Annotated in this window: 104 protein-coding genes and 2 pseudogenes (1 of these 106 only partly in view); 54 read left to right on the top strand and 52 right to left on the bottom strand. The window is 58.7% G+C overall.

Annotation, left to right across the window (positions count from 1 at the left end):
- From ligB to GYN01_RS08175, 3 genes are all read right to left on the bottom strand, one after another.
- Positions 1–225: the beginning of an NAD-dependent DNA ligase LigB gene (gene ligB / locus GYN01_RS08185; RefSeq protein ID WP_203306863.1), read on the bottom strand. Its footprint begins 1458 nt before the window's first position; the window shows 225 of its 1683 coding nt (coding positions 1–225); its start codon is at positions 223–225; the stop codon falls past the left edge of the window.
- A gap of 173 nt (positions 226–398) precedes the next feature.
- The gene (metK, locus tag GYN01_RS08180; RefSeq protein ID WP_048364130.1) at positions 399–1589 is read right to left on the bottom strand and encodes a methionine adenosyltransferase; all 1191 of its coding nucleotides are present in this window, start codon (positions 1587–1589) and stop codon (positions 399–401) included.
- A gap of 19 nt (positions 1590–1608) precedes the next feature.
- Positions 1609–2604, bottom strand: a complete 996-nt coding sequence (locus GYN01_RS08175) for an ArsR/SmtB family transcription factor (RefSeq protein WP_048364131.1) — start codon at positions 2602–2604, stop codon at positions 1609–1611.
- Positions 2605–2864: 260 nt separating this feature from the next.
- On the opposite strand from GYN01_RS08175, the gene tkt reads away from it, so the two are divergent.
- The 10 genes from tkt (at position 2865) to dsdC (ending at position 15628) form a co-directional block, all read left to right on the top strand.
- On the top strand, positions 2865–4862 hold the full coding sequence (gene tkt / locus GYN01_RS08170; protein ID WP_048402212.1) for a transketolase: 1998 nt from the start codon (positions 2865–2867) through the stop codon (positions 4860–4862).
- 148 nt (positions 4863–5010) lie between these two features.
- Positions 5011–6066, top strand: a complete 1056-nt coding sequence (gene epd, locus GYN01_RS08165; protein ID WP_048364133.1) for an erythrose-4-phosphate dehydrogenase — start codon at positions 5011–5013, stop codon at positions 6064–6066.
- Between the two features lie 26 nt (positions 6067–6092).
- Positions 6093–7256: a phosphoglycerate kinase gene (locus GYN01_RS08160; RefSeq protein ID WP_048364134.1), complete on the top strand. Its 1164-nt coding sequence runs from the start codon at positions 6093–6095 to the stop codon at positions 7254–7256.
- Positions 7257–7288: 32 nt separating this feature from the next.
- The gene (locus GYN01_RS08155; protein WP_203306862.1) at positions 7289–7507 is read left to right on the top strand and encodes a hypothetical protein; all 219 of its coding nucleotides are present in this window, start codon (positions 7289–7291) and stop codon (positions 7505–7507) included.
- Positions 7508–7683: 176 nt separating this feature from the next.
- Complete coding sequence (fba, locus tag GYN01_RS08150; protein WP_047278209.1) at positions 7684–8748, top strand: class II fructose-bisphosphate aldolase; 1065 nt, start codon at positions 7684–7686, stop codon at positions 8746–8748.
- Positions 8749–9024: 276 nt separating this feature from the next.
- Positions 9025–9528: a sigma-70 family RNA polymerase sigma factor gene (locus GYN01_RS08145; protein ID WP_203306861.1), complete on the top strand. Its 504-nt coding sequence runs from the start codon at positions 9025–9027 to the stop codon at positions 9526–9528.
- A complete protein-coding gene (locus tag GYN01_RS08140) occupies positions 9525–10472 on the top strand; it encodes a FecR domain-containing protein (RefSeq protein ID WP_203306860.1) in 948 nt (315 codons plus the stop codon). Before GYN01_RS08145 ends, GYN01_RS08140 begins: the two co-directional genes overlap by 4 nt.
- A gap of 112 nt (positions 10473–10584) precedes the next feature.
- A complete protein-coding gene (locus GYN01_RS08135) occupies positions 10585–13023 on the top strand; it encodes a TonB-dependent siderophore receptor (RefSeq protein WP_203306859.1) in 2439 nt (812 codons plus the stop codon).
- Positions 13024–13238: 215 nt separating this feature from the next.
- Entirely contained in the window at positions 13239–14591 is a 1353-nt protein-coding gene (dsdA, locus tag GYN01_RS08130; RefSeq protein WP_048402207.1) for a D-serine ammonia-lyase, read from the top strand.
- A gap of 92 nt (positions 14592–14683) precedes the next feature.
- Positions 14684–15628, top strand: coding sequence for a DNA-binding transcriptional regulator DsdC (dsdC, locus tag GYN01_RS08125; RefSeq protein WP_203306858.1), 945 nt, complete (start codon positions 14684–14686; stop codon positions 15626–15628).
- Between the two features lie 128 nt (positions 15629–15756).
- On the opposite strand, the gene GYN01_RS08120 is transcribed toward dsdC, so the two are convergent.
- The gene (locus GYN01_RS08120; protein ID WP_048364139.1) at positions 15757–16101 is read right to left on the bottom strand and encodes a hypothetical protein; all 345 of its coding nucleotides are present in this window, start codon (positions 16099–16101) and stop codon (positions 15757–15759) included.
- A gap of 240 nt (positions 16102–16341) precedes the next feature.
- Here GYN01_RS08120 and GYN01_RS08115 point away from each other — a divergent pair, with 240 nt between their 5' ends.
- The gene (locus GYN01_RS08115) at positions 16342–17337 is read left to right on the top strand and encodes a cytochrome-c peroxidase (RefSeq protein WP_275575746.1); all 996 of its coding nucleotides are present in this window, start codon (positions 16342–16344) and stop codon (positions 17335–17337) included.
- Positions 17338–17378: 41 nt separating this feature from the next.
- Here GYN01_RS08115 and GYN01_RS08110 read toward each other — a convergent pair whose 3' ends face one another.
- Complete coding sequence (locus GYN01_RS08110; protein ID WP_048364140.1) at positions 17379–18050, bottom strand: polysaccharide lyase family 7 protein; 672 nt, start codon at positions 18048–18050, stop codon at positions 17379–17381.
- Between the two features lie 327 nt (positions 18051–18377).
- Between GYN01_RS08110 and GYN01_RS08105 the strand changes: the two are divergent.
- The 3 genes and pseudogenes from GYN01_RS08105 to GYN01_RS08095 form a co-directional block, all read left to right on the top strand.
- A pseudogene (locus GYN01_RS08105) lies at positions 18378–19700 on the top strand (diguanylate cyclase domain-containing protein); the annotation flags it as partial.
- An 87-nt stretch (positions 19701–19787) separates the two neighbouring features.
- Positions 19788–20288, top strand: coding sequence for a YgjP-like metallopeptidase domain-containing protein (locus tag GYN01_RS08100; protein WP_048364141.1), 501 nt, complete (start codon positions 19788–19790; stop codon positions 20286–20288).
- A 64-nt stretch (positions 20289–20352) separates the two neighbouring features.
- On the top strand, positions 20353–20649 hold the full coding sequence (locus GYN01_RS08095) for a winged helix-turn-helix domain-containing protein (RefSeq protein WP_048364142.1): 297 nt from the start codon (positions 20353–20355) through the stop codon (positions 20647–20649).
- Here the strand turns inward: GYN01_RS08095 and GYN01_RS08090 are convergent.
- Positions 20640–21107 carry a GNAT family N-acetyltransferase gene (locus GYN01_RS08090; protein ID WP_048364143.1) on the bottom strand — a complete coding sequence of 156 codons (468 nt, stop codon included), beginning with the start codon at positions 21105–21107 and terminating at the stop codon, positions 20640–20642. The genes GYN01_RS08095 and GYN01_RS08090 overlap by 10 nt on opposite strands.
- Positions 21108–21326: 219 nt before the next feature.
- Here GYN01_RS08090 and GYN01_RS08085 point away from each other — a divergent pair, with 219 nt between their 5' ends.
- Positions 21327–22064: a substrate-binding periplasmic protein gene (locus GYN01_RS08085; RefSeq protein WP_048364144.1), complete on the top strand. Its 738-nt coding sequence runs from the start codon at positions 21327–21329 to the stop codon at positions 22062–22064.
- A gap of 113 nt (positions 22065–22177) precedes the next feature.
- Here the strand turns inward: GYN01_RS08085 and yccS are convergent, their stop codons facing one another.
- From yccS to betI, 10 genes are all read right to left on the bottom strand, one after another.
- Complete coding sequence (gene yccS / locus GYN01_RS08080) at positions 22178–24352, bottom strand: YccS family putative transporter (RefSeq protein WP_048364145.1); 2175 nt, start codon at positions 24350–24352, stop codon at positions 22178–22180.
- Positions 24353–24507: 155 nt separating this feature from the next.
- Positions 24508–25686 carry a BaiN/RdsA family NAD(P)/FAD-dependent oxidoreductase gene (locus GYN01_RS08075; RefSeq protein ID WP_203306856.1) on the bottom strand — a complete coding sequence of 393 codons (1179 nt, stop codon included), beginning with the start codon at positions 25684–25686 and terminating at the stop codon, positions 24508–24510.
- Between the two features lie 140 nt (positions 25687–25826).
- Complete coding sequence (gene dbpA, locus GYN01_RS08070) at positions 25827–27164, bottom strand: ATP-dependent RNA helicase DbpA (protein ID WP_238936195.1); 1338 nt, start codon at positions 27162–27164, stop codon at positions 25827–25829.
- Positions 27165–27335: 171 nt separating this feature from the next.
- Positions 27336–28766, bottom strand: coding sequence for a multidrug transporter subunit MdtD (gene mdtD, locus GYN01_RS08065; RefSeq protein ID WP_048364148.1), 1431 nt, complete (start codon positions 28764–28766; stop codon positions 27336–27338).
- A gap of 104 nt (positions 28767–28870) precedes the next feature.
- Positions 28871–30208, bottom strand: coding sequence for a TldD/PmbA family protein (locus GYN01_RS08060; protein WP_203306855.1), 1338 nt, complete (start codon positions 30206–30208; stop codon positions 28871–28873).
- The gene (locus GYN01_RS08055; RefSeq protein ID WP_203306854.1) at positions 30208–31650 is read right to left on the bottom strand and encodes a TldD/PmbA family protein; all 1443 of its coding nucleotides are present in this window, start codon (positions 31648–31650) and stop codon (positions 30208–30210) included. The genes GYN01_RS08060 and GYN01_RS08055 overlap by 1 nt, the downstream gene beginning before the upstream one ends.
- Before the next feature lie 92 nt (positions 31651–31742).
- Positions 31743–32438, bottom strand: coding sequence for an RraA family protein (locus GYN01_RS08050; RefSeq protein WP_048364151.1), 696 nt, complete (start codon positions 32436–32438; stop codon positions 31743–31745).
- Positions 32439–32680: 242 nt separating this feature from the next.
- Positions 32681–34384, bottom strand: coding sequence for a choline dehydrogenase (gene betA / locus GYN01_RS08045; protein WP_048364152.1), 1704 nt, complete (start codon positions 34382–34384; stop codon positions 32681–32683).
- A gap of 122 nt (positions 34385–34506) precedes the next feature.
- Entirely contained in the window at positions 34507–35979 is a 1473-nt protein-coding gene (gene betB, locus GYN01_RS08040) for a betaine-aldehyde dehydrogenase (RefSeq protein WP_048402204.1), read from the bottom strand.
- Positions 35980–36088: 109 nt separating this feature from the next.
- On the bottom strand, positions 36089–36682 hold the full coding sequence (gene betI, locus GYN01_RS08035) for a transcriptional regulator BetI (protein WP_048364154.1): 594 nt from the start codon (positions 36680–36682) through the stop codon (positions 36089–36091).
- 491 nt (positions 36683–37173) lie between these two features.
- On the opposite strand from betI, the gene GYN01_RS08030 reads away from it, so the two are divergent.
- A complete protein-coding gene (locus GYN01_RS08030) occupies positions 37174–39129 on the top strand; it encodes a BCCT family transporter (protein ID WP_241485749.1) in 1956 nt (651 codons plus the stop codon).
- A gap of 127 nt (positions 39130–39256) precedes the next feature.
- On the opposite strand, the gene choV is transcribed toward GYN01_RS08030, so the two are convergent.
- The 3 genes from choV to GYN01_RS08015 form a co-directional block, all read right to left on the bottom strand.
- A complete protein-coding gene (gene choV, locus GYN01_RS08025) occupies positions 39257–40423 on the bottom strand; it encodes a choline ABC transporter ATP-binding protein (RefSeq protein WP_048364156.1) in 1167 nt (388 codons plus the stop codon).
- Positions 40420–41265 carry a choline ABC transporter permease subunit gene (gene choW / locus GYN01_RS08020; protein ID WP_048364157.1) on the bottom strand — a complete coding sequence of 282 codons (846 nt, stop codon included), beginning with the start codon at positions 41263–41265 and terminating at the stop codon, positions 40420–40422. The genes choV and choW overlap by 4 nt, the downstream gene beginning before the upstream one ends.
- A gap of 68 nt (positions 41266–41333) precedes the next feature.
- Positions 41334–42281, bottom strand: coding sequence for a choline ABC transporter substrate-binding protein (locus tag GYN01_RS08015; RefSeq protein WP_048402201.1), 948 nt, complete (start codon positions 42279–42281; stop codon positions 41334–41336).
- Between the two features lie 593 nt (positions 42282–42874).
- On the opposite strand from GYN01_RS08015, the gene gbdR reads away from it, so the two are divergent.
- Both gbdR and GYN01_RS08005 read left to right on the top strand, forming a co-directional pair.
- Positions 42875–43978, top strand: a complete 1104-nt coding sequence (gbdR, locus tag GYN01_RS08010) for a choline metabolism transcriptional regulator GbdR (protein WP_203306853.1) — start codon at positions 42875–42877, stop codon at positions 43976–43978.
- A 163-nt stretch (positions 43979–44141) separates the two neighbouring features.
- On the top strand, positions 44142–45149 hold the full coding sequence (locus GYN01_RS08005; protein WP_203306852.1) for a hypothetical protein: 1008 nt from the start codon (positions 44142–44144) through the stop codon (positions 45147–45149).
- Here GYN01_RS08005 and GYN01_RS08000 read toward each other — a convergent pair.
- Together GYN01_RS08000 and GYN01_RS07995 are read right to left on the bottom strand one after the other, a co-directional pair.
- Positions 45135–45554 (bottom strand): DUF3010 family protein, encoded by a 420-nt coding sequence (locus GYN01_RS08000; protein ID WP_048402198.1) that lies wholly within the window; start codon positions 45552–45554, stop codon positions 45135–45137. The genes GYN01_RS08005 and GYN01_RS08000 overlap by 15 nt on opposite strands.
- A gap of 59 nt (positions 45555–45613) precedes the next feature.
- Positions 45614–46015, bottom strand: a complete 402-nt coding sequence (locus GYN01_RS07995; RefSeq protein WP_203306851.1) for a lysozyme inhibitor LprI family protein — start codon at positions 46013–46015, stop codon at positions 45614–45616.
- Positions 46016–46238: 223 nt separating this feature from the next.
- Between GYN01_RS07995 and GYN01_RS07990 the strand changes: the two genes are divergently transcribed.
- The 6 genes from GYN01_RS07990 (at position 46239) to etfB (ending at position 54080) form a co-directional block, all read left to right on the top strand.
- Positions 46239–47216 (top strand): dipeptidase, encoded by a 978-nt coding sequence (locus tag GYN01_RS07990; RefSeq protein ID WP_203306850.1) that lies wholly within the window; start codon positions 46239–46241, stop codon positions 47214–47216.
- Positions 47217–47278: 62 nt separating this feature from the next.
- On the top strand, positions 47279–47809 hold the full coding sequence (locus GYN01_RS07985) for a DUF5943 domain-containing protein (protein WP_048364164.1): 531 nt from the start codon (positions 47279–47281) through the stop codon (positions 47807–47809).
- Between the two features lie 15 nt (positions 47810–47824).
- A complete protein-coding gene (gene dgcA, locus GYN01_RS07980) occupies positions 47825–49885 on the top strand; it encodes a dimethylglycine demethylation protein DgcA (protein ID WP_048402195.1) in 2061 nt (686 codons plus the stop codon).
- Between the two features lie 199 nt (positions 49886–50084).
- A complete protein-coding gene (gene dgcB, locus GYN01_RS07975) occupies positions 50085–52028 on the top strand; it encodes a dimethylglycine demethylation protein DgcB (RefSeq protein ID WP_203306849.1) in 1944 nt (647 codons plus the stop codon).
- Positions 52025–53236: an electron transfer flavoprotein subunit alpha gene (etfA, locus tag GYN01_RS07970; protein WP_203306848.1), complete on the top strand. Its 1212-nt coding sequence runs from the start codon at positions 52025–52027 to the stop codon at positions 53234–53236. The genes dgcB and etfA overlap by 4 nt, the downstream gene beginning before the upstream one ends.
- 73 nt (positions 53237–53309) lie before the next feature.
- On the top strand, positions 53310–54080 hold the full coding sequence (etfB, locus tag GYN01_RS07965) for an electron transfer flavoprotein subunit beta (RefSeq protein ID WP_048364168.1): 771 nt from the start codon (positions 53310–53312) through the stop codon (positions 54078–54080).
- Positions 54081–54529: 449 nt separating this feature from the next.
- Here the strand turns inward: etfB and gbcA are convergent, their stop codons facing one another.
- Positions 54530–55822 carry a glycine-betaine demethylase subunit GbcA gene (gene gbcA / locus GYN01_RS07960; protein WP_048364169.1) on the bottom strand — a complete coding sequence of 431 codons (1293 nt, stop codon included), beginning with the start codon at positions 55820–55822 and terminating at the stop codon, positions 54530–54532.
- A gap of 269 nt (positions 55823–56091) precedes the next feature.
- Here gbcA and gbcB point away from each other — a divergent pair, with 269 nt between their 5' ends.
- Positions 56092–57192, top strand: coding sequence for a glycine-betaine demethylase subunit GbcB (gene gbcB, locus GYN01_RS07955; RefSeq protein ID WP_048364170.1), 1101 nt, complete (start codon positions 56092–56094; stop codon positions 57190–57192).
- A gap of 65 nt (positions 57193–57257) precedes the next feature.
- On the opposite strand, the gene GYN01_RS22660 is transcribed toward gbcB, so the two are convergent.
- Positions 57258–58121: a methyl-accepting chemotaxis protein gene (locus GYN01_RS22660; RefSeq protein ID WP_420850399.1), complete on the bottom strand. Its 864-nt coding sequence runs from the start codon at positions 58119–58121 to the stop codon at positions 57258–57260.
- A pseudogene (locus tag GYN01_RS22655) lies at positions 58113–58868 on the bottom strand (MCP four helix bundle domain-containing protein); the annotation flags it as partial. The pseudogene GYN01_RS22655 and the gene GYN01_RS22660, both read right to left, overlap by 9 nt.
- A gap of 294 nt (positions 58869–59162) precedes the next feature.
- On the opposite strand from GYN01_RS22655, the gene GYN01_RS07945 reads away from it, so the two are divergent.
- Positions 59163–59393, top strand: a complete 231-nt coding sequence (locus GYN01_RS07945) for a hypothetical protein (protein ID WP_048364172.1) — start codon at positions 59163–59165, stop codon at positions 59391–59393.
- Complete coding sequence (locus GYN01_RS07940) at positions 59390–59692, top strand: cell division protein ZapA (protein ID WP_048364173.1); 303 nt, start codon at positions 59390–59392, stop codon at positions 59690–59692. The genes GYN01_RS07945 and GYN01_RS07940 overlap by 4 nt, the downstream gene beginning before the upstream one ends.
- A 53-nt stretch (positions 59693–59745) precedes the next feature.
- Here the strand turns inward: GYN01_RS07940 and GYN01_RS07935 are convergent, their stop codons facing one another.
- Positions 59746–60786: a threonine aldolase family protein gene (locus tag GYN01_RS07935; RefSeq protein WP_059765352.1), complete on the bottom strand. Its 1041-nt coding sequence runs from the start codon at positions 60784–60786 to the stop codon at positions 59746–59748.
- A 233-nt stretch (positions 60787–61019) separates the two neighbouring features.
- On the opposite strand from GYN01_RS07935, the gene GYN01_RS07930 reads away from it, so the two are divergent.
- The 6 genes from GYN01_RS07930 (at position 61020) to fdhA (ending at position 68501) form a co-directional block, all read left to right on the top strand.
- Entirely contained in the window at positions 61020–62270 is a 1251-nt protein-coding gene (locus GYN01_RS07930) for a sarcosine oxidase subunit beta family protein (protein WP_203306846.1), read from the top strand.
- Positions 62271–62284: 14 nt separating this feature from the next.
- Positions 62285–62617 carry a sarcosine oxidase subunit delta gene (locus GYN01_RS07925; protein ID WP_048364176.1) on the top strand — a complete coding sequence of 111 codons (333 nt, stop codon included), beginning with the start codon at positions 62285–62287 and terminating at the stop codon, positions 62615–62617.
- Positions 62614–65631: a sarcosine oxidase subunit alpha gene (locus tag GYN01_RS07920; RefSeq protein ID WP_203306845.1), complete on the top strand. Its 3018-nt coding sequence runs from the start codon at positions 62614–62616 to the stop codon at positions 65629–65631. The genes GYN01_RS07925 and GYN01_RS07920 overlap by 4 nt, the downstream gene beginning before the upstream one ends.
- A gap of 53 nt (positions 65632–65684) precedes the next feature.
- Entirely contained in the window at positions 65685–66317 is a 633-nt protein-coding gene (locus GYN01_RS07915) for a sarcosine oxidase subunit gamma (protein WP_203306844.1), read from the top strand.
- A 46-nt stretch (positions 66318–66363) separates the two neighbouring features.
- Positions 66364–67221, top strand: a complete 858-nt coding sequence (gene purU, locus GYN01_RS07910) for a formyltetrahydrofolate deformylase (protein WP_048364179.1) — start codon at positions 66364–66366, stop codon at positions 67219–67221.
- An 83-nt stretch (positions 67222–67304) separates the two neighbouring features.
- Positions 67305–68501 carry a formaldehyde dehydrogenase, glutathione-independent gene (gene fdhA, locus GYN01_RS07905; RefSeq protein WP_048364180.1) on the top strand — a complete coding sequence of 399 codons (1197 nt, stop codon included), beginning with the start codon at positions 67305–67307 and terminating at the stop codon, positions 68499–68501.
- 45 nt (positions 68502–68546) lie between these two features.
- Here the strand turns inward: fdhA and GYN01_RS07900 are convergent, their stop codons facing one another.
- The 3 genes from GYN01_RS07900 to GYN01_RS07890 all read right to left on the bottom strand — a co-directional run bounded on the left by GYN01_RS07900 (position 68547) and on the right by GYN01_RS07890 (position 70457).
- Positions 68547–68951 (bottom strand): anti-sigma factor domain-containing protein, encoded by a 405-nt coding sequence (locus GYN01_RS07900; RefSeq protein WP_238936179.1) that lies wholly within the window; start codon positions 68949–68951, stop codon positions 68547–68549.
- A 199-nt stretch (positions 68952–69150) separates the two neighbouring features.
- A complete protein-coding gene (locus GYN01_RS07895) occupies positions 69151–69825 on the bottom strand; it encodes an anti-sigma factor (protein ID WP_203306842.1) in 675 nt (224 codons plus the stop codon).
- Complete coding sequence (locus tag GYN01_RS07890) at positions 69822–70457, bottom strand: sigma-70 family RNA polymerase sigma factor (protein ID WP_203306841.1); 636 nt, start codon at positions 70455–70457, stop codon at positions 69822–69824. Before GYN01_RS07890 ends, GYN01_RS07895 begins: the two co-directional genes overlap by 4 nt.
- 199 nt (positions 70458–70656) lie before the next feature.
- Here GYN01_RS07890 and GYN01_RS07885 point away from each other — a divergent pair, with 199 nt between their 5' ends.
- A complete protein-coding gene (locus tag GYN01_RS07885; RefSeq protein WP_203306840.1) occupies positions 70657–71214 on the top strand; it encodes a DUF2780 domain-containing protein in 558 nt (185 codons plus the stop codon).
- A gap of 2 nt (positions 71215–71216) precedes the next feature.
- Here GYN01_RS07885 and GYN01_RS07880 read toward each other — a convergent pair whose 3' ends face one another.
- On the bottom strand, positions 71217–72104 hold the full coding sequence (locus tag GYN01_RS07880) for an acyltransferase (protein ID WP_048402183.1): 888 nt from the start codon (positions 72102–72104) through the stop codon (positions 71217–71219).
- Between the two features lie 203 nt (positions 72105–72307).
- Between GYN01_RS07880 and rloA2 the strand changes: the two genes are divergently transcribed.
- A complete protein-coding gene (gene rloA2 / locus GYN01_RS07875) occupies positions 72308–72808 on the top strand; it encodes a retropepsin-like aspartic peptidase RloA2 (RefSeq protein ID WP_048364186.1) in 501 nt (166 codons plus the stop codon).
- On the opposite strand, the gene GYN01_RS07870 is transcribed toward rloA2, so the two are convergent.
- The 9 genes from GYN01_RS07870 to GYN01_RS07830 form a co-directional block, all read right to left on the bottom strand.
- Complete coding sequence (locus GYN01_RS07870; RefSeq protein ID WP_203301943.1) at positions 72805–73431, bottom strand: glutathione S-transferase family protein; 627 nt, start codon at positions 73429–73431, stop codon at positions 72805–72807. The genes rloA2 and GYN01_RS07870 overlap by 4 nt on opposite strands.
- A gap of 77 nt (positions 73432–73508) precedes the next feature.
- The gene (locus tag GYN01_RS07865; RefSeq protein WP_087148776.1) at positions 73509–73685 is read right to left on the bottom strand and encodes a hypothetical protein; all 177 of its coding nucleotides are present in this window, start codon (positions 73683–73685) and stop codon (positions 73509–73511) included.
- Positions 73682–74794, bottom strand: a complete 1113-nt coding sequence (locus tag GYN01_RS07860) for a PepSY-associated TM helix domain-containing protein (protein WP_203306839.1) — start codon at positions 74792–74794, stop codon at positions 73682–73684. The genes GYN01_RS07865 and GYN01_RS07860 overlap by 4 nt, the downstream gene beginning before the upstream one ends.
- 142 nt (positions 74795–74936) lie before the next feature.
- Positions 74937–77351 carry a TonB-dependent receptor gene (locus GYN01_RS07855; protein WP_203306838.1) on the bottom strand — a complete coding sequence of 805 codons (2415 nt, stop codon included), beginning with the start codon at positions 77349–77351 and terminating at the stop codon, positions 74937–74939.
- A gap of 216 nt (positions 77352–77567) precedes the next feature.
- Positions 77568–78563, bottom strand: a complete 996-nt coding sequence (locus GYN01_RS07850) for an acyltransferase domain-containing protein (RefSeq protein ID WP_053076008.1) — start codon at positions 78561–78563, stop codon at positions 77568–77570.
- Between the two features lie 121 nt (positions 78564–78684).
- Complete coding sequence (locus GYN01_RS07845; protein WP_203306837.1) at positions 78685–79662, bottom strand: FecR domain-containing protein; 978 nt, start codon at positions 79660–79662, stop codon at positions 78685–78687.
- Positions 79659–80183 (bottom strand): RNA polymerase sigma factor, encoded by a 525-nt coding sequence (locus tag GYN01_RS07840; protein ID WP_173427011.1) that lies wholly within the window; start codon positions 80181–80183, stop codon positions 79659–79661. The genes GYN01_RS07845 and GYN01_RS07840 overlap by 4 nt, the downstream gene beginning before the upstream one ends.
- A 132-nt stretch (positions 80184–80315) precedes the next feature.
- Positions 80316–81077, bottom strand: coding sequence for a TOBE domain-containing protein (locus GYN01_RS07835; protein ID WP_048364191.1), 762 nt, complete (start codon positions 81075–81077; stop codon positions 80316–80318).
- Between the two features lie 57 nt (positions 81078–81134).
- A complete protein-coding gene (locus tag GYN01_RS07830; protein ID WP_203306836.1) occupies positions 81135–81875 on the bottom strand; it encodes a ComF family protein in 741 nt (246 codons plus the stop codon).
- An 87-nt stretch (positions 81876–81962) separates the two neighbouring features.
- Between GYN01_RS07830 and bioB the strand changes: the two genes are divergently transcribed.
- The 9 genes from bioB (at position 81963) to GYN01_RS07785 (ending at position 92534) form a co-directional block, all read left to right on the top strand.
- Entirely contained in the window at positions 81963–83018 is a 1056-nt protein-coding gene (gene bioB, locus GYN01_RS07825; RefSeq protein ID WP_048364193.1) for a biotin synthase BioB, read from the top strand.
- A gap of 114 nt (positions 83019–83132) precedes the next feature.
- A complete protein-coding gene (bioF, locus tag GYN01_RS07820) occupies positions 83133–84305 on the top strand; it encodes an 8-amino-7-oxononanoate synthase (protein WP_203306835.1) in 1173 nt (390 codons plus the stop codon).
- Complete coding sequence (locus GYN01_RS07815; RefSeq protein ID WP_203306834.1) at positions 84298–85017, top strand: alpha/beta fold hydrolase; 720 nt, start codon at positions 84298–84300, stop codon at positions 85015–85017. The genes bioF and GYN01_RS07815 overlap by 8 nt, the downstream gene beginning before the upstream one ends.
- Positions 85010–85810 (top strand): malonyl-ACP O-methyltransferase BioC, encoded by an 801-nt coding sequence (gene bioC, locus GYN01_RS07810; protein WP_203306833.1) that lies wholly within the window; start codon positions 85010–85012, stop codon positions 85808–85810. Before GYN01_RS07815 ends, bioC begins: the two co-directional genes overlap by 8 nt.
- Positions 85807–86487 (top strand): dethiobiotin synthase, encoded by a 681-nt coding sequence (gene bioD / locus GYN01_RS07805; RefSeq protein WP_048364197.1) that lies wholly within the window; start codon positions 85807–85809, stop codon positions 86485–86487. The genes bioC and bioD overlap by 4 nt, the downstream gene beginning before the upstream one ends.
- Positions 86488–86607: 120 nt before the next feature.
- Complete coding sequence (locus tag GYN01_RS07800; RefSeq protein WP_048364307.1) at positions 86608–86904, top strand: hypothetical protein; 297 nt, start codon at positions 86608–86610, stop codon at positions 86902–86904.
- A gap of 264 nt (positions 86905–87168) precedes the next feature.
- Entirely contained in the window at positions 87169–88974 is a 1806-nt protein-coding gene (locus GYN01_RS07795; RefSeq protein ID WP_203306832.1) for a phenylacyl-CoA dehydrogenase, read from the top strand.
- Positions 88975–89337: 363 nt separating this feature from the next.
- Complete coding sequence (locus tag GYN01_RS07790) at positions 89338–90630, top strand: GGDEF domain-containing protein (RefSeq protein ID WP_203301936.1); 1293 nt, start codon at positions 89338–89340, stop codon at positions 90628–90630.
- Between the two features lie 125 nt (positions 90631–90755).
- Positions 90756–92534: an acyl-CoA dehydrogenase C-terminal domain-containing protein gene (locus GYN01_RS07785; RefSeq protein WP_203306831.1), complete on the top strand. Its 1779-nt coding sequence runs from the start codon at positions 90756–90758 to the stop codon at positions 92532–92534.
- A gap of 291 nt (positions 92535–92825) precedes the next feature.
- Here the strand turns inward: GYN01_RS07785 and GYN01_RS07780 are convergent, their stop codons facing one another.
- Positions 92826–93725, bottom strand: coding sequence for a LysR family transcriptional regulator (locus tag GYN01_RS07780; protein WP_048364202.1), 900 nt, complete (start codon positions 93723–93725; stop codon positions 92826–92828).
- 229 nt (positions 93726–93954) lie between these two features.
- On the opposite strand from GYN01_RS07780, the gene GYN01_RS07775 reads away from it, so the two are divergent.
- Together GYN01_RS07775 and GYN01_RS07770 are read left to right on the top strand one after the other, a co-directional pair.
- Positions 93955–95238 (top strand): aspartate aminotransferase family protein, encoded by a 1284-nt coding sequence (locus GYN01_RS07775; RefSeq protein WP_203306830.1) that lies wholly within the window; start codon positions 93955–93957, stop codon positions 95236–95238.
- Between the two features lie 177 nt (positions 95239–95415).
- Positions 95416–95574: a YqaE/Pmp3 family membrane protein gene (locus GYN01_RS07770; protein ID WP_048364204.1), complete on the top strand. Its 159-nt coding sequence runs from the start codon at positions 95416–95418 to the stop codon at positions 95572–95574.
- 64 nt (positions 95575–95638) lie between these two features.
- On the opposite strand, the gene GYN01_RS07765 is transcribed toward GYN01_RS07770, so the two are convergent.
- The 10 genes from GYN01_RS07765 to GYN01_RS07720 all read right to left on the bottom strand — a co-directional run bounded on the left by GYN01_RS07765 (position 95639) and on the right by GYN01_RS07720 (position 106586).
- Positions 95639–97471 (bottom strand): alpha/beta hydrolase family protein, encoded by a 1833-nt coding sequence (locus tag GYN01_RS07765; RefSeq protein ID WP_203306829.1) that lies wholly within the window; start codon positions 97469–97471, stop codon positions 95639–95641.
- Entirely contained in the window at positions 97437–98567 is a 1131-nt protein-coding gene (gene pqqE, locus GYN01_RS07760; RefSeq protein ID WP_238936194.1) for a pyrroloquinoline quinone biosynthesis protein PqqE, read from the bottom strand. Before pqqE ends, GYN01_RS07765 begins: the two co-directional genes overlap by 35 nt.
- A gap of 7 nt (positions 98568–98574) precedes the next feature.
- Entirely contained in the window at positions 98575–98850 is a 276-nt protein-coding gene (gene pqqD / locus GYN01_RS07755) for a pyrroloquinoline quinone biosynthesis peptide chaperone PqqD (protein WP_048402168.1), read from the bottom strand.
- The gene (pqqC, locus tag GYN01_RS07750) at positions 98847–99599 is read right to left on the bottom strand and encodes a pyrroloquinoline-quinone synthase PqqC (protein WP_048364208.1); all 753 of its coding nucleotides are present in this window, start codon (positions 99597–99599) and stop codon (positions 98847–98849) included. Before pqqC ends, pqqD begins: the two co-directional genes overlap by 4 nt.
- Positions 99600–99702: 103 nt before the next feature.
- The gene (gene pqqB, locus GYN01_RS07745; protein WP_048364209.1) at positions 99703–100614 is read right to left on the bottom strand and encodes a pyrroloquinoline quinone biosynthesis protein PqqB; all 912 of its coding nucleotides are present in this window, start codon (positions 100612–100614) and stop codon (positions 99703–99705) included.
- Between the two features lie 86 nt (positions 100615–100700).
- On the bottom strand, positions 100701–100775 hold the full coding sequence (gene pqqA / locus GYN01_RS07740) for a pyrroloquinoline quinone precursor peptide PqqA (RefSeq protein WP_082149419.1): 75 nt from the start codon (positions 100773–100775) through the stop codon (positions 100701–100703).
- 152 nt (positions 100776–100927) lie between these two features.
- Positions 100928–103372 (bottom strand): pyrroloquinoline quinone biosynthesis protein PqqF, encoded by a 2445-nt coding sequence (gene pqqF / locus GYN01_RS07735; RefSeq protein WP_203306827.1) that lies wholly within the window; start codon positions 103370–103372, stop codon positions 100928–100930.
- 48 nt (positions 103373–103420) lie between these two features.
- A complete protein-coding gene (locus tag GYN01_RS07730; RefSeq protein ID WP_048402166.1) occupies positions 103421–104215 on the bottom strand; it encodes a carbon-nitrogen hydrolase family protein in 795 nt (264 codons plus the stop codon).
- Positions 104216–104279: 64 nt separating this feature from the next.
- Positions 104280–105962, bottom strand: coding sequence for a flavin monoamine oxidase family protein (locus GYN01_RS07725; protein WP_048364212.1), 1683 nt, complete (start codon positions 105960–105962; stop codon positions 104280–104282).
- A gap of 171 nt (positions 105963–106133) precedes the next feature.
- Positions 106134–106586, bottom strand: coding sequence for an Lrp/AsnC family transcriptional regulator (locus GYN01_RS07720; protein ID WP_048364213.1), 453 nt, complete (start codon positions 106584–106586; stop codon positions 106134–106136).
- Positions 106587–106928: 342 nt separating this feature from the next.
- Between GYN01_RS07720 and GYN01_RS07715 the strand changes: the two genes are divergently transcribed.
- From GYN01_RS07715 to GYN01_RS07675, 8 genes are all read left to right on the top strand, one after another.
- Positions 106929–108317: a tyrosine-type recombinase/integrase gene (locus tag GYN01_RS07715; protein WP_203306826.1), complete on the top strand. Its 1389-nt coding sequence runs from the start codon at positions 106929–106931 to the stop codon at positions 108315–108317.
- Complete coding sequence (locus GYN01_RS07710; RefSeq protein ID WP_203306825.1) at positions 108314–108931, top strand: hypothetical protein; 618 nt, start codon at positions 108314–108316, stop codon at positions 108929–108931. The genes GYN01_RS07715 and GYN01_RS07710 overlap by 4 nt, the downstream gene beginning before the upstream one ends.
- 634 nt (positions 108932–109565) lie before the next feature.
- A complete protein-coding gene (locus tag GYN01_RS07700) occupies positions 109566–109883 on the top strand; it encodes a helix-turn-helix domain-containing protein (RefSeq protein WP_203306823.1) in 318 nt (105 codons plus the stop codon).
- Positions 109880–110152, top strand: coding sequence for a hypothetical protein (locus GYN01_RS07695; RefSeq protein WP_203306822.1), 273 nt, complete (start codon positions 109880–109882; stop codon positions 110150–110152). Before GYN01_RS07700 ends, GYN01_RS07695 begins: the two co-directional genes overlap by 4 nt.
- Positions 110149–112494, top strand: a complete 2346-nt coding sequence (locus GYN01_RS07690) for a phage/plasmid primase, P4 family (RefSeq protein ID WP_203306821.1) — start codon at positions 110149–110151, stop codon at positions 112492–112494. The genes GYN01_RS07695 and GYN01_RS07690 overlap by 4 nt, the downstream gene beginning before the upstream one ends.
- 320 nt (positions 112495–112814) lie before the next feature.
- The gene (locus GYN01_RS07685; protein ID WP_203306820.1) at positions 112815–113021 is read left to right on the top strand and encodes a hypothetical protein; all 207 of its coding nucleotides are present in this window, start codon (positions 112815–112817) and stop codon (positions 113019–113021) included.
- Between the two features lie 153 nt (positions 113022–113174).
- Positions 113175–113387, top strand: a complete 213-nt coding sequence (locus tag GYN01_RS07680; RefSeq protein ID WP_203306819.1) for a hypothetical protein — start codon at positions 113175–113177, stop codon at positions 113385–113387.
- Positions 113388–113432: 45 nt separating this feature from the next.
- Positions 113433–113714 (top strand): hypothetical protein, encoded by a 282-nt coding sequence (locus tag GYN01_RS07675; RefSeq protein WP_203306818.1) that lies wholly within the window; start codon positions 113433–113435, stop codon positions 113712–113714.
- A 381-nt stretch (positions 113715–114095) separates the two neighbouring features.
- On the opposite strand, the gene GYN01_RS07670 is transcribed toward GYN01_RS07675, so the two are convergent.
- The 3 genes from GYN01_RS07670 to GYN01_RS07660 form a co-directional block, all read right to left on the bottom strand.
- The gene (locus tag GYN01_RS07670; protein ID WP_203306817.1) at positions 114096–114629 is read right to left on the bottom strand and encodes a hypothetical protein; all 534 of its coding nucleotides are present in this window, start codon (positions 114627–114629) and stop codon (positions 114096–114098) included.
- Between the two features lie 61 nt (positions 114630–114690).
- Positions 114691–114894, bottom strand: coding sequence for a hypothetical protein (locus GYN01_RS07665; protein WP_203306816.1), 204 nt, complete (start codon positions 114892–114894; stop codon positions 114691–114693).
- 30 nt (positions 114895–114924) lie between these two features.
- Complete coding sequence (locus tag GYN01_RS07660) at positions 114925–115290, bottom strand: hypothetical protein (RefSeq protein ID WP_203306815.1); 366 nt, start codon at positions 115288–115290, stop codon at positions 114925–114927.
- Between the last annotated feature and the right edge of the window lie 53 nt (positions 115291–115343).

The raw sequence follows: 115343 nt of genomic DNA, 5'->3' as shown, positions 1-115343 counted from the left end.
TCGCCAGTGCTCCAGGCGAGCGCGCGACTTATCGTAAACCGCGTCAGTGACGAGTGAGACTCCGCGGCGGTGGTAGCTGTCGTCCCAGGTTTTCAATTGCTGGCTCAGCGTGGCGAGGTGCTGCTGCGCGCGTATGGACGGCCAGTCAGGGCAAGTGTTCGCGTGTGCGTTGAGCGTGAGCAGTGCGACTATAAAAGTGCCGATAAAACGGAGTGTGGCCAGCATCATGAGCGTCCTTGCCCGGAATGAATGCTTAAGGCTAGCGCAGGTTTTTTTGCAGGCGCATCAGGACGTTTACAGGGTGTTGCGGCCTAGCCAATCTGCGGCACAGTTTTTTTTGCCCAAAAAAAAGCCCCGGGCAGTCACCTGTCCGGGGCTTTTGGGTGCAGCGGGCGTCGTTAAATGCCAGCAGCAGCGCGCAGCTCTTCAGCGCGGTCGGTACGCTCCCACGTGAACGTGGTGAAGGTATCGTCGCCTACTGTTTTGGTCTGCGGCGTGCGGCCGAAGTGGCCGTAGGCTGCGGTTTCCTGGTACATCGGGTGCAGCAGGTCGAGCATCTTGGTGATCGCGTAAGGACGCAGGTCGAACACGTCACGCACCAGCTTGATGATTTTCTCGTCGGAAATTTTGCCGGTGCCGAAGGTGTTCAGCGAAATCGAAGTCGGTTGAGCGACGCCAATTGCGTAGGAAACCTGAATTTCGCAACGCTCAGCCAGGCCGGCAGCCACAATGTTTTTAGCCACATAACGGCCGGCGTAAGCAGCCGAGCGGTCTACTTTGGACGGATCTTTACCCGAGAATGCGCCGCCGCCGTGGCGCGCCATGCCGCCGTAGGTGTCAACGATGATCTTGCGACCGGTCAGGCCGCAGTCGCCCACCGGGCCACCGATGATGAACTGGCCAGTCGGGTTGATGTGGAACTGGGTGTCTTTGTGCAGCAGTTCGGCAGGCAACACGTGCTTGACGATCAGCTCCATCACGCCTTCGCGCAGGTCAGCAGCGCTGACGTCCGGGCTGTGCTGGGTCGACAGCACGATGGCGTCGATACCTACCACTTTGCCGTTGTCGTAACGGCACGTAACCTGGGATTTGGCATCCGGGCGCAGCCACGGCAGCAGGCCGGACTTGCGGGCTTCAGCCTGGCGCTGTACCAACTGGTGCGAGAAGGTGATCGGTGCTGGCATCAGCACCTCGGTTTCGTTGCTGGCGTAGCCGAACATCAGGCCCTGGTCGCCAGCGCCCTGATCTTCAGGCTTGGCGCGGTCAACGCCCTGGTTGATGTCAGGGGACTGCTTGCCGATGATGTTCATCACGCCGCAGGTCGCGCCGTCGAAACCGACGTCGGAGCTGGTGTAACCGATGTCGGTGATCACGTCACGAACGATCTGCTCCAGGTCAACCCAGGCCGAGGTGGTGACTTCGCCTGCGATGATCGCTACGCCGGTTTTCACCAGAGTCTCGCACGCCACACGGGCGAACTTGTCTTCAGCAATGATGGCGTCCAGCACCGCGTCAGAAATCTGGTCGGCGATTTTGTCCGGATGCCCTTCAGACACGGACTCGGAGGTGAAAAGGGAGTATTCGCTCATCTCGACGGTTTCCTAATATTTACCGATGGTGAGTGTTGCCAGAGGGTCGCTGAAAGTGGCGGACCTGAATCTGGAAACCATTACGTAAGCCTACATAGAGGCTTTCCCCGGGAACCAGTCCCGCAGCGGTGGCCCAACGGGCCAGATCATCTTGTTCAAAACCTAACCATAAATCACCGCACGCCTCGCGGGCCCACGCCTGATTATGGCTACACAACTCTGTTACCAGCAGGCTACCGCCAGGTTGCAGCAGGGTGGCCAGTTGCTTTAATGCGTCGGCCGGTGCGGCGAAATGGTGCAAGACCATGTTCACCACCACGCAATCGACCTGGATCTGCGAACCGTTGAGCGCGTCTGCCAAGGTCAGGCTGACGTTGCTCAGCGCTTCTCGCTCACACACCTGGCGCGCCAGTTCGAGCATCGCCGGGCTGTTGTCCAGTGCCGTGACCTGATGAAAGCGGCGGGCCAGATCAGGCAAAAAGCTGCCGTCGCCGGGGCCGACTTCAAGGGCCGTGGCCGCAGGGCTAAAACTCAGTTTGTCGAGCAGTGCCAGTACGCTGTCCCGGTACTGCGGCAAGCCTGCAATCAGGTCTTGCTGGGCGCGAAACTTCTCGGCAATGCGTGAGAAAAAATCTTGGCTAGCGGCAGCACGCTGCCGGTGTACGGCGCTGATGCGTGCTTGTACCTCTGCGGGCAAGGTCAGGTTGTCGACCTCCTCCAGCAGCGCGGCGTGTAACGTGCCGCCCAGTTGCTCGGTGTGCGGCAGGGCGCGGCGATAAAAGATCGCATTGCCCTCGCGGCGGGTGGCCACCAGCCTGGCCTGGGACAGCACCTTGAGGTGATGGCTCATGCCCGACTGGCCGGTTGCAAAAATCTGCGTCAGCTCCAGCACACCAAATGAATCATTGGCCAACGCGCGCAGCACATTGAGTCGCAGCGGATCACCTCCAGCCTTGCACAGGGCGGAGAGCTCGTCGCAATCGTCATGGCGAATTGAAGGCACGCGTAAGTTCATGGGGTGGCAGTCTAGTTACCCGTTTGTGTCGTCGCAAGTTCAATATCAAAACTTTTTGATATTGGTCGATAAGTGGTGCGTTTGTCGGACGGGTTCTGTGAATGGACGAGCGAAGCGGGCCAATCCTCAGCAGATTGAACGGTTAAGCGCAGGAAAAACCGCTCAAGTGACTATCTGTCATTGCCCGAGGGCGCTGCCTGAGGGAAAATGCTCGCCTTTTTTCCGTTTCGTTTTATTTATCAATACCCAGGAGAACAGCGATGCCCAGCCGTCGTGAGCGTGCCAACGCCATTCGTGCACTCAGCATGGATGCCGTGCAAAAAGCCAACAGCGGCCATCCAGGTGCCCCTATGGGCATGGCGGATATCGCCGAAGTTCTGTGGCGCGATTATCTGAAGCACAACCCGAGCAACCCGTCGTTCGCTGACCGTGACCGCTTCGTGCTGTCCAACGGCCACGGTTCGATGCTGATCTACTCGTTGCTGCACCTGACCGGTTACGACCTGTCGATCGATGACCTGAAAAACTTCCGCCAGTTGCACAGCCGCACCCCCGGTCACCCGGAGCTGGGCTACACGCCGGGCGTTGAAACCACGACCGGTCCATTGGGTCAGGGTTTGGCCAACGCCGTGGGTTTTGCCCTGGCAGAAAAAGTCATGGGCGCGCAGTTCAACCGTCCTGGCCACGACATTGTTGATCACCACACCTACGTGTTCCTGGGTGATGGCTGCATGATGGAAGGCATTTCCCACGAAGTTGGCTCACTGGCCGGTACCTTGGGCCTGGGCAAACTGATCGCCTTCTACGACGACAACGGCATCTCCATTGATGGCGAAGTTGAAGGCTGGTTCACCGACGACACGCCAAAGCGTTTCGAAGCCTACAACTGGCAAGTGATCCGCAACGTTGACGGTCACGACCCGGAAGAAATCAAAACCGCGATCGAAACCGCGCGCAAAAGCGATCAGCCAACCCTGATCTGCTGCAAAACCACCATCGGTTTTGGCTCGCCAAACAAGCAGGGCAAGGAAGATTGCCACGGTGCCCCACTGGGTAACGACGAAATCGCCTTGACCCGCACCGCGCTGAACTGGAACTACGCGCCGTTTGAAATTCCGGCCGATATTTACGCCGAATGGGATGCCAAGCAGGCCGGTGCCGCGGTTGAATCCGAGTGGGACAAGCGCTTCGCAGCCTATGCTGCCGCATTCCCGGAACTGGCGTCTGAGCTGTCCCGTCGTCTTAAGGGCGACCTGCCTGCCGACTTCGATGCCAAGGCGACGGCCTACATCAATGAAGTGGCCGCCAAAGGCGAGACCATCGCCAGCCGTAAAGCCAGCCAGAACACCCTGAACGCGTTCGGCCCGCTGTTGCCGGAACTGCTCGGCGGTTCGGCTGACCTGGCCGGTTCCAACCTGACCCTGTGGAAAGGTTGCAAAGGTGTGTCGGCTGAGGACGCCAGCGGTAACTACATGTACTACGGTGTGCGTGAGTTCGGCATGAGCGCGATCATGAACGGCGTTGCCGTGCATGGCGGCCTGGTGCCTTACGGCGCGACCTTCCTGATGTTCATGGAATACGCCCGCAACGCGATCCGCATGTCGGCTTTGATGAAGCAGCGTGTGATCTACGTGTTCACCCACGACTCCATCGGTCTGGGCGAAGACGGCCCGACGCACCAGCCGGTCGAGCAACTGACCAGCCTGCGTACCACGCCGAACCTGGACACCTGGCGCCCTGCCGACGCGGTTGAATCCGCAGCGGCCTGGAAATTCGCCCTTGAGCGTAAAGACGGCCCGTCGGCGCTGATCTTCTCGCGTCAGAACCTGAATCACCAAACCCGTGATGCCGCGCAAATTGCCGACATCAACCGGGGCGGTTACGTGCTCAAAGATTGCGCAGGCGAGCCTGAGCTGATCCTGATCTCCGCCGGTTCTGAAATTGGCCTGACCGTTCAGGCATACGAGAAGCTGACCGAGCAAGGCCGCAAGGTCCGTGTGGTGTCGATGCCGTGCACCAGCGTGTATGAAGCTCAGGACGCAGGCTACAAGCAGTCGGTTCTGCCGTTGCAAGTCAGCGCGCGTATTGCCATCGAAGCGTCCCACGCGGACTACTGGTACAAGTACGTGGGTCTGGAAGGTCGCGTCATCGGCATGACCACCTACGGCGAGTCGGCGCCTGCGCCTGCCTTGTTCGAGGAGTTCGGTTTCACCCTGGAAAACATCCTGGATCAGGCCCAAGAACTGCTGGAAGACTAAATCACAACGCGGTGGCCCTTGGCTGCCGCGCTCCCCGTAGTCGCTGCCGCAGGCTGCGAAGGGTTGCTCTGCAACCCGTTTCTTGAAGGCCCTGCGGTCCTTGTCGCAGCCTTTGGCAGCGACTACAGGTTTTGAATAAGAGAACCCCATGCCTGAACTGCGTCCTTACAAAGTTGCACTCAACGGCTACGGCCGCATTGGTCGTTGTGTCTTGCGGGCGTTGTTTGAACGAGGCGCGGCTGCCGGGTTTGAAATTGTTGCACTTAATGATTTGGCCGACATGGCCAGTCTCGAATATTTGACGCGCTTCGACTCCACACATGGCCGGTTTCCCGGCGAGATACGGATCGAAGGCGACTGCCTGCATATCAATGGCGACTGCGTGAAAGTGTTCCGCAGTGCCACTCCGGAAGGCATCGACTGGGCCGCATTGGGCGTAGATCTGGTGCTGGAATGCTCCGGTGCCTACAACACGCGCGCTGACGGCCAACGTTTTCTGGATGCCGGCGCACCGGCGGTGCTGTTTTCGCAACCGATGGCCAGCGAGGCAGATGCTGACGCCACCATCGTGTACGGCGTGAACCAGCACAGCCTGAGCGGTACCGAACGCCTGATTTCCAACGCTTCTTGCACCACCAACTGCGGCGTGCCGCTGCTGCGCTTGCTGGATAAAGCGTTTGGTCTGGAATACGTGTCGATCACCACCATTCACTCGGCGATGAACGATCAGCCGGTGATTGACGCTTACCATGACGAAGACCTTCGTCGTACACGTTCGGCGTTTCAGTCTGTGATTCCGGTGTCCACCGGTCTGGCTAAAGGCATCGAACGTTTGTTGCCGGAACTTGCTGGCCGAATTCAAGCCAAAGCCGTACGGGTGCCGACCTTGAATGTGTCGTGCCTGGATATCACGTTGACCACTGCGCGCGACACAACCGCGCAGGAAGTGAACGATATGCTGCGCGAGGCTGCCACCAGCGGCCCGCTCAAAGGCTTGTTGGCATACACCGAGTTGCCGCACGCCAGCTGTGATTTCAACCATGACCCGCATTCGGCGATTGTTGACGCCAGCCAGACCCGCGTTTCCGGCCCCCGGCTGGTGAACCTGCTGGCGTGGTTCGACAACGAATGGGGGTTTGCCAATCGAATGATCGATGTGGCTGAGCACTATCTGCACGTAACTCACCCAAAACCCGCTCTCTAACATTAGAAACTCAGGAACTGCGACCCATGACCGTGTTGAAGATGACCGACCTCGATCTGCAAGGTAAGCGCGTGCTGATCCGCGAAGACCTCAACGTCCCAGTCAAGGACGGTGTTGTCACCAGCGATGCGCGCATCCTTGCTTCGCTGCCGACCATCAAGCTGGCGTTGGAAAAAGGCGCGGCAGTCATGGTCTGCTCGCACCTGGGCCGTCCGACTGAAGGCGAGTTTTCAGCAGAAAACAGCCTCAAGCCTGTTGCTGATTACTTGAGCAAGGCGCTGGGCCGTGAAGTGCCGCTGGTGAGCGACTACCTCAATGGCGTGGACGTTAAAGCCGGCGACATCGTGCTGTTCGAAAACGTGCGCTTCAACAAAGGCGAAAAGAAAAACGCCGACGAATTGGCCAAGCAATACGCGGCCCTGTGCGACGTGTTTGTGATGGATGCCTTTGGCACTGCACACCGCGCCGAAGGCTCGACCCACGGCGTGGCCAAGTTCGCCAAAGTGGCGGCCGCGGGGCCGTTGCTGGCGGCGGAACTGGACGCACTGGGCAAAGCCCTGGGCGCTCCGGCCAAGCCAATGGCTGCGATTGTTGCAGGCTCCAAGGTGTCGACCAAACTTGACGTACTCAACAGCCTGAGCCAGATCTGCGACCTGCTGATCGTTGGCGGTGGCATTGCCAACACGTTCCTCGCGGCGGCCGGTCATCCGGTGGGCAAATCGCTGTACGAGCCTGATTTGCTGGACACCGCGCGTGCCATCGCCGCCAAGGTCAACGTGCCGTTGCCTACCGATGTGGTCGTGGCCAAGGAATTTGCTGAAAGCGCCGAAGCCACCGTCAAGCTGATTGCTGACGTGGCAGCAGACGACATGATTCTGGATATCGGCCCACAAACAGCCGAGCACTTCGCGCAGCTGTTGAAGACCTCGAAGACTATCCTGTGGAACGGACCTGTCGGCGTGTTCGAGTTCGATCAGTTCGGCAACGGTACCAAAGTGCTGGCCAAGGCCATCGCCGACAGCGCTGCATTTTCTATTGCAGGCGGCGGCGACACATTGGCGGCCATCGACAAGTACGGTGTGGCCGATCAAATTTCCTACATCTCCACCGGTGGCGGTGCATTCCTTGAGTTCGTTGAAGGCAAAGTGCTGCCTGCTGTAGAAGTGCTGGAAAGCCGCGCCAAAGCCTGAAAATGATTCAGGCCCTGAAAGGAAGCATGGACATGGTCAAGTTGTTACCGCTGTTGATGATCGCGGGCTTGTTGGCCGGTTGCGCCGGTTCAAGCGAGCCAGTACCTGAAGCGGCTACGCCTGAAGAGAGCGGCTGCTATCAGGCCGACTGGCAGGCGCAGAGCTTGCCATTGGTCAATAAACGATCAGGGCCGCAAGCGCTGGAAAAATACGAGTCACCCACGCCTTCAAAAGTACGCGGGTGCCCATGATTTGAACACGCCAGCTCCTACAGAGCGGCGTGTAGCTATGGCTGGAGCTGTAACGTTTCAGCGAAAACGAATTCGCAGCAAAGGGCTAAACCCCCGATCTGCAAAAACTTGAATAGCAGCTGCCGCTACGGCAGGCTTGCACGATTAACGACCCTCGTCCGGGAGAGAGACACACAATGGCACTTATCAGCATGCGTCAGATGCTGGACCACGCCGCCGAATTCGGCTACGGCGTTCCAGCTTTTAACGTCAACAACCTTGAGCAGATGCGCGCCATTATGGAAGCCGCTGACAAGACTGACTCCCCGGTGATCGTTCAGGCTTCGGCCGGTGCGCGCAAGTACGCAGGCGCTCCGTTCCTGCGTCACCTGATTCTGGCTGCAATCGAAGAGTTCCCGCATATCCCGGTGTGCATGCACCAGGACCACGGCACCAGCCCTGACGTGTGCCAACGTTCGATCCAGCTGGGTTTCAGCTCGGTGATGATGGACGGCTCGCTCGGCGAAGACGGCAAGACCCCGACTGACTACGATTACAACGTGCGTGTCACCCAGCAGACAGTTGCGCTGGCGCATGCGTGTGGTGTGTCGGTAGAAGGCGAGCTGGGCTGCCTGGGTTCGCTGGAAACCGGTATGGCCGGCGAAGAAGACGGTATCGGCGCTGAAGGCGTGCTGGATCACAGCCAAATGCTGACCGACCCGGAAGAAGCGGCTGACTTTGTGAAGCGCACCCAAGTGGACGCCCTGGCCATTGCCATTGGTACGTCCCACGGCGCGTACAAGTTCACCAAGCCACCGACCGGCGACGTGTTGGCGATTGACCGCATCAAAGAAATCCACAAACGTATTCCGAACACTCACCTGGTGATGCACGGTTCGTCTTCGGTGCCGCAAGAGTGGCTGAAAATCATCAACGAGTACGGCGGCGACATCAAGGAAACCTACGGTGTGCCGGTTGAAGAAATCGTTGAAGGCATCAAGCACGGCGTGCGCAAGGTCAACATCGATACCGACTTGCGTCTGGCATCGACGGGCGCCATGCGTCGCCTGATGGCGACCAACCCAAGCGAGTTTGACCCGCGCAAGTTCTTCGGCGCGACCGTGACGGCCATGCGTGACGTGTGCATCGCCCGTTACGAAGCCTTCGGTACCGCTGGCAACGCTTCGAAGATCAAGCCGATCTCCCTGGAAGCCATGTACCAGCGTTACCTCAAGGGTGAACTGAACGCCAAGGTCAACTAAGGCCTGTTTTTAGGTGCTGGCGAAGGCTGTGGGCTTTCAAGATCAAAAGCTCGCAGCCCTCGCTGGCTCCTGTAAAAAGGCAGAAAGTGTTGCCCGGTTAATAGCTGAATCTTGAGCGACCCGCCGCACGCAACCCGAAAATCCGGAGTCTTCAGGGACTGCGGATTTTTTTATGCCTGTTGCCCGGCCAACCCCTGCTGTCGAATCCCCCTTGCATAATCAGCGTGCCATCACGACAATGCGAGCGATTACCATTTACGCATTGGTGGCATGCTCATGTCGGCGCTTGAACGTTCAGCTTTTCATCAGTTGTACAGCGACCACAACAGTTGGCTGAAGGGCTGGTTGCGGGTGCGATTGGGCAATGCGGCCGATGCATCGGACTTGGCCCAGGATACGTTTGTGCGCGTCATGACGGCGCGTATCGACACGCCGATCCGCGAACCGCGGGGCTATCTGAGCGCGATTGCGCGTTCGCTGATGATCGATAAATCGCGCCGCCGCACCATTGAGCAAGCCTATCTGCACACGCTGTCGCTACGTCCAGAGCCGGTGGATGTGTCGCCCGAGACGCGTCTGTCGATCATCGAAATGCTGGTCTCGATCGATACGCTGCTCGATGAATTGGGCAGCCGCACCCGCGAGATCTTCCTCGCCGTGCAGCTTGAAGGGCTGAGTTACGTGGCGGCAGCCGAACGGTTCGGTGTGTCCGTCACCACCGTGAAAAACCATTTGATTCGCGCCATGACCCGCTGCCTGTTGCTGATGGAGGACGAATGAGCCGCGCGCCTGACCTCAAGACGCTTGAGGCCGCGGCGACGTGGTTCGTGCAATTGAATGACGGCGCGCAGTGCGAGGCCACATCCCGTGCGTGGCAAACCTGGCTGGACGCCAGTCCCCAGCATGCGGCTGCGTGGTCGCGTGTCGAGAAACTTCAGCAACAATGGGCCAGGGTGCCCCGCCAGTCGGCTTTGTCCAGTCTCAGTGCCGCCAAGGCACAGCGCCGTGAAGTGTTGAAAATACTCAGTGTGCTGCTGGCCGCAGGCGCGTGTGGCTGGCTGGCGGTTGAAGAGGTGCCGTACCGCTCGATGCTGGCCCGGCAACGCACGGGCAGCCGTGAACGGCGCACGCTTGCGCTTGCGGATGGCTCCCAGCTGGAACTCAATGCCGACACGGCGCTGGATGTGCGTTTTGACTCACACCAACGGCTGATCCAGCTGTACCGGGGTGAAATCTTGATTCAGACCGCCAAGGACCCGGCCCAACGTCCCTTTATCGTGGACACCGCCCAAGGTCGCGTTCGCGCACTGGGTACGCAGTTCAGCGTGCGTCAACTGTCCGGGCACACTCGGGTCGGGGTGCTGCAGGCCGCTGTCGAAGTGTCGGCCTACCGCTTTGCCGGTCAGCCCGTGCGACTGGAGGCGGGGCAGCAAGTCACGTTCGACCGCGAGGGTGTCGATGCCATTCGCCCTTTATCCGCAGGCTCGACGGCTTGGGTACACGGCATGTTGAGTGTGGACGACTGGCGGCTGGGCGACTTTGTGGATGAGTTGAGTCGCTATCGTCCGGGGGTTCTGCACTGTGCGGCAGCAGTTCAAGACTTACGCATTTCAGGGGCGTTTCGTATCGATGATACAGAAACAGTGCTGGAGAATCTCAGCAAAACCCTGCCGGTAAAGGTTCGTTTCATGACCCGCTATTGGGCCAGCATCGAACCGGCCTGAGCGCCGATGCAAAAGGTTTGAGTTTTAACCTTGCTGATTTCGATTCTCATCCGTCAATGACATAAGCCACGCTCGTAGCGAGTTTGTGCCATGACAACGCAAGGATCTCCGAATGCTCCCGCTCCCCCTCAGTGCCACTCATAAAATAACCCGCGCTGTGCGCCTGACGGTATTGGGCGCCTCCCTCGCCAGCCTGTCTGCATTGGCGTTGACTCCGGCTGTGGCGTATGCCCAAAGCCAGGCGGTGTACCAGATAGCCCCCGGCCCGCTGGGCAGCGCCCTGACTCAATTTGGCGTGCAAGCGGGGGTGACGATTTCGTTCGATACCCAACAGGCGCGTGATCTCACCACGGGCGGGCTTGAAGGTTCCTACAGCATTGAGGAAGGGCTGGACCGCTTGCTGGCCAACAGCGGGCTGCAAGCCGAGCGTCAACGCAATGGAGGCTATGTGTTGGTCGCCAGCCGTATTCAGTCCGCTCTGGAGTTGGGCGCCACCGAGGTTGTGACTAACCAGTTGGGCACGGTGACCGAGGGCACTGGCTCGTACACGCCGGGCTATATCGCCACCGCCACGCGCATGGTGCTCAAACCCCGCGAGACACCGCAATCGATCAGTGTCATCACCCGTCAGCACATGGATGACTTCGCGCTCGATAACGTTGATGACGTGATGCGCCATACACCGGGCATCACTGTGTCGGCGTATGACACAGACCGCACCAACTATTACTCGCGCGGTTTTTCGATCAACAACTTCCAGTACGACGGTATTCCCTCGGCGGTGCGCAACGTGGCCTATTCGGCGGGCAATACGCTGAGTGACATGGCGATCTATGACCGGATCGAGGTGCTCAAGGGGGCGTCGGGGCTGCTCAGCGGCGCCGGTTCGCTGGGCGGCACCATCAACCTGGTGCGTAAAAAACCTACCCGCGAGTTTCATGGCCATATCACCACCGGCGCGGGTTCTTGGGACAACTACCGCACGGAAGCCGATGTCAGCGGCCCGTTGACCGAAAGCGGTCATGTGCGGGGGCGTGCCGTGGCGGCCTATCAGGACCGCCAGTCGTACATCGACCGCTACTCCAACCAGAGTTCGGTGTTCTACGGCATCCTCGAAGCCGACCTCACGCCGGACACGTTGCTGACCGTGGGCGCCGACTATCAGGACAACAAGCCCCAAGGCTCAACCTGGTCGGGGAGCTTTCCGCTGTACAACTATGCAGGCGAGATCAACAGCGCCAAACGCTCATTCAGCAACGCCACTGACTGGAGCAGTTGGCAGCAATACACCCGCACCGTGTTTGCAACGCTGGAACAGGATCTGGGTGGCGGTTGGGTCGGCAAACTGCAACTGGATCACAAGCTCAATGGCTACGATGCCCAGTTGGGGGCCATCCAGTTCAACCAGCCGGCGATGGACGGCACTGCCACCATCAACGCACAGCGCTACAAAGGCGAAACCACCAGCGATGCGGCCGACATCTATGTCAGCGGCCCCTACAATTTTTTGGGTCGTGAACACGAACTGGTACTGGGCGGCTCGATCAGCAAAGCCAACTGGCAAGGCAAAGGCTATTGGGATGTCACGTTTGGCACGCCCAATCTGGTCGATTACTTCAACTGGAAGGGCCACCTGGCCAAACCTGATTGGGGCAAAGCGTCGCAAGTCAGCGATGACACGGTGCGCCAGACCGGTGTGTACGCCACGACGCGGCTCAATGTCACCGATGAGCTGAACGTCTTTCTGGGCGCCCGGGTCGTCGATTACACCCTGACCGGCACCACCAATACGTATCGTGAGTCGGGACGGGTGATTCCCTACGCGGGCATCACCTATGACCTGACCGATTACCTGACAGCCTATGCCAGCTACACCGATGTGTTCATGCCGCAGGAGTTCTACAACCTGGATCGCCACAGCAAGATGCTTGACCCGGACCAGGGTGAAAACTATGAAATCGGCCTCAAGAGCGAAATGTTCGACGGTCGCTTGAACGCCAGCCTCGCGTATTTTGAAGTCAAGGAAAGCAATCGCCCTATCCCGGACGATGCCTGGAACAACCTGGTGCCCACCCCGCCCAACTATGCCTTCAAGGGCACGGCCGCGCGCACCAAGGGCTATGAACTGGAAATATCCGGTGAGCTCAGCCCGGGTTGGAGCGTGCAGGGCGGTTATACGCACAAGGTGGTGCGCGATGACACGGGTAAGAAGATTTCGACGTTTGAGCCTGAAGACCAGCTCAGTTTCTACACCATTTACAAACTCAAGGGCGCCCTCGACAAAGTTTCTGTGGGCGGTGGCGCACGCTGGCAGAGCACGGCCTGGCAAGAGATGTATAACGGCCCCAAAGACCGCTACGAAGACTTCTCGCAAAAGCCGTACTGGGTAGTTGATTTGATGACCCGTTATCAATTCACGGAAAACCTGTCGACCACCGTTAACGTCAATAACGTGTTCGACAAGTATTACTACACCAACATCGGCTTCTATAACTCGGCCATTTATGGTGAGCCGCGTAACGTGATGGTGACCACGCGCTGGGACTTCTGACTCTGCCTGCAAACGCCTGACTGCTCTGCCTGAGCAGTCGGTGCCGGTAAAAAAGGGGTCAAGTCAGTCACGACACATGACCCCTTATCACCTGTCCCCTGAACATCCATCCTTTGTCAGCCTCCGCGGATGTCACGTTTAATTGCGCGAAGCAAAGAGCGCCTCGGCGATCGATCCAATCCGTCTTTTAGTCTGACTGTTTAAGGGACTCCATCATGATTTTGGGCAGAACACTTGAAAGCTGGTGCGCCAGCTATCCACTGATTAGCGATCTGGTCGCCCTGCACGAGACCACCTGGTTCAACCCCGGCCTGGCACCCGCAGCGCAGGCGCTTGGCGATGTAGGGCTGGGTGCTGCGGACGTGGCCGATGCCAGTGCCCGGCTCGCACGGTTTGCTCCCTACCTGTGTCGTGCATTTCCTGAAACCGCGGCCAGCAACGGCATTGTTGAATCGGATGTGGTACCGGTCGCGCAATTGCAAACCGTGCTCGCAGAGCGCTATGGGCTGGCTTTGTCAGGCGCGCTGTGGCTCAAGCGCGACAGCCACTTGCCCATCTCGGGGTCGATCAAGGCGCGAGGGGGGATTTATGAAGTGCTCAAGCATGCCGAAGACCTCGCGCTGGCCGCTAAATTGATGAGCCTCGATGATGATTACGCCGTGTTGCACAGCGATCAGGCGCGGGCGTTTTTTGGTCAATACAAAATCGCCGTCGGCTCCACCGGCAACCTTGGCATGTCGATTGGCATCATGGGCGCTGCCTTGGGCTTTCAGGTGACGGTGCACATGTCAGCCGATGCGCGGCAGTGGAAAAAGGACACTTTGCGCGCCCATGGGGTGAGCGTGATTGAGTACGCCAGTGATTACAGCGCGGCTGTGGCTCAAGGGCGACAACAGGCTGAAGCCGATCCGGGCTGCCATTTTGTCGACGATGAAAACTCGGTCAATTTGTTCCTCGGCTATGCCGTGGCCGGCGAACGCCTGAAACAACAATTGGCGGATGAGCACATCACCGTCGACGCGCAACATCCGTTGTTTGTGTACTTGCCGTGTGGTGTGGGTGGCGCCCCTGGCGGAGTAGCGTTCGGCCTCAAGCTGGCCTTTGGCGATGCCGTGCATTGCATTTTCGCCGAGCCTACCCATTCGCCCTGCATGCTGCTGGGCGTGTATACCGGGCTGCATGATCAGGTCAGTGTTCAGGATTTCGGGATTGATAACGTGACGGCCGCCGACGGTCTGGCCGTGGGCCGTGCTTCCGGGTTTGTGGGCAAGGCCATGCAGCGTCTGCTCGATGGTTTTTACACCGTCAGCGACGAAGAAATGTACAGCCTGCTGGCCCTGATGGAGCGCAATCAAGGCCTGCGCCTTGAACCCTCTGCGCTGGCGGGCGTACCCGGTATTGCCAGGGTGCAGGCCGATCGGCAAGGCTACCTGGCCCGCCTGGGGCTGGATGCGCAACACCTGCTAAACGCCACCCACCTGATCTGGGCCACGGGCGGCAATCGGGTGCCCGCAGACGAGATGGATGCTTACATCAGCAAGGGCCGCGCGTTGCTGGCCCAAGGTTGAGCCGATACTCGATTCAGGCATCACACCGGATATGGCACTATGCACCCGGCCATATCCGGCCTGATCACCCTTTTTGGCTCACTCACATCACCATGCTCAACCTTCCCCCGCGCATCAGTGCCAGGCTCAACAGTAACCAGTTTGCCAACCTGCATACGTTTCTGGTGGCTGCCCGGCATTTGAGTTTCGCGCGGGCTGCGCAAGAACTGTGCTTGACCGCCAGTGCGGTCAGCCACCGGATCAGTCGGCTTGAAACGGCACTGGAGATGAAGTTGTTCCTGCGTCTGACCCGTCAGGTCAACCTGACCGATGAAGGCGAACGCATTTTTGACATTTTGCAGCAGGCGATGGGCGAGTTGTCCGAGGCCCTTGAGCATTCGTCACAGGCCGACATTGCTGGCTCGATTGCGCTGTATGTCAGGCCCTCGGTCGCGCAGTGCTGGCTCGTCCCCCGGCTGGCCGACTTTCTAGAGCGATACCCTTCGGTCTCACTGGACCTGCGCGTGGGCAATGACAACGTCGACTTTCGCACCCGCAAATTCGATTTGGCCTTGTACTACGCCAATGGCGAGTTTCCGGGCCTGGCTAGCCAGTGTTTGATGCAAGAACGCCTGGCCCCGGTGTGCAGCCCTGCGTATGCGCAACGCCACGACTTGCTCAATAACCCGCAAAACTTGAAGTTGTGCACCACGTTGCACGACTCTCTGGCCTGGGACCATGCGGCGTTCGATGCCGAGTGGACGTTATGGGCGCAGCAGCACAACCTGCTCGATGCCTTGCCCAAACGCACCTTGACCTTTGATCGCTCAGACTTGAGCGTGACAGCCGCGATGAACCACGCGGGTATTGCCATTGGTCGTCAGCAACTGGTGCAAAAGCGCGTCGATAGCGGCGAACTGATCCTGCCTTTTGCCGACTTCAGTGTGTGCGGCCACTACGACTATTACCTGGTGCATCCACCGCTCAGCGCCGTGCCAAAACGCGTGCAGGTATTTATCGACTGGCTGCATGAACGCGCGCAGCAGACGGTCACGTAAGGAGAGGTGTATTCGCGTTTTGTAGTCGCTGTCGAGGAACGAGGCTGCGATCGGGCGCGTTGCGCTGGTGGGTCTGTATCTGACGTATCCAATCTCGCATTACGCGTCAGCGGCTACAGGTTTTGTGCCTACAGCGACTCGGGGTCGACGCCGTTGCCCTTGAGCAGCGCATCCACCAGCGCGCGTGACATTTCGACCGAGTGCACCAGCGACCACACCAAGCCGCGCTCAATGCCACTGGCCCGCTCGGTGATTTCATCCGAGACTTCTTCGGCGCTTTTGAGCAGCATCGACACATGCTTCAACGCCTCCAGCGCCCGCACGTTGCCCCGCACGGCGAAAGGCGAGGCCGGGGAAACGTCATCGTTGCGGGTTGGGTTCAGGCTGTCGAGCGGCGCAGGCTCGGCATCAAGCTCATCCACAATGCGCCGGGTCGATTCGTCGTGCTGGTGATCGTCGCGCTTTTTTTTCATGGTTGTTCCACTGGGATCATCAATTGAGCCAAGGCACTCGGCGACTCAAGAAGATAGTCCGCTGACTTTCCGGCCCGCAAGCAGTGGCTGAGGTGAAAACACCTTCTCGGAAACGCCCTTCATTTACATGTGGAAACATCCGACTTTTTGCCGGGGCCGCATCCCTTGACCCGTATCATCTGGCCATCACGGCAACTGACCCATAGTGATCAAAAAACCATAACGTGATGGAGAACAACCGTGATTAAACCGTGGGTCGCACTCTGTAGTTTGATGCTGGGGGCGCAGGCGTGGGCCGCTGCGCCCATGAATGAACCGATACAGCCGATACAACCGGCGAACATCACCGACCCGGCGAAGGTGGAGCTGGGTAAGCAGTTGTGGTTTGACCCGCGCTTGTCCAAGTCCGGGTTTATTTCCTGTAACTCGTGCCACAACCTGAGCATGGGCGGCAGCGATAACTTGCCCACCTCAATCGGGCACAACTGGCATCAAGGGCCGATCAACTCACCGACCGTGCTCAATTCCAGCCTGAACGTGGTGCAGTTCTGGGACGGGCGCGCCAAGACGCTCAAGGAGCAGGCCGGTGGGCCTATCGCCAACCCCGGTGAGATGGGCTTTACCCATAACCTGGCGTCCGATGTGGTGCGTTCGATCCCGCAATACCGCGACTCTTTCAAGGCGGTGTATGGCGACGACACGGTCAGCATCGACCACATCACCGATGCGCTGGCGGCGTTTGAAGAAACCCTGGTCACGCCCAATGCGCCGTTCGATCGCTGGTTGAAGGGCGAGAAAGACGCCCTCAGCCCAACCGCGCTCAAAGGTTATGAGCTGTTCAAAAGCACGGGCTGCATTGCGTGCCATAACGGCGAAGCGGTGGGCGGTGCTTCGATGCAGAAGATGGGCATGATCGAACCTTATGTCACCCAAAACCCCTCGCAGGGTGTGGCAGGTCTGACGGGTAAAGACACCGACCGCATGCTGTTCAAGGTCCCAACCTTGCGTAACGTGGAACTGACCTACCCCTACTTCCATGACGGCGCGTACTGGAATCTGGACGAGGCAGTGGATGTGATGGCCCGCCTGCAATTAGGTCGCAAGTTGAGCCAGGAAGAAGTCGGCCAGATCGTGGCCTTTCTTAAAACCCTGACGGGCGATCAGCCGGATTTCAAGTTGCCGCAGCTGCCACCTTCCTCCCCGCAAACCCCGCATCCCGTGCCATTCGGTCAGTGATGCGCTGATCGCAGAGCCGCCAGTGCGGCTCTGCGTTTGACTCACGGCGCGTCGTGGTCGATGTCCAGCTTGCTGAACGTGACCTGAGCGCCTTCCTTGCTATTGCCGGTGTTGTCCTGCACGTAGGCGCCCGCCTTGAAATACAGCGGTTTGTCGCGCCAGGTGGCGCTGATGGGGCTGTGCCACTCCTTATTGGCGCCCTTGATGTTCAGCGTACCGTCGGGTGTCAGGTTGATCACATAGGTGAAGCTTTTTGCCAGCGGCACATTTTCGGCCACGGTGACGGTTTTTATCGTGGTGTCATTGGGCCGTATGCGCACCTTGGCCACCAGGTTGCCACTGAGCTTGCTGGTCTTGTACTGATACTCAAGCTTGAGCATGGGCTGTTGGCTTTGAAACGCGTGGATCTGCCCGATCACGATCTTGCCCGATGACGGCACTTGATTGACCGCGAGGGTGGCATTCAAAAAATGGTTGGCGCTGGGGTATAGCCAGTTGCGCAGGGAGCCATCGGCGCGGGTCTCGCGCAGTTCGCTGCGAGGGTAGATGGCGTTGACGGTGGTACTGCCGGTGACGGGTGCCCAAAAAAACAGGGTGCCGGTGTCGGCGTGAAAATACACATTCTTGAAACCTTTAAGCAGGCGAGGGGTGTCGATGGTCGTCGGCGTGGTGCCGACAGGAACACTCAGGTTCCAGGTTGCCAGATCGATCATGTTTCAGGCCTTGGGCAGCTGCACTTACAGGCATCAAACGCGGTTGAGGCGATTGGTCCATGGCTTTGAAGGGCGGTCTTTATAGGACGAACGGTATGGCCAGTTAAAGTGATGGCACTTTTTTATGGGCGACAACGAATGGTCACGCAAGCGTAAAGCCAGCATTACAAGCGGGGTTAAACAGCTATACCGTTAGTCGGTTGGATCCATTTATGTCCACATGTGTAGGTGCGTATCACTTCTGCTTTGTGAGGCTCGGGTTTAGAGTTAACCCTCAGTTTTGTCCGGTTTTCACCTGAGTTCAGGACAGTCAAATAGAGAAGCAGCATGGAATGCGTGCACACGAAGTCAGTCGACACTGGCTCTGTTCTTTTGGTAGTGGATGATTACCCCGAAAATCTGGTCAGCATGCAGGCGTTGTTGCAGCGTGAAGATTGGCAAATTCTCACCGCTGTATCCGGCGTGGCAGCGTTGGATATCTTGCTGCGCAATGAGGTCGACCTGGTGCTGCTGGACGTGCACATGCCAGGCATGGACGGGTTCGAAGTCGCCCGGCTGATGCGTGGCAGCCAGCGCACTCGCTTTACACCGATTATTTTTTTGACGGGCAATGCGCAATCGCGTGATGCCGTGCTTGAGGGCTACGCCTGTGGCGCGGTGGACTACCTGCTCAAGCCGTTTGACGCGCAGATCCTCAAACCCAAAGTGCAGGCACTGCTTGAGCAGCAGAGTAATACCCGCGCATTGCGTCGCTTGAGCCACGATCTGGAGATTGCCCAAGCGTTCAACGCCTCGGTTTTGGAGAACGCTGCAGAGGGGATTTTGGTGGTCAATGAAGACGGCCGTATCCGCTTTGCCAATCCTGCTATTTCGCGGTTGCTCAAAGTGCCGGTGGCAGCGCTGAAGGGGGTGCCACTACTGGACTTTCTGCAAAAGCCCCATGTACCTGACTGGTTTGAGTCCGCCATTTATCGCGGGTACCTAAGAGGGGAAATCTATCGCGTTCACGACGCCATTTTGCGCTGCGTTGACGCTCAATTGTTGCCTGTGACGCTATCCTGCGCGCCGTTGAGCGGCCAGCAACAGGCGATGGTCGTCACGGTGCTGGACATGTCTGAAGTCTGCCTGCTGCACCATCAGCTTGAGTTGCAAGCCGTGACCGACTCGTTGACGGGGTTACTCAACCGTCGGGGCTTTCAGCGGGCCGTTGAGCAAGTGCTGGAGCGGGATAACACGAGCACGCAGTTGCGGGCGCTGTTGTACCTGGACCTGGATGGTTTCAAGCGTATTAATGATTCGCTGGGGCATGAAGTGGGAGACCGGGCCTTGAGTTGGGTCGCTGACCAATTGACGCACTGTGCGCGGCCTGGCGACATTCTGGGGCGTATCGGCGGGGATGAATTCACCCTGCTTTTGAATGTGGATGATCCCCGTGAGGCCGCGCAGCTCGCGGAGCAACTGATCGACAAGATTGCGGTACGCCAGCACCTCCAGGGGCTGGACGTTAGCCTGGGTGTCAGCATCGGAATTGCGGTCTGTCTGGGCGGTGATGCCCATCTCGAAACGTTGCTGCGTTCAGCCGACGCGGCGATGTACGAGGCCAAGCGCGCCGGACGTCAACAGTACCGTTTTTATGAGGCGCAACTGAGTGCCGACACGCTCCAGAACCCCATTCACTGGAAGTAATCGCCGTGGCGCCGCTACACTGGCGCACTTTTACGCTGTGCGTTGGCCCCTATGACCGTTCTCAAATACCTTCAGGCTTACCCTCAGACGTTGCAGGATCAAGTGCGCCACCTGATCGAGCGCGATCAACTGGGTGCTTACCTGAGTGAGCGCTACCCCGCCAAACATGCGGTACAAAGCGACAAAGCGCTGTATGCCTATGCGCTGGAACTCAAACAGGAGTACCTGCGCAACGCACCGTCTTTTGACAAAGTGCTGTTTGATAACCGACTGGATTTGACCCACCGCGCATTGGGTTTGCACACCACGATTTCACGGGTGCAGGGTGCCAAGCTCAAGTCCAAGAAAGAACTGCGTGTGGCTTCGCTGTTCAAGGATGCCGCCCCCGAGTTTCTGAACATGATCGTGGTGCATGAGCTGGCGCACCTCAAAGAGTCCGATCACAACAAGGCTTTTTACAAGTTGTGCGAGTACATGCAGCCGGGGTATCACCAGTTGGAGTTCGACCTGCGGGTGTACCTGACGTGGCGCGATTTGCAGGGTAAACCCTGACGAACAGTTGACGCTGCGAGCGTGCTCGCCAGCGCGGCAATCTAACCTGTAGCAGGAGTGTTGAATGGAAGTCAGCAAAACCAAAAGCAGCTTTTATCGGCGTCTGTACGTGGCCTGGCTGATTGACAGCCAGCTGGCCAGTAGCGTCCCGGCCTTGACCGAAATGACGGGCATGCCGCGCCGCACCGCGCAGGACACCCTTGCCGCCCTGGCCGATCTGGACATCGTGTGTGAGTTCGAGCAACAGGACGGTGCCCGCAACCATGCGGGGCGTTATCAGATCCACAGCTGGGGCCCTATCGACAGTGCGTGGGTTGGCCAGCATGTGGAACAGATCAAGCAGGTGCTGGGTTATCCCTGATCGCCTGGGGTCAGGCGCATGCCGATATGGGGGATGTTGTCTTCCAGGTACTGCTCGCCCGCGACGACAAAGCCGTGTTTGGCGTACAGCGATTGCAGGTGCGCTTGCGCCGACAAAAAGATGGGTTCACCCGGCCAGTTCTCTTTGATGTTCTCCAGTACGCAGTCCATCAAATCGTGGCCCAGGCTTTTTCCTCGGGCTTGTGCGGCAACGATTACGCGGCCGATGATCACATCCCCCGCGTGTGAAGCCGGATCCAGTAATCGCGCATAGGCCACCAGTTCATCGTTTTGCCAACCCATTACATGCAGGGTATCGCCCTCCAGATCCTGACCGTCGATGTCGGGGTAGGCGCATTTCTGCTCAACAATGAAGACGTCGCAACGCAGTTTCAACAGGGCGTACAGCTGTTCTTTGCCCAAGTCGCTGTGGTGTTTACAGATCCAGTCGGTGGTCACGGTGTTGTCCTGAGAGAGAGACGATGGCCTGATACTAGGCGTGATACCGATGGGCGCCAAGCGTAAAAGTGTCAACGGATGCGGCTTTTTGATATCAACTTAAGGCCGTTGCCGGTTATCTTTGATCAGGCCGCGAATGTGTGCCTTGACCGCGATCAGCATGCCCCAGGCTAAATGCTAGCTAAATAACAATAAGCAGCTACCCATTAAGGATCTTGCATGTCTCGCTTGCGTCGGGCTTTGATTGTGTCGGGATTGACCTTGTGGGCACAGCACGCGAGTGCTGAACCGCTGCGTCTGGTGGGAGACCTGTGGCCCCCCTTTACGGATGGCACGCTGGTCAATGGCGGGCTGGCCACCGATCTGGTCAGTACCGCCCTGGCTCGCGCGGGTTATAGCAGCGGTTTCGAACAGGTGCCGTGGGCCAGGGCCATGATGGGCTTGCGCAACGGGCGCTACGACATTCTGGTCAACGCCTGGTACGACGAAGACCGCATGAAGATTGGCGAGTTTTCGGCCCCTTACCTGCAAAATCGTCTGCGCTTTATTCGGCGCAAAGACTCCCCGGTGGACTTCACTACGCTCGCGCAGTTATCCGGCTATGGCATTGCCTATGTGCCGGGTTACGCCTACACAGCCGAATTTGACACCCACACCCAGCTCAAAAAAATACCTGTGCATAACTTCGCGATGGCCGTGCGCATGCTGGTGGCCGGACGTGTCAGCCTGACCCTGGAAGACGAGTACGTGGCGCGGTATCGGCTGGCGCGTGAGTCGGCACGGGTGCGCAATGCGGTGGAGTTTATGCCCAAGGTGTTGAGCGAAAACCAGCTGCATATTCTGGTCAGCCTACAGAACCCGGACCACGCCAAAATCGTCTCGGACTTTGACCGCGAAATCATCGCCATGAAAGCCGACGGCAGCTTTGATCGGTTGATCAAAGCGCATGGGATGTGATCCATCCTCAGCGAGGTGCCTGGGCTCACGGGCGCTTTGCGCTCGATCGCAGCCTCGTCCCTGATCAGCGACTACGGCACATGAATACACGCAGCGGTTGCTGACGAGCAGCGCTACGCAGTCTTGATCAAATGCGCCGCCAGCGTGCGCAACGGCCCAAGCTGGCGGCAAATCAGTGCCAGTTGGGTTTGCACCAGTCGCTGGCTTTCGTCCAGTTCGTCCGGCATCTGCTCCAGTTCATTGGCCAGCGCTTCTTCTTCATCACTTTGCACCGCCACCGGTTGTTTGGCGGCCAACCCTTGGGCGATCAGGTCAATGCTGTCGGCAATCTGCCGCCCCGCGCCCTCAATCAACTGCTCACGTATGTCCCCCGGCAGTGGGGTGTCGCGGTGCGCGCCCAAGCCTGACAAGTAGCTGAGGAGGGTGTGCGACAGCACCAAAAAGCGGAAACCCATGTCGGCATCCTTACGGAAATGCCCCGGTTCCATCAGCATGTTGGCCAGTGTGGTCGACAGCGCCGCATCGGCGTTGTGCGCATTGCGTCGCGCCAACCGGTACGCCAGATCATCCGTTTTACCCTGCGCGTACTGCTGCAAAATCTGCCGCAAGTATTGGCTGTTACAGCTCAAGGTATTGGCCAGCACCTTGTTCAGACGGCGGCCTTGCCAGTCGGGCAAGAACAGGAACACCGCCGCCGCTGCAATCACACTGCCCACCAGCGTGTCGAACAGGCGCGGCAGGAACAGCCCGTAGCCATCGCCCACTTGATTGAAGCAGAACAGCACCATCAGGGTGATCGCGGCGGTGCTCAAGGTGTAGCGCGTGGTGCGGTTGATAAAGAACACCACGCCTGCGGCCACCGCGAACATGGATTGAATCAGCGGGTTGGGGAACAGGTCGAACAGCGCCCAACCCACCGCCAGACCAATCGCCGTGCCGATAATGCGCTGACTGAACTTGCGCCGTGTGGCGCCATAGCTGGGCGAACAGACAAACAGCGTGGTGAGGATGATCCAGTAACCTTGCGTCGGGTGAATCCAGTGCACCATCGCAAAACCGATACACAAGGCCAAAGGCAGGCGCAGGGCGTGGCGGAAGATCAGCGAGGTCGGCGTCAGGTGCTGGCGCAGCCGCGACCAGACGTCTTTGAGGTTGCGCGGCGAGCGATCCAGCAAGCTGCTGTCGGTGGCGTCGGCCAGGGTGTCGGGGTTGCTGGCGTCACTCAACAACCGGTCGAGCGTACCGAGGTTGGCAGCCAGCGCGCGCAGCGAGCGCAGCAAGCCGCGCCAGGCCGGGTTGCTCTGAATGCGCAGATGTTCGAGAGAGGCGTGCAAGTCGCTCAGGGCTTCAGCAAAACTGTCGTCGTAGACAAACGGTTGGCGCAGTTTGATCGAGTCCGACAGGCGCTGACAGGCCACGCCTTGTTGGCGCAGCAGGCGCTGGCAGCGGAACATCACATCGCTGTGAAAGAAGGCGTCGGCCAAAGCGTTGTACGGGTAGTGCGAAGAACTGGCGCGCTCGTGGATATCTTGGGCGAGGAAATACAGCTTCAGGTATCGGCTGAGTTTGGACCCGGGCCGCGAGTTACCGACGCGGTGCAGAATGATTTCTTTGGCCGTGTTCAGTGCGGCGACGACCTTGCCATTTTGCCGCGCAAGGTCCAGACGCCCGGCTTCTACATCCAGCGTGCGGATCGGTTCGAACAATGAGGACTTGAGCTTGAGGTACAGCCCCAACTCCCAGAACAGCCGGGCCAGGCTTTGCTGCACCGGCTGATGGGAAAACAGCGCTTGCCACAGCACCGACAGCAGACCGTACCAGGCCGCGCCAGCCACCAGCAGCAGAGGCTCGTGCCAGAAATCGGTGACTTCGCCGCCGCGCTGATCGACGCCGATCATGGTGTACACCGCCAGGATCAGCGTGGCAGAGGCAATGGCACCATAGCGTTCGCCCAACGCACCGAGCATGGTCAGGCCGAACGCGGCCAGCGCCAGTGCGCAGACCATGAGCAACGGATAGGGGAACAACAACTCGACGGTGGTCGCGGCGGCGGTGAAGCACACCAATGTCACCAGCAAGGCGTTGAGACGGCCTTGCCAGCTGTCATCGGTTTCGGAAAGGGCGCTGGCGATGATCCCCAGAAACAGCGGGATCAGCAGCTTCATCTCATCTTGATACCAGCAAAAAGCCATGCTGCCGGTCAGGGCGATAAACACCCGAACGCTGTAACTGAACTTGTCCCGCGCCCACAGGCGGCGCAAAGACTGCTGAAAAGTTTTCGATGACATGAAGTGGCGTGGCCTTGCGAGTCGTTTCGCTAAATTGAGCCAGTTAAGACGACAGTGCAATGACACTGTTCACATCGCGCTCAAATTATTTTTGCGCCCATGAAGGCGAAGGCGGCGCGCGTTGATGTTTAAACGCTCGCCGCTTTAGGCGAGGGTCAGACGTACTGCGCGGCCGCGTAACCCGATGCCCACGCCCACTGGAAGTTAAACCCTCCCAGATGGCCGCTCACATCCAGCACTTCGCCGACAAAGTACAGGCCGGGGCTTTTCAGCGACTCCATGGTTTTGGACGACACCTCGCGGGTATCCACCCCGCCCAGTGTCACTTCCGCCGTGCGATAACCTTCGGTGCCTGCCGGTACAACCTTCCAGCACGCCAGTTTGTCGGCCACGTCTACCAGTTCATTCGGGGTGTACTGCTTCATCGGCTTGGACACAAACCAGTGCTCGGCCAACAGATTGGCCATCTTCTTGGTGAAGATTTCGCCAAGCAGGGTTTTCAGCTCACTGTTGGGGCGTTCGGCTTGTTGGGTGTGCAGCCAGTCCAGCGCGTCGGCGTCGGGCAGCAGGTTGATCTCAACCGTGTCACCAGGGAGCCAGAACGATGAAATCTGCAAGATCGCCGGCCCGCTCAGCCCCCGGTGAGTGAACAGGATGTTTTCGCGAAAACTTTGATCATTGCAGCTCACCAGGCAGTCCACCGAAGTCCCCGACAGCTCCGTGCACAGTGCTTTGAGCTGGTCGGTGATGGTAAACGGCACCAGCCCGGCGCGTGTCGGTAGCAGCGTATGACCGAATTGCTTGGCCACTTGATAACCGAAACCGGTCGCGCCGAGGGTCGGAATCGACAGCCCGCCGGTGGCAATCACCAACGACGGGCAGTTGATCGGGCCCAGCGTTGTGTTGAGGCTGTAACCGGTGTCGGTTTTTTCGATCTGCTCCACCGAGGTGTCCAGGTGCAGGCTCACGCCCGCCTGTTTGCACTCGTCGAGGAGCATGTCGAGGATGTCGCTGGATTTGTTATCGCAGAACAGCTGGCCGAGTTTTTTCTCGTGATACGGCACGCCATGCTTGGCCACCATCGCGATGAAATCCCATTGGGTGTAACGGGCCAGTGCCGACTTGCAGAAGTGCGGGTTCTGCGACAGGAAGTTGTTGGGTTCGGCGTACATATTGGTGAAGTTGCAGCGGCCACCGCCGGACATGAGGATTTTTTTGCCCGCCTTGTTGGCGTGGTCAATCAGCATCACCTTGCGCCCACGTCCGGCAGCGGTCAGCGCGCACATCAAACCTGCGGCGCCAGCGCCAATAATTACAACGTCGGTAGAGCGCAAAACTGAATCCTCATTAAAAACGGCCCTCACCCCAACCCTCGCCCGAAGGCAGAGGGCGCTTGATTGAGGTGATCTTGAATTCTGTACAGATCAGCCCCCTTTCCCTCAGGCAGAGGGGTGAGGGAGCCGATACCGCGGTGTTACAACACGCGCACGCGCAACACGCGGCCTTTGATTTTGCCTTCGCTCAAACGCTGTGCCGCTTGCTTGGCGATGGTGCGGTCGACGGCGACATAGGCCTGGAAGTCAAAGATGGCAATCTTGCCCACCTGAGCGCCCGGAATGCCGGCATCGCCAGTCAGTGCGCCCAAAATGTCACCCGGACGCACTTTGTCTTTACGACCGGCACCGATCACCAGCGTGCTCATGGCGGGTAGCAACGGAGCGCCACCCTGCGAGGTCAGGCTGTCCAGGTTTTCCCAGTTCAGCGGGGCCTTTTGCAGTTGCTCGATGGCTTGGGCGCGGTGTGCTTCAGACGGGGCAACCAGGCTGATGGCGATACCTTTCTCACCCGCACGACCGGTACGGCCTACACGGTGAATGTGGATCTCGCTGTCGCGGGCCAACTCAACGTTGAGCACCATGTCCAGTGCGTCGATGTCCAGGCCACGGGCTGCCACGTCAGTGGCCACCAGTACCGAGGTAGAGCGGTTGGCAAACATCGCCAGGACTTGATCACGGTCGCGCTGTTCCAGATCGCCGTGCAGGCCAACGGCCGAAATACCTTTGGAGGTCAGGTGATCTACGGTTTCCTGAACCTGCTGCTTGGTGAAGCAGAACGCCACGCAGGATTGTGGACGGAAATGGCCCAGCACCTTGGTCACGGCACTCATGCGCTCTTCAGGGGAGATCTCGTAGAAACGCTGCTCGATCTGGCTGTCGGTGTGCAGGGCTTCGGCCTTGACCTGCTGCGGGTTACGCATGAACTTGGACGACAACTGCTTGATGCCCGTCGGGTAGGTGGCCGAGAACAGCAGGGTCTGGCGACGTTCCGGGGTTTTGACAATGATGTCTTCGATGGCGTCGTAAAAGCCCATGTCCAGCATGCGGTCAGCTTCGTCGAGCACCAGCGTGTTCAAACCGTCGAGTACCAGCGAGCCTTTGCGCAAGTGCTGCTGAATGCGGCCTGGCGTGCCAACGATGATGTGCGCGCCGTGCTCCAGCGAGCCGATCTGCGGGCCGAACGACACGCCGCCACACAGGGTCAGCACTTTGATGTTGTCTTCGGCGCGGGCCAGACGGCGGATTTCTTTAGCCACCTGGTCAGCCAGTTCGCGGGTTGGGCAAATCACCAGCGCCTGGCAGCCGAAGAAGCGCGGATTGATCGGGTTCAACAGGCCGATACCGAAGGCGGCGGTCTTGCCGCTGCCGGTCTTGGCCTGAGCGATCAGGTCCATACCCTTGAGGATCACCGGCAAGCTCTGCGCCTGAATCGGCGTCATCTGGGCATAACCGAGTGAGTCGAGGTTAGCCAACATGGCGGCGGACAAAGGCAGAGTGTTAAAAGCGGTGGCAATGGTGGTCACGGGACTGGCCTGCAAAACAAAATGTCGCGCAGTGTAACAGCCCAGCGCCCTTTGCCTGAAGATTCTGGACGAGTTGCGGTGCAGAACCTGTAGGCGCCAGCACGCTGGCGCCTACAGCCGGGATCAATGCTCCAGCTCATGCTCCGAGTTGGCTTTGGGTTTGCGCCCGTCCTGAGGCGACAGTTGCAGGAAGATCGCCGCTGCCAGCATGGCCATGATGCCCACGGTGAGGAAGGTCAGCTGGAACGCGCCAAGTACGGTGTCGACCCCGTCGCTGCCGCCATCCCCGGTGAACCCGCCAAGCAAGGCGCCCGCACAGGCCACGCCCAGGCTCAGCGACAGTTGCGCCACCACTGACAGCAAACTGTTGCCGCTGCTGGCGCTGGCGTCATCGAGGTCGATCAGGGTGACGGTGTTCATCGCCGTGAATTGCAGCGAGTTGATCGCACCGAGCACGGCCAGCATCGCGAGCAGCAGCGGGTACGGCGTGTGCGCCGTCACCAGCCCCATGCTGGCCAGCATGATGCCCAGCGCAAAGGTGTTGATCGTCAGCACTTTGCGGTAGCCCAGACGCTCGATCAGCGGCCGTGCAATCCACTTGGCCAACATGGCCGCGGCGGCCAGCGGCAGCATGCTCATCCCGGCCTGGGACGGTGAGTAGCCCAGCGCCACTTGCAGCAGCAGCGGTACCAAAAAAGGCAGTGCGCCGCTGCCCAAGCGGGCGAACAGATTACCCAGGATGCCCACGGCAAACGTTTTGGTCTTGAACAGCTTGGGCGAAAACAGCGGGTTGGCGATGTTACCGGCGCGCAGCCAGTACGCCGCCAGGCACGCCATGCCCGCAAACAGCAGCAACATGACCCGCAGGTGCGGCATGTGCAACTCGCCCAAGCCTTCCATCGCAATGGTGATAAACACCATCGCTGCGCCAAACAGTACAAAGCCCAGGCCGTCGAACCGTGTGCGCTCATCGCCGCGCAGGTCCGGGATAAAGTGCCACACCGCCCAGCAGCCAAATGCGCCCACGGGCAAGTTGATCAAAAATATCCAGTGCCAGCTCAGGTACTGCACCATCCAGCCGCCCATGGTGGGACCGATCAACGGCCCGAGCAGGCCGGGGATGGTGATAAACCCCATGATGCGCACCAGCTCCGAGCGCGGGTAGGCCTTGAGCACCACCAGCCGCCCGATGGGCAGCATCAGCGCACCGCCAAGGCCCTGAATGATACGGGCGCCGATCAACTCGTTGAGGGTGCCTGACAGCGCGCACAGCAACGATCCGAAGCTGAACAACAGAATGGCGGTAAAGAAGATTTTTTTAGTGCCGAAGCGGTCAGCGATCCAGCCCGAGGCCGGTATCAGCAGCGCGACCGTGAGCATATAAGCGACGATCACGCCTTGCATGCGCAGCGGGTTTTCTTTCAGGTCGCTGGCCATGTCGGGCAGCGCGGTGTTGAGGATGGTGCCGTCAAGCGACTGCATGAAAAACGCGATGGCCACCACCCACGGCAACCAGCGCAGCGTTTCAGGACTCAGAACCGGACGTGCGGGCATAGGACCTCTTTTTCTGATCAAAACTCTGTGTAGTGGCTGCCGCAGGCTGCGATGAGGTCCTTAGCGAGCAACCTTCGCAGCCTTTGGCAGCGACTACAGGTGGGTTACAACGTCAACGTAAGTTTTTTGACCAGTGCCCCCGGCAATAAATTCGACGCCGTTTGCCGTTGGTCATAGGTGCTGGCCGACAGCAGCAGCTCGCGCTCTACGGTCAGTGCTTCTAGCTGTGAACCCAGCAAACTGTAGATGCTGTCATCAAAGCGCATGGTATTGACCGGGGCCTTGATCTCGCCGTTTTCCACCCAGAACGTCGCAAAACGCGTCATGCCGGTCAGACGGGCTGCCGGTTGGTCAGAGTAGTTCAAATACCACAGGTTGCTGATGTACAGCCCGGTGCCCAGTTGCTTGAGAATGTCGGCCTGCGCCAGCGTACCGGGCGCCATCGCCAGGGCGCTCGGGGCCTCGCCCCCCGGCGCGCCGTTGACTTCAAGGCTGTATTCGGCGGCACTGCGTGAACCCACCAGTTGCTGATTGGCCTTGCCGTGTTTGACCAGCGACAAGTCCTGACGCGGGTAGCCTTCACCCGAAAACGCAGGGCTTAACGATTGGCTGACGTGTTCATCCAGCGACACCAGCGGGCTTAGGTGGGCGTCGCCTGCGTAGAGCTTTTGCAGCGGGCTGGATTTGCTGGCCAGCGCCTGCGCCGAGAACCCGCCCCAAGTCAGCATGCTCATGACTTCTTCCAGGGCCGCCGGGGCCAGATAGGCGCGGTATTCACCGGGTGCCAGCACCTGCACCGGGCGCCCCAGAAACTCAAGCTGCTCGCGGGCCTGCTGCATGCGGTGGGCGAAGCGCTGGCTGTTCCAGTCGGTCCCCGCGTAGCTGGCTTTTACCGCTTGGCCGTCGCTGTGGAACAAGCTCCAGTCGAAGTTGAAACTGTTGGCCTGATGCCAGCCAAACGCACCTTCAGAACTGGCGTAGCCCACACTGATCGGTCCACAGGCATAAAACCCCACCAAGTCGACGCCCTCGCTGGCACGGCGAATGTCTGCCAGCACCTGCGCCGTGTCGGGCAGCGGCGGTTCTTGCACATGATGGCTGTGCCACGGCTGCGGATTGAGCAGCAAATAGGGGTCTGGCGCCAGCAAGGGCAGGGTGTCGCGCAGTTGCTGCAAGGCGCCGGCCAACCGGCGTTGATCCTCTTCGGTGGCCCCGGCAAGCGTCATGCTGACATCGGCGTGACGCCCTTCGTGGATCAGTTTCAGGCTCAGGCTGGCCTGCTGTACCTGCCCGGCCTGACGCACCCGGCCCTTGTTGAAGCGAATGAACTGCGAGGCTTCAGCGTCATAGCTCACGGTGAATTGCTCAGGGCTGTTGATCGCTGTGCGCAGCCAGGCAACCAGTGCTTGGAACTGCTCGGCCTGACTCAGTCGGGTGCTCATCAGGCGTCACCTCCAAACACATCAATGTCACGGAACACGCACGCGGGCGATGCATGCCCCACGCGAATCACTTGGTTGGGCTCGCCCTTGCCGCAGTTCGGCGTGCCCAGCACTTTAAAGGTGCTGGCGTCGCCCACGGCGCTCAGGCTGCACCAAAACTGTTCGGAAATGCCCCGGTAGTTGGGGTTTTTCACCACGCCCTTGAGTTCGCCATTCTCGATCAATTGACCCCATTCGCAGCCGAACTGGAATTTATTGCGCGCATCATCAATCGACCACGAACGGTTGGTCGCCATCAGGATGCCGCTTTCGATACCGCCAATCAGTTGTTGCATCGATTGCTCGCCTAGCTCGACGTTGAGGTTAGCCATGCGATCAATCGGCGGACGATTCCAGCCACAGGCCCGGCTGTTGGCCACGCCCTCAAGGCCGGAGCGAAATTGCGACAAGGCACCGCCCAATGGACGCAACAGCAAGCCTTCGCGAATCAGGTATTCCTTACGCGCGGGCGTGCCGTCATCGTCATGGCTGTAGCTGGCAAGCTCTTCAGGGAGGGTGGGGTCGAACGTCACATTGAGCAATTTCGAACCGTATTGCAGGTGCCCGAAGTCGCTGGTTTTAACGAAACTGGTGCCCGCGTAGTTACGCTCATCACCCAGAATGCGGTCCAGTTCCAGCGGGTGGCCGATGGACTCGTGGATTTGCAGAATCATCTGGTCCGGCATCAGCAACAGGTCGCGTTTGCCTTGGGGGGCGTTGGCCGCCAGCAGTAATTGCAAGGCTTGGTCGGCGACGTGTGGGGCTGCGCCGATCAGCCCGCAGCGGCTGATGACATCGGCACCGCCTTGTTGGCCAAAATTGTCGCGGCCCAAACTGCGGGTCTGGCTGTCGTGGCCGTCGTACGCGGTGACTGACATACCCGGATAAACAAAGCGCTGCGCCTGACGTAACTCGGCGCCTGCATTGTTGAGGTAAATCTGTTCGACGAGATTCAGGCCCAGGCCCACCTCCCAGCTCACCAGCCGCTCATCGTTGGGCACGGCGGCAGATTCGGCGCTCAGCAGCTCAAAGCACTCGCTGAGCGAAGGGAAAGGTTGGTCGAGGTTGGGCGAACAGTAATCGGCGCGTTCGCCCGACACCGGCTCTTGGCTCAGGTCGAGCAGCGTGTGGGCAGCGATCAGGCCGGCCTGCGCTTCGGCCCGCTCCAGCGCGGCTTGCAAACCGGCTTGCGACAGGTCATTGGTGGCGGCATAAGCTTCGACACCGTTGATACGCACGGTCAGCATTGCGCCTTGGTCGTGATTGAAAGAAGGCGGCTCTGCGACATGCTTGCGTACCGACAGGTATTGCCCGGACTCGCGCACATAACGTAACGAAAAGAACTCGGCCCGGGTGCGCAGCGCGTCGAAGCGCTGCTTGAGCTGAGGGTAGAAATCAAACATGCACAGACCTCCTTGTTGAGAGCGAAAGCGCCCTCACCCCAACCCTCTCCCGCAGGGAGAGGGTTGGGGTGAGGGTTACTCAGGGCAGCGATTTAAACCGGGCAACCCTTGGCGCGCAGGATGGCGTCAAAACGGTCCGGGTCCAGCGTGCCTTCTTCAATGGCCTTGAGGGTCGCTTGTTCACGCGCCAACAGATCATGGCAGCGGATCAGCAACTCTGGCAGCTCAGTGCGTGATGCGGCAACCACGCCATCGCCATCGCCAATCATCAGGTCGCCAGGCATGACCAACATGCCCGCGCACGAGATCGGCACGTTGATTTCGCCGCCGCCGTCTGTGCTCGGGCCACGGTGTACGCCGCCGATGGCGTAAGCCGGCAGCTCGCCTGTTTGCCACTCGTCAAGGTCGCGCAGGGCACCGTTTATCACGACGCCGACGATGCCGGCTTTAAGGGCCATGGCGCGCATGATGCCGCCAAATACAGCGCGGGTCAGGTCGGCGCTGCCGTCGATCACCAGCACATCGCCAGGGCGGGCCATTTGCATGGCTTTGAGGATCATCAGGTTGTCGCCGGGACGCACGCGCACGGTCAGTGCGCTGCCGAGCATCGGGCGGTTGCCGTGGAACGACTTGAGACCCAGGCCGCCAACGTTGCGGCCCAGGCAGTCGCTGACAGCGGCGGCAGGGATCTTGCTGAACTCGGTCAGCCATTTTGGATCGAGAGGTTCTGCGTTTGGATTAATCAGGAAGCCGGTTGGCCATTTGCTCGAAGAGACAACATCAAACATAGAAAACCTCTTGGCCAGGCAGGTGCTGGCGTGTCGGGTGGGGCGGGGGGGTGAGGCGCGAAACGAGGCACTAGATTAGGCCTGCGTTGAGGCCGGGGCAAGCGGGGGGAAGATGAAACAATGAACGACACCCACCCCGTAGTCGCTGCCGAAGGCTGCGATGAGGGGTGTGGCGGGTTCAAGAATACGGGGGGGCAACCCCCCCTTCGCAGCCTGCGGCAGCGACTACCGATTGATCGCTGTTACTGCGCGGTACGGCTCACGTCACGCAGCGGCTTGCCGCGTACCGGTGCATCACCTGCCACGTAGTAGTCAGCGGTGCTGCGCGGCAACGGCTGGCGACCACGGATCTTGTCGGCGATTTTCTCGGCGATCATGATCGTTGGGGCGTTCAGGTTACCGGTGGTGATCAGCGGCATGATCGAGGCGTCGACCACACGCAGACCCTGCATGCCATGCACGCGGCCTTCGCCGTCTACCACAGCCATCTCGTCGGTGCCCATTTTGCACGAGCAAGACGGGTGGAACGCGGTCTCGGCATGTTCGCGGATAAACGTGTCCAGCTCTTCGTCCGTCTGCTTGTCGATACCGGGGCTGATTTCACGGCCACGGTAAGCGTCCAGCGCAGGCTGCTGCATGATTTCACGGGTCAGGCGGATGCCGTCACGGAACTCTTGCCAGTCTTGCTCGGCTGCCATGTAGTTAAACAAGATGCTTGGGTATTCACGCGGGTCTTTGGACTTCACGTTGATCCGGCCACGGCTCGGCGAACGCATGGAACCCATGTGCGCCTGGAAACCGTGTTCTTTCACGCCGTTGCTGCCGTTGTAGTTAATCGCGACTGGCAGGAAGTGATACTGAATGTTTGGCCACTCGAACTCTTCGCGGGTGCGGATAAAACCACCGGCTTCGAACTGGTTGCTCGCGCCAATGCCTTTGCCCAGGAACATCCACTCAGCGCCAATTGCCGGCTGGTTCCACCACAACAGTGACGGGTACAGCGACACCGGCTGGGTGCAGGCGTATTGCAGGTACAGCTCAAGGTGGTCTTGCAGGTTCCGGCCCACGCCTGGCAGGTCATGAACCACCGGGATGTCGAGGCTGTTAAGCAACTCGGCCGGGCCGACGCCGGAGCGTTGCAGCACGGTCGGCGAACCGATGGCGCCGCTGCACAGCAGCACTTCTTTACGGGCCTTGGCCTGAATGCGGGTGTCGCTGTCGCCGACCATGTAGGACACGCCAACGGCACGCTTGCCTTCAAACAGGATTTTGTCGGTCAAGGCGTGGGTGACGATTTTCAACGTTGAACGCTGCTTGGCCGTGTCCAGGTAACCGCGGGCGGTGCTGGCGCGACGGCCGTTCGGCGTCACGGTACGGTCCATCGGGCCGAAACCTTCCTGCTGGTAGCCGTTCAAGTCTTCGGTGCGCGGGTAGCCCGCTTGTACACCGGCTTCAACCATGGCGTGGAACAGCACGTTGTTCCCGGCTTTAGGCGTGGTCACGCTGACCGGACCGTCGCCACCGTGGTAGTCGTTCGGGCCGATGTCACGGGTTTCAGCCTTGCGGAAGTACGGCAGGCAGTCCAGGTACGTCCAGTCTTCGAGGCCCGGGTTTTTCGCCCAGCCGTCGTAGTCCATTGCGTTACCGCGGATGTAGCACATGCCGTTGATCAGGGACGAGCCGCCCAGACCTTTGCCACGGCCACATTCCATGCGGCGGTTATCCATGTGTGGCTCTGGATCGGTTTCGAAGGCCCAGTTGTAGCGGCGGCCTTGCAGCGGGAATGCCAGTGCCGCAGGCATTTGCGTGCGGAAGTCGAAACGGTAGTCCGGGCCGCCTGCTTCAAGCAGCAGCACGGTGACGCCTTGGTCTTCAGTCAGACGGGTCGCCAGGGTGTTACCGGCAGAACCGGCACCAATGATGATGTAGTCGAATTCTTGGGACATAAAATGCACCCTCGTATAAATAAAGAACGCTGTAGTCGCTGCCCAAGGCTGCTGCGAAGGATTGCTGTGCAACCCTTCGCAACCTGCGGCAGCGACGACCAGTAATCGGCTGTCAGGTGGGTTTAGAACACCGAGACGTAATCGCCCAGCTCTACCTGTACCGATTTGATCTGGGTGTACTGAGCCAGCGAGCTGATACCGTTTTCACGGCCAATGCCCGACTGCTTGTAGCCGCCCACCGGCATTTTTGCGTCGGATTCGCCCCAGGCGTTGATCCAGCAAATACCCGCTTCCAATTGATGAATCACGCGGTGAGCGCGGTTCAGGTCTTTGGTCACCAGGCCCGCAGCCAGACCGAACTCGGTGTCATTGGCGCGGCGGATCACTTCTTCTTCGGTGTCATAGGTGAGGATGCTCATCACCGGGCCGAAGATTTCTTCTTTAACAATGGTCATGTCGTCGGTGCAGTCGGTGAACACGGTCGGTGCCACGAATGCGCCTTTGGCCAGGTCGCCTTCGGTCAGGCGTTCGCCGCCGCACAGTACGCGGGCGCCTTGCTCTTTACCCTTGGCAATGTAGCCAAGCACGCTTTCCATGTGGGCAAAGCTGACCAACGGGCCGAAGTTGGTGTTTTCGTCTTCCGGGTTGCCGATGCGGATGCGCGCAACGCGCTCCAGAATCTTGGCTTCGAATGCGGCTTTGAGTGCAGTCGGCACGAACACGCGGGTGCCGTTGGTGCACACCTGGCCCGAGCTGTAGAAGTTGGCCATCATCGCGGTGTCAGCCGCGCGGTCCAGGTCGGCGTCGTCAAAAATGATCAGTGGCGACTTGCCGCCCAACTCCATCGTCACGTCCTTCAAGGAAGAGCTGGTGGCGCTGGCGGTGACTTTTTTGCCGGTGTCGGTGCCGCCGGTGAACGAGATTTTTTCGATGCGCGGGTGTTCGGTCAGCCAGGTGCCGACTTCACGGCCGCTGCCGGTCAGTACGTTGAACACGCCGTCTGGCAGGCCCGCAGCCGTGAAGATTTCAGCCAGTTTCAAGGTGGTCAGCGAGGTGACTTCGCTTGGCTTGAAGATCATTGCGTTGCCCGCTGCCAGCGCCGGTGCAGATTTCCACAGGGCGATCTGGATCGGGTAGTTCCACGCGCCGATACCGGCCACAACGCCCAGCGGCTCGCGACGGGTGTAGACGAACGAGGTGTCGCGCAGCGGGATTTGCTCGCCTTCAATCGCAGGCGCCAGGCCAGCGTAGTACTCCAGCACGTCAGCACCGGTGACGATGTCAACGTAGCGGGTTTCGGAGTACGACTTGCCGGTGTCCAGGGTTTCCAGCGCGGCCAGTTCATCGTTGCGCTCGCGCAGGATGTCCACCGCGCGGCGCAGGATGCGCGAGCGCTCCATGGAGGTCATGGCAGCCCAGATTTTCTGGCCTTTTTCAGCGCTGACAACCGCGCGCTCAACGTCTTCCTTGGTCGCACGTTGCACTTGTGCGAGGACTTCGCCGTTAGCCGGGTTGATGGCATCGAAGGTTGCATCGCTGCTGGCGTCTGTGTAACCGCCGTCGATGTAAAGTTTTTGCAGTTCGAAACGGGCCATAAAATCCTCGCAAGTGCATAAGTGGTTGGCGTTGATCGTGGAGCGGGATGCCATCTAACTGGGGCAACTCAGATTCACGACAGTTCAGGGGTTAAGCGTTAATTGAGGCTTAACTCACCTGTTTCGCCAGTTGTAGATCCATGTATTCGTAGCAGATGCGTTGCGCCTGTTCTGTGTCGAAAGCATCTCCCGACAGGGCGCCACGCAGCCATAGTCCATCGATGAGGGCCGCCAGGCCGCGCGCTGCCGAGCGGGCTTCGGCCTGCGGCAACACACGACGAAACTGGCAGCACAGATTGGAATACAGGCGGTGATCGTTGATCCGCTGCAATCTGTGCAACGACGGTTGGTGCATGCTGGCAGCCCAGAAGGCGAGCCAGGTTTTCATTGCCGGGCCACTGACTTGGCTGGCGTCAAAGTTGCCTTCAACGATGACCTGCAAGTGAGCCCTCGGGCTGTCGTCGTCCAGCGCTTGGCGGCGCTCGGTGACGTTGTCGATCAAGACGTTCATCAAGTACCGCATGGTGGCGGCAATCAGACCGTTCTTGTCTCGAAAATAGTGGCTGATGATGCCGTTCGACACACCGGCCAAACGGGCAATCAGCGCAATGCTGGCATCCGCCATGCCAACCTGATCGACGGCCTGTAAGGTGGCTTCGATCAACTGTTGACGGCGTATGGGTTGCATACCGACCTTGGGCATTTTTGCTCATCTCCTTGGGCCGGCGGACAGTGCAGGAAAGATCACTGAACGGCGGCCAGTCTATTTTGTTTTGATTGAACGTTCAATCAACAAAGAATACTATCTGCGACAATTCGTCGCGATTGATGCCGTTTCCCTACGCATGAATGGCGCCAAACGACACTGTAATTTCTTCTGAATCCCTTACGTCTGTAGGAGCGAACGTGGTCGCGAAGGTCTTTACCGATACGCGCGGTAGCCGAGCAGGCACGGTGCTGTTGGGACGATCGCGAGCAAGCTCACGCCTGCACACGGTGCGTTGGCTGAACATACGAACGGGTCCAGTTTTTTTGCGGTGCCTTTATATCACTCGACCGTTGGTCGCTATCTAAGCGTTTGGTCGGGTGTTGCTTTGCATCAAGTTCTTCTCTCGCGCTGCCTGGAGCATCCGTGCAATGAGTTCTGCTTCTCTTATAAAGACCCCACCGCAAAAGGTGACGGTCAACGGTTGGGTGTTTTACACCTCCACTGCCTTGATCTTGTTGTTGACTGCCATTTTGATTGCCGCGCCACAAGAAGCCGGCCGCCTGCTGGGCATTGCCCAAGAGTGGCTGTCGCGCTCCTTTGGCTGGTACTACATGGTGGTGATTGCCGCGTACCTGATCTTTGTGGTCGGTCTGGCGTTTTCTTCGTACGGCAAACTGAAACTGGGGACCAAGCAAGACACCCCGGACTTCAGCTATGGCGCGTGGGCCGGGATGCTGTTCTCGTCGGGAATCGGCATCTCGTTGCTGTATTTCGGCGCGTCCGAGCCGCTGGACCACTACTTCAATCCGCCAGAAGGCGTGTCGGGCAGCCATGAAGCCGCGCGTCAGGCGCTGCAACTGACGTTCCTGCATTGGGGCCTGCACGGCTGGGCGATTTACGCGCTGGTCGGTTTGGCCGTGGCCTATTTTGCCTACCGTCATAACCAGCCGCTGGCGCTGCGTTCGGCGTTGTACCCCTTGATGGGCGAGCGTTGGGTGAAAGGCGCTGCGGGCCATGCGGTGGATGGTTTCGGCATGTTCGTGACCTTGCTCGGCCTGGTGACCAACCTGGGGATTGGCTCGATGCAAGTGTCGTCCGGGCTGGAAAACCTGTTCGGTATGGAACACAGCAATACCAATTTGCTGATCGTCATCATCGTGATGAGCACCGTGGCCACCATCGCTGCCGTTTCGGGCGTTGAAAACGGCATCCGTCGCCTGTCCAACCTGAACATCGTGCTGTTCAGTGGCTTGCTGATTTTCGTGTTGTTGTTTGGCCCCACCTTGCACCTGCTCAACGGCTTTGTGCAGAACACCGGCGATTACCTCAACGGTATCGTCATGAAAACCTTCGACCTGTACGTGTACGAAGGCGACACCCAAAAAACTGAAGGCTGGTTGGGTCTGTGGACCCTGTTCTACTGGGCGTGGTGGATTTCCTGGGCCCCATTCGTAGGCATGTTCATTGCGCGTATTTCCCGTGGCCGTACCGTGCGTGAGCTGGTGGCTGGGGTGTTGCTGATCCCGCTGGGCTTTACCTTGGCCTGGTTGTCGATCTTCGGTAACTCGGCACTGGATCTGGTGGTTAACCACGGTGCGGTAGAACTGGGCAAGACGGCGCTGGAACAGCCGTCGATGGCGATCTACCAACTGCTTGAGCATTACCCGGCGTCGAAAATCGTGATTGGCGTGTCGATCTTTGTCGGTTTTGTGTTGTTCCTGACCCCTGCGGATTCTGGCGCGGTGATGATGGCCAACCTGTCGTGCAAAGGCGGTGATGTGGACGAAGATGCCCCGCACTGGTTGCGTATCTTCTGGTCGGTCGTGATCACTCTGGTGACCATTGGTCTGCTGTTTGCCGGTAACTTTGCGGCGATGCAAACCATGGTGGTGTTGGCGGGGCTGCCGTTCTCGGTGGTGCTGGTTCTGTTTATGTTTGGCCTGCACAAAGCAATGCGTCAGGACACCCAAATGGAGCTGGAACAAGCGGAGTTGGCGGCGCGTGGTCGTCGTGGTTTCTTCAGCGAGCGTTTGACCGCCCAGGAGTTGCAGCCGACCCAGGCGGTGGTGCAGCGCTTCATGGACAAACACGTCACACCTGCACTGGAAGAAGCGGCCGTGCAACTGCGCAGCCAAGGCATGAGCGTGCAGACCCTGCTGGGCAAGGCCAAACGTTGCATGGGTGTGCGGGTTGAAATGGACGAGGGCAACCCGTTCGTTTACGAAGTCAGCCTGGACGGTTACCTGGCCGCGCCAAGCGAGTCGACGCAAGACGCGGCGACGGATGAAGAAGTGCGCAGTCGTTACTACCGTGCCGAAGTGTACTTGCACAACGGCAGCCAGGAGTACGACTTGATGGGCTTCACGGATGAGCAAATCACCCGTGACGTGCTCGATCAGTTTGAAAGCCATCGCCAACTCCTTGGCCGGGTTTATAGCTGATTGCGGTTCAGGGCACCCTCTCCCTAACCCTCTCCCTTTGGGAGAGGGAACTGACTTGAGGTGTTCTTGAATTTGCGTGTGATCAGCTCCCTCTCCCTTTGGGAGAGGGTTGGGGTGAGGGGCGCGTCTAGCCCAGATTTTTGCCCAATAACGCGTGATACAGCTCTGTATCTCCCAAAATCCCTACCACCTGCTGATTGTCGTGCAGCACCAGTTTGTTGCCGGTCTGGTAGCGAATCTGCAACGCATCGCGCATCCCGATCCCTGCATCCACCAACGTAGGCCTGCGGCCCAGGCTTTCAACCGCTTGGCCCCGCGTCCAGCTCTGCAAGTCAGTCTGTTGCGTAGCGTGTACGGTGTTGCCTTCAGCCAGATCAATCCAGGAGTCATCCCCAGGATCAATGCACACCGAACCCCTCACCCGTTTGCAGTTGCCTAACGGACGCATCAGGCTGCGCCCGCACAGCACGTTCAGCGGGTTGGTGTGCGCGACGAAGGTGCGCACATAGTCATCGGCCGGGTTGAGCACGATGTCTTCCGGCTTGCTGTATTGAATGATGCGCCCGTCCTTCATGATCGCGATGCGGCTGCCCAGTTTCAGCGCTTCATCCAGGTCATGGCTGACGAACACAATGGTCTTGTTCAGCTTGCGTTGCAGCGCCAGCAGTTCGTCCTGCAAGCCCTGACGGATCAACGGGTCGAGGGCCGAGAACGGTTCATCCATCAGCAAAATATCGGCGTCCATCGCCAATGCCCGCGCCAGCCCTACACGCTGCTGCATGCCACCGCTCAGCTCATCGGGCTTTTTGTTGCGCCATTGGGTCAGCCCCACCAGTTCCAGTTTTTCGTCCACCAGCGTACGCCGCTCCTTTTCGGGGCGGCCCTGCATCTCGAGGCCGAAGCTGATGTTTTCGCGCACGGTCAGCCACGGCATCAAGGCGAATTTTTGAAACACCATAGCGATGCGCCGGGTGCGCATCATTTTCAGCTCGGCCGCCGTGCACGCGGCGATGTCGATCTGCTTGCCTTCATGCTCCACGTACAGATGGCCACGGCTCACCGTGTTCAGGCCGTTGATGCAGCGCAGCAAACTGGACTTGCCCGAGCCGGACAACCCCATCAGTACGCAGATTTCGCCTTTGTCGATGTCCAGGCTGGCCTTTTCAACACCCACAATCTGCCCGGTTTTTTTCAGGATCTGATCGCGGCTCATGCCTTGGTCCAACAGGCCAAGGGCCGCGCGCGGGTCTTTGGCAAAAATCACGTCGACGTTATCGAAACGGACAATGCTCATGCGTCAGCTCCTTTCTTGGCGTCCGGCTGCTTGCAGATCCGGTCGAGCATGATGGCCAACAACACAATTGCCAGCCCGGCTTCAAAGCCCAGGGCGATGTCGGCGGTGTTGAGCGCGTTGACCACCGGTTTGCCCAGGCCATCGGCGCCGACCAGGGCGGCGATCACCACCATCGACAACGACAACATGATGCACTGCGTGATGCCCGCCGCGATGCTGGGCATGGCGTGGGGCAGTTCGATGCGCGTGAGCAACTGACGCCGCGAGCAGCCAAAGGCTTTGCCTGCGTCGAGCAACTCGTGCGGTACGTCACGGATGCCCAAATACGTCAGGCGAATGGGCGCCGCAATGGCGAACACCACGGTTGAAATCAGCCCCGGTACCACCCCCAGCCCGAACAGGGTCAAGGTGGGGATCAGGTAAACGAAGGTTGGCACGGTCTGCATCAGGTCCAGCACCGGGCGCATGAAGGTGTAGAACATCGGTTTGTGCGCCGCGAGTATCCCTAGCGGCACGCCAATGATCACGCACACAAAGGTGGCAAACAGCACCTGAGCCAGGGTCTCCATGGTTTCTTGCCAATAACCCAGGTTCAAAATAAGCAGAAAAGAAAACGCCACAAACACCGTCAGTCCCCATTTGCGTTGAATGGCGTGGGCGAGCAGGGCGATCAAGCCGATAAACACAAAGGGGTTGAACCAGGTCAGCGCAAACGTCACGCCGTGGATCATCGTTTCCAGCGTCATTGCAATGGCATCGAACGTACTGGCGCCGTGTTGCGTCAGCCATTCAACGAAGCCTGCAATGTACTGGCCTAAAGGGATTTTTTGATCGATCAGCATGGTAGTGAACATCCGCATGCAGGAGGAGTGAAACGGAGCCGCACGGGGAGGCCGTACGGCGCCCGCAATTACTGCGCGAGGCTGGTTTTCACGGCCTCCAGACCCGGTTTGCCGTCAATCGTCGTCACGCCCGCCAGCCAGGTGTCGAGCACCTGCGGGTGTTGTTTAAGCCAGGCTTTGGCCGCAACGTCGGGTTTGATTTTTTTGTCCAGCACTTCGCCCATCAGGCTGCTTTCCATGTCCAGGCTGAACACCAGGTTTTTCAGGAGCTGGCCCACGTTGCTGCATTGCTCGACGTAGCCTTTGCGGGTGTTGGTATAGATGGTGGCTTGCCCGTAGTTGGGACCAAAGAAGTCATCGCCGCCGGTGAGGTATTTCATCTTGAAACGCGTGTTCATCGGGTGTGGCTCCCAGCCCAGAAACACCACGTCAGTGCCACGCCGCTGGGCGCGCTCCACCTGCGACAGCATCCCGGCCTCACTGGACTCCACCACTTTGAAGCCCGCGTCTTTCAAGCCGAATGCGTTCTTGTCGATCATGGTCTGGATCATGCGATTGCCATCGTTGCCCGGCTCAATGCCGTAGATTTTGCCGTCCAGTTCCTGTTTGAATTTGGGCAGGTCGGCAAAGTCTTTCAAACCCTTGTTGTAGAGGGCTTCGGGCACGGCGAGGGTGTATTTGGCGTTCTCCAGATTGGCGCGCACGGTGTCGACGGTGCCAGCCTCACGGTAAGGCTTGATGTCGTTTTCCATGGTCGGCATCCAGTTGCCCAGAAACACGTCCATGTTCTTGCCATCGGCCAGCGACTTGTAGGTGACCGGTACGGAAATCATCGTGGTTTTGGTTTTGTAACCCAAGGCGTTCAGCAAGGTGCTGGCCACGGCGGTGGTCACGGTGATGTCGGTCCAGCCGACATCCGAAAAATTAACCGTGGCGCATTGCGCGGGTTCGGCTGCCTGGGCGATGACCGGCAGACTCAGCAGGGCAGCCAACAACACTGATCGGGAATGTCTCATGGGGCGACTCCTGGAGTTCGGTGGGCGGTTTTGGCGGGTAAAACCGTACGTATCAGTGGCGGTTGGACGATGCCGGGCCGACGGGCTGACCGAGCATCTTGCAATCGAGTCGACACCGATCATGTAACAGTCAAAATCAAACGCCTACAGGGGGCGTCGCATCCAGTACAGGGAGGGTCGTATCTGATACCGGAGAGGTCGTATCTGGAGATTTTCTGGGTCAATAGCCGGTTTTTGATGCGTCTGAGCCGTCTTTAACCCCAGCACTTTTTAAGCGCACGCCGACCCTGTTTGGCGCATTTGTGCCTTTCGTGACACTTCATCTTGCCTTCGTTCCTACACGCTTCCCACAAGTGCTACCTATTTGCTCAACCGTGCCTGGCGACTCGCCAACGGCCTGTTTAAAGGGTCTTTGAACAGCGTTTTGCCATGACCCGCCCAGACACTTTGCGACGTCGTTTTCAGGTTTTATTGAATGGCCATTCAAGTTTGGGCATGGCATTTGCGTTGTGATCATAAAGCCCCTAGCCAAGCGGGCAATAACAAGAGCCTGCGCCTGGGCCATTCTCAGCATTGTGTGAGGAGATACCGCGATGATGTCGTTCAACTCCGGGGCCCAACCCCAGAACCGTGCGCCTCAATCCATCGGCTTTTTGCTGCTGGACAATTTCACGCTCATTTCCCTGGCTTCCGCGATAGAACCCTTGCGCATGGCCAATCAATTGTCCGGCCGCGAGTTGTACCGCTGGAGCACCCTCAGTGCAGATGGCAGCCACGTGTGGGCCAGTGACGGCTTGCAAGTGACCCCCGACGCCAGCATGCATAAGGCCCCGGCGCTGGACATGGTGATGGTGTGCGGCGGCATCGGCATTCAACGCACCGTCACCCGCGAACATGTGTCGTGGCTGCAAACGCAGGCGCGCCAATCCCGGCGTTTGGGTGCGGTATGCACCGGCAGTTGGGCGCTGGCATACGCAGGTTTGCTCGACGGCTTTGATTGCAGCGTGCACTGGGAGTGTCTGGCGTCGATGCAGGAAGCCTTTCCGCGGGTGTCGATGAGCACGCGTTTATTTACCCTTGATCGCTGCCGTTTCACCAGCTCGGGTGGCACAGCCCCGCTGGACATGATGCTGCACTTGATCAGCCGCGATCATGGCCGCGAGTTGTCGGCGGCCATTTCAGAAATGTTTGTGTACGAGCGTATTCGTAACGAGCAAGACCATCAGCGCGTGCCGCTTAAGCACATGCTCGGCACCAACCAGCCCAAGTTGCAGGAAATCGTGGCGCTGATGGAGGCCAACCTCGAAGAACCCATCGACCTCGATGAGCTGGCGGTGTACGTCACCGTGTCGCGCCGTCAGCTGGAGCGGCTGTTTCAGAAATACCTGCACTGTTCGCCGTCGCGCTACTACCTCAAGCTGCGCCTGGTGCGAGCGCGGCAACTGCTCAAGCAAACGCCGATGTCGATTATAGAAGTGGCGGCAGTGTGCGGGTTCGTGTCCACCCCACACTTTTCAAAATGCTACCGCGAGTATTTCGGCATACCGCCACGCGACGAACGCGTGGGTTCCAATACTGCGCAACACACCCGCCTGGTGCCAATCGCGCAATCGGTGCTGCTAAGTCCGCTTGCGGGGCCGATGTCAGCGTTGAACCAGGCACGCAACGAGTCAACGTTTGCCAGCGTGAGGGTGTGACTCGGCACGACTCTGTGGGTGCGAGCCTGTTCGCGTGCAGGCACCTGTTGCATTCGACCTTCGTATAAAGCCACCGCAGTCCAGCTCGCGTCTACATTGCGGTGGCTAAGAGTGATGTGTCGATGGATGCTAAACATTCGGTCCGCCAAATAAGGATATTAGTGTGTTCTCAGAAAAATCAGGCCACAAGCGCAAATACCAGTTCAAAAAACCGGGCGATACCAAAGAGCATGTCGAGGCGTTGTATGAAGAGCTAGCCAGCGGCGCTGAGAAAGATTCTGCCGTCGTGCAAAAAACCCTTAAAGCCTATGTCCTTGAAATCGTCGAGCACCTGCGAGGCGCCAAGAACAAGACACGGGATGAGGTAGATGAAAAAGAGGTGGAGTTTTGGCGGGCGCTGATTCTATTGGGGGTTGCTGCTTTAGCCCTGATTGTTCTCGGTAATCAAGAGGCCGGCGGCTGGGCTTGGCTGGATAAAAAACGCTTTTCTTTCAAATTGACGGGCACCCTGCTGGCATTCATTTTTCTAATGATTCAGATCGAGCGAATGGCCTTTTTCAAAGTGCTGTGGGGGTATGGCTTCACCAAGCTCATAGTGTCTATCGGTGCCTCAGCGTTGCTGGTTTTTTCTACAGGCAAGGCCGCCGGGGTTATCAATGGCGTTTTCGGGGTTGATTCAACCGCATTACCGCTGAGTTTGACGTTCATGACCGGTTTTGTATTTTTCAAATACCTGTCTCCGTTCGTTTTCTTGATTGGTTTGCTGGCGTTGGTCCACGTCCTCATCATCGCGGTGTGGCTCAAGGCGGTCGCCAAAGGAGATTTCCCGACCGGGCCTTTGGTGAGTTCGGCAGTCTTTTTTATTTTTTCGATTTTGGTCATGGGGTTTTATTGGGGATGGGGAGGCACTCGTCTGAGTGACGAGCGCTTGCCAGAAGTCGCGTACAAATTGGCGCATATTCTGGACTTTAATAACCGGCATCTGTGCGCCAACATTCCTTCTGCCGATGCGGTGGTCTTTATTGGCTCCAGCCAGAATGTTGTGTTGGTTGATCCTCACCCGGTGAGCATCGACAGCGTGCAGGCGTTCTTTGAACAAGACCTGTCTATTCCCCCAGCGTTCGAGCGCCAGGCGTGCGCATTGCCCTCGGCACATTCAGCCCTTCTTTAGCAAGGCCGCACACGCGGCTTTATAAGCGTCATGTTGATACTTGTTCAACGACGCCGGCAGCTCGAATGCATGTTTCTTGAATTGCGCCGTCAGGGTTTGCGGTGACAGCAACTGCACCTCGCATTCATCGAGCAGTTGCAGGATGCCCTCGATCTTGAACGTGGTGGGGCCACCGGCGAACTCGCCTTTTTTGCTGCGCTTTTTAATGGCGATGCGGGTGATGCCGTTGGCCGCGACAAATGCTGCCACCTGAGCGGCGAAGGCTTTGACGTTCGCGGCGTCTTCATCGTCGTCGAGGGCGATTTTTTTGGTGCTGATGGTGACGTGCTCAAGGCCGGCCTGGCCTTGACGGGCCAAGGCGAAGATGGCTTCGCTGCCTTTAATGTCGATACCGCAAATAGTCATAAATCCCCAATCCGTCATTAATGCGCTGATGCTGCGTAAATGAAGTACGCCTGCGAACGTTATTGCTGGCCGATCGACTCCAAAAACTCCGACCGGTCATCGCTCACGGCAGCAATGCAGTCGTTTTGCGCAATGTTGAACGCCTCTGTCCCCGCCGTGGCCGGGAAGACCACCACCGAGCAATCGGCATCCCGCTGGTGCAACCACAGCGACTGGGCGGTTTTGATTTTGCTGGTGATGTTGTTGAGCTGGGTCGCGTTGCTGCCGTACAGCGAGGTCATGCGCGCTTGCAAGGCGTCGTAGTTTTCAGTCAACAACTGCTCGGCAGCGTTGCGGCTGTACACCGAACACGCGAGGGTTTGCTGGTCGTTTTCGACGGCATCACACGGGTTGAAGTCGGCATCATCGGCCGCGTATGCGCCGCTTGTGATCAACGCCAAGGCCAGGAGAATCGATTTCATTGCGGCTTCCTAATCCAGAGTTGGGACGGATTCTGGCTTAAGCGTGCGTCAAAAGCCACGCAACATCGGCCAATTGCCTACCTGCTGAGCGCTTTGACTGTGCTTGACGCTTTCTGCAATCGCGCTGTCGCTTTTGCACCCGGCTGCTTTTAACCCCAAGCCTATGCTGGCCCAAAGCGCCGGCAGACGATTCGGCGCAGCATTCGCCATAAGGGGACGCCTGATGAGCCCAGCCGAGTTGCACGCCGACAGCATCGTTATCGACGGGCTGATCATTGCCAAATGGAACCGCGAACTGTTCGAAGACATGCGCAAGGGCGGCCTCACGGCGGCCAACTGCACGGTGTCGGTGTGGGAGGGGTTCCAGGCCACCATCAATAACATCGTCGCCAGCCAAACCCTGATGCGTGAAAACAGTGACCTGGTGCTCCCGGTCAAGACCACGGCAGACATTCGCCGCGCCAAGGAGCAGGGCAAGACGGGGATCATCCTGGGCTTTCAAAATGCCCATGCATTCGAGGACCAGTTGGGCTACATCGACATCTTCAAGCAGCTTGGCGTGGGGGTGGTGCAGCTGTGCTACAACACGCAAAACCTGGTGGGCACCGGATGTTACGAGCGTGATGGCGGGTTGTCGGGGTTTGGCCACGAAGTAGTGGTTGAAATGAACCGTGTGGGAATCATGTGCGACCTGTCCCACGTAGGCGCTAAAACTTCCGAAGAAGTCATTTTGACGTCGAAAAAACCGGTCTGTTATTCGCACTGTTTGCCCTCGGGCCTCAAAGAGCACCCGCGCAATAAATCCGACGCCGAGCTTAGATTCATCGCCGAGCATGGCGGCTTTGTGGGCGTGACTATGTTCGCGCCGTTTCTGGCCAAAGGCATTGACGCCACCATTGACGACTACGCCGAGGCCATCGAATACACCATGAACCTGGTGGGCGAAGACGCCATCGGCATTGGCACCGACTTCACCCAGGGCCACGGTCAGGCGTTCTTCGACATGCTGACCCACGACAAAGGCTATGCCCGGCTTCTTACCCGCTTCGGCACGATCATCAACCCGCTGGGCATTCGCACCGTGGGTGAGTTCCCCAACCTCACTGAGACGTTGCTCAAACGCGGCCACAGCGAACGCGTGGTGCGCAAAATCATGGGTGAAAACTGGGTCAACGTGCTCAAAGACGTGTGGGGCGAGTAGCGGTACGGCCCGCAGCCTTTCGCAGCGACTACGCAGTGACTCATTTTTTAGAGGTATGCCCAATGGCAACAATCGCCCCGCAATTGCCCATCGAAGTCGACAGTGAAACCGGCGTCTGGACCTCTGACGCGTTACCGATGCTGTATGTGCCGCGGCATTTTTTCGTCAACAACCATATGGGCATTGAAGCCGTAATCGGCGCGCAGGCCTACGCCGACATCCTCTACAAAGCGGGCTACAAATCGGCCTGGCACTGGTGCGAAAAAGAAGCCGAATGCCACGCTCTTGAAGGGGTCGCGGTGTTCGAGCACTACATGAAACGTCTGTCGCAACGTGGCTGGGGCCTGTTTCACATTCAGGACATTGACCTGGACGCCGGTACGGCCACGGTCAAGCTCGAACACTCCTGTTTTGTCTACGTGTACGGCAAGGTCGGGCGCAAGGTCGACTACATGTTCACGGGCTGGTTCGCGGGGGCTATCGATCAGATTTTGAGCGCGCGCGGCAGTCAAATCCGCACCGTGGCGCAGCAGGTGTATAGCGCATCGGAAGAGGGCCACGAGCACGGCCTGTTTAGCGTCAAGCCGTTGTAAAACGAGGAGCGGGATATGGCGTTCGAAGCGATGTTTGAGCCGATCCAAATCGGCAAGTTGACCATCCGCAACCGTGTGCTCAGTACGGCCCACGCCGAGGTGTATGCCACCGACGGTGGCATGACCACCGAGCGCTACGTGCAGTATTACGAAGAAAAGGCCAAAGGCGGCATTGGCCTGGCGATCTGTGGCGGCTCATCCGTGGTGGCCATCGACAGCCCGCAAGAGTGGTGGAGTTCGGTCAACCTCAGCACCGACCGCATCATCCCGCATTTTCAGAACCTGGCCGATGCGATGCACAAGCACGGCGCCAAAATCATGATCCAAATTACCCACATGGGGCGTCGCTCACGTTGGGACGGGTTCAACTGGCCCACCTTGATGTCGCCCTCGGGCGTACGCGAGCCGGTGCACCGCGCCACCTGCAAAACCATCGAGCCTGAAGAGATCTGGCGCATCATCGGCAACTACGCCAGCGCCGCAGGCCGGGCCAAGGCGGGGGGGCTGGACGGGGTGGAACTGTCGGCGGTGCATCAGCACATGATCGACCAGTTCTGGAGCCCACGGGTTAACAAGCGCACGGATGAGTGGGGCGGCAGTTTTGAAAACCGCATGCGTTTTGGCCTCGAAGTGCTTAAAGCGGTGCGCGCGCAGGTCGGCCCGGACTTCTGCGTGGGCATTCGCCTGTGTGGTGACGAATTTCACCCCGATGGCTTGAGCCACGAAGACATGAAGCAGATCGCCAAGTACTACGACGACACCGGCATGCTCGACTTCATTGGCGTGGTCGGCTCGGGGTGCGACACCCATAACACACTGGCCAACGTGATCCCGAACATGAGCTACCCGCCGGAGCCGTTTCTGCACTTGGCGGCCGGTATTAAAGAGGTGGTCAAGGCGCCGGTGTTGCACGCGCAAAACATCAAAGACCCGACGCAAGCCACGCGCATTCTTGAGGGCGGGTACGTGGACATGGTGGGCATGACCCGCGCGCACATTGCCGACCCGCATTTGATCGCGAAAATCAAAATGGGCCAGGTCGATCAGATCAAACAATGCGTGGGCGCCAATTACTGCATCGACCGTCAATATCAGGGGCTGGACGTGTTGTGCATCCAAAACGCTGCCACCTCGCGCGAATACATGGGTGTGCCGCACCTGATTCAGAAGTCCATTGGGCCAACGCGCAAAGTGGTGGTCGTGGGCGCAGGCCCTGCAGGCATGGAAGCGGCGCGAGTCGCGGCCGAGCGCGGGCATGACGTCACCCTGTTCGAGAAGCGTGAGGCCATTGGCGGGCAAATCAGCCTGGCAGCCAAAGCCCCGCAGCGTGACCAGATGGCCGGTATCACCCGCTGGTTTCAGTTGGAGCTGGCGCGCCTGAAGGTTGATTTACGTGTGGGCGTGGCGGCCGATACGGCCACGATTCTCGACTTGCGGCCTGACATCGTGGTGCTGGCGGTGGGCGGGCATGCCTATCTCGAACAAAACGAACACTGGGGCGCAGCGCAGGGGTTGGTGGTCAGCAGTTGGGACGTGCTCGACGGCAAGGTTGCGCCCGGTAAAAACGTGCTGGTGTACGACACCATTTGCGAGTTTACCGGCATGTCGGTGGCGGACTTCATGGCCGACAAAGGCGCACAGGTCGAAATTGTCACCGACGACACCAAGCCGGGCGTGGCAATTGGCGGCACGTCTTTCCCCACGTACTACCGCAGCCTGTACCCCAAAGACGTGATCATGACCGGCGACATGATGCTGGAGAAGGTCTACCGCGAGGGCGACAAGCTGATTGCGGTGCTGGAGAACGAATACACCGGGGCCAAGGAAGAACGCGTGGTGGACCAGGTGGTGGTGGAAAACGGCGTGCGCCCGGACGAAGCCTTGTATTACGCGCTCAAGCCTGACTCGCGCAACAAAGGGCAGATCGACGTTGAAGCGTTGTTCGCGATCCAGCCGCAGCCATGCCTGAGTGGGGCGGGGGATGGGTATTTATTGTTCCGCATCGGTGACTGTGTGGCGCAACGCAACGTGCACGCGGCGATCTATGACGCGCTGCGGCTGTGCAAGGACTTTTGAGGTGAACCCCGGTCCTCACCCTAGCCCTCTCCCGAAGGGAGAGGGGATTGATGTGCCGTCATTCGGCTTCTTCGTCTGACCAGTGGGTGAGGGGGGGCCGAGTGCGTGCTCAAGGCCACCGCACTTAGCCCCCTCTCCCTCCGGGAGAGGGCTGGGGTGAGGGGTATGTGTTCACAATCATTGTTGTCGGGAGCTTCCCATGCTGAACGTTCTGCTTCCCGTCCTGATCTTCGCCGCGCTGGGGCTGGCCTTCATCGGCGCCTTTCGCCGCCTGCGCCTGTGGCGCCAGGGCCGCCCTGCCAAGGTTGACCTGCTCGGCGGCCTGCTGGCCCTGCCACGCCGTTACACGGTCGACCTGCACCACGTCGTCGCGCGCGATAAATACATGGCCAACACCCATGTCGCCACCGCTGGCGGCTTTGTCCTTGCCGCCCTGCTGGCGATTTTGGTCCACGGGCTTGGTGTGCATCAGCGCATCCTTGGCTATGCCTTGCTGTGCGCCACGCTGCTGATGTTTATCGGGGCCGTGTGCGTGTTAATGCGGCGTGTGAACCCGCCCAGCCGTCTGTCAAAAGGCCCGTGGATGCGCCTGCCCAAAAGTCTGATGGTGTTCGCCGCCAGTTTTTTCATGCTGACCCTGCCCGTGGCAGGCCTGCTACCGCAAGGTACTGGCGGCTGGCTGCTGGCCACGCTGTTAAGCGTTGGCGTGGCCTGGGGGGTGGCTGAGTTGTTTTTCGGCATGACGTGGGGCGGCCCCATGAAACATGCGTTTGCAGGGGCGCTGCATCTGGCTTGGCACCGCCGCCCCGAACGCTTTGGCGGCGGGCGTTCCACCGGTCTGAAAGCGCTGGACCTGAGTGATCGCAGCGCGCCACTGGGGGTGGAAAAACCCAAAGACTTCACCTGGAACCAACTGCTGGGTTTTGACGCTTGCGTGCAATGCGGCAAGTGCGAAGCCGCGTGCCCGGCCTTTGCGGCGGGCCAGCCGTTAAACCCGAAAAAACTGATTCAGGACATGGTGGTCGGGCTTGCAGGCGGTACTGATGCGCACTTCGCGGGCAGCCCTTACCCCGGCAAACCGCTTGGCGAACATGGCGGCAACGCGCATCAACCCATCGTCAATGGCCTGGTTGACGCTGATACGTTATGGGCCTGTACCACCTGCCGTGCCTGTGTCGAAGAATGCCCGATGATGATTGAACACGTTGACGCCATCGTCGACATGCGCCGCTTCCTCACGTTGGAAAAAGGCGCGACGCCCAACACCGGCGCGCAGGTGCTGGACAACCTGATCGCGACCGACAACCCCGGCGGTTTCGCCCCCGGTGGACGCATGCACTGGGCGGCCGACCTGAACCTGGACCTGATGCGCGACAAGCTGTCGGTGGACGTATTGTTTTGGGTCGGCGATGGCGCGTTCGATATGCGCAACCAACGCACCCTGCGCGCCTTCGTCAAAGTGCTGCAAGCGGCCGGGGTCGATTTTGCCGTGCTGGGGCTGGAGGAGCGCGACACGGGCGATGTGGCCCGACGCCTGGGTGATGAGGCAACGTTCCAGGCCCTGGCCAGGCGCAACATTCAGACGCTGGCGCAGTACACCTTTACACGCATCGTCACCTGCGACCCGCACAGCTTGCATGTGTTGAAAAACGAATACACAGCCTTTGGCGGTGACTACCGGGTGCAGCATCACAGCACCTGTATGGCTGAGTTGATTGAGGCCGGATTACTCACCCTCGCGCCCGATAGCGGGGGCCGCATCACCTACCACGACCCGTGTTATCTGGGCCGTTACAACGGCGAATATGACGCGCCGCGGTCGGTACTGCGCGCCCTGGGGCTTGAGGTCATCGAGATGCAGCGCTCGGGGTTGCGCTCCCGTTGTTGCGGCGGCGGTGGCGGTGCGCCAATTACCGACATCCCCGGCAAGCAACGTATCCCTGACATGCGCATGGCTGACATCCGCGAAACCGGCGCTGAGCGGGTGGCTGTCGGATGCCCGCAATGCACCGCCATGCTTGAAGGTGTGGTTGAACCCCGGCCGTTGGTCAAAGACCTCGCGGAGCTGGTGGCGGATGCCTTGATTGACGCGCCCAACCGTCTCAAACCGTTGAAAAGAGCAGCGCCTGAGGTGATCGCATGAGTGACTTGATCCGCCGCGATCCGCGTGCCGAGTGGATTGCCCGCAACCGCCTGCACCCACTGCATGGTGCTTCGCAGCCCGTTTTGCAGCGTTGGATGGGGCCGGGCGGTGTCCTGCGTAAAAACGTGCACGGTGTCGGTTTCATTGGCCCCAATGGCCTTAAACGCATTGATCGCAGCGGTGCGCAGCAAGGGGTCGCTCGTGGGCGCACAGCCCGCGCTGAGGTGCAATTGCCGCTGCATCAGGTGGCGTCGCCTGCGTTCTACATCGCTGTGGTGCCGGACATGGTGGGCGGTCGTTTGAGCCGCCATGACCGTGATGTGCTCGGGTTGGCGCACCAGTTGGCAGGCAGCGAGGGCGCGGTGTTGGCGGTGGTGTTGGGTGAACACAAAGACACGACGCTGAGTACGGCGGGCGTTGACCGCGTGTTGGTGCTCGACCACCACGGTTATGCACCGGAACGCCAGATGCTGGCCCTACGGGCTGTGGATAACCAATTTGCTCCGCGCCATTGGTTGTTCCCCGACAGCCGGGACGCGGGTGCCGAGCGCGGTCGGCGTTTTGCCGCCCGTGTCGGAGAGCGGCCTGCCACGCGGGTGTGGCAAATCCGCGAGGGTCGCTGCATCGGGCGCGCGGGTGCGGGCTTGCACGACGTGGAGCAAGCCCTTCCCCGGCTGATTCTGGCCGCTGCCGAATGCGCCGAGCCTGTGAGCGAAACCCGGCATGAGGTGCAAGCGGTTGAGTTATCCACAGCCGTTACCGTGTGCCTGGCGCGGATTGAAGACATGGGCGCTGTCGAGGTCGACCCGTCCGCGATTGTGATGGCCGAGGCGCCTTTTATCCTCAGCGGCGGCAACGGGGTGCAAGACTGGGGGCTTTTCCACAGGGCGGCGCTCGCGTTGGGCGCAACAGAAGGCGCCTCGCGTGTGGCGGTGGACGACGGCTTTATGGGCCGTGAGCGGCAGGTGGGCGCCAGTGGTACGTGGGTCACGGCGCGAGTTTACGTGGCGGTCGGTATCAGTGGCGCAATCCAGCACCTGCAAGGGATTGCTGCGTGCGACAAGGTGGTGGCGATCAATTTAGACCCAGCCTGCGACATGGTGAAGCGCGCGGACTTGTCGGTGGTGGGCGACAGTACGGCGGTTCTTGAAGCCTTGATTGCGGCTGTGGATAAGTGGCGCCGGGGTGTTAAACGTGATGCAGCTTAATGACGCCCTCACCCCAACGCCATCCCGGTGGGAGAGGGTTGGGGTGAGGGACTTTTGATTGGGAGAAGAGTGGATGAGCATTCCCACCGTGGTATTGGTTTCAATCGGTGTCCACCCTGCCTCGGGTCGCCCCCGGCGGGCTGAACAAGATGCCCGGGCGGTCGAAATGGGCCTGCAACTGGCTGGGGATAACCTGCATGTGCTGCATGCAGGCAACCCTCAGGAACCGGCTTTGCGCGCCTATCTGGGCATGGGCCTGGACGAGCTTCACGTCCTTGAACAGCCCGCTGGCGCCGATGCGTTGCCGGTTTTGCGCGAATATCTGCGCGAAGCCGGCGTGCAACTGGTGCTGACCGGTAGCCAGGCCGAAACCGGTGAAGGCTCGGGCATGCTCCCGTATCTGTTGGCCGAGCAACTGGGCTGGCCGCTACTGGTGGGCGTGGCGCAAATTGAATCTGTGCACAACGGCATGGCCCATGTGCTGCAAGCGTTGCCCCGTGGCCAGCGTCGTCGGCTTTGTGTGCGCCTGCCGTTCATGGCCACTGTGGATAACGCGGCCCCCAAAGCACGGCAAAGCGCGTATGGCCCTGCGATTCGCGGATCGGTCGACGCTCAGGCGGTTGAGGTAACGGACGGGGACTTATCCACATCGCCCGTTTTGCAACCGGCAAAACCTAGGCCCAAGCGCCTCAAGGTGATCAAAGCTAAAAGCGGCGCCGAGCGCATGAAAGCCGCTACCGCCAAGGCGACAAGCGGGCAAGGGCAGGTGCTGCAAGGGATCTGCGCCGAAGACAGTGCACAGGCTATTTTGAACCTGCTGATTGAAGAGGGTGTGCTGCGCTGAGAGTTGCCCACAAAGTCTGTTAGCGCTTATGTGGATAACATGTTCGTTGTCGGCTAAGCGCTATATAAAACGGGCCTTTCAAGCTTTTGGCTAAAAAACGATCAAATGCTGTGGTTATCCACTGATGCGTCACTAAAGCCTTGAAATCCAGTGCTTTGCGCCGCTTTTCCACAGCACGAAGGTCCGGTGAATAAGTTGCACACATTCTCTGTTGGCGGATATGTGGATAACATGTTCGCGGTTGGCTACAGGCCATGTAGAACGTGGCTTTGGCTTCGTTGTATGAAAAACAACCAATTGACGTTTCAGGGATGATTTATCCACTTCCCCACAATTGCTGTGGGTGTGCCTGTGGATAACGTGTTCGTGAGTGGCTGCGGGCCACTCACTGCGTGCTCTGTACGGTTTTGGTTAAAAAATGATCAGGGGCGCTCAGGGTGAGGTCCGCACTACTGCGCGACCACCCCTTTGAGGTAGGGCGCAGGCGCTGCCCCCAAATTATTGAGCAACCTTTCGCTGTACCAATCCACAAAATTGACCACGCCGAATTCATAGGTGGTGGAGTACGGACCCGGCTGGTAGGCGCTGGAGTTGATGCCGCGCTGGTTTTCTTCGGCCAGTCGACGGTCTTGATCGTTGGTGGCGTCCCATACCTTGCGCATGCGCTCCACGTCGTAATCCACGCCTTCTACCGCGTCTTTGTGCACCAGCCATTTGGTGCTCACCAGCGTTTCTTGCGCGCTGATCGGCCACACCGTGAAGACGATGATGTGGTCGCCCATGCAGTGGTTCCACGAGTGCGGCAGGTGCAGGATGCGCATCGAACCCAGGTCCGGGTTTTTGATCCGCCCCATGAGTTTTGCACAGCCCTGTTTGCCATCCAGGGTCATCGACACGGTGCCCTTGAGCAACGGCATGCGCACGATGCGGTTGCGCAGGCCGAAACTGGCGTGCGCGTAAGGGATTTTTTCGGCGTCCCACGCCGCCGCGCTGGCGGCAACGTGGTCCTTGAACGCCTGATCGGCACGCGGGTCGGTGACGTCATCCCACTCCAGCAACGTTTTCAACAGCTCGGGGTGCGAGGCGTTGCAGTGGTAGCACTCGCGGTTGTTTTCCAGCACCAGTTTCCAATTGGCTTTCTCCACCAGGGTGGTCTGGATTGCCACCTTGGTGTTTTCCATGTCGTAGGGTTCCATGTAGTGGTTCAGTGTGGCGAGGAACTCGTCGATAGCCGGTGGGTGCTCGGCCAGGCTGATAAACACGTAGCCGCCAGCGGTTTTAACGTTCACCGGTTTGAGGCCGTACTGCGCCATGTCAAAGCCTGCGCCCATTTCAGTGCCCGCGAACAACAGTCGCCCGTCCAGTTCATAGGTCCACTGGTGGTAATGGCACACCAGTTTGGCGACTTTGCCTTTGACCGTGGTGCACAGCCGCGAGCCGCGATGGCGACAGACGTTATGAAACGCATGCACCTGCCCCTCTGCCCCGCGAATGACGATGATCGGGTTGTTGCCCACTTGCAGGGTCATGAAGTTGCCCTTGGTCGGTATCTCACAGGTCATGCCTGCAATCAGCCACTCCTTCTGGAAGATTTCCTGCATGTCGATGGCGAACAGCCGTTCGTCGTTGTAGAACGGCTGTGGCAACGAAAAGGTGCGCTCGCGGTTCTGCAACATCTGGGCGGTGGCCTTGCGTGCAGGTTCCAGTGGATCGCCCAGGCTCAAGGTTGCGGTGACGTCCATCGTGTAGTCCTCATGGCCATGGGGTGCGGCCTTCAAGTGGCTGATCAAGGGTGCGACGCAAGGTAAAGCCATTGACGCTGAGTGTGCGTTCCAAGTGCTGCGAGGCCATATCTGCGGGCGACATGGCCCCATCTGTTCCCGACGCTTGAGCGCCTGTTTTCAGGGGCTGGTCGCGATAAGCATGTGAATGTCGTGAATAGATAAATGCCCGCCCCGGCCCGTGCGCAGAATCGCCCATAAGAGGCTGGCAGTCGGCCGTGGAGAAGCGCATGTCCAATAGCTTTCTGAACCCGGTTACCACCCAGACGTGGGCCAACGGCCGCCACACCGTTCGCTGCGTGAAAGTGATTCAGGAAACCTGGGATGTGCGCACCTTCTGCTTTATGGCCGAGCAGCCGATCCTGTTCTTTTTCAAACCGGGGCAGTTTGTGACCCTGGAACTTGAGATCGACGGCGAACAAGTGATGCGCTCGTACACCATCTCCAGCGCGCCATCGGTGCCGTACAGTTTTTCGGTGACCATCAAGCGCGTGCCGGGCGGGCGCGTGTCGAACTGGTTGCATGACACCTTGGCCGAAGGTCAGGAGGTGGCGGTGCACGGCCCGGTCGGGCTGTTCAATGCCATCGACGCCCCCAGCCCCAAAGTGTTGTACCTCAGCGGTGGCGTGGGCATTACCCCCGTGATGTCGATGGCGCGCTGGTTTTACGACACCAACGCCAATGTCGACATGGTGTTTATCCACAGTGCCCGCTCGCCCAAAGACATCATTTACCACCGTGAACTGGAGCACATGGCTTCACGCATCGATAACTTCAGCCTGCACTTGATCTGCGAAAAGCACGGGCTGGGCGAGCCGTGGGCGGGCTATCGCGGCTATTTGAATCACAAAATGCTGGAGCTGATGGCGCCCGACTTTCTTGAGCGCGAGGTGTTTTGTTGCGGGCCGACGCCGTACATGAGCGCGGTCAAGCGCCTGCTCCAAGCCAATGGTTTCGACATGAGCCGTTACCACGAAGAATCGTTTGGCGCGACACCCCCTGAAGTGCGGGCCGATGCCGTGGAGCAAGCCGAACAAGCCGCCGATGCGCCGCAGCTGGATGTGGCGGACTTGAACCAGGTGGAGTTCACGGCGTCAGGCAAAAGCATTCGCGTGGGCCCCGCAGAAACCGTGCATGCAGCGGCGGCCAAACTGGGGCTGATGATTCCCAAAGCCTGCGGCATGGGCATCTGCGGGACCTGCAAAGTGTTGAAGCTGGGCGGGGAGGTAGACATGGAGCACAACGGCGGGATAACCGATGAGGACGTGGCAGAGGGCTACATTTTGTCGTGTTGCAGCGTGCCCAAGGGCGACGTGCGGATTGAGTTTTAGGGCGCCTGTTTGCCCTCACCCCAACCCCCGCACGATGGCAGAGAGTTGGGTTGAGGGACTTGGCCTTACAGGCTGAACCGCGAAACCATGCTGTTCAGGTCAACGGCCAAGCGCGACAGCTCATTGCTGGCGGAGCTGGTCTGGCTGGCACCGGTTGCCGATTGCACAGACAAGTCGCGGATGTTGACCAGGTTGCGGTCCACTTCGCGTGCCACTTGCGCCTGCTCTTCGGCCGCGCTGGCGATCACCAGGTTGCGTTCGTTGATTTCCACAATCGCGGTGTTGATGGTCTCCAGCGCCAACCCGGCGCCTTTGGCGATGTTCAACGTCGATTCAGCGCGCTCAGTGCTGTTGCGCATCGAGTCCACGGCATGTTCGGTGCCGCCCTGAATGCTGCCGATCATGCGTTCAATCTCGCTGGTCGACTGCTGAGTACGATGGGCCAGGGCGCGTACTTCGTCAGCAACCACGGCAAAACCACGGCCCGCTTCACCGGCGCGAGCGGCTTCGATGGCAGCGTTCAGGGCCAGCAGGTTGGTTTGGTCGGCCAGGCCGCGAATCACATCCAGCACTTTGCCGATGTCCCGCGACTCGGCCGCCAGGTTACCAATCAAGGTGGCAGTGCTTTGCACATCGCCGCTCATGCGTTCGATGGCGCTGACGGTTTCCAGTACCAGGTCGCGACCATCACCGGCAGACGCCGTTGCACTTTTCGAGGCTTCGGAGGTGCTGACGGCATTACGCGCGACTTCTTCCACGGCGCTGGTCATTTCGTTGACAGCGGTGGCGGCCTGTTCGATTTCGTTGTTTTGCTGGGTCAGCCCTTTGGCGCTTTCTTCGGTCACGCAGTTCAGCTCTTCCGCCGCCGAGGCCAGTTGAGTGGCCGAGCCCGAAATACGCTGCAAAGTGTCGCGCAGCTTGCTTTGCATCTTGGCCATCGCTTGCAGCAAGCGCCCGGCTTCATCGCTGCCGTCCACTTTAATCGGCCGCGTGAGGTTGCCTTCAGCAATGGCTTCGGCAGCTTCCAGCGCCTGGGCGATAGGTTGCGTGATGCTGCGGGTCAGCAGCAACGCGCACAGAACGGTCAGAGCGGTGGCCAGGAGCAGCAGGAACACCACCAGTTGGATGGCCGCCGCGTACATGTCGCTGGCGCGTTGATTGGCATCGCTGATCTGCTGACCATTGATGCGCATCAGGTCGTTGAGTTCTTTGTTGATAGCTTCGGAGTTGTTCAACAGGTCGGTGTTGAGCAAATCACGCAATTTGTCGACTTCGCCGTTGCGCGACAAGCTGCGCATGCGGTCTTCCAGTTGGCGGTACTGGCTCATCAGCGTCTGGTAGTGGTCGTATACCGCCTGTTCATCAGGACCGCTGATGTACTTTTCGTACTCATTCTGGGCATCGCGGATTTGCTGATTGCGCTGGTCCAGCAACTCCATGGTTTTTTGCTGAACTTCCGGCTCACGGTTAATCAGCAAGCGGTACGACAACACCCGCAGGCGCAGGGCCAGCTGAGTGAACTCGTCCAGGTTTTGAATGCTCGGCACGCTGCTGGTGCTGATCTCTTCGGCGGCAGAACGGATTTGGCTCATTTGAAGGAGTGCGCCTGCACCCAGAATCAGCATCAGTGTGCCGATCAACGCAAACCCTAAAAAGGCGCGCGGGGCGATATTCATATTGCGTAAAGACATGATGTTTCCTGGGGGAAGAGGCGCAATCCGTGCGGCGTCAATGCGGGGTGTATATGACCTATCGGTCATAAGACTAAAGTCTTGAATGCCATGTGCGATTTTGTCGCACACAGACCTTGGGCGACCGGGGGCGGGAACCTAGTTCACAAAGCACAGTCTTTAAGGGGCAAAGGAAGGTCGCCCCGCGCTAAATCGGGCCTTTGGGCCTGAATAACCCTAGCTTAGAAGGTGACTTTTCTTTATCGTACGCGCCCTCTGAAACTGCTTGAGATCTTCCCCATGATTGAGTCATCCCTTAGCAAACTGGAACAACTGGTCAGCGACCTGGTTCAGCAAAAGCAAGAGCTGCTGGACACCAACACGCAGCTGAGCGCCGAACTGGCCCAGGCCAAAGACGAAAACGAAAGCCTGCAATTGAGCCTGATGGAACAGGAAGAGAAGCAAGGCGCCACCGCAGCCCGCATTCAGGCATTGGTTGAGCGCGTAAGCGTGAGCCCTGTCAACGCATGAGCGTGGACAGAGACGGTGTAAATGTCGTCTCGATTCTGGGTAACGACTACACGATCAAGGCACCGGAGGGGGAGCAAAAGACCCTGATGGCCGCCACAGTCATGTTGAAAGCCGCCCTGGCCGAAACGAAAAGAAAGTACCCGAGCCTGATCGGGGACAAGCTGTTGGTGCTGGCAGCATTGAATCTGTGTTCGCAACAGATTGAACTGCAACTGAGCCACAAGCAGGAACTCGACCGTTATCAAGAGCAAGTCAGCGCCACGGTCGATGTGATAGAGCGAACGCTCGGGCAGTCCTGAGAATTCGCCACGCTCTGCGTAGCCGCAGCCTGGCGGCAGCGGCTACGGGGGGCTTAGCCTGCCATGACTTCGCGAATATCGGCTGCCAATTCCCGCACGCGGGCTTCGTCGGTGTCCCATGAGCACATGAACCGTGCGCCACCTTTGCCAATAAAGGTGTAGAAACGCCAGCCCTTGGCGGTCAGCGCGGCAACCGCCGGTTCCGACAGTTGCAAAAACACACCGTTGGCTTCTACCGGGAACATCAACTCCACCCCTGCAATGTCACTCACCAGCTCGCTGAGCAGCTGTGCGCAGTGGTTGGCGTGGCGCGCGTGTTTAAGCCAGGCGTCGTTTTCCAGCAGGCCGACCCACGGCGCTGACAGAAAGCGCATTTTCGACGCCAGTTGCCCGGCCTGTTTGCAGCGGTAGTCAAAGTCCACAGCCAGGTTGTGATCGAAGAACAGAATCGCTTCGCCCACCGCCATGCCGTTTTTAGTGCCGCCAAAGCACAGCACATCGACCCCGGCTTTCCACGACAGCTCGGCAGGCGAGCAACCCAGGAACGCGCAGGCGTTGGAGAAACGCGCGCCGTCCATGTGCAGCAGTAAGCCCAGTTCTTTACAGGTGGCGCTGATGGCGCGGATTTCTTCGGGGCGGTAGACACTGCCCACTTCTGTGGCCTGGGTAATGGTCACCACGCGTGGCTTGGGGTAGTGGATGTCTTTGCGCTTGAGGGCGATTTCGCGGATGGACTCGGGGGTGATCTTGCCGTTTTCAGTGCGTGCGATCAGCAGTTTTGAGCCGTTGGAAAAAAACTCGGGCGCGCCGCATTCGTCGGTTTCAACGTGGGCGGTTTCGGAGCAGATCACGCTGTGAAAGCTCTGGCACAGTGATGACAGGGCCAGCGAGTTGGCGGCAGTGCCATTGAACGCGAAGTACACCTCGCAGTCGGTTTCGAACAGTTTGCGAAAGTCATCTGCTGCGCGCAGCGTCCATTCGTCATCGCCGTAAGAGCGTTGGTGGCCGTGGTTGGCTTTTTCCATGGCAGACCAGACTTCGGGGCAGATACCGGAGTAGTTGTCGCTGGCGAATTGTTGGCTCTTGTCAGTCATTTCCCGGTTCCATGGTCGAAGATTGTCGTGCACTTTAGCCAAGAAATCCGCGAGTGCACAGTTGTGGGTTAAAACCCGGAAATACCTTACAAGGAACTGTTTGAGGGTGTATGTCGTAAATGCACCCTTGCGTGGCGTCCTTGGGCATTTGGTCACCCCGCGCCCGCTCTACCATCGGTCTTAAAGGGCAAGCCCTCACCGACCATGGCGCGCGGGCGCCGGGAGTACAGCCTATGCAACGCTATTCAGGCTTCGGCCTGTTCAAACACTCCCTCAGCCACCACGAAAACTGGCAAAAGATGTGGCGCACGCCCACGCCGAAAAAGGTCTACGACGTGGTGATTGTCGGTGGCGGCGGGCATGGTTTGGCCACGGCGTATTACCTGGCCAAAGTCCACGGCATCAGCAACGTGGCGGTGGTTGAAAAAGGCTGGTTGGGCGGTGGCAACACCGCACGCAACACCACCATCGTGCGCTCCAACTATTTGTGGGACGAGTCGGCGCACTTGTACGAACACGCGATGAAGCTGTGGGAAGGCTTGTCTCAAGACCTCAACTACAACGTCATGTTCTCCCAGCGCGGCGTTTACAACCTGTGCCACACCCTGCAAGACATGCGCGACTCAGAGCGACGTGTCAGCGCCAATCGCCTGAACGGCGTGGACGGCGAATTGCTCAACGCGCAACAAGTGGCAGACGAAATCCCCTACCTCGACTGCTCTAAAAACACCCGTTACCCGGTGATGGGCGCCACCGTGCAGCGGCGTGGCGGTGTGGCCCGCCATGATGCGGTGGCCTGGGGCTTTGCCAGGGCGGCCGATGCGCTGGGTGTGGACTTGATCCAGCAAACCGAAGTGCTGGGCTTTCGCAAGGAAAACGGCGTGTGCATCGGTGTCGAGACCAGCAAGGGCTTTATTGGCGCCAAACGCGTGGGCGTGGTCACCGCCGGTAACTCCGGGCACATGGCGCGCCAGGCAGGCTTTCGCTTGCCGATTGAGTCGCACCCGCTGCAAGCGCTGGTGTCCGAGCCGATCAAACCGATTATCGACAGCGTGATCATGTCCAACGCGGTGCATGGCTACATCAGCCAGTCCGACAAGGGCGACTTGGTGATCGGTGCGGGCATCGATGGCTGGGTCGGTTATGGCCAGCGCGGCTCGTACCCGGTAATCGAGCACACGATTCAGGCGATTGTAGAGATGTTCCCGGTGTTGTCCCGTGTGCGCATGAACCGTCAATGGGGCGGCATCGTCGACACCACCCCCGACGCCTGCCCGATCATCTCCAAAACGCCGCTGCCTAACGTGTTCTTCAATTGCGGCTGGGGGACGGGCGGGTTCAAGGCCACGCCTGGCTCGGGCCATGTGTTTGCGGCCAGTTTGGCCTCCGGTGAAATGCACCCGCTGGCGGTGCCGTTCTGCCTCGAACGTTTCCACAACGGCGCGTTGATCGACGAACACGGCGCCGCCGCGGTCGCTCACTAACAGGAGAAACACCGATGCTGCATATCTTCTGTCCTCATTGCGGCGAACTGCGCTCGGAAGAGGAGTTTCACGCGGCCGGTCAGGCGCACATTCCACGCCCGCTTGACCCTGATGCCTGCACCGACGCGCAGTGGGGCGATTACCTGTTCTTTCGTGACAACCCCCGCGGGCTGCACCACGAGCTGTGGAACCACGTGGCCGGTTGCCGTCAGTTTTTCAACGCCACGCGCAATACCGTGACCTACGAAATACTGGAAACCTACCCCATTGGTACGGCGCCGCAATTCACTGAACAGCGGCCTCCGGCGACCGCGACTGCTACCAGCGCGCAGGGAGAAAAGGTATGAGCCAGACCCATCGCCTGGCCAATGGCGGCCGTGTGGATCGCAGCAAAGTGCTGACCTTTACCTTCAACGGCCAACCCTACTCAGGTTACGAAGGCGACAGCCTGGCCGCTGCCCTGTTGGCCAACGGTGTCGACATCATTGGGCGCAGCTTCAAATATTCCCGGCCCCGGGGTATTTATGCCGCGGGCGCCGAAGAGCCGAACGCGGTGCTGCAAATCGGCGCCACCGAGGCGACGCAAATCCCAAACGTGCGCGCCACGCAGCAGGCGCTGTATCAGGGCCTGGTGGCCACCAGCACCAACGGCTGGCCCAACGTGAACACTGACATGATGGGCATTTTGGGCAAAGTCGGCGGCACGTTGATGCCACCGGGGTTTTACTACAAAACGTTCATGTACCCGAAGTCGTTCTGGATGACGTATGAAAAGTACATCCGCAAGGCGGCAGGTTTGGGCCGTTCGCCGATGCAAAATGACCCGGATACTTATGACTACATGAACCACCACTGCGACGTGCTGATCGTCGGCGCCGGGCCTGCGGGGCTGGCGGCGGCCTTGGCGGCAGCGCGCAGCGGCGCCCGGCTGATCGTAGCCGATGAGCAGGAAGCGTTCGGCGGCAGTTTGCTCGACAGTCGCGAAAGCCTGGACGGCAAGCCGGCGATGGCCTGGGTTGCCAGCGTGCTGGCCGAACTCAACGCATTGCCCAACGTGGTGTTGCTGCCGCGTGCCACGGTCAACGGCTATCACGACCACAACTTTGTGACGATTCACGAACGATTGACCGACCACATGGGCGACCGCGCGCCGGCCGGCCAGGTGCGTCAACGTATCCATCGGGTGCGCGCCCAGCGCGTGGTGTTGGCCACCGGCGCCTGTGAGCGTCCGTTGGTGTATGGCAACAACGATGTACCGGGCAACATGCTTGCCGGGGCGGTGTCCACTTACGTGCGTCGCTACGGCGTGGCGCCGGGCCGTACGTTGCTGCTGAGTACCAATAACGATCATGCCTACCGTGTGGCGCTGGACTGGCTCGATGCCAGCTTGCCAGTGGTCGCGATTGCCGATGCCCGCAGCAACCCCCGCGGTGCGCTGGTCGAAGAGGCGCGGGCTAAAGGCATTCGCATTTTGACCGGTAGCGCGGTGATCGAAGCCCGGGGCAGCAAGCGCGTAACCGGCGGGCGGGTGGCGGCAATTGACCTCAAAGCCCACCGCGTGACCAGCCCCGGCGAGATGCTCGACTGCGATCTGATTGCCACCTCGGGCGGCTACAGCCCGGTGGTGCACTTGGCCTCGCACTTGGGCGCCAGGCCGATCTGGCGTGAAGACATCCTCGGGTTTGTGCCCGGTGAAGCGCCGCAAAAGCGCGTGTGCGTGGGCGGTATCAATGGCGTCTACAGCCTCGGCGACACACTGGCTGACGGTTTTGAAGGCGGCGCGCGCGCGGCCAGTGAAGCCGGGTTTAAAGCCGTGGAAGGCGTGCTGCCCAACGCGCTGAAACACTATGAAGAACCGACGCTGGCGCTGTTTCAGGTGCCGCATGAAAAGGGCACCGCGCGAGCGCCCAAACAATTTGTCGACCTGCAAAACGACGTCACGGCGGCAGCCATCGAACTGGCGACCCGTGAAGGCTTTGAGTCGGTGGAACACGTCAAGCGTTACACCGCGTTGGGGTTTGGCACCGACCAGGGCAAGCTTGGCAACGTCAACGGGCTGGCCATCGCTGCGCGCTCGCTGAACGTGAGCATCACGCAGATGGGCACCACCATGTTTCGGCCCAACTACACACCGGTCACGTTTGGTGCCGTGGCAGGGCGTCATTGCGGCCCTCTTTTCGAGCCGGTGCGTTACACCGCACTGCACCCCTGGCACGTCAAACAGGGCGCGGCATTTGAAGACGTCGGCCAGTGGCAACGCCCGTGGTACTTCCCGCGGGGTGGCGAAGACCTGCATGCCGCCGTCAAGCGCGAGTGCCAGGCGGTGCGTGACAGCGTGGGCCTTCTGGATGCCTCCACGCTGGGCAAAATCGACATTCAGGGCCCGGATGCGCGCGAATTTTTGAACCGTATCTACACCAACGCCTGGACCAAACTGGACGTGGGCAAAGCGCGTTACGGGCTGATGTGCAAAGAAGACGGCATGGTCTTCGACGACGGCGTGACCGCGTGCCTGGCCGATAACCATTTCCTGATGACCACCACCACCGGTGGCGCGGCGCGCGTGCTGCAATGGCTGGAGATTTATCAACAGACCGAATGGCCGGACCTCAAGGTGTACTTCACCTCCGTCACCGACCACTACGCGACCCTGACCTTGTCTGGCCCCAACAGCCGCCTGTTGCTCAGTGAGGTGAGTGACATTGATCTTGACCGTGAAGCCTTCCCGTTTTTGAGCTGGAAAGAAGGTCGGGTCGGGGGTGTGCCTGCGCGGGTGTTCCGCATCTCGTTCACTGGAGAGTTGTCGTACGAAATCAACATCCAGGCCGATTACGCGATGGGCGTGCTGGAGAAGATCGTCGAGGCGGGTAAAGCCTACAACCTGACCCCTTACGGCACTGAAACCATGCACGTATTGCGGGCCGAGAAGGGCTTCATCATCGTCGGCCAGGACACGGACGGCTCCATGACCCCCGATGACTTGAACATGGGGTGGTGCGTGGGCCGCACCAAACCGTTTTCGTGGATTGGCTGGCGAGGCATGAACCGCCAAGACTGCGTGCGTGAACAGCGCAAACAACTGGTGGGGCTTAAACCGGTCGACCCGAGGCAATGGCTGCCTGAAGGCGCGCAACTGGTGTTGGACCCCAAACAGGCGATCCCGATGAGCATGGTGGGCCATGTGACTTCCAGCTACACCTGCGGCTCGCTGGGGTATTCATTTGCGATGGGCGTGGTTAAAGGTGGCCTCAAACGCATGGGCGAGCGGGTATTTGCGCCGTTGGCGGATGGCCGCGTGATCGAAGCCGAGATTGTGTCTTCGGTGTTTTTCGATCCCAAGGGCGAACGGCAGAATATTTGAGTGTGTGATGTGTGCAGGCGCGACCAACCACAACATTTGCAACGGGTGAGTTCATGACCACAGCCAACGTATATCAGCAGCGCCCGGACGCGGCGGCCAAAGCCGAGTCATCACTGCATCACAGCACCCTGGCCAGCCTGATCGGCCAGGGCGCGCAACAACCCGGCGTGATCGTGCGCGAGAAAAAACTGCTGGGCCATCTGACCTTGCGTGGCGACGCCCGAGACCCGGCGTTTAGCCAAGGGGTGCATCACGTGCTGGGCCTTGAGCTGCCGGTGGCGCTAACGCTGGCGGTGGCGGGCGAGGTGTCAGTGCAATGGATGGGGCCGGATGAATGGCTACTGATCGTGCCGGGCGGCCAGGAATTTGCGCTTGAAACAGCCCTGCGCCACGCGTTGGCCGGGCTGCACATCAGCGTGGTGAATGTCAGTGGCGGCCAGCAATTGCTGGAGCTGAGCGGGTCGAAGGTGCGTGAGGTACTGATGAAGTCGACCAGCTACGACGTGCACCCCGACAACTTCCCGGTGGGCAAGGCGGTGGGTACGGTGTTTGCCAAGTCGCAGCTGGTGATTCGTCATACCGCGCAAGACACATGGGAGCTGCTGATTCGGCGCAGCTTCTCGCAGTATTGGTGGCTATGGTTGCAAGATGCGGCGGCTGAATATGGGCTGAGGGTTGAGACCTGAGTGAAGGCCTTTTGCTTTTTCACTTAACCACAATAAGGACACCTGCATGAGCCGCGCCCCGGATACCTGGATTCTCACTGCCGATTGCCCCAGCAGGCTCGGCACCGTCGATGCAGTCACACGCCACCTGTTTGAGCATCAGTGCTACGTCACCGAACACCATTCCTTCGACGATCAACGCTCCGGGCGTTTTTTCATCCGCGTCGAATTCCGCCAACCTGACGGCTTCGATGAACACGCTTTTCGTGCGGGCCTCGCCGAACGTGGTCATGCGTTTAACATGGTGTCCGAACTCATCCCCCCGCATTACCGGCCCAAAGTGCTGATCATGGTGTCCAAGTCTGACCACTGCCTGAACGACTTGCTGTATCGCCAGCGCATCGGCCAGTTGTCGATGGACGTCGTGGCCGTGGTCTCTAATCACCCCGACCTGGAGCCGCTGGCGCGCTGGCACGGCATTGCATACCATCATTTCGCCCTCGATCCGAACGACAAACTCGCCCAAGAGGCCAGGGTCTGGCAGGTGATCGAGGACACCGGCGCCGAACTGGTGATCCTTGCCCGCTATATGCAAGTGCTGTCACCCCAGCTGTGCCGCAAGCTCGATGGCAAGGCGATCAATATTCACCACTCGTTGCTGCCGGGTTTCAAGGGCGCCAAGCCCTATCACCAAGCCTATGAAAAGGGGGTGAAACTGGTCGGCGCCACCGCGCATTACATCAACAACGACCTCGATGAAGGCCCGATCATCGCTCAAGGCGTGGAAGCGGTAGACCACAGTCATTACCCCGAAGACCTGATCGCCAAAGGCCGCGATATCGAGGCGCAAACACTGGCCCGGGGCGTGGGCTATCACATTGAGCGACGCGTTTTCCTAAATGGAGGTCGTACGGTGGTGCTGTAGGCGCCGCTTCGCCAACTAAGCTGCAAGAAGATCGGCTTGCGGCTGGCCGATCACCCCTCTCAATAACAACAAGGGTGAACTCGATGGCTGACAATCGCGGTGTGGTGTACTTGGGCAATGGACAGGTTCAGGTGCAATCCATTCCTTTTCCCAAGATGCAAAACCCTCAAGGCAAAGCGATTCACCACGGCGTGATTCTGCGGGTGGTGTCGACCAATATCTGCGGTTCTGACCAGCACATGGTGCGCGGGCGCACCACGGCGCAAACCGGTCTGGTACTGGGCCATGAGATCACCGGCGAGGTGATCGAAGCCGGGCGCGATGTGGAGCATCTCAAGGTCGGTGATTTGGTCTCGGTGCCGTTCAACGTGGCGTGCGGACGTTGCCGCAGTTGCAAGGAGCAGAACACCGGTGTGTGCCTGACCGTCAACCCGGCCCGTCCCGGCGGCGCATATGGTTACGTGGACATGGGCGATTGGGTGGGCGGTCAGGCTGAATATGTATTGGTGCCGTATGCCGATTTCAACCTGCTCAAGTTGCCAAATCGCGATGCGGCGATGGAAAAAATCCGCGACCTGACTTGCCTGTCGGACATTCTGCCCACCGGTTACCACGGCGCCGTCACAGCGGGTGTTGGCCCCGGCAGCACGGTCTACATCGCAGGCGCAGGTCCAGTTGGGCTGGCGGCGGCCGCGTCGGCGCGTTTGCTGGGGGCCGCCGTGGTGATTGTCGGGGACGTGAACCCGATTCGACTGGCGCATGCCAAGGCGCAAGGTTTTGAGATTGCCGACCTGTCCAAAGACACACCGCTGCATGAGCAAATCGCTGAGCTGCTGGGCGAACCCGAAGTGGATTGCGCGGTAGACGCCGTAGGTTTTGAGGCCCGTGGCCACGGGCATGACGGCGCCAAACACGAAGCCCCGGCCACGGTGCTCAACTCATTGATGGGCGTGGTGCGGGTGGCGGGCAAAATCGGTATTCCGGGGCTGTATGTCACTGAAGATCCGGGCGCCGTAGACGCCGCCGCGAAGAAGGGCAGCCTGAGCATTCGCTTTGGCTTGGGCTGGGCCAAATCCCACAGCTTCCATACCGGCCAGACCCCGGTCATGAAATACAACCGCCAACTGATGCAGGCCATCATGTGGGACCGCATTAAAATTGCCGACATTGTGGGGGTGGAGGTCATCAGCCTGGATGACGCGCCGCGTGGCTACGGCGAGTTTGATGCAGGGGTGCCGAAGAAGTTTGTGATTGACCCGCACCGCCTGTTCAGCGCCTAGAGCGCAACACTGAGTCGCAACAGTGAGCGTGCTCGCTGTTACGGCTCATTCGCGCAGTGGCGTGCTGATGTACAACGTTGGGCCCTGCGGCTGGCCATGTTTGGCGCCGCCGCGTTGTTCCAGGGTAATAGCGAGTTGGCGCGCCCCTTTGAGGCTTTTTTGCTGCACGAAGTTGATGCCTGCCCAGTCCTCGGTCTGGGGTGAGATCAGCCCCAGAGACACCGGGCTGGCATTGTCTTGCAAAGCCCACAGCTCCAGATCGCTGCTTTTGGCGGTCATGATGGCTTGCTGGGGATACAGCTTCAGGTAGTCGTTGTAAATGTCGACGCGGATCACGGGTCGGGCATTGGCGTCCAACAACATGACCTGACGTTGAAGGCGCTCGTTTTGCCAGATCACGATCAGCGCCAACACCCCGATCAGCAGGCTGGCATAAACCCAAACAGACATCCGCCGCCATGCGGTCTTTTTTGCGGCGTTTGCAGGCGGGGCCCCCTGTCGCAATGAGCTGTAGTAGGGGTTGTGGTACAGCGTGAGGCGAGGCGCGGTTGACATGTAAAAGTCCTGTGAAACAAGCCGGCTGAGCGCTTAGCATCCAGCGGTTTGTGACAGGTGCCTAGCTGTCAGAACTGACAGGTCACGACAGCGACTAAAGCGCCGCCAGTGGGCCTTGGTAAAGCACCGGCCCGGTCGGCTGCCCGGTCGGCGACCCTCCGCGTGGCTCCAGGCTGACGGCCAGCACCACAGATGCCTTGAGCAATTGTTGCTGACGGTCACTCAGGCCGATCATTCCCTCGCCCCCGGTCGGGATCAGCCCCAGCGACACCGGTTTGCCCTCCACCGGGAGCGCCCACAGTTCCAGGCTGCGCCCAGGCTCGATGGCGGCCAATTGCAGTGGTAGCACCCGCAGATAATCGGCATGGGCTTCGATCCGCAGGCCCGGCTGCGCCGTACCGCTGAGCAGGGTGGCGTTGTACTGCACGTTATCGCGCAAATAGAGCACGCTCACGCCTACGACGATGACCAGGGTGCAGAGGGCAGCGCTGAGTCGCAGCCTGTTCCAGAACGGGCGTTTTTGCGGTACGTGGAGCTTTTGCGGCTCGATGCGCGCCACGATGGTTTGCCACACCTGTTCGGGCACCGGTTGTTCGGTCAGTGGTTGGCTGAGGCTCATCAGGTGAGTGTGCCAGTGTCCGAGTTCCGCGCGCAGGGCCGCATCTTCCAGCAGCAAGTGTTCGAAGCGTTTGCGCGCCAGGGGCGGCATCAGGCCGATGGCGTAATCGGCTGCGAGCGCACGGCGCAGGCTAGGCGTTTGATAATTCATGCTTCGAGGCACCTGCGCAGGCGTTCCATGCCCCGGCGAATCCAGGATTTGACCGAGCCCAGCGGCGCGTGCAGCTGATCGGCCAGCTCGCTGCAACTAAGCCCATGGAAATAAGCAATGGTGATGGATTGGCGCTGCATGGCATCCAGTTGCTCGATGCAGTGATTGAGTGCATGGGCCTCACGGGTGCTGTCCAGCTGCGTGTGGGCGTCGGGGCTGTCATCGGCCAGCGCCGCCTGTTGCGGGTCGCTCAACGGCAGTTCACGGTGTTTGCGCAGTTGGTCGATGGCTAGGTTGCGGGTGATGTGGGTCATCCACGTCAGCGGCGCCGACAGATGCGCTTCGTAGCGTGAAGCGTTATGCCAGATGCGCACAAAGCTCTCTTGCAGCACGTCTTCGGCCAGATCATGCCGCCCGCTCATGCAACGCAGCGCCACCGCATGCAAGCGCGGGGCGACAGTGCGATAAAGGCTTTCAAAGGCGCGGCGGTTGCCCAGCGAACATTGGGCCAATAACTGTTGCAGATGATCGGCGTCGGCGAGGCTGATAACCGTTCTCCCGTCCATTGAGGCTGAGGCATTGAGCCCATTGATGCCTGAGCGTAGTCCACGATGTACGGTTGTTCCATTCATGGCTGAGTCCTCACTGCCTTGATATACGTACATCGCGCAGCAATTGGATGCAGGGCATTCGGGGTTTTTTTCCACTAAGATTGGCGCCCGGTCGACTCGATAGTGGCACTTGGGAACAACGGCCATTGTTTTGAGTCAAAACCACAGTTTTGCTGCTCCCTGCTGGCGAGCGGTTTTTTAGGTTCTAGAGGTTGAATTGATGAAAAAGTTGAGCGGCGTAGCACTGGCAACATTGATGACTGTGGCGGCAAGCCCTGTGTTTGCGGGTTTCAGCCTGGGTGATGTGGCGAACGTCGCGGCCCAGGTGCAAGGCGCAAATAGCAATGGCGCCTCTACTGACAAATCAGTGCAAGCGGTACAGATGCTGACCAAAGTCAATGAACTGGGCGTCAAGCCAGAGCAAGCGGCCGGTGGCGTGGGTGCAATGCTGAGCCTTGCGAAAAACCAGCTGAGCGGCTCCGACTACAGCGAACTGGCCAAGCAAGTGCCGGGGATTAACAAATTGGCCGGTGCCGGCGCGCTGGGTCAGTTGAGCCAGCTTGGCGGTTTGCTGGGTAAATCTGAGGGCGTATCCGAAACAGCAACCAGCGCCGTCAGCAACGTTGCCAACACCGATCAATTGAATGCCGCCTTCACTGCGCTGGGCATGCAAGACGGCATGGTGGCCAAGTTTGCACCGGTGCTGCTGGACTACTTCAAAGGTCAGAACGTCAGCGCTTCGCTGCTGAGCAAACTGGGCAGCGCCTGGGGCGTTTAACGTTAGCCGCGCTCGGCACGCAAAGTGCTGATGCGCTGGTCTTTCTTGATCCAGAGCTGGTTGACCCAGCTCTGGATCTGCTCACGAAACACCGGGTCGTTCTCGTAATCACCCTGCCACAACGCCGGATCCAGCTCGCGGGTCTGAATGTCGACAATCACCTTGGGCACCTGCCCGCTGATCAACGCCCAGAATCCCGGAATCCTGGCCTGTGGATACACCACGGTCACATCCAGCACGGCATCCAGTTGTTCACCCATCGCCGCCAGCACAAACGCCACGCCGCCCGCCTTGGGTTTAAGCAAGTAGGTGTAGGGCGAGTGTTGCAGGGCGCTTTTGGCCGGGGTGAAACGGGTGCCTTCCAAATAGTTCACCACTGTGACCGGCTGGCGCTTGAACAGCTCGCAGGCCGCCTGGGTGATTTTCAGATCCTGGCCTTTGAGTTCCGGGTGCTTGGCCAAAAACGCTTTGGAATAGCGCTTCATGAAGGGGTAGTCGAGCGCCCACCACGCCAGGCCCAGAAACGGCACCCAGATCAGCTCTTTCTTGAGGAAGAATTTGAAGAACGGCGTGCGCCGGTTCAGCCCCTGCATCAGCGCCGGGATGTCCACCCACGATTGGTGGTTGCTGATCACCAGATACGAGGTATCGCGGCTCAAGCCTTCGGCGCCGCGAATGTCCCATTGCGTAGGCAGGCACAGCGCGAAAATGCGTTTGTCGATCTCGGACCACGTCTCGGCGATCCACATCACTGCCCGCGAGCTGAGATCGCGCAGGCGGCCTGATGACAGCAGTTTGAACACGGCAAACAGCATCAACGGGCCGAACAGGATTAAGGTGTTGCACAGTAATAATAAGGTGACCAAACAGCCGGTGAGCAGGCGGCGCATAAGCAACTCTTGAACGTTTAAGGATTGCCAATGATAAGCAGCGCACCGCATAACGCCAAATCGGTGTGCTGACAAATGTTTCACACCGGTTGGGTTAACCTGACGCCACGCAACTCTGTGACCTACCGGGCTGTCTGAATCGCATGCCCCCGCTCGCGCCCACCGATGGCGTGAACACTGCCCCCTCAAAAGGAAGCTGTCTCATGAAATCCGTTCTTGCCTTGCTGTCCGTATTGGCCTTGCCGGTGATGGCCGCAGAGCCGACGCTGTACGGGCGTTATGAATACATCAAGCTGCCGGAGATCGGTGAAACCCTTCAGGCCAAAATGGACACCGGCGCCCTGACGGCTTCGTTGTCGGCCAAAAACATCGAGTTGTTCACCCGTGACGGTGAAGAGTGGGTGCGCTTTATGCTCGCAACCAAAGGCGCGAGCAGCAAGGTGTACGAGCACAAAGTGGCGCGCATCAGCAAAATCAAAAGTCGCGCCGACGAAGATGAAGACAAGGACGAACCGGTAAGCGCCAAGCGCCCGGTGGTCGACCTGGAAATGTGCTTGGGTGATGTCAAACGCACGGTCGAGGTCAACCTGACGGACCGCAGCAGCTTCAACTACCCGCTGTTGATTGGCGCCAAGGCGCTGCGAGAGTTTGGAGCCGCGGTCAACCCGGCTCGTCGCTATACCGCCGACAAGCCGGACTGCTAAGCAGGCCGCGTGGCCTGCATCGAAGGGCGCTTGCTCACCTCGGCGTACCACGCGCTTAACTGCGCATTAGGCGTGCGCCAGTCGAATTGGGGCAGGCGCAGGTCGAGATAACCCAATGCGCAGGCCAGACTGATGGCCGCAATATCGAAGTGGCTGGCCAGTTCAGCGATGGCGTCCTGCTCAAGGGCTGCCAGCGCCCGATGGATTTTGTCAGCCTGCGCGTTGAACCAGTCGTCCCACTGTTTTTCAACGGGGCGCAAGCCGCGTTCATAACGCATCAGCACGGCCGCATCCATGATCCCGTCCGCCGTGGACGCCAGCGTCAAACGCCGCCAGCGCGCCGCACCGATGGCCGGGATCAGCGGGTTCCCGACGTGTTGTTGATCGAGGTAGTCGAGGATCACCCGGCTGTCGTGAATCACCGAGCCGTCTGCCAATTGCAGTGCGGGCAGTTTGCCCAGCGGGTTGGCGCAGTTGAGCGCCGCATCGGGGGCGGTGGGTGTGAGCGTGACCGGATGCAGGGTGACGCGATTCTGCTGGCCGGTCTCGTGCAGCATCACCAGGACTTTACGGCCAAAGGGCGAGGCCGGGTTGTTGAACAGGGTCATGCTCGGTAGGGACATGGTGCTGACTCTACAAGGGTGGATCGAATGAGCCTAGACACAGACAGAGAGGCGCGCCAAAAAAACCGGCGCGCGATTCAGCGCTTGAGCAGGCCACGCGCGCAAATCCACACCGGTATTCCCAGGCCGATCCAGCTCAATACATCCCAGGCGCCGTCATCGAGCAGCGCGCTGAATAATCCCATCGCGCTGAGCAAACCGATGGCCAGCGGGATGGAAAACACTTTCCAGAAATTGGATTGACGCGGTTTCATCTCGTGCTCTCCTTTGCGGCTTTGCGCCGTACCCACCACAGGTACAGGCCGCTGCCGAGCACGACGATAGTCAACAGGTCGAGGGCCGCCCACAGGATTTTCATCGGCATGCCACCGTAGTCGCCGAAGTGCAGCGGTTGCGACATACCCATCGCATCCATGTACCACGGTCGGCTGCCTACGGCCGTGACCTCAAGGGTGCTGGCGTCGATCAACACCGGCGTTAGCAAATGGGAGGTCAGGTGCGTACTGCCCTTCATGAACACCGCGTAATGATGCTCGCTGGAAAAACGTGTACCGGGGAATGCAATGAAGTCCGGGCGCATGCCGGGGGAGGCGTCGGCGGCGATGTCCAGCAGGCGATTGGCAGGCGCCAGGTGCGTCAGCGGCGGTGCGTTGCGATACGGCTCGACCATAGCGGTGAGGCTGTCGGTGCGCCACGCGGCGATGATCAAATCGGCACAGGCGCTGATGACGCCGGTGACACCCACCACCAACGCCCAGGTAAGCGTAACGACACCGATCAGGTTATGCAGGTCGAGCCAGCGCAGGCGGGTGGACTTGTCGGTGCGCACCGTGGCGAAGGTCTGGCGGCGCATAAAGGGCAGGTACAGCACCGCGCCCGAGATGATTGCCAGCACGAACAAAATACCCATGAACGCCAGCAGCAGTTTGCCGGGCAGCCCGGCGAACATGTCCACATGCAGGCGCAGCATCACCATCATGATGCCGCCATTGGCCGACGGCATCTCCAGCGCCTCACCGGTACGGGCGTCGAGCATGAACGTGTGCGACGAGTTGGGTTCGGTGCCTGCGGTGGCGGCCATGATGGCGATCACCGCGTTTGGCTCGTCGTCTTCACTGCCAAAGTACTGCATCACCTCACCCGGCCTGTGGGTCTCGGCGGCCTTGACCAGTTGTTGCAGGTTCAGGCGAGGCGTGTCGGCGGGCATCTCCCGAAGCTGGGGGCTGTCACCGAGCAAGTGATCGATTTCATGGTGAAAAATCAACGGCAAACCGGTCAATGCCAGCAACAGCAAAAACGCGGTGCAAATCAGGCTGGTCCAGGTATGAATAAAAGACCAGCGGCGGATGGTTTTGCTTTTCATGACATTCCAAAAATGACGCTACATGTCGTAGCCACTGCCGGAGGCTGCGTTCGATTGCGAAGCGATCGTAAAACCTGAGTTTATGACGACTCTGTTGCCGGTCGCAGCCTTCGGCAACGGCTACGCATTCAGGCCAGGCCGCTTAGAACTCTAGCTGCGCCGAGAACTGGACGGTGCGTGGATCGCCCAGGTAGTGGCTGTTGAGCCAGTAATCTTTATTGGCCAGGTTGCTGACGTTCATGCGCAAGGTCAGGTCATTTTCTGACACCTTCATGCGATACCGCGCGCCAGCGTCAAAGGTGGTGAAGGAGGGCAACTGATAGTCGTTGGCTTCGTCGGTGTATTGCTTGCCGGTGTAGAACGCACCGCCCGTCAATGCCAGACCGGGCACCGCGTTGATGTCGTATTCGGCGTACACCTTGGCCAGTTGCTTGGCCACGTCCACCGGCGCATTGCCGTCGTTGGCTTTGACGTTGGCGTCTTTTATTTTCGGGTCGAGCAAGGTGAAACCACCGACCACGGTCAGCTCAGGCGTGACCTTGCCGGTGACACTGAACTCCAGACCGTTGTTCACCTGCTTGCCGCTTTCACTGTAAATCATCGACTCACCGAGGTAGCCGTTGGGCTTTTCGATGTTGAACAGCGCAAGGGTGAACAAGGTTTCGCCCACGGTCGCTTTAGCGCCCACTTCGTATTGCTTGCTGACTTGTGGCGCGAAGATTTCACCCACATTGATGGCGTTGTACGGTGCAGTGCCGCCTGCTTGCAAGCCTTCAATATAGGTCGCGTACGTGGTCAGCCACGGAACGGGTTTGTAGATCAAAGACACGCTGGGCGAAGTTTTGCTGGCGTCGTAACGGGTTTTCTTGTCGGTTGCCGAGTAGATGAAGTCGTTGGCATAAGACTTGATCTGGGTACGGGTCACACCCAGGATGCTCGACCATTGATCGTTGAAGGTAATGACGTCGCCAATCAGGACGTTATTGGTCTGGGAGGTGTTCGCCAGGCGCTGGTTGCCATGACCAATGGAGTAGTTGGGCTTACCCACTTGTGCGGACGTGCCAAAAGGCAGGTCGCCGCTGCCGACATCGTTATATTGAGTGCCGTTTGTCGGAATGTGGTCCTCGTACATGCGAACACGCGCGTTGTTGCCCTGATAGCCCAGCGTCATCTTGTGGCCGATGGCGCCTGTGTTGAACGCAGCATCAAGAAACAGATAACCGGAGTTTTCCTGGTGCTCGATGGGGGCGAATGCATACAGCGGCTGGGTATAGACACCCGCGCTGGAGACCGTCGGGCCGGTGTAGGTGTTTTCTTCGGTGAATTTTTGAGCAGAGAAAGCAGCGCGCAAGGTAAAGGTGTCGTTCAGGCGCCATGTGGCGCGGACGCCGCCCTTGTCGGTTTCGTTGTCCGAAAATGACCAGCGCTGGCTGTACAGCTTGTCGTTGTCCATCACTGAGGCCCGCGGTCGCAGCGCTTGATCGCTGAAGTACCAGTAGCTGGTCAAACCGCGCACTTGCGTTTTTTTGTGCGAGGCGTCGAACTGGATTTGCAGGTCGTCGCTGACGTTCCAGTCCACCGCGAGGCTGATCAGCTCGCGACGGCGTTTCTGCATATCGATGGCGGTTTCGCCATCTTGGGTGAGCAAGTTCAAGCGATAAGCAAACTGGCCGTCGTCGTCGATTTTGCCGCCGAAGTCACCGTGCAGGTAATAGTTGTCCCCACCGGCATTGCCCAGCGTCACGCTGCGATAGTTTTCGTAGGTGGGGCGTTTGAGCACGTAGTTGACCAAACCGCCTGGTGACGCAGGTCCATACAGAAACCCGGTCAGGCCGGTGACCACTTCCAGTTGCTCGGTTTCTTCGAGAAAGTTACCGGCGTCGGCCAAGGTTGAGAAACGCAGGCCATCGTTGGCAATGCTCAAGTTGCCCGGTGCGCTGAAGCCCCGGATGTTCACGGCGCTGGCATAACCAGCCCCCGTGGGGGAAAACACCTGGGTGAACGGGTTGCGCTTAAACACATCATCCAGCGAAGTGGCCTGGGTATTTTTCAGAAAATCTTGCGAAGTCACGCTCATGGAGTACGGCGTGTCTTGCAGCTTCATCCCGCCCAGTGCGCCGACGTTGTTGACGTTTTCACTGACATAACCCAAGGCTTCGGAACCTTCGGCCACCGCTGTGGCGTTAATATTCACATCGCCCAGGGTCAGGGTGCCTTCCTCGATGGGTAGCAACGTGTACGACCCGCTCCCGCTTTGCTGCAACTGCAACCCACTCCCTTGCAACGCCTCGCGCAGCGCGGTGGTCGGCTCGAACTGGCCGTTGACCGGCGCTGAGGTTTTGCCCGCCAGTAACGAGGCGTCAATCGCCAGCGTGATCCCGGCCTGGCTGGCGATCTGGTTCAGTGTCGACGCCAAAGGCCCGGCAGGCAGGTTGTAGCTGCGCGCGGTTGCGCTGAGTTCGGCGGCCATCAGCGCGGGACTGGTCAGCGGAGCGCTCAGGGCAATGGCGATGGCGAGCAGGCTGGGGCGCAATAACGTGTCGAGGGTACGGGACATTCGGCGAATTCCTGAATGGAAATGTTTCTCAATGCCTGTATGCCGAACGAGTTTGGAAAAGTGATAGGGCTGATCGAAAATTATGTGTATTCAGGTTGAGCCTTGTCGTCGTTGCTGATTTTAAAGCTGCGGTTGAATGGTTCTACGACCGCTGCGCGCCCGGACACCGCCTCGCATTACTCGACAGCGGCTACAGGGCATTTGTAGCGCTAGGCACTATCGTCGGTGCGTCAGGTGGTTGCGCAGGTCGATGGCGTTCTGGGTCAAGGGCGCATACGTCTGTGCGCCGGGTAATATTTTGCTCACACAGCGGGCCATGTAGCCGTTGCTGCCCAGGTCAATGAACAACGGGTTTGATAGGTCACGGGCCAATGCGTTGAGGGTGTTGGGCAGATGGCAGGGTTTGATGGTGTTGTCGGTAAACCCTGCGATCAAATCATCCTGAACGGTATATGCCCGCTGTTGCACGGTGGAATAGAGCGCCAGGGTCAGTGGTGACCGTGGAATGCCTGACAGGGTGCGAAGCGCTTCTTGCTGGACGCCCGTGTGTTGTGGATGGTGAGAGGCATACGCGATGTTGAGTTTGCGCGGAGGTGGCGTACCCGGTTGCGTGGCATCGATCATGGCTTGAAGTGCGTCATGAGAGCCACTGACTACCGTGTGGGTCGGCGAATTGACCGTGGCTAGCGCCAGATCAGGGTGATTGATTTTACGTAACGTGGCGCGGGTTTTTTCTTCGCTGGCGTTGACTAACAGCATGCTGCCTTGGTTCAGCACTGAGCGATAGGCATCGTTGAGCGCACAGACCATGCGCGCTCCGTTGGTAATGCTGACGTTGCCTGCACATTCACACGCGGCGATTTCGCCGAAGCTTTCTGCGAGTGCCGCCTTGGGTTGGATGCCCGAGCGGCGCAAGACGTGCGATAACGCCACCGCACCCGTATACAGCGCCAACTGACTCAAACCATAGGGCAAGGACGCCCCCGTGTCCGGCGTTAGCAGCACCTCGCGCAGCATGTCGGGGGCAATGGCATGACCTTGTTGCTGGCGTTCTTGAACCACGCTGTCGACCGCGTCGAGCACTGCGTCGAGGGTGTTTTGAATATCGGCGTTCAGTTGATACAACTCTTGCAGTATGCCTTGAGGGCTGGCGCCTTGGCCGGGGTATAAAAAGACGATGGGGCGACGGTTGATTTCAGGTAATAGCAGCATGGATCCTTCCTCGGCTATTGAGTGTCCGCGCTTTGAGCCGCGCGAAAGCGAGCATAGCCACAAGGCTGCGTCATGGCGGGTCAAGGGGGCGATAAAGCGATCACTGGTAGTACCGCGCCGATTAATGGACCTGCGGCTTGCCGCTGACGGTGACCCACCACGGTGTGTGTTGCTTGATTTGCACGGGCAGGGTGGGCAGCAAGGCGTTAAGCGCCAGTTCGATGTTGTTCAGCGGGAAACTGCCAGTGATGCGCAGGTCGGCCACGTCGTCGTCAACGCCCAAGTGGCCACGTTTATAGCGGTTGAGTTCGCGCACCATGTCAGCCAGTCGCGCGTTGTCGAGCACCAGCATCCCGTGGGTCCAGGCGTCTGCTGCGGGGTTGACGGCGAACATCTGGCCCAAGCCATCACGGTGCATCAACACTTGTTGGCCTTCGTTGTAGAGGGTTTCGTCGACGCTGCTTTGCGGGCGGGCAGCAACGCGCGATTGCAGGACGCTGAGCCGTGTGCCGTCGTCTTCGCGTTTGACCAAAAACCGTGTGCCCAGCGCACGCAGGCTGCCATCGCGGGTTTGTACGATAAACGGGCGAGCGTCGTTATGGCCGGTCTGCACCATGATTTCGCCTTCGTGCAGCACGATCAGGCGGGTTTTGTCGTCGAATCGCACATCCACGGCGCTGTGGGTGTTGAGGTTGATCAAGGTGCCGTCGGCCAGTCGCAGTACGCGCTGTTCTCCGGTGGCGGTGCGTTGGTCGGCCATCCAGTAATCAACCGGCAAGTAGTTTTTACCCGCGAACAGCGTTAGCCCGATCACGAGCGCAAGGCTCGCCACGCCACCGCCGATTTTGCGCAGGCGCTGGTGCGCACTGTTGCGGGCCTTGAGCAATGCATTGCGGGCCGGGATGCTGGCGGTGCTGAAACGATGGTCGAGCATGCCCAGTTGCAGCCAGGCCCGGGCGTGTTCTTCGCTGGCGGCGTACCACTTGGCGAACTCGGCTTGCTCGACCTCACTGCCGTTGCCGCAGTCCAGGCACAATTGCCAGGCAATGGCGGCGTCCAGTACGCGGGCCGAAACCGGCTTGGTGTTGGCCTGGCTCATGTCGGCTCGCCATACAGCGCGATATAGCACTGACGAATGCCTTGGGCCAGGTACTGACGCACGCGTGGCACCGACACGCCAAGGCGTTCGGCGATTTGGGCGTGGGTCAAGCCGTCGAGGCGGCTGTAAAGGAAGGCGGCGCGGGACTTGCTCGACAGCTTGCCCAGCAGACGGTCGATGGCTTTGAGGTCTTCGAGGATCAGTTGCTGTTCTTCGGGCGACGGTTGCTCGGCCTCCGGGATCAGCATCAATTCGTTGAGATAAGCCTGCTCCAGCGCGGCGCGGCGAAAGTAATCAAACAGCAGGCCCTTGGCGATGGCGGCCAAAAACGCGCGCGGCTCGCGCGGTGTTTGTAGTTCGGTGCGGCCCAGCAGGCGTACAAAAGTGTCCTGGCTCAAGTCTTCAGCCCGTTGCGGGCAGGCCACGTTGCGCCGCAACCACGCCAGCAGCCAACCGCGATGGTCGCGGTAAAGCGATCCAACCAGCTCACCGTGGGGATTTTGGACTGACGACAAAGGCATCACCGAATGCAAGTTTTAACTAACGATAATTATTCGCGATTGTGTCAGAGGCAAAAGCCATGCGCAATTGACGCTCATCGGATGGCCCACCTCACTCCGGTGCTTTTGGATGGGAGCGCGGTGAGGCTTGAGTCAGAGCGGTGTACCGAGCAACACCAGCGAGGGCGCAAATTGCACATGGGCCTGGCTCCCAGCCTTTAGTCCAAGTGTTGCCAAGTGTTGCGCTTCGGTCAGCGCACACAGGGTTTGGCCATTGGGCAGGCTGATGCGCACTTCGCTGGGGCCATTGTCGGCAGCCAAGACCTGTTCAATTTGGCCCTCTAAGTGGTTGTGATCTGCGATGACGTCCTGGGGCGCAATCAGTTGTAACCAACCTGCCTTGATCAACGCGACGACTGGGGTGCCGACCTCAAGCGCCAGCCGTTGCGTGCTGTCGTGAGTGATTTGCGCATGCAACAGCAGCCCGCCTGCCAGTTCAAGCGCAATCAAATCGTTATGGCCCTGGTTGCGGATGGCGCCGACGGTGCCGTGCAACTGGTTGCGGGCGCTGGTTCTGAGCATCAACCGCCCCAGTAAATCGAGGTCTTGGGCGTCTTCAGCGGCTTCCAGCACTTGATGTTGCAACGCGTGCAAACGCTTATACAGGCGCAGCACACGCTCGCCAGCGACGGATAACCGTGCGCCGCCACCTCCTTTGCCGCCCACGCTGCGCTCCACCAGCGGTGTTTGCGCCAGGTTGTTGAGCTCGTCGATGGCATCCCACGCGGCCTTGTAGCTGATGCCCGCGCTTTTGGCGGCGCGGGTGATCGAACCTTGCTCGCTGATGTGCTGCAACAAGGCAATACGCTGCGGACGACGAACAATGTGTTGCGCAAGCAAAGCGGGCACGTGCATGGCGGTGGATTCGTAAGACGTCAGGGTCTGGCAAAGTGCCCGCTCACCGCCTGGCCGTCAAGGCGGCCCGTCGGGCTTGGGCGTGCGCGCCAGGCAATACACGTCAACCCGTTTGGCGCCCGCCTTGAGCAACAGCCGGGCGACGCTTTCAGCGGTAGCGCCGGTGGTCAGCACGTCATCGACCAGCGCCAGATGCCGGCCGCGAACCTGTGCATCGGGGGCAATGGCAAAGGCGTGCAGCAAGTTGCGGCGACGGGTTTTGGCATCCAGCGCTTGTTGTGCGGGGGTGTCTTGGGTGCGCATCAGCCAGTGCGTGGGGCATGCAATGCCCAGGCGCTGAGCGAGCCATTCGCCGAGCATGGCGGCCTGGTTGAACCCACGCTGGCGCTGGCGGTGCAGTGACAGGGGGACCGGCAGCAGGAGGTCGGGCCGGGCATGGCCGTGTGCGTAGTGATTGAGCAGCGATTGACTAAGAAGTTCGGCTAACAGGCGGCCATAAGGCCATTTTGCGTGGTGCTTGAAGCGCACGATCAGGCTGTCCACCGGAAAGTCATACACCCAGGCCGCATGTACACGCTCAAACGCGGGCGGATGTTTGATGCAGTCGGCGCAGATCAGGCCCGATCCTGGCAGCGGCAACGCACAGTGTTGGCAGCCTTCACCCAGCCAGGGCAGCTCATGCTCGCAATCGACGCACACGCTGTGGAGGGCGCCGGCGTGCCCGTCACACACTAAACAATGCTGGCTATTAAATAGCCAGATGTAAACCTTGTTAAATAGACTGGGTTGACAGCTCATGTCGCATCCTTAAACATGCCGGGCATCCGTGCCGTGCCTGAAGTGATCGCTTCAGGTTCAAGTCCAGCATAAACAAGAGAAACGCCGATGAGCGCCAGCACCTTTAACACCATGCGTCATGATTGGTCTTTAGCCCAAGTGCGGGCGTTGTTTACGCAACCGTTCAATGACCTGCTATTTCAAGCGCAGACTGTTCACCGTGCGCATTTCAACGCTAATCGGGTGCAAGTCTCGACGCTGTTGTCGATCAAAACCGGCGCCTGCCCGGAAGATTGCAAATATTGTCCGCAGTCGGGCCACTACAACACTGGCCTGGCCAAAGAGAAGCTGATGCAGGTGCAAGCGGTGCTGGACGAAGCCGCGCGCGCCAAGGCTATTGGTGCGACACGTTTCTGCATGGGGGCGGCGTGGAAACACCCGTCTGCCAAAGACATGCCCTACGTGTTGAAAATGGTGGAAGGGGTCAAGGCACTGGGGCTGGAAACCTGCATGACCCTGGGCAAGCTCGATCAGGCGCAAACCGCTGCCCTGGCTGACGCGGGGCTGGATTACTACAACCACAACCTCGACACGTCGCCAGAGTTCTACACCAGCATCATTACCACGCGCACCTACAGCGAGCGTCTGCAAACCTTGAGCTATGTGCGCGATGCCGGGATGAAGATTTGCTCCGGCGGGATTCTGGGCATGGGCGAGTCACTCGACGACCGCGCCAATCTGCTGATCCAGCTGGCCAACCTGCCAGAACACCCGGAGTCGGTGCCGATCAACATGCTGGTTAAGGTGGCCGGTACGCCGATGGAAAACGCCGAAGACATCGACCCGTTTGACTTCATTCGCATGCTGGCGGTGGCACGTATCATGATGCCGCAAAGCCATGTGCGGTTGTCGGCCGGGCGTGAGGCGATGAACGAGCAAATGCAGGCGCTGGCGTTCTTTGCCGGTGCCAACTCGATCTTTTACGGCGATAAATTGCTCACCACCGCCAACCCACAAGCGGACAAGGACATGTTGCTGTTCAGCCGCTTGGGCATCCTCCCTGAAGCCCACGAAGACCATGCCGACGAAGTGCATCAGGCGGCCATTGAGCACGCCTTGATGGACCAAAAATCCAGCGAGCAGTTTTATAACGCTGCGGTTTAACAGCGCCGCATTTTTGTAGTCGCTGACGCAGGCTGTGATAAAGGCCGCAGCACCTTGTTTATAGGGGGCTGCCCACCGCAGCTCGCGGCAGTGACTACAGGGGACCTTTTTCTCATGTCTTTTGATTTAACGGCTCGTCTGGCCGCGCGTCGTGCCGACAATTTGTATCGCCAGCGCCCTTTGCTTGAAAGCCCGCAAGGCCCGCAGGTGGTGGTGGACGGTCAGCCTTTATTGGCCTTTTGTAGCAACGACTACTTGGGCCTGGCCAATCACCCGCAGGTGATCGAAGCGTGGCAAGCCGGTGCGTCGCGCTGGGGCGTGGGCGGCGGGGCGTCGCACTTGGTCATTGGCCACAGTCGCCCGCATCACGCCCTCGAAGAAGCGCTCGCCGAGTTCACCGCTCGCCCGCGCGCGCTACTGTTCAGCAACGGTTACATGGCGAACATGGGCGCTGTCACAGCGCTGGCAGGTCAGGGCGACACGGTGCTGGAAGATCGTCTCAACCACGCCTCTTTGCTGGATGCGGGCTTGTTGAGCGGGGCACGGTTCAGCCGCTATTTGCACAACGACGCCGCCAGTTTGGCCAGCCGTCTGGAGAAAGCTGTCGGCCATACGCTGGTGGTGACCGATGGCGTGTTCAGCATGGACGGTGATGTGGCCAATTTGCCCGCATTGGTCCATGAAGCTCGTGCTAAAGGCGCGTGGTTAATGGTCGACGATGCCCACGGTTTTGGTCCGCTGGGTGCCACCGGGGGCGGAATTGTCGAGCATTTCGGCTTGAGCCAGCACGACGTCCCCGTGCTGGTCGGCACCCTGGGCAAAGCCTTTGGCACCAGCGGCGCCTTTGTGGCCGGCAGCGAAGCGTTGATTGAAAGCCTGATCCAGTTCGCCCGTCCTTATATCTACACCACCAGCCAGCCGCCTGCGTTAGCGTGCGCCACGCTCAAAAGCCTTGAGCTGTTGCGCAGCGAGCACTGGCGCCGTGAGCATTTGAATGCCTTGATCCGCCAGTTCCGTGCTGGTGCCCAGCAGATCGGCTTGCAACTGATGGACAGCTTCACGCCGATCCAGCCGATCATGATTGGCGACAGCGCAGAGGCGGTGCGCTTGTCGCAGCAATTGCGCGAACGCGGCGTGCTGGTCACCGCCATCCGCCCGCCCACGGTGCCTGTCGGTAGCGCGCGGTTACGTGTGACGTTGTCTGCCGCCCACACAGAGGCGCAGGTGCAGCTACTGTTAAATGCATTAAACGACTGTTGGCGAAAACCGGAGTCCGAGCATGCGTGATCGTTTGATTTTGCTCCCCGGCTGGGGGTTGGGTATCTCACCGCTGGAGCCTTTGGCGGTTGCACTGCGTGGCCTGGACGCGCACCTGTGGGTTGAAATAGAACCCTTGCCGGTGCTCGCTTCGGCGCAGTTGGATGACTGGCTGGATGAGTTGGACGCGGCGTTGCCGGATGACGTCTGGCTGGGGGGCTGGTCACTGGGTGGCATGTTGGCCAGCGAATTGGCCGTGCGGCGCGGCGAGCGGTGTTGCGGGTTGGTGACGCTGGCCAGTAACCCGTGTTTTGTCAGCCGCGACGATTGGCCCAACGCAATGCCTTGTGACACCTTCGAGGATTTTATCGACGGTTTTCGTAAGGCCCCCAATACGACGCTTAAGCGCTTTTCTTTGTTGTGCAGTGAAGGTCGGGGTATGGCGAGCTTACTCCTCAATGGTGCGCCGAAGGCTGAGCCAGACACCTTGCTTGCAGGGCTGGAGCTGCTCGCCAAGATGGACACCCGTGCCGCCCTGCAACACTTTAATGGCCCGCAGTTTCATGTGTTTGCCGGGCAGGATGAGCTGGTGCCGGCGTCAGTCGCCAGTGATGTGCTGGCGTTGTTGCCTGATGTCGAAGTGGGCCTGATGGAACAGGCCTGTCATGCGTTTCTTCTGCAAGCACCCCATGAATTGGCGGCGGCGATTCAGAGCTTTTTAACCGGGTTGGGTGATGACTGATTTGAGTGTGGCAAGCCTGCCGGACAAACGTCTGGTGGCGGTTTCGTTTTCCCGCGCGGCGGCCAGTTATGACAGCGTGGCTGAACTGCAACGCAACGTCGGTCATGAACTGATGAGCCGTTTACCTGTGGGCCTAAGCCCACAACGTTGGTTGGATGTGGGCTGTGGCACGGGGTACTTCAGTCGCGTGTTGGGTCAGCATTTTCCTCGCAGCGAAGGGCTGGCGCTGGATATCGCACAAGGCATGCTGGCTTACGCCCGGCCATTGGGTGGCGCCCAGCACTTCATCGCGGGTGATGCCGAGTGCCTGCCGTTGCAAGACAACAGTTGCGACGTGGTGTTTTCCAGCCTGGCGTTGCAATGGTGCGCGCACTTTGACGCAGTGCTCAGCGAGGCGCAGCGGGTGCTCAAACCGGGCGGTGTACTGGCTTTCGCCAGTTTGTGTGTGGGCACGTTGAGCGAGCTGCGTGACAGTTGGAAGGCGGTTGACGGGCAGGTTCACGTCAACCGATTTCGTGAGTTTTCGGCTTATCAACAGCTGTGTGCAGGAAGCGGCTTGCAGGTCAAAAGCTTGCACACGCAGCCCCATGTGCTGCATTACCCGCAGGTGCGCCAGTTGACCCATGAGCTAAAAGCGCTGGGCGCACATAACCTTAATCCGGGGCGACCTGAAGGCTTGACCGGCAGGGCGCGGGTTCAAGGGTTAATAACGGCCTATGAACAATTTCGTCAGCCACAGGGGCTGCCGGCGACGTATCAAGTGGTCTACGGCATCTTGGAGAAAGCGCGATGAGCCTTGCCTATTTCATAACCGGCACGGACACGGACGTGGGCAAAACCACGGTTGCAGCAGGTTTGTTGTACGCCGCCCGCACAGCGGGTTTAAGCACGGCAGCGGGCAAGCCTGTGGCCTCGGGGTGCGAAAAAACCGCCCAAGGGCTGCGCAACGCTGACGCGCTGGCGTTGATGGCGCAATGCACGATTGGCTTGACGTATGAAGAGGTGAACCCGCTGGCGTTCGAACCTGCCATCGCCCCGCATATTGCCGCGCGCGAGGCGGGTGTGGCGCTGACGGTTCAATCATTGCTGGCACCGATGCGCCATATTTTGGAGCAACACGCCGATTTCACCCTGATAGAGGGGGCGGGTGGCTGGCGCGTGCCTTTGTCGGGGCAGGACAGCCTGTCTGACGTGGCCCAAGGGCTGGGACTGCCGGTGATTTTGGTGGTAGGCGTGAGGTTGGGCTGTATCAGCCACGCTTTGCTGACCGCTGAGGCGATTGCTCAAGATGGTCTGCAACTGGCGGGCTGGGTGGCCAATATCATCGACCCGCACACCGCACGGCTTGAAGAAAACCTGGCAACCCTGGCCGAACGCTTGCCAGCACCCTGCCTTGGCCGGGTGCCCGCGCTCACGTCACCCACGGCGCAGGCGGTGGCCGAGCATGTGCAACTGGACCTGCTGGACTGAGTGCGGCGCTATTGCTCAGGGCTATTGAAGGGTGCGCAACCATCAGGTTTTTTGACGGGCCTTTTGCCAGTATGTCTGCTTCAATGAAACCTGATGACCTTGAAAGGGAAGATATCGCTCATGGAAATCTCGGGAAGCACCGCGTTCTACGCAGGTTTAAGTTCCATTCAGGCGGGGCAGAACCGTGTCGATCAAGCGGGCGGCCACATTGCCAATGCCACGGTTGAACGCTCGGTCGCGAGCCAATCCTCCGACACACAGGTCAACCGCATGCGCGCTGTCGACCGTAGCCAGCTTTCAGATATTGCCAGTGATGTGGCTGATTTAAGCGTAGGCAAAGCGCAAGTCGAACTCGGCGCCAAAGTGGTACGCACCGCCGACGAAATGGTCGGTACGCTGATCGATACCTACGCCTGATCCTGGCGTGCTCTCGTAGCCTCGGCCCTACTGCCTGAGGGCTGCTGCGACGCCGCACCTCGCTTTCGCCTGCGGCGATGCTCGTGGGGTGACATTCAACAGTCTTTCGATAATTCGCAGCTGTTCACCCTTAGGGACGAACGGCTCCTTGTGCCTGCTTGACAATAAATGGGCGTAAACGTATGTTTCAAACACCTGTTTGACCGCAATAACAAATTCTACGCGGTTGTTCATTCCCGGATTCATCAGCAGAGGTTTATCGCTATGCCTGATTACAAGGCCCCCTTGCGTGATATTCGCTTCGTTCGTGACGAACTGCTCGGTTACGAAGCGCATTATCAGAGCCTGCCGGCTTGCCAGGACGCTACTCCAGACATGGTTGACGCCATTCTTGAAGAAGGCGCCAAGTTTTGTGAGCAGGTGCTGGCACCTCTGAACCGTGTGGGTGACACCGAAGGCTGCACCTGGAGTGAGTCCGGGGTTAAAACCCCTACCGGTTTTAAAGAAGCCTACAAGCAATTCGTTGAAGGCGGCTGGCCGAGCCTGGCGCATGACGTTGCCCACGGCGGTCAGGGCCTGCCTGAGTCGCTGGGCCTGGCGGTCAGCGAAATGGTGGGTGAAGCCAACTGGTCGTGGGGCATGTACCCGGGCCTGTCGCATGGCGCGATGAACACCATCTCCGAGCACGGCACTCCCGAGCAGCAAGAGACCTACCTGAGCAAGCTGGTCACCGGCGAATGGACCGGCACCATGTGCTTGACCGAATCGCACTGCGGGACTGACTTGGGCATGCTGCGCACCAAGGCCGAACCTCAAGCTGATGGTTCCTACAAAGTTTCCGGCACCAAGATCTTCATCTCGGCCGGTGAACACGACATGGCCGACAACATCGTCCACATCGTTCTGGCTCGCCTGCCGGATGCACCGGCTGGCACCAAAGGCATTTCGCTGTTTATCGTGCCCAAGTTCATGGCCAATTCTGACGGCACGCTCGGTGAGCGTAACGCCGTATCGTGTGGCTCCCTTGAGCACAAAATGGGCATCCACGGTAACGCAACGTGTGTGATGAACTTCGACGGTGCGACAGGTTTCCTGATCGGCCCGCCGAACAAAGGCCTGAACTGCATGTTCACCTTTATGAACACCGCACGTCTGGGCACCGCGCTGCAAGGCCTGTCCCACGCCGAAATCGGTTTCCAGGGCGGCTTGAAATACGCCCGTGACCGCCTGCAAATGCGCTCGCTGACCGGCCCTAAATTCCCGGAAAAAGCCGCCGACCCGATCATCGTTCACCCGGACGTACGTCGCATGCTGTTGACCATGAAGGCATTCGCCGAAGGTAACCGTGCGATGGTTTACTTCACGGCCAAGCAAGTCGACATCGTGAAATACGGCGTTGATGAAGAAGAGAAGAAGAAAGCCGACGCACTGCTGGCGTTCATGACGCCGATTGCCAAAGCCTTCATGACCGAAGTGGGTTTTGAGTCCGCCAACCACGGCGTTCAAATCTACGGCGGCCACGGTTTCATCTCTGAGTGGGGCATGGAGCAGAACGTTCGCGACAGCCGTATTTCGATGCTGTACGAAGGCACTACCGGCATCCAGGCACTCGACCTGCTGGGCCGTAAAGTGTTGATGACTCAAGGCGAAGCGCTCAAAGGCTTCACCAAGATCGTGCACAAGTTCTGCCAGACCAACGAAGGCAACGAAGGTGTTCAAGAGTTCGTCGCACCGCTGGCTGCACTGAACAAAGAATGGGGCGAGCTGACCATGAAGGTCGGTATGGCGGCCATGAAAGACCGTGAAGAAGTGGGTGCGGCCTCGGTCGACTACCTGATGTATTCCGGTTATGCCTGCCTGGCGTACTTCTGGGCTGACATGGCGCGTTTGGCCGCAGAGAAACTGGCTGCTGGCACGTCGGAAGAAGCTTTCTACAAAGCTAAATTGCAGACGGCGCGTTTCTACTTCCAGCGCATCCTGCCGCGTACCCGTACACACGTTGCAACCATGTTGTCAGGCGCTGCCAACCTGATGGACATGAAAGAAGAAGACTTCGACCTGGGCTACTAAGCCTAAGCGCGTCACCTTCCCAAAAACCGTTTCACCTCTGGGTGAAACGGTTTTTTTATGCGCGGATTCTGCGTAGCAGTTAGCCAGCACCACGTTCGGCCGCAGAGCCGTCGTACAACCTGAGATCACGCCCGGTTAAAGGGTGCGCGATTGTGGCGTAATCGCCGGTCACATTGGGCAATAGCGACGAAATGCAGAACGCCTCCGTGAGTCTTTTTTTAATCCGACAAATGCGTTAAGCCTTTTGCCTTTCCAGCCGTTAAAACCTATGGCTGAGGCGACCGGGACGTTTCCAAGTGTGCTTAACTGCGGTAAAAGCAGGCACAATGCCATTACTTGGTTGTTCGGGTCGGAGCTTTACTTTTGTCGCGTTCTTCTGCTGCATGTGTCAGTCACTTTTTGCCGTCTCTCCTGCTGCTAATCGCAGGGCTTGCGGCTGCTTACGTCAAAGACCTCAATGTGTTCTTCACCTCGCTCTTCAACGTGCTGCCCACCCTGGTGCTGTTGTTGGGAGGCGCTTACTGCGCGGTCTACCGCCGCCAGCGTGAATTGTTTTTGATGCTTACGGTGTATATCGCCTATTTCTTGCTCGATACTCAGACCGATTACTACCGCGATAACGGCGTTGTGCGCCCGGACGCGGCGGTGATCTTTCATGTGTGCTCACTGTTATTGCCGTTGCTGTACAGCGTGTACGCGGCCTGGGAGGAGCGCACACATCTGTTTCAGGACCTGGTGGCGCGTTTTGCGGTGCTGTTGGCCATCGGCAGTGTCGCGCTGGGGCTGGAGCAAAGTTACCCACAGGCGCTGCTCAATTGGCTGGCCGAGATCCGTTGGCCCGCACTGCATGGCCGCTGGATGAGCTTGATTCAGTTGTCGTATCCGGTGTTTTTCATCGGTTTTGTGCTGCTGGGCTGGCAATACTGGCGCAACCCGCGGCCCCTGCATGCCGCCCAGCTGGTAGGGCTGGTAGGGTTGTTCTGGATGCTGCCGCAGACGTTTATCTTGCCGTTCACCCTTAACATCATGTGCAGCCAGGTGATGTTGATGATTGCCGCAGCGGTGGCGCATGAGGCGTATCAAATGGCCTTTCGCGATGAGCTGACCGGCCTGCCGGGGCGTCGCGCACTGAATGAACGCTTGCAGCGTTTGGGGCGCAATTACGTGCTGGCCATGAGTGACGTCGACCATTTCAAAAAATTCAACGACACCCACGGTCACGATGTGGGCGATCAGGTGCTGCGACTGGTCGCCAGCAAACTGTCCAAAGTCGGCGGTGGCGGTCGGGCCTATCGCTATGGCGGTGAAGAATTCGCCCTGGTGTTTGCAGGTAAAACGCTGGATGAGTGCATGCCGCATCTGGATGAGTTGCGTGAAGCCATTGCGGTTTACAACATCCATTTACGCAACCAGGAAAACCGCCCGCAGGACGACCAGCAAGGTCGTCAGCGCCGAGCCGGTACGCGGGCTACCAGCGTGTCGGTGACGGTCAGTATTGGTGTGGCTGAACGCATGCCAGAACAGCGCACGGCCGAGGAGGTGCTAAAAGCGGCGGACAAGGCGCTCTACAGCGCGAAAAGTGCCGGGCGTAACTGCGTCGTTGCCTACGGGCAAACCCGACGGGGGGCGGTGCGCACGACAGAAATTCCTGCGTAGCGTGACCGGGTATTAAATTTGAGTCACTACCGGACCCTATGTATCGCAATCGTTGTTAAGTTAGACTGGCCACAGCTAAACGTGGCCCGGCTCGGGCTTAACTGGTAGTAATTGCGAGGTTTGTCATGGCTGATTACAAAGCGCCCCTGCGCGATATGCGCTTCGTCCTTAATGAAGTGTTCGATGTTGCAGCGCTTTGGGGGACGTTGCCTGCTTTGGCAGACACGGTTGATGCAGAGACGGTAGAAGCGATTCTTGAAGAAGCGGGCAAAGTCACCGCTAAAAGCATCGCCCCGCTCAGCCGTAGCGGCGATGAAGAAGGATGCCACTGGCACGATACCGTCGTCACCACCCCCGCAGGTTTCGTTGATGCTTATAAAACCTACGCCGAAGGCGGATGGGTGGGCGTCGGTGGCGATCCTGAGTTCGGCGGCATGGGCATGCCCAAAGCGGTCTCGGCGCAAGTCGAAGAAATGATCAACTCCTCCAGCCTCGCGTTCGGCCTGTACCCGATGCTGACCGCGGGTGCGTGCGTGTCGATCAATGCGCACGCAAGCGAAGAACTGAAGGCGATGTACCTGCCCAATATGTATTCGGGCGTGTGGGCTGGCTCCATGTGCCTGACCGAACCCCATGCGGGCACTGACTTGGGGATCATCCGCACCAAGGCCGAACCTCAAGCCGATGGCAGCTACACCCTCAGCGGTACGAAGATTTTCATCACCGGTGGCGAGCACGACCTGACGGAAAATATCATCCATTTGGTACTGGCCAAGTTGCCGGACGCGCCGGCTGGCCCCAAAGGTATCTCGCTGTTTCTGGTACCCAAATTCAGGGTCAATGCCGATGGCAGCCTGGGCGAACGTAACCCGGTCACCTGCGGTTCCATTGAACACAAAATGGGTATTCAAGCGTCGGCAACGTGCGTGATGAACTTCGACGAGGCGGTGGGTTATCTGGTCGGCGAACCTAACCGTGGTCTGGCAGCGATGTTCACCATGATGAACTACGAACGTTTGGGCGTCGGTATCCAGGGGCTGGCGTCGGGTGAGCGTTCCTACCAGAACGCGGTGGAATATGCCCGTGATCGCTTGCAAGGCCGCGCTGCGACCGGTGCTCAAGCCAAAGACAAAGCCGCTGATCCGATCATCGTCCACGCCGATGTGCGCCGTATGTTGCTGACCATGAAAGCGTGCAACGAAGGCGGGCGAGCGTTCTCCACCTATGTCGCCAACCAGTTGGACATCGCCAAGTTCAGCCAGGACCCGGCCGCCCGTGAGCGGGCCGATGGCCTGGTGGCTTTGCTGACGCCAGTCGCCAAAGCGTTCTTGACCGATTTGGGCCTTGAAACCACCGTGCACGGTCAGCAGGTGTTTGGCGGTCACGGTTACATTCGTGAATGGGGGCAGGAGCAGTTAGTACGTGATGTGCGTATTACGCAGATCTACGAAGGCACCAACGGTATTCAGGCGCTGGACCTGGTGGGGCGCAAGATCGTGGGCAACAACGGGGCGTATTACCGTTTGTATGCCGATGAGATTCGTCAGTTCATCGCCTCGTCGTGTGGCGACCTGAATGAATTCACCGCACCGCTGGCAAGCGCTTTGGACACACTTGATGAGTTGACGGCCTGGGTTTTGGAACATTCGAAAATTAATCCGAACGAAATTGGCGCGGGTTGCGTCGAGTACCTGCAAGTTTTTGGTTACACAACGTATGCCTACATTTGGGCGCTGATGGCCAAGGCCGCGCAGGGCAAGGAGTCTGAGGACGCGTTTTATGTCAGCAAAATGGGCACGGCGCGCTTCTACTTCCAACGTTTGCTGCCGCGTATCCACTCGCTGAGTGCTTCGGTCAAGGCCGGTAGCGAGTCGCTGTATTTGCTGGATGAAGCACACTTTTAAGCTGTTTAACGTTATGTAAGCATTTGCTTACATAACGTGCTGGCAATCGTCCATATCGCAGAATTGGATCCATCGGTAATCTACTTCACATGGACGTCGAGCAGGAAGCTCAAAGAAATAACAGGGACACGTAGGATTCTGCCAGGATGGCGGAGTGAAAAGGATGTCAGGGAAACAGTCTGCAAAACCCCGCTTCGGCGGGGTTTTCTTTTTGTGCGTCAGAAATACGTGTATGCGTTGTAGGAGCGAGCTTGTTCGCGCGCCCTCATGCAGCGGGTCAATAAACGTGACCTACAGCGTTGATTCTTCACGCTGCATCACATCCTCAAGCAGGGTACGCAACAACCCCAGCGTGGCTTGTTGGCGCTGCACATCGCGACACACCAGCCCCACTTTGAGCGGCACCCTCGGCTCACTCAGCGGCTTCCACAGCAGCGCCTTGTCATCGTGTTCGTGACGTGAACGCCCCGGCAGTACCGTGGCCAACTTGCTGTGCGGCAAGCTGTCGAGAATCCCGGCCATCGTATTGAGCTCAGCCTGCACTTGCGGCCGTCGGCCCAGATTGGCCAGTTGGCTCTGCCAGATCTGGCGCACCTGAAACTCTTCCCCGAGCAGCAGCATGGGCAATTCGGCCGCCTGGCTTAACGACACCTTTTTGAATTCACGCAGCGGATGGTCTGCCGGGATGACCAGTTGCAGTTCATCTTCGTACAGCAACATTCCGTGCAAGCCAGGCTGGCGGGGCGGCAGGTAGCTGATGCCGATGTCGAGTGAGCCATTGAGCAAACGCCGCTCAATCTCAAGCCCGGTCAGTTCGTAAATCTGTACCACCAAATGCGGTTGCGCCTGGCGCACGCGTTCGAGCATTTGCGGCACCAGGCTGGTGTGTACGGTTTGCAGCACGCCGATGGCCAGGGTCCGCAGCGCGTGGCCTTGAAAGTTGCGCAACGCCTCTTTGGCGCGCTGCAAACCGTCAAGGAGCGGTAACGCGTGGTTGTACAGTGTGTGCGCGGCAAGGGTTGGCAGCAAGCGCTTGCTGCTGCGCTCGAACAGGCTGACATCAAGGTTATGTTCGAGCTGGCGAATCTGCTGCGAGAGTGCCGGCTGGGAGATGGAAAGGCGCTCGGCAGCACGGCCCACATGGCCTTCTTCGTATACCGCGACGAAATAACGCAGTTGTTTGAAATCCATAAGTATTACTTATCGAAAATGCTTAAAAAACGAAATGGCTCAAAGGCCGACAGGCGCCTAGTCTACGCCCATTCCAAAGGGCTCGTAGAGCCAGAGAACGTCATGAAAAGCGATTGTGCAGGCCTGTTTTACATAGGCAAGGCTGAAAACCCCACAGAGGGATTAGCCTCGCACTGGCATGACGCTCAGTTGCAAATCGATTCGGCTTATGTTCACAAGGTCCGCGTGCATGAACCTGTTTAACCTGCGTCGCCCTTCTTCCAGCCTTGATGCTGAGGCGGTTGAAGCTGTGTCACTCCCGATCTGCCCTGAGGCGGCCCGCGATTGCCTGATGCCCAGCGTCGAGCGCCCGACGCAGGTTTTTGTGCGCGGCCAAGGGTCGTGGATGTGGGACAGCGAAAGCCGGGCGTATCTGGATTTTACCCAGGGCGGTGCCGCAAACAGCTTGGGTCATAGCCCGGCGGTCTTGATCAAGGCACTGGCTGAGCAGGCGCAATCGTTGATCAACCCGGGATCGGGCTATTTCAATCGCGCGATGTTGAGCCTGGCTGAGCGGTTGTGTCACAGCACGGGCAGCGATCAGGTGCATTTTCTCAACACTGGCGCTGAGGCCAACGAAGGCGCGATCAAGCTGGCGCGCAAATGGGGCCAACTGCATCGTGGCGGCGCGCATCGCATCATTACCGCCACGCACAGTTGCCATGGCCGCAGCTTTGGTGCGATGTCGGCGTCGGGCAGCGCGACGTTTGATAACCGCTTCGAGCCGCAATTGCCGGGGTTTATCAATGTGCCGTTCAACGACTTGCCTGCCTTGCACGCAGCGGTCGACGCGCAAACCGTGGCCATCATGCTGGAGCCGGTGCAGAGCGAGGCAGGGGTGATCCCGGCCACCGAGCATTACCTCAAGGGTGTTGAGCGCTTGTGCCGTGAGTTAGGCATTTTGCTGATCCTTGATGAAGTACAAACCGGTATGGGCCGTTGCGGCACCTTGTTGGCAGAGCAGCACTACGGCGTTCGTGCCGACATCATCACTCTGGGTAAAGGTTTGGGCGGTGGTGTTCCGCTCGCGGCGCTGCTGGCGCGCGGTCAAGCGTGTTGCCTGGAAGCCGACGAGTTGGGCGGCACCCATCACGGCAATGCCTTGATGACTGGCGCAGGTAGCGCTGTGCTTGATGCCGTGCTGGAGAAAGGTTTTTTGCAGCAGGTTCGCGATGCGGGGCAGCACCTGCGCGAGGGTCTGGGCCGATTGGCCAATAGTTATGCACAGGGTGAATTGCGGGGGCAGGGCCTGATGTGGGGGCTGACGCTGTCGGATAACTCGGCAAATGAGGTTGTAAAAGCTGCGTTGTATGAAGGTTTGTTGATTACAGCGCCACAGCCCAATTGCCTGCGTTTCACCCCGGCGCTGTGCGTCAGCAAAGGCAACATCGATGAAATGCTGTTGCGTCTGGCCCGAGCGTTTGCCCGTGTCCGCACAGCGCAATTGCAGTGCCGTCGTGCAGCAGTGATCTAAGCGTCATACAGAATTTAAAGAACCGTCTCGCGGTATAACGCATCGCCCTGTGCCTGTTTCGTTCGGCACGGGGCGTTTTTTTGCGTGTGCAAAACTACAACTGAACCTTTCGCCGTGGCTCAGAGTCGATTAATCGTAGGGCTTGATTGAGCCCACCTTTGATTGGGGACGGAACACATGGACATTATTCGCATCATCATCGCCATCTTGCTGCCGCCGCTTGGCGTGTTTTTGCAGGTCGGTTTCGCGGGCGCTTTTTGGCTGAACATTTTGCTGACGCTGTTGGGTTACTTCCCCGGCGTGATTCACGCCGTGTACATCATCGCCAAGCGCTAAGCCCTCTACGACCCTCGACCCTGAAGGCTGCGATCGCGTGATGGATCGCAGCCAGCGCCAGCGCCTACGAGCTGGGGTTCATGACGTTTTGATAAAACTGCCACTCCTGCTCCAGCGCGTGTGCCTGGTTACTGGCCTTGCGAAAGCCGTGGCGTTCGTCAGGGTAGTAGTGCGCTTTGGCCGGGATGCCGTTTTGTTGCAGGGCGTGCAGCATGTCGCGGGTCTGCTGCGGCACCACCACGGCATCCAGTTCGCCCTGAAAGAAAATCACCGGCACCTGGATGTTTGCCGCGTGTAATAACGGCGTACGGGCAGCGTAGCGTTCGGCATCACGCTCAGGGTCGCCGATCAGCCAGTCCATGTAATCACCCTCGAACTTGTGCGTGTCGCGCGCCAGTGCAAGCGGATCGCTGACGCCATATAAGCTGGCCCCTGCGCGGAACACGTGTTTGAACGCCAAGGCGCACAACGTGGTGTAACCCCCCGCGCTGCCGCCGCGAATGAAGGCGTTATCGGGATTAATCAGGCCCTTGTCAGCCAGATAGCTGACCACCGCACACGCATCTTCGACATCCACTTCACCCCATTTCAGGTGCAGCGCCTGACGGTATTGGCGGCCATAGCCGGTGCTGCCGCGATAGTTGAGGTCGGCCACGGCAAAGCCGCGTTGCGTCCAGTACTGGATGCGCGGGTCGAGCATTGGATAACAGGCCGAAGTCGGGCCGCCGTGGATAAACACCACCAGCGGCGGGCGGCTTTCACCGTGCATGGCCGGGTAGAAAAAACCGTGCGCCTGGCTGCCTGCCGACGGGTAGTTCAGGGTTTGCGGACGGCTGATCTGTGCGTGGGGCAAGGGCGCGATGCCGCCGGCAAGCACGTTCACCTGCCGGGTATCGCGTGCGATACGGATGACAGCAGAGGGGCTGACAGGTGAGGCGGCGATGCAATAAAGCGCGTCATCGTCCAGCGCCAGGCTACGGAAACGGCTGTATTGGCCGGTGAAGTCGTCAATGTTGGCGTCAGACGCGTGTATGCCCAAGCGTCCAAAGCCGTGTTCGGTCCAACTGGCCAGGTATGCGCCGTCGCCCAACGGCAGCCACGTGCTGGCGCCCAGTTGCCAAGGTGCGGGCGCGTGATCGGCTGCTGCACTCGGCAACGCCACTAAGCCCGTGGCAGATTCAGCCCACGGTTGCCAAAAACCACCACGGTCTGTCAGACAATACAGGCGGTTGTTTTGATCAAAACGCGGTTGTTGCAACGACTCTTCGCGGTCATTGCCCGCCAGACAGACGGGTGACTGCCAGCCGCTTGCCCCGTGGTGTTCAACCAGCATCAAACGGGTTGATGTCCACGGCTGATGCGGGCGGCTCCACTCAATCCACGCCAGTCGCTGGCCGTCGGGGCTGAGGGTGGGTGCGGCATAAAAATCTGCACCCTGGGCCAGCACGCAACGCTCTAATGTGGCCGGGTCAACGCTGACCAGGCGATGTTGGTCGGCCTCTTCTTCGACTGCCAACACCCGGCCCTGGGCAAATTGCACATCACCATAGCGGCAGGTGCCTTGGGTCAAGGCGCGTGGCGCCGTGCCGGCCAGTGCTTGCCAGTACAGTTGTTGATCAGACTCGTTGACGAACACCACGCCGTCATCGCTCAGGCAAAACGATCCACCGCCGTACTCGTACACCCGGCTGCGCACGCTGAAACCGTCGGGGGTCAGGCAATGTGCCTGGCCGTCACGCCAGTGCCAGATGCGGCAAGCGGCATCCTGAGGGCGGTATTCGTTCCAGAACAGGCCGCGCGGGCCGTGTTTGAGTTCGGCGAAATCCACCCCGGCGGCCACGGCGAGGGCGGCGCTGAACGGTTCAACCTTTGGCGATGAGTCGTGAGTTTCGGTCATTTCGAAAGGCCAGTTGCTCAATGGTTTGGGTGGCGTGCTCGGCTTCTTCGCGCGCCTTGAGGATCAGGTCATGGTGAGGCGATTTGCTGCATACCGGGTCTGCATTGCTTGCATCGCCGGTGAGCATAAAGGCTTGGCAGCGACAGCCGCCGAAGTCCTTTTCTTTCTCGTCACACGAGCGGCACGGCTCGGGCATCCAGTCATAGCCGCGAAAACGGTTGAAACCAAACGAGTCGTACCAAATGTGCTGCATGCTGTGGTCGCGCACGTTGGGGAACTGGACCGGCATCTGCCGCGCACCATGACACGGCAAGGCGGTGCCGTCAGGGGTGACGGTCAAAAAGATACTGCCCCAACCGTTCATGCAGGCTTTAGGGCGCTCTTCGTAGTAGTCCGGGGTGACGAAAATCAGCTTGCAGGGATGGCCTTGGGCCTCCAGCTTGGCGCGGTATTCGTTGGTGATGCGTTCTGCGCGCACCAGTTGCTCTTTGGTCGGCAACAAGCCCACGCGGTTGAGCTGCGCCCAGCCGTAGAACTGGCAAGTGGCGAGTTCGACGAAGTCGGCTTCCAGTGCGATGCACAGTTCGATGATGCGATCGATCTTGTCGATGTTGTGCCGATGGGTGACAAAGTTCAGCACCATCGGGTAGCCGTGAGCCTTGACTGCGCGGGCCATTTCCAGCTTTTGCGCGAAGGCTTTTTTCGACCCGGCAAGCAGGTTGTTCACTTGCTCGTCGCTGGCCTGAAAGCTGATTTGAATGTGATCCAGCCCGGCCTTTTTGAAGTCGCTGATCTTTTGTTCGGTCAGTCCGATGCCCGACGTGATCAGGTTGGTATAGAAGCCCAACGTGCGCGCTTCACCAATCAGTTCGGCCAGGTCCTGGCGCACCAACGGCTCGCCCCCCGAGAAGCCCAGTTGGGCGGCGCCCATTTCGCGCGCCTCGCGAAACACCTTGATCCACTGTTCGGTGCTCAGCTCTTTGCCTTGCTGGGCGAAATCCAGCGGGTTAGAGCAATACGGGCATTGCAGCGGGCAGCGATAGGTCAGCTCCGCCAATAGCCAGAGCGGCAGGCCCACCTCGGGTTTGGGCGGCATCAGGCTGTCAGGCAAGTTCGATCCAGTGCTCTGCACGAGCGACCTCCATAAATTGCTCGATGTCTTCACCCAGCTCGGGAACACCGGGGAACTGTTTGTCCAGTTCCACAATGATGGTCGCCACGCTGCGTTCGCCATCGATCAAGCCACCAATCAACGCCGCGCTGTCGTTGAGTTTGATCATGCCTTCGGGGTATAGCAGCACATGGCCTTTTTGCGCGGGCTCGTATTGAAAGCGGTAGCCGGGGCGCCAGGCCGGGATTTTGCTGCGGTCGAAGCTCATAGGGTGATTCCTTTATGCCAGACGCGCTGGTCGGTCACGCTGTGGTACGGCGGGCGGTCAAGCTCGTAGGCCATGGTCATGGCGTCGAGCATGCTCCAAAGAATGTCGAGTTTGAACTGCAGGATTTCCAGCATGCGCTGCTGGCCTTCCCACGTCGTGTAGTGCTGCAAGGTGATGGCCAGCCCGTGTTCGACATCGCGCCGGGCCTGACCCAAGCGGGTGCGGAAGTACTCATAGCCTGCCGGGTCGATCCACGGATAGTGCTGTGGCCAGCTGTCGAGGCGGGACTGGTGGATTTGCGGGGCAAACATTTCGGTCAGCGAGCTGCTGGCGGCTTCTTCCCAACTGGCGCGGCGGGCGAAGTTAACGTAAGCATCCACGGCGAAACGCACGCCGGGCAGCACCAACTCTTGGGAGCGCAACTGGTCGGGGTCCAGGCCCACGGCCTGCCCCAGACGCAGCCACGCTTCGATGCCGCCGTCCTCGCCGGGGGCGCCGTCGTGGTCGAGCAGGCGCTGAATCCACTCGCGACGCACTTCGCGGTCCGGGCAGTTGGCCAGAATCGCAGCGTCCTTGAGCGGAATATTGACTTGATAGTAGAAGCGGTTGGCGACCCAGCCCTGAATCTGTTCGCGCGTGGCGCGGCCTTCGTACATCGCCACCTGATACGGGTGATAGATGTGGTAGTACGCGCCTTTGGCCCGCAGCGCGGCTTCGAACTCGGCGGTAGTGAGTGGGGCTTGAGTCATCAGGTGCCTCCAAATAAATGGGTTTTGTAACCGCTGCCGCAGGCTGCGATCAGGGCCGCAGGGCCTTCAAAACAACGGGGCAGCGGCTACAAAGGTTTGCGTGTTACAACTCGATGCTCATGCCATCGAAGGCCACTTCAACCCCCCGACGGGCCAGTTCGGCGCGTTCGGCGGAGTCTTCGTCGAGGATCGGGTTGGTGTTGTTTATGTGGATCAAGACTTTGCGTTGCTTGGGCAGTTGCTCAAGCACTTCGAGCATGCCGCCGGGGCCGTTCTGCGCCAGGTGGCCCATTTCACGGCCGGTACGCGTGCCCACGCCACGGCGCTGCATTTCGTCGTCGTCCCACATCGTGCCGTCGACCAGCAAGCAATCGCTGCTGGCCATGATCTCCAGCAGCGGAGCATCGACTTTGCCCAGGCCCGGTGCATAGAACAGTTTGCCGCCGGTACGCAGGTCTTCAACGATCAGGCCGATGTTGTCACCGGGATGCGGGTCGAAACGGTGCGGCGAATACGGCGGTGCAGCGCTGCGCAAGGGCAGGGGACTGAAGCGCAGGTTCGGGCAGGCGGCGATGGTGAACGAGCCTTGCAGCTCGATGCGTTGGCGGTTCAAACCACCATTCCAGTGTTTGAGCATGGTGAACAGCGGGAAGCCGGTGCTGAGGTCTTCATGCACCATGTCGGTGCACCATACTTCATGCGGGCACCCTTCGCGCAGGCTCAGCAGGCCGGTGGTGTGGTCGATCTGGCTGTCCATCAAGATGATGGCGCTGATTCCGGTGTCGCGCAGGGCGCGGCCCGGTTGCAGGGGGGCGAAGCTTTGCAGCTGGGCGCGAATGTCGGGCGAGGTGTTGCACAGCACCCAGTTCACGCCGTCATCGGAGATCGCAATCGAGGACTGGGTGCGGGCCGTGGCGCGCAGGCTGCCATCACGAAAACCTGCGCAGTTGACGCAGTTGCAGTTCCACTGCGGGAATCCACCGCCAGCGGCGGAACCTAGAATCTGGACGAACATGGGCGGCTGTTCTCTTGCAAATCTGAAAATAAAAACGCCCCGGCGAACCGAGGCGTTGGGTTGCTCTGCTCAGTAACAGCGGCAGATCAACGGCTTGCGAAGTACATGGTGACTTCAAAGCCAATGCGCAGATCGGTGAAAGCAGGTTTAGTCCAAGCCATGAGGTGACTCCTTAGCAGTGGGTGGGTGGGGTGTCTTTAACTTAGTCCAGCTCCCGAAGGAGATGTTCAGATGCTTAGGTGGCTATGTTACTAAATTTGACAGTTGCTGAACGACCAAAGTCGAAGAAAGCTCATTACACCGTTGGTAACGATCAGCTTCGTCCTCGATTAAACGTTTCAGTTTCGGGCGACGTGGCCAAGCACAGCCAGTCGCAATTGGGCTGGTTGATGCGCTGAGCTGCGGTGAGTGTAGTGCTTGGTTCCAGCGCCATAAGTGCGGTGTAGAGCGCTTTGAGGTAATCCGACGAATGGCCCGCTTGTTTGGCGTGCCAGAGCAGGTCGCGGGCGTCTGCCATGCTCAGAGCCTCTATCGAAAACTGTTGGGCCAAGCTGGCGCGTGCCTGAATGAAGGAAGGTTCATCCAGCGTCGATACAAGCGTCGGCAGTTGTTCGATGAACTGTCTGATCTGCTCAAAGATTTCTGTCGTTGCTGCGTGCGGGGATTGCACGCCGAACAGCAAGCCGGTGCGCCCGTTGAATTGGCGCAGGCCGCTGAAGACGGCATACCCCAGTTGCAACTCAACGCGCAGGCGCTGATAGAACGGCTGTTGCGCAAGATGGGCGAGCAAGCGCCATGCGGCCTCATCCGCGATATCGGCGGTGGGCGCAGGGCAAAACAGCAATACGGCGTGCTCACTCGATGCACAAGGTTCGGTGTGCCACTGCCGCGTGCGCACAGGCGCAGCGGCGGGTGAGAGGTCCGTATCCGGCGTGCCGGGGGCCTTATTCAATACCGCCGTAATCAACGTTTGAGTGCTGCTAGCAAGGCCCACAGCCAACCCATCCCAGCGCGCCGAGGCCCAGCCTTGTTGCAGGTCGTTGATGGCAGGCAGCGCTTGCGCCTGGCACCGTTCGGGCAGGCGCTTGAGCAAGTGGCGAATAGGCATCAGCGGCGCCTCAGGCGAACCCTGTGCCTGGTCTTGCACGGGCGCGTTAAGTGAACGCAGCACGTGTTCAAGGATGGTCGGCATGGGTTCTTGCACGCCGTGCATATTGAGCAGCCAGTCATTGCCCTGAGCGTTGAGTGATAGCTCAACCCCCGCGTGATGTGCGTCCTGCTTTACGGTTTGCAGTGAATGCTGAACCTGCGACAGAAACGTCGGTTCGTGGGCTGTAGCAAAATGCCAGCGCAGACAGAGCGCGGCTTCGTCGCTGTCAGTGGGCATCGCTGCGCTGAACGTCATGGCCGACCTGTCGCGGCGGCTGCGTAAGCGATCTTGGGCGAAGGTGCGCAGGCCTCGGTGGGCGCTGGTTTGTCCGCGAATAAGGCCAGCGTTCACGGGCTCTTTCTCCGATGTCAAAAAGGGGTTGGGGGTGGGCAATTGCCAGTCATGCTGGCACGTTGTTGGCGCCACAGGCTGTACCTGCGTCAGAATCGCGTGCAGTGCTTGCACACCCTGGTCTGACAAGTGTGATGCACATTGCTGACCCTCAATGCGGGCCAATGCCAGTGCGCTGCTGACCTGCTGCTGACGTTGGTGCAGCAAGCGGTACTCTTCACGCAGTGCAGGCCACGGCTGCTGGGCGCTGAAAAAGGCCAACCAGCCGTCGAAGACGTCGCTTATCTGCTGGGTCTGCGGCGCGCTGTCAGCCGGTGTTGTAAGCGCGATGTTAAGAAGCGCCTGGCCGTCGAATTGATACACAACGCTGGCATTGAGGGTGTCGATCAGGTGTAGCTGACGCAGCTGTGCGACAAGCCCGCCAGTTTTGTCGGCATTGATCCAATGACACAAAAACGCCAGCGCTTGGTCGCTCGCAACTGGCAAGCGTTCCATCGCCAGCATCAGGTTCAAGCGCCGGCCGTCAACGTGTTGATAACGCTGTTTGCCGGTCACCATCAACGGTGGCGGTGAACACTGGCGCACGGGTTCGCCACGTATGAGGGGCGCGCTGTGGCGTTCAGCCAGCGTGGTCAGTTCTTCAAGGGACTGTGGACCCACCAGGGTTAACGTCATTTGCCCGGTTTGGTAGCACTGCTCATGGAAGTCTTTCAACGCCTGCTGAAAAGCCGCACGCGGGACCGGCAAGCTATAGCGGTTACCCGCGTGGAAGGCGCACAGCGGGTGCGCCGGATTCAGGGGTTGAAACAAGCGTCGTTCATGCTGCGTCGATGGCTTACGCACCCATGCGATAAATTCGGCGTGCAACACTTCGCGTTCGCGCAGTTGATCCGCGGTATTCATGCGCGGGTGAGCAAGCATGTCGCACAGACGCTCAAGGCCGCCCTCAAACGCAACGGGTGGCAACTCAAAAAAGAAGTCGGTATGGCGCTCGCTGGTGCGGGCATTGATATGCCCCCCCTGCTGTTGCACATAGGCCATCAACCCCTGCGCCGGGGGGAATCGGTCAGTGCCCAGGAACAGCAAATGCTCCAGAAAATGAGCCAGCCCAGGCCAGGCTGCGGGCACGTCATGACTGCCCGCAGCAACCCGCAAATAGGCGGCGCTGTGCTTGAGCCGGGGTTCATGACGCACGGTCAGCGTCAGACCGTTGTTACAGGTCAGACGAGAGTCGTGAGGAGGGTTTGGCGCAGGCATGGGCACTTCCGTAACAGAGAAGCGCTCATGCTAGCGGATTACGGGTAATCAGCGCTCGCATAGCGCACGGTAAAGTTCTGGGCGGCGGTCCAGCAGGTAGTCGTTTGCGGCTTTTGCGTCGATCAGCGCTTGGTGGTCTAGGGTTGCGCAAATCAGCACTTCAACGCGTTCAGCCAATGCAACTTGCTGGCCATCGGGCGCGGCGATACTGCTTAGCCCGCAGTAACGAATTTTGCTTTCGTGCCCGCAATAGTTGGCATAGGCGACGTAACACTGATTCTCAAAGGCGCGGCTGCGCACCGTGACATCGGCGATGAATTCGAAGGGCTCCATGTTGGCGGTGGGCACCACGATCAACTCCGCCCCCGCCAGCACCAGTCGGCGCGCGTTCTCCGGGAACTCCAAGTCGTAGCAGATCAGCATTCCGAGCTTCCAGCCATTGAGTTCGATGACGGGAAATGCGTCGGGACCTGGGCAGAACATGTTTTTATCGAGTTCGCTAAACAAGTGCGTTTTGCGGTAATTGAGCAGGCGCTGGCCGTTGGCATCGATCAATTGCACGCTGTTATAGATGTCACCGTGCTCGTCGCGTTCGGGGTAGCCATAGATGATGGCGGTGTTGCAGGCTTTGGCCACCTCGGCAACTTTGATGGCCGCCTCGCCGTCTTGAGTTTGTGCCAAACGGGCCACAGCCTCTGCGCCAATGTTGTAGCCCGTGAGGAACATTTCGGGCAGCACCAGCAGGTCGATGTTGTTGTTTTGCTGGGCAATTTGACTCAGTCGCTGCAAATTACCCGCTACATCCAGTGGCCGGGGCAGGCATTGATAAAGGGCGACACGCATGGGGATTCTCCTGTGTGCATTTGTGCAGGCGCGAGCAAGCGGGCGCCTACACAGGTGTGTCAAATTAATCCGGCAAGGCGATCGGGCCGATGTCGTGAAACACGTCGCCCGGACCAGGGTTGTCGGCGTGGGAGCTACCGCCGAAGTGGGTCATGATGCCCCACACGGCGTTCAATGACGTCTGTACTGCGCCTTCAACCCATGCCGGCGTCCACGACACATCGTCCCCTGCAATGAAGATCCCGCGTTGTTCGCCGGGGATGTCCTGCTGCATGAAGTGCGCATACATGCGCTGGTTGTAGCGATAGTGGCCAGGTAGCGCACCTTTGAAGGCGCCCAGGAAGTGCGGGTCGGCTTCCCATGACACGGTGATCGGGTCGCCGATGATGCGGCTGGCAATGTCGACCTTGGGGTAGATTTTTTTCAGTGAATCGAGTGCCAGCTTCACGCGTTTTTCAACGGGGTGGGGGAGCATTTTCAATGCATCGCTCATCCATGCGTACGACAGGCAAATGACCCCCGGCTTGTCGTCGCCATTGTCGAACAGGTAAGTGCCACGGGTCAGGCGATCCGTGAGGGTCATGCTCATCAGGTCGCGACCGGTGTCAGGGTCTTTGTCTTTCCAGAACGGGCGGTCGACCATGACGAAGGTTTTGGACGATTGCATGTAGCGCGTACGGTCGAGGGCCATCCACATCTTTTGCGAGAACAGCGATTCTTCGCATTCGATCTGGGTGGTCAGCAGCCAACTTTGGCAGGTCACCAGGACCGCTTCGTAAGGGCGGGTGACACCCAGGATGTCGGTGACAGAAAACTGCCCGTCCTCTGTGCGCGAAATCGCTTTGACACCCGTGCGTGGAGCGCCGTGATGCAGCGAACTGAGGCTGGTGCCTTCAGGCCAGTGGGCGCAACGCTGCGGCGCATGACGCCAGATACCCAGCGGTACTTGCTCAACGCCGCCCACCACCAGGTGCTGATGGTCATCGCAGTTGGTCATGACCACGCGGAAGATTTCGAGCATCGAGTTGGGAAAGTCAGAGTCCCAGCCGCCAGTGCCGAAACCGACCTGGCCAAACACTTCGCGGTGTTGAAACGAGAGTTTGGCGAACGCTTTGGAGGTGGCCACAAAGTCATAGAACGTGCGGTCATCCCACAAGGGCACGAGGGTATTCCACAGTTCTTTGAGACGCGGGACGTCGCGATCACGGATCGCTTGTTGAATGTCACCAAAGCGCGAGCCTTCTTCCAGCGCGTCCGCCCAGGCATCCGCAACTTCTTGGAACAACGCAGGCAAGTCCGCCAGTTTTTGTGCGTAAAAGGTCTGGCCTTCGAGGTCGATCACCGTGCTGCCGCAAGCGGGTGTCAGCGGATTGGGGAAAGGTTTGGTCTCAAGCCCCAGCTTATCGACGTAGTGGTAAAACGCGGTGGAGGACACCGGGAAGCGCATGCCGCCCAATTCGGCGATCACCCCTTCGCTGCCCTCGAAGGCTTGGGAGCGCAGACGCCCGCCCATTTTCGAGGCTTCATACACCACGGGTTTGAGGCCCAGCTTCATCAGCTCATACGCCGCAACCATCCCGGCCATACCTGCCCCGACAATCGCCACCTCTGCGCCCAACTTGTGCGTGGGAATACTGCCCAAACCTGCCGGGTGTTCAATCCAGTCATCGAAGGCAAACGGGAAGTCCGGGCCGAAAATCGTAACTGGTTTTTTGCCGTCCTGGGGGTGGCGATTATTCTTGTTCATGGCTGACCTTGCTGGCGACCCGCGCATAACGCTGAGTATAGGAAAAGACAGGCAACATGATAGGGAGCGCGCAACACATAAATAAGACGCAAAGTGTCGTCGTTCTGCCTTGTTTTTAAGCGTTATGACGAAAGCTGTAGGCGAAATGCAGTGCGCGATGGATGAAAAGGCTTATCCGCGATCGACTTTGCTGCTGAGAATGATCGAGGTCGTGGTTTTCTCGACACCTTCGACGCTGCCGATCTGATCCAACAATTGATCCAGTTGCTCTGGGGATTCGCTGCGCAGCCACGCCACATAATCAAACTCACCGCTGACCGCACACAGTTGCTGCACTTGCGCCATAGCACTTAATCGTCTGACCACCTCCTTGCCTGAGCGCGGTTGAACGGTGATCCCCACATACGCTTGCAGTCCGCCATCAATCAGGCGTTGCCCCAGCCGAACGCCATACCCGGTAATCACGTTGTTTTTTTCCAGTCGTGCCAGCCGCGAGGTCACCGTCGTGCGTGCGATGCCCAACTGCCGGGCCAGCATTGCCACACTTTCACGGGCATTGAGCTGCAAAGCGGCAATCAACTGCCGGTCAATTTCATCCAGTGCGGGCGGGCGAATGTCTGGCAAGAGAGGCTCCAATGACGTCAGCGATATGGGTCGGCCATGGTACAGCGCTTGAGGGTGTGAGCGTCCAGCGGAGGACGTCTGCGCTGGCGTGAGGACCCAACCCCCAGAAACACGAAAGCCGCGCAGTGCGCGGCTTTGAGTATGGTGGGCCCAGTAGGACTCGAACCTACGACCAAGGGATTATGAGTCACAAGATTAGTGGTATTGAGCTACCTCGTGAAACATGAAAGTCCCTATTTTTAAGGCTTATAGCTTGATCTGACGTTTCTCGTTGTTTCCTGAAATCCTCTAAAGTTGCTATGATTCGTTGAGCAATTCGTTAAGAAAGGAATAGGGCTGAAAATGGCGCAGAAACTGGTTCACAGCAAGATAACAGCATTGAAAACCACGCTTTCTGAGGCCTTAGAAGGGAAAGGGACGGGTTCTATTCTCTTTGAGCGCCGAGCTACTGGCGTGTTGGTCTATCTGAGTCTGCGCCGAGAGAAAAAGCAGGAGCGGCTAAAGCTGGGGAACTATTCCGAAAAAACGCTGGTTGAGTGGCGAGCCTATGCCGCTGCGAAGTCGTTGGAGATTCGAGCCTTCCTGACTATTGATGACTATCAGAAAGCGGAAGAGGAGCGTCAACGCCTAACCCAACGTGCTGCGGATGTTGAGGCAAGGCAGGGAACGTGGGCTCAAATGCTGAATGCCTACGTTGACGATATGGAGCGTAGGGGCAAGTCCAGTGCCAGGGCCGTGCGTGGTGCACTGAAGCTGGATGTTCTCGATCCATTCCCTGAGCTGTCGCAATGCAAGGCCAAGGAAGTCGAACCTAGCGATATTGCGAACATCCTGCGTCGCTGCCTAACTCGATCAGTCGCCAGTAAAGGACGGGGCACCCGCTTGACCAAGGCATCTGCAACCAATGGTAAAAAGCGACAGGCAGATAAATTACGCTCTTACCTTCAGGCGGCTTTTTCGTTTGGTCTTGCTAGCGATCTAAACCCGCTACGTGCTGGTGACGCTGTTCAATACGGACTCAAATCAAATCCTGCGCGTGATGTGCCGACTATTGAAGGCGCCAATCAGGCGAATACCTGGGCGCTGACAAAAGAAGAACTGAAAGCGGTTGTTCTGGCTGTTGAAGGTTTACCGGCTCGGCGTAGTGCAATTGCAAAAGCGATGCTTTATCTCGCTGGGCAGCGTGTAGAAATGCTTTGTCGGGTTACTTGGGCAGACATCTATGACGATGGCGAGCATGGGGAAGTGATGCGGCTAATCGACCTCAAGGGCGGTAAAGGGACTCCGCCGCGTGAGCATCTGTTGCCGATGACTCAGCGACTCTGTGAAATCCTGTCACCGCTATTAGCGCTTCAAGATGCAGGCAAAGCACCTGGGCCGTTCTCTCTGCGTGGAAAAGTCAGCATTACACCCGGTACTGCACTAGATATTTTCTCAGCGCTTGGCGATCAGCTTTCGACAAAGGGGGAGACCCGCCGTTTCACTTGGCGCACGTTGCGCGCAACCATCGAAACGCATTTAGCCGCGCTGGGGGTGAATCAGGAGCGCCGAGCATGGTTACTGTCGCATGGTCGGTCAGGTGTGCAAGCAAAGCACTATGACCGGTGGAACTATCTACCGGAAAAACGTGCGGATTTAGACAGGTGGGCGCGCTATCTGGATGAGTTGGCGGGAGTGCCGCAGAGTGCGGAAGTGGTGCAGTTATCGGCACGCAGCGTGGTACGTCAATGAGCTGGCGATTTGAGGAAATGGCGCGCCTGCAAGAGCGCCAGAAGCTGCTAGAGCAACCGCTTGACCCTTTAGCAGTTACCGCCCGAGTCCTGGCGATGTTCTCCAGTGTTCTTCCTAGTAAACCCGTGGACTGGGACGGTTATCCGATGCACGTCCGGTCTATCTCGTGGCGTAAAGTTGAGGGTGCCACGCGTGCATACGTCGATGGCGTGGATTTGATCGAGGCTGCCGCGACCAACCGTAACGCATGGGATGAGGCTGCGCGGTTCGCGGCTCAATATATTGAGAAGGGGGAGCCGGTTCCTGAGTTCCTGCGCGTGTTTACTGCCGAGGTGCTGCGTGGGGTGCGACCACGTCCAGCTTGCAGAGGAAGGCCAGCCGACCCGAACCGGAACTTTGCAATCTGCCTGGGACTGGAGGCGCTAAGTCGTGCAGGCATAAAGCCCACTCGCAACGAAGCCACCGAAGATGTGCAATCAGGCTGCGACATCCTGGCCGCGACATTGGGACGCGATACCTCAGCTTACGTCGATATTTGGAAGCTGCGGAAGAAACACCTATACGCGCAATCGAGCTGGGAACTCCACTTGGAGCGTCTGCTTGTAGGGGATTAATCCCTGATTTATCCCCTTCGCCGAAGCCACTTGTGTCCTATAAAGTCCCTCTACTTTCACAGCGCACTGATGAATGCAAGGAGGGTGGCGGGCCAGAGAGTTTCTTAAATGCGACACAAAAAAATCGAAAATGCGACATTTTTTGTGTGAGAGAGGTTTGCCAAATAACCTTGATATTAAGTAAATCAAAGGGTTATGAGTAGACGTGACTTAGTAGTCGCCGAATGACTTCAAACTGAAATTGGGCTGTTTTTACCAATGGTACAATGAGTGTGTTCCAGAAACACAAAAGCCCAAGAGATGAGATTCTTGGGCTGGTGTGGGGGCAATAACGAAAATTTAACTTAAGCTCTACCCGCTAAATCTTGTATTAACATGACGTAGGTTAGGCAGTTGAATGCCGCCCGTCAACAGGTTTTTCCGGGCCACGTGATCTAGGAGATCAGATGGTCAATTTTAACATCCCGCATCATCCCGCAGTTTTTTTCTGCAAACTCTACGCTGTTAGCCGCACCACTTGGTGGCGGTTGTCTGGTCGCTCAGGCTTCCCTTCGCCGATTCGTATTGGAAGGGCGGTCCGCTGGAATGCTTCGGAAATCGAAGCTTATCTAACCCAGCACAAGGCCTACTGAAAATGGAAAACTTCCAACTCCGTAAAATCGCGAGGCCGACTTCTGCTGCCCCTGAAAAAGCTACTGCCTTGGTTGACGTTAGCGCCGAAGCTCAGCGCCAACGTGTATTGAACCAGCTTATGGATCATTCGCGCTCCACGTTTGAGCTACGCGACGCTTTCAACGTGTTAATGCCAGCCGCTCGGGTCAAGGAGCTGAAAGAGTTGGGTCATGAGATCCACCGGACTCTTTCGACTCTGCCCGATAGTGAAGGGCGTTTGCATCCGCGTATAGCGACTTACGCATTGATCAAATTGGCCGAAGGCGAGGGCGCGGTATGAATGCTCAGCAAATCACGCAAGTGAAAGCCCTTGCAGGCCTGTATCAAATGATCGGTAACGCCTCGTTGATCAGTGCTAACGATAACGACGATGCGCTCGCAATCAACGTCTTCGTGGACGCCTTTGATCTTCTTAAGTCCGCCCCACTTGATGTGGTTGAGGTCAATCGACGTTATGTGGCTGCCTTCAATTCAGGCAAAGTGCTTGCCGGTCTCATTGAGGCTGAACGTGTGCAAATAATCGCCAGCTACCATGGGGGTTTGCAATGACTATCACTGCACAAGAGCTGTTGCCGGACGTTGATGAGGCTTTGCGATTCTTGGCGTTGTTGGACCCTGATTCGCAACCACAAGACTGGCACTATCGAGCAATCCACCCGATGCAAGGGGCTCGAAAGGCAAATTCGTTGTACGACCTACAGGCAAAAAACATTGATGGGTGGGGGGCATACGCTGTTGTGAATGCAGGGGGGCATGACGCCGCTAGCATTACCCGCGTTCGGGCTTTGTATGTTGACTTCGACATCATCGATAACCACCTTGATAGGTTGGCGGCTGTCCCCTTTGCTCCGTCGATCATTGTTGAGTCGTCACCCGGTAAGCACCACGCCTATTGGTGCGTGGATGGTGTGCCGTTGAGTGAGTTTGAAGCTGCTCAGCGAAAGCTGATTGCGTTAGTGGACAGTGACAAGAGCATTCACGACTTGCCGCGTGTAATGCGTCTGCCTGGGTTCAACCACACAAAAGCACAGCCGGTAAGATCGAGCATTGTTCACGAGGGCGGTCAGCGTTACACGTGGGCCGATTTATCGGAATGGCTGGGCACGCTCAAGGAGCCACACCGAAGCGCAGCTAACGATTCTGGAGAGCGTGGCAGCAGTGATCACACAGAGCTGTTAGCTGAGTTGTTGCAGGGTGAGAGTGTTCACGAAAACGCTTTGCGAATTGTTGGCCGATTGGTGGCAAAGGGTGTTGACGATCAGTTGATTCATTTGGTTTTTTCCGCCGTAGCTCCTGAAGTGGTAAAGCAGCGAGGTGCAGAACGTGCCTCGGCACTATTGGGTACAGAGCTGGCTGGAATGATTGAGGGCGCTCGCCGCAAAGGGTATGCACCTGTTCCGGCGCGGCCATACTCAGAAATCAGTGCGGATGTGAAATTACTGAGTGATGAGAGCGAATCGTCCGATATTGAAAGGCTAGTGGCAGAAGCTTTGTCCCGGAGCCCTATCGAGCGTGACCGACTGCTCAAAGCGATCAAGCAACAAACAGGTATCGGCCTGGGCACTTTGCGCGAGATGGCCCCTGCTGCGAATGATGATGATCACGAGGACCATCTTGAACTTGCGCAGCGTGTTTTGGTTTCTATCGGTGCTGACAACATCCTTGCATCCGGGCCGTTGGTTTACGAGTGGCTCAGTCGCGGTGTCTGGAGAGTTGCTGAGGATCGAGCGGTAAAGCAGTTGGTTCAAAGGGCGCTTGCACCACACACGGCTATTACAGCGAACGTGGTCAATAACGTCGCGGACGTTTTCAAAACTGCGATCTACGCCAAAGACCATGCTTTCAATCTGGGTGACCCGGAGTCTGTAAATTGCCTATCTGGAGCTCTGGTGCGGCATGATTTGACGGGTGAATGGGAGCTTGAGCCTCATAACAAGCTGGAGTATCGAACCACTCAAGTTCCACTTGAGTACCAGCCTGAAGCCGCTGCGCCTCGCTTCTCTCAGTTTCTGGGCGAGATTTTCGAGCCTGACAGCGATGGCAAGGAAAAGGCGCGGGCGCTGTTGGAAATGCTCGGATACACGCTGATGACGCATTGCAGGCATGAGCGATTCATTATGCTCATCGGTGGTGGCAGCAACGGTAAATCCGTCCTGCTGTCGGTGCTGGAGGCGCTGCTAGGGTCTGAGAATGTGTCCGGTGTGCAGCCTTCGCAGTTCGACCGTGCTTTTTCTCGTGCGCATCTGCATATGAAGCTAGCCAATATCGTTACCGAAATTCGGGAAGGCGAGGTAATCGCTGACGCCGCTTTGAAAGGCATTGTGTCGGGAGAGCCTGCGACGGTTGAGCATAAGTTCCAAGACCCTTTTGTCATGCGCCCATACGCTACTTGCTGGTTTGGTACGAACCACATGCCACACACACGGGACTTTTCTGATGCCTTGTTCCGGCGTGCGTTGGTCATTCGCTTCAACAGAAAATTTGACGCCAGCTTGGGCCAGACGGACCCGATGCTCAAAGAGAAACTGCTGGCTGAGCTTCCCGGCATTTTCAACCTGTCTTTAGCTGCGTATAGCGAGGCGCTAGAGCGTGGCTTTACTGATCCTGAGAGCAGTCGCCAAGCTAAAGAGGAATGGCGCCTAGAGGCTGATCAAGTGGCCCAGTTCGTTGATGATGTGTGTGAGCGGAGTACCTTAGGTAAGGTCGGTTCTCAAAAGCTGTATGACACGTTTACGAGTTGGGCGTCTGGTCAGGGTATCGGTCAGAAGGTTAAGCAGAAATCTTTTGTAGATAGGCTGGAGCGGCTGGGCTTCGGGCGTACGCGTGATCGACATGGGAAGTATGTAAGTGGCTTGGAGATTCGTCCAGGTTGGAGCATGCAACAGCAATAACAAGGAGGGGCCATCGCGGCCCCTTTTCTTTGTGCAATGTGTGCCGCTTGTGCCGTGTTATCTGAGATACCCCAACCTTTCAAAAAATATAAGCAGTGAAATATCAATACATTGTTTTTTTAGAAAGATAATGAATGTCGAAAAACCCGGCACGCCCGGCACACCATACATAAATCTAAATCCTGATCAATATATCGCCTGATACTTAACTTGTTATCGATATTTGTGAGCTTTTTGAAACTTGGTGTCGTCATAGACGTATTTTTATCTCGCGTATAATTAACTGGTAAACCCAATTAAACTTAAGCGGAATGCCTTACATGACCGAAGAGCTACTTAAAGCAATGATTACGGCGATGGAGAAATTCACTGCTGAACTTGCCGCCCTCAAGACCGCGAACAAGCAAACTCAAAATACGCTGGCAACTATTCTTAATTTGAATCTCCAAACCAACGTCAAGCCCAAAGATGACGAGTTCACAGGCTACAGCTTGAACACTGCTGACCAGGAACACGCGCATGGCTAAAGCATTTGAGGTTGGCACTGCACAACCCATCGCCAGAGACATGAAGGGCCGTTTCCAGCCGGGCCACCCAGCCCTTAATGGTTCTGGTCGGCCAGTCGGATCGAAGACCCAGCCCAGCGCATTACGCGACCTGTTGAACCTATTGAAGAGCATATGAAAATGACCACTGTTGAACTGATCGAGCAGCACAAGAAACAACTGAACGAAGCCGAAGCTCTGGCTGACGCACTCGGTATCGAATGGGAGCAGGGCGCTCGTAGTGGCGCGGACGTATGCGAAATCGAGGATCGTATCGACCATACCGCCCGACTTGTTAAGCGCTTGTCGCTGCGTTTGGAAACCCTGAACGATCAGCTCGCCTACTAAATCGAGCAAGATCGTATTAGCCGTGCTGCTGCGCTGCGTGATCAGGTGATTAGCAAATACGAGGCGCTGGCAGAGGACTACAGCAAGATCAAGGCCGCTGCTGACAAGCTCACTGGCCAGCTTGAGCGATTCAACAAGCAAGGCATAGAAGTCGCTGAGGTGGACATTCGACGCCTCAAACAATTAGGTGGCTCGCCGTTGCCGCATGAGGTCGCCAGCATTTTTGTCGGTCATACCTTTGACTCGCTTGCATTCGATGATGCTTGGCGAACTGCGCACCATATGGCTGTGCATGGACTTGAGAGTGCGACATATCTCATTGGCTGATTCTACCGGCCCGATCCTAGCCGGTCGGGCAATACCAGGAGAGCAAGATATGCTGGTCTCTGAGGATGCAGTTGAGTTTGAATAGGACAATCAGCCGAGCGATGAACAGTTGCTTATCTGGGCTATCGAGGCGGCAGAAGTAATGCCGCCAAGGCGCTGGCTGGAACGTTGGGGCGGTTTCCTGACTCCTCGCATGTACCGGTGCAATGGTAAGACAAAGCGGCGCTACAACGATTTAGTGAAGGGCATAGCGAAGGCCACTAAACCGGTGCCAGGCCCGGAGGCCACGCCTTATCCGGGAGTGATGTGGGCTTGATCGTAATCGTTTTGGAGAGAGGCATCCTTGCCGATGTTCAGCGTCGATGATGCACGCATGAGAAGTTACTTTCCTTCCTTAATGAAATTTATATACCACTTTATATTGGTGACTTCTTGAGCGGTCAGCTGCTTTTCTAGGTAATAGTTTTGCCCAGATAATCGAACTATGACGGTTTGCGCCTGAGTTAGTGCAGTGATCAGTTCTTGTGGGGCTGGGCTAAACTGGCGCTCAGATACTCCGACTGAATGGACGATTTCTCTGTTGTTGTTTGTTGAAGGGGAGTTGGTTATTTTTCCGTCAATATTGAATGCGATATTGTTGACGAAAAGCCAATCTTTTCCTAGCCAGTACGTCTCTATATTCCAACTGCTGGTAGTGCCTTTCTTTAAGGTGTTAAATCTGAACCACGCCGATCCGTTGCCGCCAAACGTAATTGGCTGTATATCAATTGGTGAGCTAAAGAGGTGCTCTGAGCCTGGGTTGAAATTGTCTGGTGCCGCTCTATATGCTTGGAATGGGCTTTCAGCGCATCCTGTCAGTAATATGCTTATGAGTAATGCAGTTGTTAGAGCTAGTATTGTTCTTATAGAAGCCATTGTTGGTTTTCCATTTTTATGCTGGTATTAGTTGTGTTTGTCATTTGGAATTGGTTTGCGGCTATTGGTCAAGCTTGGCTAGGTTTGTTGTTATCTTCTCGACAATTGCGTCTGGAGCGTGGAAGGAAAGTTCGGATGTGGTTTTGTTAGTTTCGATGGTCACTTCCAAAAGCTCCTCTTCGCTGAGGAACTGAGAAATCATTTTTCGTGCTCGGATTTCCATTTCTTTTGCTAGGTCGAAATTGCCTGTTCTCTTTATGGGCATGAGAGGCTTCCTTGGCTATGTGGTTGTTGATTAGTTTGTGGTCGAGTTGTAAGGGTTTTGTCCCTCGTTGAACGTAAAGTTAATTACCGTGTCGTTACGAATCAGCACGTCGAGAGTTTTCTGGGTGCCGGTGGTGGTGACTTTCATGGTGACGATGTAGCTCTGTGCGTGAGCAGAGCCGTTTGCGTAGGTGTAGACCCACTTTTCATCGGTGTCGTTGACTGGGCTTTTACTGAAGGGGTCGCCAAACAGGGCTTTGAGCTCTGTTGTTGTCGTCTTTCCTTTGATGATGCTAGCTACGTTCTCAGATGGGAAATCTCTACCGCTTGTGTAGTGGGAGGTAGCGCAACCGCTAAGCGCCAGGCTCATTGCTAGTACTGCCAGTGCCTTTCTCATATCGATCCCTGATGACGTGATTTTTCACAGCATACGCTTGGATGAAATCGAAA

Origin of the sequence: Pseudomonas weihenstephanensis, assembly GCF_016812185.1 — a bacterium.
GTDB lineage: Bacteria > Pseudomonadota > Gammaproteobacteria > Pseudomonadales > Pseudomonadaceae > Aquipseudomonas > Aquipseudomonas weihenstephanensis.
This window is presented reverse-complemented; position numbering and strand designations above follow the sequence as displayed.

What these genes read in the sequence shown, in the direction of transcription:
- metK (WP_048364130.1), bottom strand. Translation starts at nt 1,589, where the DNA reads ATGAGCGAATACTCCCTTTTCACCTCCGAGTCCGTGTCTGAAGGGCAT.
- GYN01_RS08175 (WP_048364131.1), bottom strand. Translation starts at nt 2,604, where the DNA reads ATGAACTTACGCGTGCCTTCAATTCGCCATGACGATTGCGACGAGCTC.
- tkt (WP_048402212.1), top strand. Translation starts at nt 2,865, where the DNA reads ATGCCCAGCCGTCGTGAGCGTGCCAACGCCATTCGTGCACTCAGCATG.
- epd (WP_048364133.1), top strand. Translation starts at nt 5,011, where the DNA reads ATGCCTGAACTGCGTCCTTACAAAGTTGCACTCAACGGCTACGGCCGC.
- GYN01_RS08160 (WP_048364134.1), top strand. Translation starts at nt 6,093, where the DNA reads ATGACCGTGTTGAAGATGACCGACCTCGATCTGCAAGGTAAGCGCGTG.
- GYN01_RS08155 (WP_203306862.1), top strand. Translation starts at nt 7,289, where the DNA reads ATGGTCAAGTTGTTACCGCTGTTGATGATCGCGGGCTTGTTGGCCGGT.
- fba (WP_047278209.1), top strand. Translation starts at nt 7,684, where the DNA reads ATGGCACTTATCAGCATGCGTCAGATGCTGGACCACGCCGCCGAATTC.
- GYN01_RS08145 (WP_203306861.1), top strand. Translation starts at nt 9,025, where the DNA reads ATGTCGGCGCTTGAACGTTCAGCTTTTCATCAGTTGTACAGCGACCAC.
- GYN01_RS08140 (WP_203306860.1), top strand. Translation starts at nt 9,525, where the DNA reads ATGAGCCGCGCGCCTGACCTCAAGACGCTTGAGGCCGCGGCGACGTGG.
- GYN01_RS08135 (WP_203306859.1), top strand. Translation starts at nt 10,585, where the DNA reads ATGCTCCCGCTCCCCCTCAGTGCCACTCATAAAATAACCCGCGCTGTG.
- dsdA (WP_048402207.1), top strand. Translation starts at nt 13,239, where the DNA reads ATGATTTTGGGCAGAACACTTGAAAGCTGGTGCGCCAGCTATCCACTG.
- dsdC (WP_203306858.1), top strand. Translation starts at nt 14,684, where the DNA reads ATGCTCAACCTTCCCCCGCGCATCAGTGCCAGGCTCAACAGTAACCAG.
- GYN01_RS08120 (WP_048364139.1), bottom strand. Translation starts at nt 16,101, where the DNA reads ATGAAAAAAAAGCGCGACGATCACCAGCACGACGAATCGACCCGGCGC.
- GYN01_RS08110 (WP_048364140.1), bottom strand. Translation starts at nt 18,050, where the DNA reads ATGATCGATCTGGCAACCTGGAACCTGAGTGTTCCTGTCGGCACCACG.
- GYN01_RS08100 (WP_048364141.1), top strand. Translation starts at nt 19,788, where the DNA reads ATGACCGTTCTCAAATACCTTCAGGCTTACCCTCAGACGTTGCAGGAT.
- GYN01_RS08095 (WP_048364142.1), top strand. Translation starts at nt 20,353, where the DNA reads ATGGAAGTCAGCAAAACCAAAAGCAGCTTTTATCGGCGTCTGTACGTG.
- GYN01_RS08085 (WP_048364144.1), top strand. Translation starts at nt 21,327, where the DNA reads ATGTCTCGCTTGCGTCGGGCTTTGATTGTGTCGGGATTGACCTTGTGG.
- yccS (WP_048364145.1), bottom strand. Translation starts at nt 24,352, where the DNA reads ATGTCATCGAAAACTTTTCAGCAGTCTTTGCGCCGCCTGTGGGCGCGG.
- dbpA (WP_238936195.1), bottom strand. Translation starts at nt 27,164, where the DNA reads ATGTTGGCTAACCTCGACTCACTCGGTTATGCCCAGATGACGCCGATT.
- mdtD (WP_048364148.1), bottom strand. Translation starts at nt 28,766, where the DNA reads ATGCCCGCACGTCCGGTTCTGAGTCCTGAAACGCTGCGCTGGTTGCCG.
- GYN01_RS08060 (WP_203306855.1), bottom strand. Translation starts at nt 30,208, where the DNA reads ATGAGCACCCGACTGAGTCAGGCCGAGCAGTTCCAAGCACTGGTTGCC.
- GYN01_RS08055 (WP_203306854.1), bottom strand. Translation starts at nt 31,650, where the DNA reads ATGTTTGATTTCTACCCTCAGCTCAAGCAGCGCTTCGACGCGCTGCGC.
- GYN01_RS08050 (WP_048364151.1), bottom strand. Translation starts at nt 32,438, where the DNA reads ATGTTTGATGTTGTCTCTTCGAGCAAATGGCCAACCGGCTTCCTGATT.
- betA (WP_048364152.1), bottom strand. Translation starts at nt 34,384, where the DNA reads ATGTCCCAAGAATTCGACTACATCATCATTGGTGCCGGTTCTGCCGGT.
- betB (WP_048402204.1), bottom strand. Translation starts at nt 35,979, where the DNA reads ATGGCCCGTTTCGAACTGCAAAAACTTTACATCGACGGCGGTTACACA.
- betI (WP_048364154.1), bottom strand. Translation starts at nt 36,682, where the DNA reads ATGCCCAAGGTCGGTATGCAACCCATACGCCGTCAACAGTTGATCGAA.
- choV (WP_048364156.1), bottom strand. Translation starts at nt 40,423, where the DNA reads ATGAGCATTGTCCGTTTCGATAACGTCGACGTGATTTTTGCCAAAGAC.
- choW (WP_048364157.1), bottom strand. Translation starts at nt 41,265, where the DNA reads ATGCTGATCGATCAAAAAATCCCTTTAGGCCAGTACATTGCAGGCTTC.
- GYN01_RS08015 (WP_048402201.1), bottom strand. Translation starts at nt 42,281, where the DNA reads ATGAGACATTCCCGATCAGTGTTGTTGGCTGCCCTGCTGAGTCTGCCG.
- gbdR (WP_203306853.1), top strand. Translation starts at nt 42,875, where the DNA reads ATGATGTCGTTCAACTCCGGGGCCCAACCCCAGAACCGTGCGCCTCAA.
- GYN01_RS08000 (WP_048402198.1), bottom strand. Translation starts at nt 45,554, where the DNA reads ATGACTATTTGCGGTATCGACATTAAAGGCAGCGAAGCCATCTTCGCC.
- GYN01_RS07995 (WP_203306851.1), bottom strand. Translation starts at nt 46,015, where the DNA reads ATGAAATCGATTCTCCTGGCCTTGGCGTTGATCACAAGCGGCGCATAC.
- GYN01_RS07990 (WP_203306850.1), top strand. Translation starts at nt 46,239, where the DNA reads ATGAGCCCAGCCGAGTTGCACGCCGACAGCATCGTTATCGACGGGCTG.
- GYN01_RS07985 (WP_048364164.1), top strand. Translation starts at nt 47,279, where the DNA reads ATGGCAACAATCGCCCCGCAATTGCCCATCGAAGTCGACAGTGAAACC.
- dgcA (WP_048402195.1), top strand. Translation starts at nt 47,825, where the DNA reads ATGGCGTTCGAAGCGATGTTTGAGCCGATCCAAATCGGCAAGTTGACC.
- dgcB (WP_203306849.1), top strand. Translation starts at nt 50,085, where the DNA reads ATGCTGAACGTTCTGCTTCCCGTCCTGATCTTCGCCGCGCTGGGGCTG.
- etfA (WP_203306848.1), top strand. Translation starts at nt 52,025, where the DNA reads ATGAGTGACTTGATCCGCCGCGATCCGCGTGCCGAGTGGATTGCCCGC.
- etfB (WP_048364168.1), top strand. Translation starts at nt 53,310, where the DNA reads ATGAGCATTCCCACCGTGGTATTGGTTTCAATCGGTGTCCACCCTGCC.
- gbcA (WP_048364169.1), bottom strand. Translation starts at nt 55,822, where the DNA reads ATGGACGTCACCGCAACCTTGAGCCTGGGCGATCCACTGGAACCTGCA.
- gbcB (WP_048364170.1), top strand. Translation starts at nt 56,092, where the DNA reads ATGTCCAATAGCTTTCTGAACCCGGTTACCACCCAGACGTGGGCCAAC.
- GYN01_RS22660 (WP_420850399.1), bottom strand. Translation starts at nt 58,121, where the DNA reads ATGCAAAGCAAGCTGCGCGACACTTTGCAGCGTATTTCGGGCTCGGCC.
- GYN01_RS07945 (WP_048364172.1), top strand. Translation starts at nt 59,163, where the DNA reads ATGATTGAGTCATCCCTTAGCAAACTGGAACAACTGGTCAGCGACCTG.
- GYN01_RS07940 (WP_048364173.1), top strand. Translation starts at nt 59,390, where the DNA reads ATGAGCGTGGACAGAGACGGTGTAAATGTCGTCTCGATTCTGGGTAAC.
- GYN01_RS07935 (WP_059765352.1), bottom strand. Translation starts at nt 60,786, where the DNA reads ATGACTGACAAGAGCCAACAATTCGCCAGCGACAACTACTCCGGTATC.
- GYN01_RS07930 (WP_203306846.1), top strand. Translation starts at nt 61,020, where the DNA reads ATGCAACGCTATTCAGGCTTCGGCCTGTTCAAACACTCCCTCAGCCAC.
- GYN01_RS07925 (WP_048364176.1), top strand. Translation starts at nt 62,285, where the DNA reads ATGCTGCATATCTTCTGTCCTCATTGCGGCGAACTGCGCTCGGAAGAG.
- GYN01_RS07920 (WP_203306845.1), top strand. Translation starts at nt 62,614, where the DNA reads ATGAGCCAGACCCATCGCCTGGCCAATGGCGGCCGTGTGGATCGCAGC.
- GYN01_RS07915 (WP_203306844.1), top strand. Translation starts at nt 65,685, where the DNA reads ATGACCACAGCCAACGTATATCAGCAGCGCCCGGACGCGGCGGCCAAA.
- purU (WP_048364179.1), top strand. Translation starts at nt 66,364, where the DNA reads ATGAGCCGCGCCCCGGATACCTGGATTCTCACTGCCGATTGCCCCAGC.
- fdhA (WP_048364180.1), top strand. Translation starts at nt 67,305, where the DNA reads ATGGCTGACAATCGCGGTGTGGTGTACTTGGGCAATGGACAGGTTCAG.
- GYN01_RS07900 (WP_238936179.1), bottom strand. Translation starts at nt 68,951, where the DNA reads ATGTCTGTTTGGGTTTATGCCAGCCTGCTGATCGGGGTGTTGGCGCTG.
- GYN01_RS07895 (WP_203306842.1), bottom strand. Translation starts at nt 69,825, where the DNA reads ATGAATTATCAAACGCCTAGCCTGCGCCGTGCGCTCGCAGCCGATTAC.
- GYN01_RS07890 (WP_203306841.1), bottom strand. Translation starts at nt 70,457, where the DNA reads ATGAATGGAACAACCGTACATCGTGGACTACGCTCAGGCATCAATGGG.
- GYN01_RS07885 (WP_203306840.1), top strand. Translation starts at nt 70,657, where the DNA reads ATGAAAAAGTTGAGCGGCGTAGCACTGGCAACATTGATGACTGTGGCG.
- GYN01_RS07880 (WP_048402183.1), bottom strand. Translation starts at nt 72,104, where the DNA reads ATGCGCCGCCTGCTCACCGGCTGTTTGGTCACCTTATTATTACTGTGC.
- rloA2 (WP_048364186.1), top strand. Translation starts at nt 72,308, where the DNA reads ATGAAATCCGTTCTTGCCTTGCTGTCCGTATTGGCCTTGCCGGTGATG.
- GYN01_RS07870 (WP_203301943.1), bottom strand. Translation starts at nt 73,431, where the DNA reads ATGTCCCTACCGAGCATGACCCTGTTCAACAACCCGGCCTCGCCCTTT.
- GYN01_RS07865 (WP_087148776.1), bottom strand. Translation starts at nt 73,685, where the DNA reads ATGAAACCGCGTCAATCCAATTTCTGGAAAGTGTTTTCCATCCCGCTG.
- GYN01_RS07860 (WP_203306839.1), bottom strand. Translation starts at nt 74,794, where the DNA reads ATGAAAAGCAAAACCATCCGCCGCTGGTCTTTTATTCATACCTGGACC.
- GYN01_RS07855 (WP_203306838.1), bottom strand. Translation starts at nt 77,351, where the DNA reads ATGTCCCGTACCCTCGACACGTTATTGCGCCCCAGCCTGCTCGCCATC.
- GYN01_RS07850 (WP_053076008.1), bottom strand. Translation starts at nt 78,563, where the DNA reads ATGCTGCTATTACCTGAAATCAACCGTCGCCCCATCGTCTTTTTATAC.
- GYN01_RS07845 (WP_203306837.1), bottom strand. Translation starts at nt 79,662, where the DNA reads ATGAGCCAGGCCAACACCAAGCCGGTTTCGGCCCGCGTACTGGACGCC.
- GYN01_RS07840 (WP_173427011.1), bottom strand. Translation starts at nt 80,183, where the DNA reads ATGCCTTTGTCGTCAGTCCAAAATCCCCACGGTGAGCTGGTTGGATCG.
- GYN01_RS07835 (WP_048364191.1), bottom strand. Translation starts at nt 81,077, where the DNA reads ATGCACGTGCCCGCTTTGCTTGCGCAACACATTGTTCGTCGTCCGCAG.
- GYN01_RS07830 (WP_203306836.1), bottom strand. Translation starts at nt 81,875, where the DNA reads ATGAGCTGTCAACCCAGTCTATTTAACAAGGTTTACATCTGGCTATTT.
- bioB (WP_048364193.1), top strand. Translation starts at nt 81,963, where the DNA reads ATGAGCGCCAGCACCTTTAACACCATGCGTCATGATTGGTCTTTAGCC.
- bioF (WP_203306835.1), top strand. Translation starts at nt 83,133, where the DNA reads ATGTCTTTTGATTTAACGGCTCGTCTGGCCGCGCGTCGTGCCGACAAT.
- GYN01_RS07815 (WP_203306834.1), top strand. Translation starts at nt 84,298, where the DNA reads ATGCGTGATCGTTTGATTTTGCTCCCCGGCTGGGGGTTGGGTATCTCA.
- bioC (WP_203306833.1), top strand. Translation starts at nt 85,010, where the DNA reads ATGACTGATTTGAGTGTGGCAAGCCTGCCGGACAAACGTCTGGTGGCG.
- bioD (WP_048364197.1), top strand. Translation starts at nt 85,807, where the DNA reads ATGAGCCTTGCCTATTTCATAACCGGCACGGACACGGACGTGGGCAAA.
- GYN01_RS07800 (WP_048364307.1), top strand. Translation starts at nt 86,608, where the DNA reads ATGGAAATCTCGGGAAGCACCGCGTTCTACGCAGGTTTAAGTTCCATT.
- GYN01_RS07795 (WP_203306832.1), top strand. Translation starts at nt 87,169, where the DNA reads ATGCCTGATTACAAGGCCCCCTTGCGTGATATTCGCTTCGTTCGTGAC.
- GYN01_RS07785 (WP_203306831.1), top strand. Translation starts at nt 90,756, where the DNA reads ATGGCTGATTACAAAGCGCCCCTGCGCGATATGCGCTTCGTCCTTAAT.
- GYN01_RS07780 (WP_048364202.1), bottom strand. Translation starts at nt 93,725, where the DNA reads ATGGATTTCAAACAACTGCGTTATTTCGTCGCGGTATACGAAGAAGGC.
- GYN01_RS07775 (WP_203306830.1), top strand. Translation starts at nt 93,955, where the DNA reads ATGAACCTGTTTAACCTGCGTCGCCCTTCTTCCAGCCTTGATGCTGAG.
- GYN01_RS07770 (WP_048364204.1), top strand. Translation starts at nt 95,416, where the DNA reads ATGGACATTATTCGCATCATCATCGCCATCTTGCTGCCGCCGCTTGGC.
- GYN01_RS07765 (WP_203306829.1), bottom strand. Translation starts at nt 97,471, where the DNA reads ATGACCGAAACTCACGACTCATCGCCAAAGGTTGAACCGTTCAGCGCC.
- pqqE (WP_238936194.1), bottom strand. Translation starts at nt 98,567, where the DNA reads ATGCCGCCCAAACCCGAGGTGGGCCTGCCGCTCTGGCTATTGGCGGAG.
- pqqD (WP_048402168.1), bottom strand. Translation starts at nt 98,850, where the DNA reads ATGAGCTTCGACCGCAGCAAAATCCCGGCCTGGCGCCCCGGCTACCGC.
- pqqC (WP_048364208.1), bottom strand. Translation starts at nt 99,599, where the DNA reads ATGACTCAAGCCCCACTCACTACCGCCGAGTTCGAAGCCGCGCTGCGG.
- pqqB (WP_048364209.1), bottom strand. Translation starts at nt 100,614, where the DNA reads ATGTTCGTCCAGATTCTAGGTTCCGCCGCTGGCGGTGGATTCCCGCAG.
- pqqF (WP_203306827.1), bottom strand. Translation starts at nt 103,372, where the DNA reads ATGCCTGCGCCAAACCCTCCTCACGACTCTCGTCTGACCTGTAACAAC.
- GYN01_RS07730 (WP_048402166.1), bottom strand. Translation starts at nt 104,215, where the DNA reads ATGCGTGTCGCCCTTTATCAATGCCTGCCCCGGCCACTGGATGTAGCG.
- GYN01_RS07725 (WP_048364212.1), bottom strand. Translation starts at nt 105,962, where the DNA reads ATGAACAAGAATAATCGCCACCCCCAGGACGGCAAAAAACCAGTTACG.
- GYN01_RS07715 (WP_203306826.1), top strand. Translation starts at nt 106,929, where the DNA reads ATGGCGCAGAAACTGGTTCACAGCAAGATAACAGCATTGAAAACCACG.
- GYN01_RS07710 (WP_203306825.1), top strand. Translation starts at nt 108,314, where the DNA reads ATGAGCTGGCGATTTGAGGAAATGGCGCGCCTGCAAGAGCGCCAGAAG.
- GYN01_RS07700 (WP_203306823.1), top strand. Translation starts at nt 109,566, where the DNA reads ATGGAAAACTTCCAACTCCGTAAAATCGCGAGGCCGACTTCTGCTGCC.
- GYN01_RS07695 (WP_203306822.1), top strand. Translation starts at nt 109,880, where the DNA reads ATGAATGCTCAGCAAATCACGCAAGTGAAAGCCCTTGCAGGCCTGTAT.
- GYN01_RS07690 (WP_203306821.1), top strand. Translation starts at nt 110,149, where the DNA reads ATGACTATCACTGCACAAGAGCTGTTGCCGGACGTTGATGAGGCTTTG.
- GYN01_RS07685 (WP_203306820.1), top strand. Translation starts at nt 112,815, where the DNA reads ATGACCGAAGAGCTACTTAAAGCAATGATTACGGCGATGGAGAAATTC.
- GYN01_RS07680 (WP_203306819.1), top strand. Translation starts at nt 113,175, where the DNA reads ATGAAAATGACCACTGTTGAACTGATCGAGCAGCACAAGAAACAACTG.
- GYN01_RS07670 (WP_203306817.1), bottom strand. Translation starts at nt 114,629, where the DNA reads ATGGCTTCTATAAGAACAATACTAGCTCTAACAACTGCATTACTCATA.
- GYN01_RS07665 (WP_203306816.1), bottom strand. Translation starts at nt 114,894, where the DNA reads ATGCCCATAAAGAGAACAGGCAATTTCGACCTAGCAAAAGAAATGGAA.
- GYN01_RS07660 (WP_203306815.1), bottom strand. Translation starts at nt 115,290, where the DNA reads ATGAGAAAGGCACTGGCAGTACTAGCAATGAGCCTGGCGCTTAGCGGT.